Source organism: Nocardia sp. NPDC058519, assembly GCF_042719755.1.
GTDB lineage: Bacteria > Actinomycetota > Actinomycetes > Mycobacteriales > Mycobacteriaceae > Nocardia.
Genome location: NZ_JBHXNK010000001.1, coordinates 204,421 through 319,010, shown reverse-complemented (window position 1 = coordinate 319,010; position 114,590 = coordinate 204,421). Strand labels below are relative to the sequence as shown.

Annotated in this window: 103 protein-coding genes, 2 tRNA genes and 1 pseudogene (2 of these 106 only partly in view); 61 read left to right on the top strand and 45 right to left on the bottom strand. The window is 66.0% G+C overall.

Annotated elements, in window-relative coordinates:
- From ACFWPK_RS01485 to ACFWPK_RS01475, 3 genes are all read left to right on the top strand, one after another.
- Positions 1–1,024 carry the 3' portion of an ATP/GTP-binding protein gene (locus ACFWPK_RS01485; protein ID WP_378912551.1) on the top strand. Its footprint begins 155 nt before the window's first position, so 1,024 of the gene's 1,179 nt are visible here — the last part of the coding sequence; the start codon falls outside the window, past its left edge; its stop codon occupies positions 1,022–1,024.
- Between the two features lie 19 nt (positions 1,025–1,043).
- A complete protein-coding gene (locus ACFWPK_RS01480) occupies positions 1,044–1,388 on the top strand; it encodes a hypothetical protein (RefSeq protein ID WP_378912550.1) in 345 nt (114 codons plus the stop codon).
- Between the two features lie 70 nt (positions 1,389–1,458).
- Positions 1,459–1,974, top strand: coding sequence for a GNAT family N-acetyltransferase (locus ACFWPK_RS01475; RefSeq protein ID WP_378912549.1), 516 nt, complete (start codon positions 1,459–1,461; stop codon positions 1,972–1,974).
- Between the two features lie 5 nt (positions 1,975–1,979).
- Here ACFWPK_RS01475 and ACFWPK_RS01470 read toward each other — a convergent pair whose 3' ends face one another.
- Entirely contained in the window at positions 1,980–2,630 is a 651-nt protein-coding gene (locus ACFWPK_RS01470) for an amino acid-binding protein (protein ID WP_378912548.1), read from the bottom strand.
- A 234-nt stretch (positions 2,631–2,864) separates the two neighbouring features.
- Between ACFWPK_RS01470 and gatC the strand changes: the two genes are divergently transcribed.
- Positions 2,865–3,161 carry an Asp-tRNA(Asn)/Glu-tRNA(Gln) amidotransferase subunit GatC gene (gene gatC, locus ACFWPK_RS01465; RefSeq protein ID WP_378912547.1) on the top strand — a complete coding sequence of 99 codons (297 nt, stop codon included), beginning with the start codon at positions 2,865–2,867 and terminating at the stop codon, positions 3,159–3,161.
- Entirely contained in the window at positions 3,158–4,645 is a 1,488-nt protein-coding gene (gene gatA, locus ACFWPK_RS01460; RefSeq protein ID WP_378912546.1) for an Asp-tRNA(Asn)/Glu-tRNA(Gln) amidotransferase subunit GatA, read from the top strand. Before gatC ends, gatA begins: the two co-directional genes overlap by 4 nt.
- Before the next feature lie 60 nt (positions 4,646–4,705).
- Here the strand turns inward: gatA and ACFWPK_RS01455 are convergent, their stop codons facing one another.
- Both ACFWPK_RS01455 and ACFWPK_RS01450 read right to left on the bottom strand, forming a co-directional pair.
- Entirely contained in the window at positions 4,706–5,137 is a 432-nt protein-coding gene (locus ACFWPK_RS01455; protein WP_378912545.1) for an SRPBCC family protein, read from the bottom strand.
- Positions 5,138–5,177: 40 nt separating this feature from the next.
- Positions 5,178–5,948, bottom strand: a complete 771-nt coding sequence (locus ACFWPK_RS01450; protein WP_378912544.1) for a hypothetical protein — start codon at positions 5,946–5,948, stop codon at positions 5,178–5,180.
- A 167-nt stretch (positions 5,949–6,115) separates the two neighbouring features.
- Here ACFWPK_RS01450 and ACFWPK_RS01445 point away from each other — a divergent pair, with 167 nt between their 5' ends.
- Positions 6,116–7,279: a sensor histidine kinase gene (locus tag ACFWPK_RS01445; protein ID WP_378912543.1), complete on the top strand. Its 1,164-nt coding sequence runs from the start codon at positions 6,116–6,118 to the stop codon at positions 7,277–7,279.
- Positions 7,280–7,288: 9 nt separating this feature from the next.
- On the top strand, positions 7,289–7,954 hold the full coding sequence (locus tag ACFWPK_RS01440) for a response regulator (RefSeq protein WP_378912542.1): 666 nt from the start codon (positions 7,289–7,291) through the stop codon (positions 7,952–7,954).
- Positions 7,955–7,964: 10 nt separating this feature from the next.
- Here the strand turns inward: ACFWPK_RS01440 and ACFWPK_RS01435 are convergent, their stop codons facing one another.
- On the bottom strand, positions 7,965–8,861 hold the full coding sequence (locus tag ACFWPK_RS01435) for a hypothetical protein (protein WP_378912541.1): 897 nt from the start codon (positions 8,859–8,861) through the stop codon (positions 7,965–7,967).
- A gap of 155 nt (positions 8,862–9,016) precedes the next feature.
- Between ACFWPK_RS01435 and ACFWPK_RS01430 the strand changes: the two genes are divergently transcribed.
- On the top strand, positions 9,017–11,533 hold the full coding sequence (locus ACFWPK_RS01430; protein WP_378912540.1) for a protein kinase: 2,517 nt from the start codon (positions 9,017–9,019) through the stop codon (positions 11,531–11,533).
- A gap of 132 nt (positions 11,534–11,665) precedes the next feature.
- Here ACFWPK_RS01430 and ACFWPK_RS01425 read toward each other — a convergent pair whose 3' ends face one another.
- The 3 genes from ACFWPK_RS01425 to ACFWPK_RS01415 are packed head-to-tail and all read right to left on the bottom strand — an operon-like array spanning position 11,666 to position 15,228.
- Positions 11,666–14,158 (bottom strand): ABC transporter permease, encoded by a 2,493-nt coding sequence (locus ACFWPK_RS01425; protein ID WP_378912538.1) that lies wholly within the window; start codon positions 14,156–14,158, stop codon positions 11,666–11,668.
- A complete protein-coding gene (locus ACFWPK_RS01420) occupies positions 14,155–14,877 on the bottom strand; it encodes an ABC transporter ATP-binding protein (RefSeq protein ID WP_378912537.1) in 723 nt (240 codons plus the stop codon). The genes ACFWPK_RS01425 and ACFWPK_RS01420 overlap by 4 nt, the downstream gene beginning before the upstream one ends.
- A gap of 27 nt (positions 14,878–14,904) precedes the next feature.
- Positions 14,905–15,228 carry a hypothetical protein gene (locus tag ACFWPK_RS01415; RefSeq protein WP_378912536.1) on the bottom strand — a complete coding sequence of 108 codons (324 nt, stop codon included), beginning with the start codon at positions 15,226–15,228 and terminating at the stop codon, positions 14,905–14,907.
- Between the two features lie 156 nt (positions 15,229–15,384).
- On the opposite strand from ACFWPK_RS01415, the gene ACFWPK_RS01410 reads away from it, so the two are divergent.
- The 3 genes from ACFWPK_RS01410 (at position 15,385) to ACFWPK_RS01400 (ending at position 20,227) form a co-directional block, all read left to right on the top strand.
- Positions 15,385–16,698, top strand: a complete 1,314-nt coding sequence (locus tag ACFWPK_RS01410; RefSeq protein WP_378912535.1) for a sensor histidine kinase — start codon at positions 15,385–15,387, stop codon at positions 16,696–16,698.
- Positions 16,695–17,384, top strand: a complete 690-nt coding sequence (locus tag ACFWPK_RS01405; protein ID WP_378912534.1) for a response regulator — start codon at positions 16,695–16,697, stop codon at positions 17,382–17,384. The genes ACFWPK_RS01410 and ACFWPK_RS01405 overlap by 4 nt, the downstream gene beginning before the upstream one ends.
- Before the next feature lie 101 nt (positions 17,385–17,485).
- Positions 17,486–20,227 (top strand): protein kinase, encoded by a 2,742-nt coding sequence (locus ACFWPK_RS01400; RefSeq protein ID WP_378912533.1) that lies wholly within the window; start codon positions 17,486–17,488, stop codon positions 20,225–20,227.
- Between the two features lie 40 nt (positions 20,228–20,267).
- Here the strand turns inward: ACFWPK_RS01400 and ACFWPK_RS01395 are convergent, their stop codons facing one another.
- Both ACFWPK_RS01395 and ACFWPK_RS01390 read right to left on the bottom strand, forming a co-directional pair.
- Complete coding sequence (locus ACFWPK_RS01395) at positions 20,268–20,768, bottom strand: NADPH-dependent FMN reductase (RefSeq protein WP_378912532.1); 501 nt, start codon at positions 20,766–20,768, stop codon at positions 20,268–20,270.
- Between the two features lie 21 nt (positions 20,769–20,789).
- Positions 20,790–23,111 (bottom strand): FdhF/YdeP family oxidoreductase, encoded by a 2,322-nt coding sequence (locus tag ACFWPK_RS01390; RefSeq protein ID WP_378912531.1) that lies wholly within the window; start codon positions 23,109–23,111, stop codon positions 20,790–20,792.
- A gap of 295 nt (positions 23,112–23,406) precedes the next feature.
- Here ACFWPK_RS01390 and ACFWPK_RS01385 point away from each other — a divergent pair, with 295 nt between their 5' ends.
- The 8 genes from ACFWPK_RS01385 to gatB all read left to right on the top strand — a co-directional run bounded on the left by ACFWPK_RS01385 (position 23,407) and on the right by gatB (position 31,466).
- Positions 23,407–24,486 (top strand): FUSC family protein, encoded by a 1,080-nt coding sequence (locus ACFWPK_RS01385; protein ID WP_378912530.1) that lies wholly within the window; start codon positions 23,407–23,409, stop codon positions 24,484–24,486.
- On the top strand, positions 24,479–24,649 hold the full coding sequence (locus tag ACFWPK_RS01380; RefSeq protein WP_378912529.1) for a hypothetical protein: 171 nt from the start codon (positions 24,479–24,481) through the stop codon (positions 24,647–24,649). Before ACFWPK_RS01385 ends, ACFWPK_RS01380 begins: the two co-directional genes overlap by 8 nt.
- 12 nt (positions 24,650–24,661) lie before the next feature.
- The gene (locus ACFWPK_RS01375) at positions 24,662–25,564 is read left to right on the top strand and encodes a LysR family transcriptional regulator (RefSeq protein ID WP_378912528.1); all 903 of its coding nucleotides are present in this window, start codon (positions 24,662–24,664) and stop codon (positions 25,562–25,564) included.
- Positions 25,565–25,612: 48 nt separating this feature from the next.
- Positions 25,613–26,422: a formate dehydrogenase accessory sulfurtransferase FdhD gene (gene fdhD / locus ACFWPK_RS01370; RefSeq protein ID WP_378912526.1), complete on the top strand. Its 810-nt coding sequence runs from the start codon at positions 25,613–25,615 to the stop codon at positions 26,420–26,422.
- A 109-nt stretch (positions 26,423–26,531) separates the two neighbouring features.
- On the top strand, positions 26,532–27,416 hold the full coding sequence (locus ACFWPK_RS01365; protein WP_378912525.1) for a hypothetical protein: 885 nt from the start codon (positions 26,532–26,534) through the stop codon (positions 27,414–27,416).
- Between the two features lie 28 nt (positions 27,417–27,444).
- Positions 27,445–28,479, top strand: a complete 1,035-nt coding sequence (locus ACFWPK_RS01360; RefSeq protein WP_378912524.1) for an ATP-dependent 6-phosphofructokinase — start codon at positions 27,445–27,447, stop codon at positions 28,477–28,479.
- Positions 28,480–28,538: 59 nt separating this feature from the next.
- Positions 28,539–29,915 carry an alpha/beta hydrolase family protein gene (locus tag ACFWPK_RS01355; protein WP_378912523.1) on the top strand — a complete coding sequence of 459 codons (1,377 nt, stop codon included), beginning with the start codon at positions 28,539–28,541 and terminating at the stop codon, positions 29,913–29,915.
- Between the two features lie 45 nt (positions 29,916–29,960).
- Entirely contained in the window at positions 29,961–31,466 is a 1,506-nt protein-coding gene (gene gatB / locus ACFWPK_RS01350; RefSeq protein WP_378912522.1) for an Asp-tRNA(Asn)/Glu-tRNA(Gln) amidotransferase subunit GatB, read from the top strand.
- Positions 31,467–31,626: 160 nt separating this feature from the next.
- On the opposite strand, the gene ACFWPK_RS01345 is transcribed toward gatB, so the two are convergent.
- A complete protein-coding gene (locus ACFWPK_RS01345) occupies positions 31,627–32,748 on the bottom strand; it encodes a PQQ-dependent sugar dehydrogenase (RefSeq protein WP_378912521.1) in 1,122 nt (373 codons plus the stop codon).
- Between the two features lie 195 nt (positions 32,749–32,943).
- Between ACFWPK_RS01345 and ACFWPK_RS01340 the strand changes: the two genes are divergently transcribed.
- On the top strand, positions 32,944–33,795 hold the full coding sequence (locus ACFWPK_RS01340) for a DoxX family protein (RefSeq protein WP_378912520.1): 852 nt from the start codon (positions 32,944–32,946) through the stop codon (positions 33,793–33,795).
- On the opposite strand, the gene ACFWPK_RS01335 is transcribed toward ACFWPK_RS01340, so the two are convergent.
- On the bottom strand, positions 33,788–34,294 hold the full coding sequence (locus ACFWPK_RS01335) for a MarR family winged helix-turn-helix transcriptional regulator (RefSeq protein ID WP_378912519.1): 507 nt from the start codon (positions 34,292–34,294) through the stop codon (positions 33,788–33,790). The two genes, ACFWPK_RS01340 and ACFWPK_RS01335, sit on opposite strands and share 8 nt — an antisense overlap.
- Positions 34,295–34,365: 71 nt before the next feature.
- Here ACFWPK_RS01335 and ACFWPK_RS01330 point away from each other — a divergent pair, with 71 nt between their 5' ends.
- Complete coding sequence (locus ACFWPK_RS01330; protein ID WP_378912518.1) at positions 34,366–35,982, top strand: DHA2 family efflux MFS transporter permease subunit; 1,617 nt, start codon at positions 34,366–34,368, stop codon at positions 35,980–35,982.
- Positions 35,983–36,050: 68 nt separating this feature from the next.
- Here ACFWPK_RS01330 and ilvD read toward each other — a convergent pair whose 3' ends face one another.
- Both ilvD and ACFWPK_RS01320 read right to left on the bottom strand, forming a co-directional pair.
- The gene (gene ilvD, locus ACFWPK_RS01325) at positions 36,051–37,892 is read right to left on the bottom strand and encodes a dihydroxy-acid dehydratase (protein ID WP_378912517.1); all 1,842 of its coding nucleotides are present in this window, start codon (positions 37,890–37,892) and stop codon (positions 36,051–36,053) included.
- Positions 37,893–38,182: 290 nt separating this feature from the next.
- On the bottom strand, positions 38,183–38,953 hold the full coding sequence (locus ACFWPK_RS01320; protein ID WP_378912516.1) for a PH domain-containing protein: 771 nt from the start codon (positions 38,951–38,953) through the stop codon (positions 38,183–38,185).
- 314 nt (positions 38,954–39,267) lie between these two features.
- On the opposite strand from ACFWPK_RS01320, the gene ACFWPK_RS01315 reads away from it, so the two are divergent.
- The 5 genes from ACFWPK_RS01315 (at position 39,268) to ACFWPK_RS01295 (ending at position 45,547) form a co-directional block, all read left to right on the top strand.
- Positions 39,268–41,214, top strand: coding sequence for an acetolactate synthase large subunit (locus tag ACFWPK_RS01315; RefSeq protein ID WP_378912515.1), 1,947 nt, complete (start codon positions 39,268–39,270; stop codon positions 41,212–41,214).
- Complete coding sequence (gene ilvN / locus ACFWPK_RS01310) at positions 41,211–41,714, top strand: acetolactate synthase small subunit (protein WP_019048314.1); 504 nt, start codon at positions 41,211–41,213, stop codon at positions 41,712–41,714. Before ACFWPK_RS01315 ends, ilvN begins: the two co-directional genes overlap by 4 nt.
- 74 nt (positions 41,715–41,788) lie before the next feature.
- Positions 41,789–42,790, top strand: coding sequence for a ketol-acid reductoisomerase (ilvC, locus tag ACFWPK_RS01305; protein WP_174551969.1), 1,002 nt, complete (start codon positions 41,789–41,791; stop codon positions 42,788–42,790).
- A 160-nt stretch (positions 42,791–42,950) separates the two neighbouring features.
- A complete protein-coding gene (locus tag ACFWPK_RS01300) occupies positions 42,951–44,048 on the top strand; it encodes a DUF4185 domain-containing protein (RefSeq protein WP_378912514.1) in 1,098 nt (365 codons plus the stop codon).
- A 140-nt stretch (positions 44,049–44,188) separates the two neighbouring features.
- Complete coding sequence (locus tag ACFWPK_RS01295; RefSeq protein ID WP_378912513.1) at positions 44,189–45,547, top strand: DUF2252 domain-containing protein; 1,359 nt, start codon at positions 44,189–44,191, stop codon at positions 45,545–45,547.
- Here the strand turns inward: ACFWPK_RS01295 and ACFWPK_RS01290 are convergent.
- Positions 45,517–46,179, bottom strand: coding sequence for a hypothetical protein (locus ACFWPK_RS01290; protein WP_378912512.1), 663 nt, complete (start codon positions 46,177–46,179; stop codon positions 45,517–45,519). The genes ACFWPK_RS01295 and ACFWPK_RS01290 overlap by 31 nt on opposite strands.
- Before the next feature lie 103 nt (positions 46,180–46,282).
- Here ACFWPK_RS01290 and ACFWPK_RS01285 point away from each other — a divergent pair, with 103 nt between their 5' ends.
- Genes ACFWPK_RS01285 through ACFWPK_RS01275 form a run of 3 tightly spaced genes read left to right on the top strand, consistent with a single transcriptional unit; the run spans position 46,283 to position 49,281 of the window.
- On the top strand, positions 46,283–46,996 hold the full coding sequence (locus ACFWPK_RS01285; protein WP_378912511.1) for a TetR/AcrR family transcriptional regulator C-terminal domain-containing protein: 714 nt from the start codon (positions 46,283–46,285) through the stop codon (positions 46,994–46,996).
- 21 nt (positions 46,997–47,017) lie between these two features.
- Positions 47,018–47,905, top strand: a complete 888-nt coding sequence (locus tag ACFWPK_RS01280; RefSeq protein ID WP_378912510.1) for an AAA family ATPase — start codon at positions 47,018–47,020, stop codon at positions 47,903–47,905.
- Entirely contained in the window at positions 47,902–49,281 is a 1,380-nt protein-coding gene (locus tag ACFWPK_RS01275; protein ID WP_378912509.1) for a VWA domain-containing protein, read from the top strand. Before ACFWPK_RS01280 ends, ACFWPK_RS01275 begins: the two co-directional genes overlap by 4 nt.
- A 36-nt stretch (positions 49,282–49,317) precedes the next feature.
- On the opposite strand, the gene ACFWPK_RS01270 is transcribed toward ACFWPK_RS01275, so the two are convergent.
- Both ACFWPK_RS01270 and ACFWPK_RS01265 read right to left on the bottom strand, forming a co-directional pair.
- Positions 49,318–49,773 carry a nitroreductase family deazaflavin-dependent oxidoreductase gene (locus ACFWPK_RS01270; RefSeq protein WP_378912508.1) on the bottom strand — a complete coding sequence of 152 codons (456 nt, stop codon included), beginning with the start codon at positions 49,771–49,773 and terminating at the stop codon, positions 49,318–49,320.
- A 28-nt stretch (positions 49,774–49,801) separates the two neighbouring features.
- The gene (locus ACFWPK_RS01265) at positions 49,802–50,257 is read right to left on the bottom strand and encodes a carboxymuconolactone decarboxylase family protein (protein WP_378912507.1); all 456 of its coding nucleotides are present in this window, start codon (positions 50,255–50,257) and stop codon (positions 49,802–49,804) included.
- 176 nt (positions 50,258–50,433) lie between these two features.
- On the opposite strand from ACFWPK_RS01265, the gene ACFWPK_RS01260 reads away from it, so the two are divergent.
- Positions 50,434–52,923, top strand: a complete 2,490-nt coding sequence (locus ACFWPK_RS01260; protein ID WP_378912506.1) for a tetratricopeptide repeat protein — start codon at positions 50,434–50,436, stop codon at positions 52,921–52,923.
- Here ACFWPK_RS01260 and ACFWPK_RS01255 read toward each other — a convergent pair.
- Entirely contained in the window at positions 52,883–53,410 is a 528-nt protein-coding gene (locus ACFWPK_RS01255) for a DinB family protein (RefSeq protein ID WP_378912505.1), read from the bottom strand. The two genes, ACFWPK_RS01260 and ACFWPK_RS01255, sit on opposite strands and share 41 nt — an antisense overlap.
- Positions 53,411–53,498: 88 nt before the next feature.
- Between ACFWPK_RS01255 and ACFWPK_RS01250 the strand changes: the two genes are divergently transcribed.
- On the top strand, positions 53,499–54,455 hold the full coding sequence (locus ACFWPK_RS01250) for a helix-turn-helix transcriptional regulator (protein ID WP_378912504.1): 957 nt from the start codon (positions 53,499–53,501) through the stop codon (positions 54,453–54,455).
- A 32-nt stretch (positions 54,456–54,487) separates the two neighbouring features.
- Here ACFWPK_RS01250 and ACFWPK_RS01245 read toward each other — a convergent pair whose 3' ends face one another.
- A complete protein-coding gene (locus tag ACFWPK_RS01245) occupies positions 54,488–55,630 on the bottom strand; it encodes a hypothetical protein (protein ID WP_378912503.1) in 1,143 nt (380 codons plus the stop codon).
- Between ACFWPK_RS01245 and ACFWPK_RS01240 the strand changes: the two genes are divergently transcribed.
- The 3 genes from ACFWPK_RS01240 to ACFWPK_RS01230 all read left to right on the top strand — a co-directional run bounded on the left by ACFWPK_RS01240 (position 55,613) and on the right by ACFWPK_RS01230 (position 57,867).
- On the top strand, positions 55,613–56,113 hold the full coding sequence (locus ACFWPK_RS01240; RefSeq protein WP_378912502.1) for a hypothetical protein: 501 nt from the start codon (positions 55,613–55,615) through the stop codon (positions 56,111–56,113). The two genes, ACFWPK_RS01245 and ACFWPK_RS01240, sit on opposite strands and share 18 nt — an antisense overlap.
- A 159-nt stretch (positions 56,114–56,272) precedes the next feature.
- Positions 56,273–57,268, top strand: coding sequence for a type IV toxin-antitoxin system AbiEi family antitoxin (locus ACFWPK_RS01235; RefSeq protein WP_378912501.1), 996 nt, complete (start codon positions 56,273–56,275; stop codon positions 57,266–57,268).
- A gap of 257 nt (positions 57,269–57,525) precedes the next feature.
- Entirely contained in the window at positions 57,526–57,867 is a 342-nt protein-coding gene (locus tag ACFWPK_RS01230; RefSeq protein ID WP_378912500.1) for a hypothetical protein, read from the top strand.
- A gap of 806 nt (positions 57,868–58,673) precedes the next feature.
- Here ACFWPK_RS01230 and ACFWPK_RS01225 read toward each other — a convergent pair.
- Positions 58,674–60,020, bottom strand: coding sequence for a DNA cytosine methyltransferase (locus ACFWPK_RS01225; protein WP_378912499.1), 1,347 nt, complete (start codon positions 60,018–60,020; stop codon positions 58,674–58,676).
- Between the two features lie 179 nt (positions 60,021–60,199).
- On the opposite strand from ACFWPK_RS01225, the gene ACFWPK_RS01220 reads away from it, so the two are divergent.
- Positions 60,200–60,586 carry a very short patch repair endonuclease gene (locus ACFWPK_RS01220; protein ID WP_378912747.1) on the top strand — a complete coding sequence of 129 codons (387 nt, stop codon included), beginning with the start codon at positions 60,200–60,202 and terminating at the stop codon, positions 60,584–60,586.
- 602 nt (positions 60,587–61,188) lie between these two features.
- The gene (locus ACFWPK_RS01215) at positions 61,189–62,466 is read left to right on the top strand and encodes a restriction endonuclease (RefSeq protein WP_378912498.1); all 1,278 of its coding nucleotides are present in this window, start codon (positions 61,189–61,191) and stop codon (positions 62,464–62,466) included.
- A 335-nt stretch (positions 62,467–62,801) separates the two neighbouring features.
- On the opposite strand, the gene ACFWPK_RS01210 is transcribed toward ACFWPK_RS01215, so the two are convergent.
- The 8 genes from ACFWPK_RS01210 to ACFWPK_RS01175 all read right to left on the bottom strand — a co-directional run bounded on the left by ACFWPK_RS01210 (position 62,802) and on the right by ACFWPK_RS01175 (position 75,774).
- On the bottom strand, positions 62,802–63,767 hold the full coding sequence (locus ACFWPK_RS01210; RefSeq protein ID WP_378912497.1) for a NaeI family type II restriction endonuclease: 966 nt from the start codon (positions 63,765–63,767) through the stop codon (positions 62,802–62,804).
- Between the two features lie 244 nt (positions 63,768–64,011).
- The gene (locus ACFWPK_RS01205; protein ID WP_378912496.1) at positions 64,012–69,285 is read right to left on the bottom strand and encodes a DEAD/DEAH box helicase; all 5,274 of its coding nucleotides are present in this window, start codon (positions 69,283–69,285) and stop codon (positions 64,012–64,014) included.
- Positions 69,286–69,294: 9 nt separating this feature from the next.
- Positions 69,295–71,712 (bottom strand): hypothetical protein, encoded by a 2,418-nt coding sequence (locus ACFWPK_RS01200; RefSeq protein ID WP_378912495.1) that lies wholly within the window; start codon positions 71,710–71,712, stop codon positions 69,295–69,297.
- Between the two features lie 864 nt (positions 71,713–72,576).
- The gene (locus ACFWPK_RS01195; RefSeq protein WP_378912494.1) at positions 72,577–73,056 is read right to left on the bottom strand and encodes a hypothetical protein; all 480 of its coding nucleotides are present in this window, start codon (positions 73,054–73,056) and stop codon (positions 72,577–72,579) included.
- A gap of 51 nt (positions 73,057–73,107) precedes the next feature.
- On the bottom strand, positions 73,108–73,662 hold the full coding sequence (locus ACFWPK_RS01190) for a class IV adenylate cyclase (RefSeq protein WP_378912493.1): 555 nt from the start codon (positions 73,660–73,662) through the stop codon (positions 73,108–73,110).
- Positions 73,652–74,332, bottom strand: a complete 681-nt coding sequence (locus ACFWPK_RS01185; protein ID WP_378912492.1) for a class I SAM-dependent methyltransferase — start codon at positions 74,330–74,332, stop codon at positions 73,652–73,654. Before ACFWPK_RS01185 ends, ACFWPK_RS01190 begins: the two co-directional genes overlap by 11 nt.
- Entirely contained in the window at positions 74,265–74,888 is a 624-nt protein-coding gene (locus ACFWPK_RS01180) for a hypothetical protein (protein ID WP_378912491.1), read from the bottom strand. The genes ACFWPK_RS01185 and ACFWPK_RS01180 overlap by 68 nt, the downstream gene beginning before the upstream one ends.
- Complete coding sequence (locus ACFWPK_RS01175; RefSeq protein WP_378912490.1) at positions 74,881–75,774, bottom strand: radical SAM protein; 894 nt, start codon at positions 75,772–75,774, stop codon at positions 74,881–74,883. Before ACFWPK_RS01175 ends, ACFWPK_RS01180 begins: the two co-directional genes overlap by 8 nt.
- Before the next feature lie 122 nt (positions 75,775–75,896).
- On the opposite strand from ACFWPK_RS01175, the gene ACFWPK_RS01170 reads away from it, so the two are divergent.
- The gene (locus ACFWPK_RS01170) at positions 75,897–76,670 is read left to right on the top strand and encodes an XRE family transcriptional regulator (RefSeq protein WP_378912489.1); all 774 of its coding nucleotides are present in this window, start codon (positions 75,897–75,899) and stop codon (positions 76,668–76,670) included.
- A gap of 10 nt (positions 76,671–76,680) precedes the next feature.
- Entirely contained in the window at positions 76,681–77,148 is a 468-nt protein-coding gene (locus tag ACFWPK_RS01165) for an NUDIX hydrolase (protein WP_378912488.1), read from the top strand.
- On the opposite strand, the gene ACFWPK_RS01160 is transcribed toward ACFWPK_RS01165, so the two are convergent.
- From ACFWPK_RS01160 to ACFWPK_RS01150, 3 genes and pseudogenes are all read right to left on the bottom strand, one after another.
- Positions 77,130–77,702 (bottom strand): HD domain-containing protein, encoded by a 573-nt coding sequence (locus ACFWPK_RS01160; RefSeq protein ID WP_378912486.1) that lies wholly within the window; start codon positions 77,700–77,702, stop codon positions 77,130–77,132. The genes ACFWPK_RS01165 and ACFWPK_RS01160 overlap by 19 nt on opposite strands.
- A 276-nt stretch (positions 77,703–77,978) precedes the next feature.
- Positions 77,979–78,185, bottom strand: a pseudogene (locus tag ACFWPK_RS01155) (helix-turn-helix domain-containing protein); the annotation flags it as partial.
- Between the two features lie 401 nt (positions 78,186–78,586).
- Positions 78,587–79,237: a Uma2 family endonuclease gene (locus ACFWPK_RS01150; RefSeq protein WP_378912484.1), complete on the bottom strand. Its 651-nt coding sequence runs from the start codon at positions 79,235–79,237 to the stop codon at positions 78,587–78,589.
- 126 nt (positions 79,238–79,363) lie between these two features.
- On the opposite strand from ACFWPK_RS01150, the gene ACFWPK_RS01145 reads away from it, so the two are divergent.
- Both ACFWPK_RS01145 and ACFWPK_RS01140 read left to right on the top strand, forming a co-directional pair.
- Positions 79,364–79,630: a hypothetical protein gene (locus ACFWPK_RS01145; protein WP_378912483.1), complete on the top strand. Its 267-nt coding sequence runs from the start codon at positions 79,364–79,366 to the stop codon at positions 79,628–79,630.
- Between the two features lie 32 nt (positions 79,631–79,662).
- Positions 79,663–80,115, top strand: a complete 453-nt coding sequence (locus ACFWPK_RS01140; RefSeq protein WP_378912481.1) for a hypothetical protein — start codon at positions 79,663–79,665, stop codon at positions 80,113–80,115.
- Positions 80,116–80,171: 56 nt separating this feature from the next.
- Here ACFWPK_RS01140 and ACFWPK_RS01135 read toward each other — a convergent pair whose 3' ends face one another.
- Entirely contained in the window at positions 80,172–80,690 is a 519-nt protein-coding gene (locus ACFWPK_RS01135; protein WP_378912480.1) for a hemerythrin domain-containing protein, read from the bottom strand.
- A gap of 171 nt (positions 80,691–80,861) precedes the next feature.
- On the opposite strand from ACFWPK_RS01135, the gene ACFWPK_RS01130 reads away from it, so the two are divergent.
- Positions 80,862–81,440 (top strand): hypothetical protein, encoded by a 579-nt coding sequence (locus tag ACFWPK_RS01130; protein ID WP_378912479.1) that lies wholly within the window; start codon positions 80,862–80,864, stop codon positions 81,438–81,440.
- A gap of 28 nt (positions 81,441–81,468) precedes the next feature.
- Here ACFWPK_RS01130 and ACFWPK_RS01125 read toward each other — a convergent pair whose 3' ends face one another.
- Positions 81,469–82,116: a hypothetical protein gene (locus ACFWPK_RS01125; RefSeq protein ID WP_378912478.1), complete on the bottom strand. Its 648-nt coding sequence runs from the start codon at positions 82,114–82,116 to the stop codon at positions 81,469–81,471.
- A 77-nt stretch (positions 82,117–82,193) separates the two neighbouring features.
- Between ACFWPK_RS01125 and ACFWPK_RS01120 the strand changes: the two genes are divergently transcribed.
- Complete coding sequence (locus tag ACFWPK_RS01120; RefSeq protein ID WP_378912477.1) at positions 82,194–82,637, top strand: NUDIX domain-containing protein; 444 nt, start codon at positions 82,194–82,196, stop codon at positions 82,635–82,637.
- On the opposite strand, the gene ACFWPK_RS01115 is transcribed toward ACFWPK_RS01120, so the two are convergent.
- A complete protein-coding gene (locus ACFWPK_RS01115; protein WP_378912476.1) occupies positions 82,627–83,922 on the bottom strand; it encodes a hypothetical protein in 1,296 nt (431 codons plus the stop codon). The two genes, ACFWPK_RS01120 and ACFWPK_RS01115, sit on opposite strands and share 11 nt — an antisense overlap.
- 170 nt (positions 83,923–84,092) lie before the next feature.
- Here ACFWPK_RS01115 and ACFWPK_RS01110 point away from each other — a divergent pair, with 170 nt between their 5' ends.
- Entirely contained in the window at positions 84,093–84,296 is a 204-nt protein-coding gene (locus ACFWPK_RS01110) for a cold-shock protein (protein WP_378912475.1), read from the top strand.
- Here ACFWPK_RS01110 and ACFWPK_RS01105 read toward each other — a convergent pair whose 3' ends face one another.
- Together ACFWPK_RS01105 and ACFWPK_RS01100 are read right to left on the bottom strand one after the other, a co-directional pair.
- Entirely contained in the window at positions 84,297–84,566 is a 270-nt protein-coding gene (locus tag ACFWPK_RS01105) for a hypothetical protein (protein ID WP_378912474.1), read from the bottom strand. It lies immediately after the preceding gene.
- Between the two features lie 86 nt (positions 84,567–84,652).
- The gene (locus ACFWPK_RS01100) at positions 84,653–85,435 is read right to left on the bottom strand and encodes an MHYT domain-containing protein (protein ID WP_378912473.1); all 783 of its coding nucleotides are present in this window, start codon (positions 85,433–85,435) and stop codon (positions 84,653–84,655) included.
- 418 nt (positions 85,436–85,853) lie between these two features.
- Between ACFWPK_RS01100 and ACFWPK_RS01095 the strand changes: the two genes are divergently transcribed.
- Entirely contained in the window at positions 85,854–86,057 is a 204-nt protein-coding gene (locus ACFWPK_RS01095) for a cold-shock protein (protein WP_056812000.1), read from the top strand.
- A gap of 76 nt (positions 86,058–86,133) precedes the next feature.
- On the opposite strand, the gene ACFWPK_RS01090 is transcribed toward ACFWPK_RS01095, so the two are convergent.
- Positions 86,134–86,937 (bottom strand): DNA polymerase beta superfamily protein, encoded by an 804-nt coding sequence (locus ACFWPK_RS01090; RefSeq protein WP_378912472.1) that lies wholly within the window; start codon positions 86,935–86,937, stop codon positions 86,134–86,136.
- A gap of 135 nt (positions 86,938–87,072) precedes the next feature.
- On the opposite strand from ACFWPK_RS01090, the gene serA reads away from it, so the two are divergent.
- Complete coding sequence (gene serA / locus ACFWPK_RS01085; RefSeq protein ID WP_378912471.1) at positions 87,073–88,671, top strand: phosphoglycerate dehydrogenase; 1,599 nt, start codon at positions 87,073–87,075, stop codon at positions 88,669–88,671.
- Positions 88,672–88,908: 237 nt separating this feature from the next.
- Positions 88,909–89,916 (top strand): 3-isopropylmalate dehydrogenase, encoded by a 1,008-nt coding sequence (locus ACFWPK_RS01080; protein WP_378912470.1) that lies wholly within the window; start codon positions 88,909–88,911, stop codon positions 89,914–89,916.
- A 132-nt stretch (positions 89,917–90,048) separates the two neighbouring features.
- Here the strand turns inward: ACFWPK_RS01080 and ACFWPK_RS01075 are convergent, their stop codons facing one another.
- Entirely contained in the window at positions 90,049–91,224 is a 1,176-nt protein-coding gene (locus ACFWPK_RS01075) for an MFS transporter (RefSeq protein ID WP_378912746.1), read from the bottom strand.
- Positions 91,225–91,527: 303 nt separating this feature from the next.
- Here ACFWPK_RS01075 and ACFWPK_RS01070 point away from each other — a divergent pair, with 303 nt between their 5' ends.
- The 4 genes from ACFWPK_RS01070 to ACFWPK_RS01055 all read left to right on the top strand — a co-directional run bounded on the left by ACFWPK_RS01070 (position 91,528) and on the right by ACFWPK_RS01055 (position 94,162).
- The gene (locus ACFWPK_RS01070) at positions 91,528–92,301 is read left to right on the top strand and encodes a fumarylacetoacetate hydrolase family protein (protein ID WP_378912469.1); all 774 of its coding nucleotides are present in this window, start codon (positions 91,528–91,530) and stop codon (positions 92,299–92,301) included.
- A gap of 20 nt (positions 92,302–92,321) precedes the next feature.
- Positions 92,322–93,797, top strand: coding sequence for a glutamate--tRNA ligase (gene gltX, locus ACFWPK_RS01065; protein WP_378912468.1), 1,476 nt, complete (start codon positions 92,322–92,324; stop codon positions 93,795–93,797).
- A gap of 192 nt (positions 93,798–93,989) precedes the next feature.
- Positions 93,990–94,061 (top strand) — tRNA-Gln (locus ACFWPK_RS01060).
- Positions 94,062–94,089: 28 nt separating this feature from the next.
- Positions 94,090–94,162, top strand: a tRNA-Glu gene (locus ACFWPK_RS01055).
- Between the two features lie 51 nt (positions 94,163–94,213).
- Here the strand turns inward: ACFWPK_RS01055 and ACFWPK_RS01050 are convergent.
- Positions 94,214–94,915, bottom strand: coding sequence for an IclR family transcriptional regulator (locus ACFWPK_RS01050; protein WP_378912467.1), 702 nt, complete (start codon positions 94,913–94,915; stop codon positions 94,214–94,216).
- A 63-nt stretch (positions 94,916–94,978) separates the two neighbouring features.
- On the opposite strand from ACFWPK_RS01050, the gene leuC reads away from it, so the two are divergent.
- The 3 genes from leuC to ACFWPK_RS01035 all read left to right on the top strand — a co-directional run bounded on the left by leuC (position 94,979) and on the right by ACFWPK_RS01035 (position 97,851).
- Entirely contained in the window at positions 94,979–96,403 is a 1,425-nt protein-coding gene (leuC, locus tag ACFWPK_RS01045) for a 3-isopropylmalate dehydratase large subunit (RefSeq protein ID WP_378912466.1), read from the top strand.
- 35 nt (positions 96,404–96,438) lie between these two features.
- A complete protein-coding gene (gene leuD, locus ACFWPK_RS01040) occupies positions 96,439–97,047 on the top strand; it encodes a 3-isopropylmalate dehydratase small subunit (protein WP_378900388.1) in 609 nt (202 codons plus the stop codon).
- A gap of 156 nt (positions 97,048–97,203) precedes the next feature.
- Positions 97,204–97,851: an HU family DNA-binding protein gene (locus ACFWPK_RS01035; RefSeq protein ID WP_056811975.1), complete on the top strand. Its 648-nt coding sequence runs from the start codon at positions 97,204–97,206 to the stop codon at positions 97,849–97,851.
- A gap of 122 nt (positions 97,852–97,973) precedes the next feature.
- On the opposite strand, the gene ACFWPK_RS01030 is transcribed toward ACFWPK_RS01035, so the two are convergent.
- The 3 genes from ACFWPK_RS01030 to cofC form a co-directional block, all read right to left on the bottom strand.
- Complete coding sequence (locus ACFWPK_RS01030) at positions 97,974–98,921, bottom strand: NUDIX domain-containing protein (RefSeq protein ID WP_378912465.1); 948 nt, start codon at positions 98,919–98,921, stop codon at positions 97,974–97,976.
- Positions 98,918–101,086: an RNA degradosome polyphosphate kinase gene (locus ACFWPK_RS01025; RefSeq protein ID WP_378912464.1), complete on the bottom strand. Its 2,169-nt coding sequence runs from the start codon at positions 101,084–101,086 to the stop codon at positions 98,918–98,920. The genes ACFWPK_RS01030 and ACFWPK_RS01025 overlap by 4 nt, the downstream gene beginning before the upstream one ends.
- Before the next feature lie 72 nt (positions 101,087–101,158).
- The gene (gene cofC / locus ACFWPK_RS01020; protein ID WP_378912463.1) at positions 101,159–101,830 is read right to left on the bottom strand and encodes a 2-phospho-L-lactate guanylyltransferase; all 672 of its coding nucleotides are present in this window, start codon (positions 101,828–101,830) and stop codon (positions 101,159–101,161) included.
- Positions 101,831–102,375: 545 nt separating this feature from the next.
- On the opposite strand from cofC, the gene ACFWPK_RS01015 reads away from it, so the two are divergent.
- From ACFWPK_RS01015 to ACFWPK_RS01005, 3 genes are read left to right on the top strand one after another with little or no spacing between them, the layout of a single operon-like run.
- Positions 102,376–103,623, top strand: coding sequence for an IS110 family transposase (locus ACFWPK_RS01015; protein WP_378912462.1), 1,248 nt, complete (start codon positions 102,376–102,378; stop codon positions 103,621–103,623).
- 41 nt (positions 103,624–103,664) lie between these two features.
- Positions 103,665–104,660 (top strand): NAD(P)H-dependent glycerol-3-phosphate dehydrogenase, encoded by a 996-nt coding sequence (locus ACFWPK_RS01010; protein ID WP_378912461.1) that lies wholly within the window; start codon positions 103,665–103,667, stop codon positions 104,658–104,660.
- Positions 104,661–104,704: 44 nt separating this feature from the next.
- The gene (locus tag ACFWPK_RS01005; protein ID WP_378912460.1) at positions 104,705–105,796 is read left to right on the top strand and encodes a D-alanine--D-alanine ligase family protein; all 1,092 of its coding nucleotides are present in this window, start codon (positions 104,705–104,707) and stop codon (positions 105,794–105,796) included.
- A gap of 69 nt (positions 105,797–105,865) precedes the next feature.
- On the opposite strand, the gene ACFWPK_RS01000 is transcribed toward ACFWPK_RS01005, so the two are convergent.
- On the bottom strand, positions 105,866–106,654 hold the full coding sequence (locus tag ACFWPK_RS01000; protein WP_378912459.1) for a DUF3515 domain-containing protein: 789 nt from the start codon (positions 106,652–106,654) through the stop codon (positions 105,866–105,868).
- Positions 106,655–106,773: 119 nt separating this feature from the next.
- On the opposite strand from ACFWPK_RS01000, the gene ACFWPK_RS00995 reads away from it, so the two are divergent.
- From ACFWPK_RS00995 to ACFWPK_RS00985, 3 genes are read left to right on the top strand one after another with little or no spacing between them, the layout of a single operon-like run.
- Positions 106,774–107,778 carry a thiamine-phosphate kinase gene (locus ACFWPK_RS00995; RefSeq protein WP_378912745.1) on the top strand — a complete coding sequence of 335 codons (1,005 nt, stop codon included), beginning with the start codon at positions 106,774–106,776 and terminating at the stop codon, positions 107,776–107,778.
- 11 nt (positions 107,779–107,789) lie between these two features.
- Positions 107,790–108,473 carry a uracil-DNA glycosylase gene (locus ACFWPK_RS00990; protein ID WP_378912458.1) on the top strand — a complete coding sequence of 228 codons (684 nt, stop codon included), beginning with the start codon at positions 107,790–107,792 and terminating at the stop codon, positions 108,471–108,473.
- Between the two features lie 49 nt (positions 108,474–108,522).
- Positions 108,523–108,774, top strand: a complete 252-nt coding sequence (locus ACFWPK_RS00985) for a hypothetical protein (protein ID WP_378912457.1) — start codon at positions 108,523–108,525, stop codon at positions 108,772–108,774.
- A gap of 123 nt (positions 108,775–108,897) precedes the next feature.
- On the opposite strand, the gene ACFWPK_RS00980 is transcribed toward ACFWPK_RS00985, so the two are convergent.
- The 3 genes from ACFWPK_RS00980 to rpmB form a co-directional block, all read right to left on the bottom strand.
- A complete protein-coding gene (locus ACFWPK_RS00980; protein WP_378912456.1) occupies positions 108,898–109,686 on the bottom strand; it encodes an enoyl-CoA hydratase/isomerase family protein in 789 nt (262 codons plus the stop codon).
- A 126-nt stretch (positions 109,687–109,812) separates the two neighbouring features.
- Positions 109,813–110,307 (bottom strand): GNAT family N-acetyltransferase, encoded by a 495-nt coding sequence (locus ACFWPK_RS00975; RefSeq protein ID WP_378912455.1) that lies wholly within the window; start codon positions 110,305–110,307, stop codon positions 109,813–109,815.
- A gap of 99 nt (positions 110,308–110,406) precedes the next feature.
- Positions 110,407–110,598, bottom strand: coding sequence for a 50S ribosomal protein L28 (gene rpmB / locus ACFWPK_RS00970; protein WP_011210730.1), 192 nt, complete (start codon positions 110,596–110,598; stop codon positions 110,407–110,409).
- Positions 110,599–110,977: 379 nt separating this feature from the next.
- Between rpmB and ACFWPK_RS00965 the strand changes: the two genes are divergently transcribed.
- Together ACFWPK_RS00965 and recG are read left to right on the top strand one after the other, a co-directional pair.
- A complete protein-coding gene (locus tag ACFWPK_RS00965) occupies positions 110,978–112,870 on the top strand; it encodes a DAK2 domain-containing protein (RefSeq protein WP_378912454.1) in 1,893 nt (630 codons plus the stop codon).
- Positions 112,871–114,590, top strand: the 5' portion of a protein-coding gene (recG, locus tag ACFWPK_RS00960) for an ATP-dependent DNA helicase RecG (RefSeq protein WP_378912453.1). 539 nt of this gene lie beyond the right edge of the window; the window shows 1,720 of its 2,259 coding nt (coding positions 1–1,720); the start codon lies at positions 112,871–112,873; its stop codon lies beyond the right edge, outside the window.

Below are 114,590 nucleotides of genomic sequence, written 5' to 3'. Positions count from 1 at the left end.
ACTGAATTCCGTGAGCGGGTGGGATCCCTACGCTGGCCCCGTGCGAAGCCCGCATCTCGGGTTCGCTGATCGCCCAACGGAATTCGTCGCCGGGTTCGTGGCCGAGGGCGTGCCTTATACCTACGGGTTCCGGCTCGACAACGCCGATGTGGTCGCGGAGTGGTTGTACACCCATCCCCGGTCGCGCAAGCGGATCGTGTTCGAACGCAACGGTGACGAGGTCAAGATCGGGCCGATGTTCGAGGCGGCTCGATACGGGGTGGCGGCGTTGGTGCCGTTGCTGCGGCCGAACGCGTTGCTGTTGAGCTTGGCGGGGCAGATGTATGCCGAGGCGCTGGTGCCCGCGTATCGGTGGTTCGCGGCGAATCTGGCTGTGCAGCAGGGTGATGTCGAGGCCGACGCGCTCGCGCACGACCTCGGCAGCCACATCTCCCGTTCACCCGACAACGCGGCACGGCTGCTGATGCTGCTGCGCACAGCCGATCTCGGGATCGAGGATCTGCTCGTCGCCGAACACGATCCGATGTACGCGGACTACCTGCGTGATCTCGACGCCGAAATCGGTGCGCTGGCAGGTCATCTCGACCACCCCGAGCAGATTCTGGTGGAACGCGAGCTGAGCACTCTTCGCGCCGCGCGCGACGCGCTGTACCGGCGCATGGTCGACCGTCGCGGCGCGGGGCTGAGCCTGGTGCACGAGGGCATCGATGTGCCGTTCGAACTGGCCGACGAATCCACCGCCACCCGCTCGCTGCTGCGCGTGCTGCCCGCCATGCTGGAAGCCCTCGACACCGGCCAGGTGCTCGCGGTCGACGATCTCGGCGTCGGCCTGCCGGTCGAGGAAACCGACCGCCTCGTCCAGCTGTTCCAGAACCCGGAGACCAATTCCCGTGGCGCACAACTGATCTACACCACCGCCGACCGCGCGCTGATCGACCGCGGCAACGGACGCTCCCAGCGCACCCGGACCGCCGTCTGGCAGGTGCGCCGGGAGCAGGGGGTCAGCGAGCTCACGCCGCTGTAGCCGGGCCTAGCATGGGCTCATGCTCGAAGTGGTGATGGCGGCAGCGCTGGTGACGATGCTGGCGGTGACGATCGGTGCCGTTGTCGCCGGACGGACCGGCCGGGGTAGGGCGAACCTGGAGCACGGGTCGCTCTATGTGACCGGTGTCAGCCCGCTGCCCGCGATGATCGGTGAGCACTATGTGACGATCACCGGCACCGTCACCGGCCCCTCGATCGCCGGCAAGGTGGTCTATCGCCGCTTCGCCTGGGATGCCGCGCACTGGCCCGCCCCCGGCGACCACCTCGCCATCGCCTACCCACCCCACAACCCCGACGACTGGCACGCCGAGCACCCGGGCCTGCGCCCCTACCTGGGCTCCTGAGCGACCTCACCGGCCTCCCCAGGCATGGGTGAGTCGGAGCTCACAAGCGTCCGAATGGGATCATTTCGGGATGCACGGCACTGACGACCAGACCACCGGACTTCTGATCCGCCCCGCTCACCCCGACGAATACGACGCGATCGCCGGGCTGACCGTCGATGTGTACGTGGGCGACGGCTACGTCCCCGACGGCGACGATTACGTTCGGGAACTCGCCGACGTCGCCCACCGGGCGGCCGATGCCGAGGTCCTCGTCGCCGTGCACGACGGGCTGGTTGTCGGCTCGCTCACTGTCGCGAAGCCCGGCACGCGCTATGCGGAGATCGCCCAGCCCGGTGAACTCGAGTTCCGCATGCTCGCGGTGTCGAAGCAGGCGCGCGGACTCGGTGTGGGCACCGAACTGGTTCGCGCCGTCATCGACGAGGCGAAATCAGGCGACTTCGAAGCGGTCGCGCTCACCACCATGTTCTCGATGGTCGACGCGCACCGGATCTATGAGCGGCTCGGCTTCGTCGGTGTCCCCGAACGTGATTGGGCCACCCACGACGGGCTGCAGCTGTTCGTCATGCGGCTCGCGCTGCGCTGACCCGATCAGTTCAGCACGGTGGCGACGATGCCGGCGAGGTAGCCGAGCCGTGCCACTTCCGACGGGCGGAAGTCGGGCCCACCGGGGCGGCCGAGAAGCAGCGCCCTGCCGGTGTTGCCCAGCGGTGCGGCGGCGAGTTTGGTGTCCATGTCGCGCCAGATCTCCGGCACCCAGTCGGCGTCGCCGTCGAGCCACATCGGCTTCTCGATGGGCATCCACGGCGCCGAACCAGCTTGTGTCTCAGGGGCACTCGGGCTGCCGACGATGCGGTAGGCGCCCGCGGGGCCGATGCCGATGATCGTGGACCAGCCGACGCGAAGCACGCGGGGGCAGCCGTCGACGAGCACCTGGAGGCGGTCGTCGCGGGCGCTGGCGACCTGATCGATCAGTTCGAGCTCGCGGTGGGTGTCGAGCACGCCGGAGTAGGGGCGAATGGAGTCGACGTGTACATCGCGCACCGATTCCGCGGCGGTGATGAGGGTGTCCGGCAGTGCGCCGGTGGGGACTTCGACGACGAGATCGTCGATCGCGAAGCCGGCGCCGCGTTCCACGACATCGAGCGAGAGAATGTCCGCGCCGACCCCGCCGAGAGCGAGTGCGAGGGAGCCGAGGCTTCCCGGTCGATCCGGAAGTTGCACGCGGAGCAGGTATGACACGTGCGTTCCTTTCCTTGCCGGCCGGGGTTGTTCGAGACGAATACCCGGTGAAGCAATACTTACACCCCTGAACGCGGGTTCTCGACCCGAAGTATGACCCCACCGGCGCGACATGCGCGAACTTTCGTGCGAGGCGGGTGCGTCCGGCGTGCGGGGGCGGGCGCGTCGAAACCAGTAGAGGTCGCCAATTAGGCTGTACCGATACTGCCCACCGAAGCCGAAAGGGGTCCCGCGGTGCCCGCAATCTCCCGCGACGAGGTCGCTCACCTCGCCCGGCTGTCCCGGCTGGCGTTGACCGACGCCGAACTCGACCAGTTCGCCGGTCAGCTGGATTCGATCCTCAGCCACGTGCAGACCATCACCGAGGTCGCCGCCGACGTCCCCGCCACCGCGTCGCCGAACCCGACGACCAATGTGACCAGGCCCGATGCGGTCACACCCGGCCTCACCCCCGAGCAGGCGCTGGACCAGGCGCCCGCCGTGGAAGAACAGCGTTTCCTGGTTCCGCAGATCTTGGGAGAGGGCGAATGACGGAGTTGACCCAGCTGTCGGCGAGCGAGCTGGCGGCCAAGATCCACGGCGGCGAGGTGTCCTCCACCGAGGTCACCCAGGCGCATCTGGATCGCATCGGCAAGGTCGACGGTGAGCTCAACGCCTTCCTGCACATCGCGGGTGACCAAGCCCTCGCCGCCGCCGCCGTGGTCGACGCCGCGCTCGCCGCGGGCGAAACCCCCGCCTCGTCGCTGGCGGGAGTTCCGTTGGCGCTCAAGGACGTTTTCACCACCACCGACATGCCGACCACCTGCGCCTCGAAGATTCTCGAGGGCTGGATGTCGCCGTACGATGCGACGGTCACCTCCCGGCTGCGCGCCGCGGGCATCCCGATTCTCGGCAAGACCAACATGGACGAGTTCGCGATGGGCTCCTCCACCGAGAACTCCGCTTACGGTCCGACCCGCAACCCGTGGGACACCACCCGCATCCCCGGTGGTTCCGGTGGTGGTTCGGCGGCGGCGCTCGCCTCGTTCCAGGCGCCCCTTGCCATCGGCACCGATACCGGTGGCTCTATTCGTCAGCCCGCCGCGGTCACCGCGACGGTCGGCGTGAAGCCCACCTACGGCACCGTTTCCCGCTACGGACTGATCGCGTGCGCGTCGTCGCTGGATCAGGGTGGTCCGTGTGGTCGCACCGTGCTCGACACCGCGCTGCTGCACGAGGTGATCGCCGGGCACGACCCGCGCGACTCCACCTCGCGCAATGTGCCGGTGGCGCCCGTCGTCGAGGCCGCCAAGCAGGGTGCCAACGGTGACCTGACCGGCGTGCGCGTCGGCGTGGTGCGCGAATTGCATTCCGACAGTTACCAATCCGGCGTGCTGGCCTCCTTCGACGCCGCGGTCGCGGTGCTGAAGGAACTGGGCGCCGAGGTGATCGAGGTGTCGTGCCCGAGCTTCGAGTACGCGCTGTCCTCGTACTACCTGGTGATGCCGTCGGAGGTGTCGTCGAACCTGGCGCGCTTCGACGCCATGCGCTACGGCCTGCGCGTCGGTGACGACGGCAGCCACAGCGCCGACCAGGTGATGTCGCTGACCCGTGAGGCCGGTTTCGGACCGGAGGTCAAGCGCCGCATCATGATCGGCACCTACGCGCTGTCGGCGGGCTACTACGACGCCTACTACGGTCAGGCGCTGAAGGTCCGCACGATGATCGCGCGCGACTTCGACGCCGCCTACGAAAAGGTCGACGTGCTGGTCTCGCCGACCAGCCCGTTCACCCCGTGGAAGCTGGGCGAGAAGGTCGACGACCCGCTGGCCATGTACCTGTCGGACCTGTGCACCCTGCCGACCAACCTGGCGGGCCACCCCGGCATGTCGGTGCCCTCGGGTCTGTCGGCCGACGACAACCTGCCGGTGGGTCTGCAGATCATGGCGCCGGCGTTGGCCGACGACCGCCTGTACCGGGTTGGCGCTGCCTACGAAGCGGCGCGTGGCGCGCTGCCGAGCCCGAGCGGCGTCTGAGAGATCTCAACCGAGCGGGGCGTGCCGGTTCGAAAGAACCTGGCACGCCCCGCTTTTCGGTTACGCGGTCGCGCGGCGGCCGACGCCCGCTGTCATCGCGGCGAAGCCAGAGCGCAGATGCTTGCCCAGTGCCAAGGCCACCACCGGGCTGAACCAGCCGGCGAGGGTGAACCGGGACTCGTAGCGGCACCGGTCGGGGCCGAGGGGTACGACGGTGTGTGAGCGCAGGCTGTGCAGGGTGCCGAGGGGTACCGGCGACATCGAGTAGCTGAACTCGACACCCGGGGTGTGGGTGCGGATCCATTCGCGCTGTGGGCGGCGGTTGTTGCCCAGTTTTACCTTCATGTCGATGGCCGAGCCCGGTTCCAGGGTGCTCGACGCTTCGTAGCAGAAGGTGTTCCACTCGCCGTAGCGTTCGAAATCTGTGAGCACCTCCCACACCTTCGCGGCAGGGGCGTCGATTTCGATCGTTTCGTCGATGACTAGAGCCATGTGTGAAAACTAGGACATGTTCTAGTTTTCGGCAACCGGATCACGCCAACCGGCGACGTACCTTGCGCAGCGCGTCGATGATCACGGCCGAGGCCGCCGTCACCGCGAACAGGCCGAGAACCGTGCGTGCGAGCGGCCAGAGGTTGGGGCGGTCGGCCGGGTCGGTCTGGGCGAAGACGTTCTCGACCACCGGTGCGCCGTACTCCTGGCGGCGCGAGTTCACGTCCACGGCGGTGAACGCGATATCGGCCATCACGGCGCAGCGGGCGCGGGAGAACTCGTCGTCGCGCAGCTCGCAGGCCGCGTGGATACGCCGGTTCAGCGCCGCGTCCACCGAGCGGCGGGCCCACCCGCCCAGCGGTTCGTCGACCCGCTCGGCGTAGCGCAGCACGTCGTAGCCCAGGTCGTGGGCCCTGCAGGCGGGCTCGAACTCGGCGGGCAGCGTCACCGGCGAGGAACAGCCGCCGTTCGGGTTCACCAGCAGGCCTTCCTGCGGCGCGGGGTCGTAGCCGAACTTGTAGCCGAAGTCGCGCGGGATCAGCGAAGTCGCGTCGGGGCTGTCGTCGGTGAGCGCCCGCACCGCGGCGGCGGCCACCACGTTCTCGGTGGCTTCCGGCGTGGTGCCACCCATGGCGCCCGGTGCCGACATGACCACCGCCGCTGCCATGGCCAGTCCGGCCGTGCACAGGGCGACGCCGCTACGACGGCGGTGCTGCCCGGCGGGGGCAGGAGCGGGGGCCGGCTCGGAGGCGGCGGTATCTGCGGTACGGGCCACAACAGCGGCGGGTACCGGGCGAAGCGGGGTGTTCATGGCCTCCGACGGTAAGGAGCGGGTCTCGCGGCGGACATCCCGCTGCGGACTTGTTTATCGGGGCGCACGGGTGGCAGACCCGGCGCCGGGGTCACACCAGGGTAGGGGGTCGTATTCGGTTCGTGGGTATGAGGTCCGCTGACCGGACGGTTCGTAGGCTCACTGTCATGACCGCACCACTGCCCCCTGCCGCGCGACGAGTACCCGCGCGCACCTGGTTCGACTTCGCAACGGTGCTGGTCGCGCTGATTTTGTACAGCATCGCGTGGCCCACGCTGTTCGTGACCCACGAGGTGTCGCCGGTCACCGCGCCGCTGCTGTCGGCACTGGCGGCCTTCCCGATTCTGTTCGTGCGGGTCAACCCGGCGATGGGCTGGGCGATCTCCGCGGGCGCCGCGCTGCTGTTCTCGATCGGCCTGCAGCCGGGTGCGGACAACGATCTGCCCTTCCAGGTCGTGCACATCATCGTGCTGTTCGTGCTGCTGTTCGCGGTGGCGGTACGGGCCTCGGTGCCGATCGTGGTCGTCGCCTGGGCGGCCACCTCGATGCTGTTCGCCACGACCATGCCCGGCTCGGATACCGGTCCGCTGTGGGGCTGGGCGATGGGGTTCGGCGCGCTGGCCCTGTTCGGCTATCTCGTGCGGATCCTGCTGGCCTCGCGGCGCAAGCTCGAGCGGCAGGAAGAGGTGACCGAACTCGAGCGGGCGCGGCGGGCGATCCTCGAGGAGAAGGCGCGGATCGCCCGTGACCTGCACGATGTGGTCGCTCACCACATGTCGATGGTGGTGGTGCAGGCGCAGACCGCGCCGTACCGGATCACCGACCTCGACCCGGCCTCGCGGGCCGAATTCGAATCCATCGGCGCCACCGCCCGCACCGCGCTCAACGAGATCCGGGGCCTGCTCGGGGTGTTGCGCAGTGACGGCCAGCTGCCCGAACACGCGCCGCAGCCGCGCGCCGCCGACGTGCCCGCGCTGTGCGCGTCGGCCCTGCGCGCGGGTCTGCCGGTCGACTGGACGGTGACCGGGGATCTGGATTCGGTGCCTGAGACGACCGGGCTGGTCGTCTATCGGGTGGTGCAGGAATCGATGGCCAACTGCGCGCGGCACGCACCGGGTGCGGCGGTGCAGGTGGCGGTGGCGGTCGACCCCGGCGAGGTGAGCGTGACCGTGCACAACGCCGCGACCGCCACGGTGCCGCAACCCGGTGCGGGCGGTGGGCACGGCATCGACGGCATGCGCACTCGCGTTGTCGCGGTCGGCGGTGAACTCCACGCGGGGCCCACACTCACCGGCGGATTCGAGGTCTCGGTGAAACTGCCCACCCACTAGGGTGGTTGGGTGGCTATTACCGTTTTGATCGCCGACGACCAGGCGATGGTGCGCCAGGGTTTCGGCGCCCTGCTGGGTGCGCAGACCGATATCAGCGTCGTCGGCGACGCACCCGACGGCAAGGTGGCGGTGGCCGAGGCCAAGCGGCTGCGTCCCGATGTGGTGCTGATGGATGTGCGGATGCCGGAGATGAACGGGCTCGACGCCGCCCGCGCGATCCTGACCGCGAATTTCGATCCGCCGGTGCGGGTGCTCATGCTCACCACCTTCGACATCGACGACTACGTCTACGAGGCACTGAGCATCGGTGCCAGCGGGTTCCTGCTCAAGGACGCGCCCGCCGAGGAATTGGTGCGCGCGGTACGGGTGGTCGCCGACGGTCAGGCGCTGCTCGCGCCGACCATCACCCGCAGACTCATCGCCGACGTCACCCGCAGGCGCAATACGGTTCGCGCCGCCCCGGCGCCCGCGCTCGGCACACTCACCCCGCGCGAACGCGAGGTGCTCGAACTGGTGGCCAAGGGGTTGTCGAACACCGAGATCGCCGCGGCGCTGTTCGTGGCCGAGCAGACCGTGAAAACCCATGTCTCCAAGGTGTTCTCGAAGCTCGGGCTGCGCGACCGCGCCCAGGCGGTGGTCCTGGCGTATGAATCCGGCCTGGTCGTTCCCGGCTGAGCCGGTGCGCTCAGCGCGGGCAGACCCCGCCGCGCAGTTCCGGCAGGTGCCGGGCCAGCAGCAGCGCCAACCGGTCGAGCAGCGCGGTGGTGTCGTCGAACGACCCCGAATCGGCTTGTGCCGCAAGGGCTACCGCGAGCTGACCGCTGCCGACGGGCACCAGTCCGAACTGGCGCACGGTGTAGACCCCGGTGACGTCGTCGGGGCCCCAGCCGCCTTTGAACTCGGTGTCGTCGAGCAGGCCAAGACCCCAGCCCTGTTCCTCGGTGATCTCGCCCATCAGCGAGGTGACGACCTCGGCCTGCGGCAGGCAGGGCAGCCGCGACGCGAACCGCACCTGGTTGGCCAGCGACCACACGGTGCCACCGAAGGCGGTGCCGTCGAGTTCGGTGCGGGTGCCCGCCTTTCCGGTGGCCGTGTCGCCCGCCTCGTCGAGGATCTGCTGCACGGCGTCGGCGGCTTCCGGTGCGTCACCGAGGGATTCCCACAGGCCCTCGGCGGCGTCGTTGTCCGACACCGTGATCGCGGCCTGCGCCATCTCGAAGATCGACTGGTCCTGATCGTGGCGCAACGCGGCGACGGCGAGCGGGATCTTGATCGTGGACCAGGCGATGCCGGTGTCCCAGTCGCCGTAGATCGTCATCCGGCCGCCGCCGACCGGCATCAAGGCCATGCCGACCTGGCCGGGCAGCTTCGATTGCAGCTGGGTGAACTCCGCGGCCAGCGAATCGGGCAGCACGATGGACAGTCCCGGATGCCAGGCGTCTTCGCTGTTCACGGTGACCGTGGGCGCGCTCACCGCCGTCGGGGTGCCTGGCGTGGTACACGAGGTGGACAGCGCTGCGGTTGCCAGCACTCCACCGAGCAGCAGCCTGCGACAGGCAGCCGCCTTTCCGGTCGACTTCACCACCGAATCCTCCCCACCACCCAGTGCGCGTGTGCTTCGGCGGTGCAAACTTCTCGTCGAGCGCGTCCGGACGCTACCGGACGACTGTTAGCAAGTTTCACCGATTTTCGGCGAGAATTCGAATGAGCGTGGTCACACGGTCGGAAGGGGGTCACATGCACGACATCGGTGAGGTGTTCGCCGGGTTCACCATCGAGGCGATGTTGGGCCAGGGCGGCATGGGCACGGTGTATCTGGCCCGGCATCCGCGCCTGGATCGGCTGACCGCGCTCAAGCTGCTCAATCGGGACCTGTTCGCCGACGAGCGAGTTCGCGCGCGGTTCGAACGGGAGGCCGATCTGGCCGCCGGGCTCGACCATCCCGGCATCGTCACCGTCTACGATCGGGGGACCGAGGGCGAACAACTCTGGATCAGCATGCAGTACGTCGACGGGATCGACGCCGCGACCGTCGACCCGATGGCATTGCCGCCCGAGCGGGCCGTGCAGATCATCGAAGGGGTGGCCGACGCACTGGATTACGCGCACGGCAGGGGAGTGCTGCACCGCGATGTGAAGCCCGCCAATATCTTGCTGGCCCGCTCCACCGGTGGCCAGGGCGAGCGAGTCTTCCTCACCGACTTCGGCATCGCCCGCCTGCGCGCCGACTCCACCCATCTCACCCAGCAGGGAATGTTCACCGCGACACTGGCTTACGCGTCGCCGGAACAGATGACCGGCGCCGAACTCGACCATCGCTCCGACCAGTACTCGCTGGCCTGTTCGCTGTACTGGTTGTTCACGGGGTTGGCCCCCTTCGACTCCGCCGACCCGAACGAGATCATCCGCGGCACCCTCTATGCGCCGCCGCCACCCTTGGCGCTGCGCCGCGCGGGTCTGCCGCCGATCATGGATGCTGTTCTCGCCGCGGCGATGGCGAAACACCCTGCGGCGCGGTTTGATTCGTGCGTCGCGTTCGCCAAGGCCGCACGTCAGGCACTGACCTCGAAGACGCCCCCTGTCCTGCCGCGTCCACCCGCTAACCCGCCGGGCTTCTACCCGCCTGCCCCGCAGCCCGGACCGGCCGCGCCCTTCCCGCAACCCGGTATGGCGCCCCCTGGCTACCAGGTCCCGCCCATGCAGCCTGCGCCACAACCCAATTGGCAGCCGCCGCCCCGTCCGCCAGCTGCCGCCCCTCCTGCTGCGGGCCAGCGACCGATCGCGCCGCACCAGGCCGCCGGTCCCGTTGCCGCACAGCCGAACGCGGTACCGGCGCCACCTCCTGGTGATGTCGGACTACCGTCCAGCCAGATATCTCTCGACAAGCCTGCGTCGTCCGCAGTGGAGCGATCCCACGGCGGTGAGGCGATCGGCGGCGACCTCGGCCCTGGATCCGCGGGCTCCGGCAGTGGAAGTCCGGCTGCTTACGGCGATGTTCCGGCGGAGGTATCCGCCACTGCGGCAACAGATGTCGTGTCGATGCCTGATGCGGGCGAACTGGATGCGGCGAACTCGGCGGCCCTGACCAAGGTGACATCGATCGCTGGACCATCGAACGCGGCCCCAGCGGGGCCGGTGTCGCCGGAGGGGGCCGCAGGGCAGTCCAGCCGAGCGGGACAGCCCGGTAACGCAGCGCAGAGCAATGCGGGGCAGCCGGGCAGAGCCGCCCAGCCGGGCAATGTGGGGCAGCCGGGCAGTGCCGCTCAGCCGGGCAATGTGAGTCAGCCGGGCAGTGCCGCTCAGTCGGGCAATGTGGGGCAGCCGGGCAGTGCCGCTCAGTCGGGCAGCGTGGGTCAGCCAGGCCGTGTGGGTCAGCCAGGCAGTGTGGGGCAGCCGGGTGGCGCAGGGCCGCACGCCGACGCGAGTCGGCCGGTTGCGGCGGGGCAGCCCGGTGGCACGGTCGTGCCCGGCGGCCCGGTCATGCCGGGTAGTGCGGGTCAGCAGCCCGGTGCGGTGCGGCCGGGGCAGCGGGGGCCCTGGATGGTGCCGAATCGGGGGTATTGGCCGGTACCGCGACGGGTTTCGGGGATGCAGCGGTTCGGATGGGTGCTGTTGGTCGCGCTTGTTCTGGTGTTGGTGGCGTTGGTTGTCGCCTTGGTTGTCGTGGTCTTGCCGGGGGATGACGAAGGCGATCTCGACGCGGAAGGTGGCGCGAAGGTGCCGTCGAGTTCGGTTGCGGAGGCGGAGGATTCGTTCGCGAGTAGTCGGCGGGTTTTTCCGACACTGGTTCCGCAGGGGGAGATGAGTGATGGGATGGGGTATCGGGGGGCGCGGTGTGTGGGGGTGCGCAATGTCAGCGAGTTGGCCTGGAAAGAGCCTGCGTTGCAGTGGACTCCGATCACTACGGGGTGGCAGTGCGAGCGGGCCGAGAATCAGGCGGGAGCGGTGAGCTACCTGGTGCTGGAGTACGCGAACGAGGACCAGGCGCGGTCGGTGTTGGAGGCGCTACCCGCGACGGTTCGCTATGCGGGGGACAAGGACGGCGTGCCGTTCTCGTTGCAGCGGTGGGTGGTTCAGGATCCGGCGAGCACTCGCACGCAGACCGCGCATCAGGTATTGAGCTTCCCCGATGACTCGGATCGCGCGAATTACCTTGTCGTGGTGAGCCGTCGGGGCAGCAGCGGTACCAGCGGAGCCCCACACCCCTCGGCCCAGGACGAGGTCATCGCGTGGTGGGAAGAAGTCCCCCTCTGACTGACTCATGACCTTGCGGCATCCGCCTCCCTCCGCAGAGGGCGTCACCACGTCGGCCCGCCTGCGACTGCTTCAGGCGCTTGTCGGCTCCGCGGCGCCGGGCAGAGGTGCCTGACGCCGCAGAGACCAACTTCAGTCCACGGCCAGCGCCGCCACGATCGGCATCCTGGCCGCACGCAAGGCAGGCGGGATCGATCCCAGCAGTGCCAGGCCGAGCGCCACCGCACCGTAGACCGCGATCAGCGGGCTCGGGCGGTAGACGATGTCGATGGTCATCGCGTGGCCGATCGCTACGGTGGCCAGGTACTGCACCGCGATGCCGACGACGAGACCGATTGCCGCGCCGATGAATCCGATGCCCGCCGCTTCGGCCAGCACCGAGCGCAGGAGGAACTTGCGGTTGGTGCCCATGGCGCGCAGCACCCCCAGCTCCCTGCGTCGCTCCAGGACCGACAGCATCAGGGTGTTCAGCAATGCCACCGTCGCCACCAGCACGACGATCCACAGGATCATGTTGCTCATCGCCGCACCCTGCTCGACGCTCGAGGAGATCGCGTCGACCATGTCGGCACCGGTGTCGACATGGATCTCCTGGGGGACCATCGCGCGAACCGCGGCCCGCACCGCGTCGGGGTCGGCGCCGGGCACGTACTGGATCGACAGGATCGTCTCACCGGGCCGCTGATACCACTCCCGCATCTGGTCGAGGTTCATCATCACCACACCGGAGACCGCGGTGAAGTACGGAATCACCTGCAGTACTGTGGTTTTCCGCTCACCGGAGGGGGTGGGCATGGTGATCTCGTCGCCGACGGCGAGCGAGAGCGAACGGGCAACGTCGCGGGTGATGACAACGCCTTCGCGCCGCTCCATCTGATCGATCACCGCCGGGGCCACCGCGCCGAGGCGGGTGTCGGAGGTGCTCGGCGGATAACCCTGCAACATCACCCGGCCGCTGCCGATGGTCGCGAAGGCCATCTGGGCGGGGTTCACCTGTTCGACACCGGGCACGGCCGCGACCCGGTCGGCCAAACCGGGGGGCAGCACGGGGCCGGTCGGGAACTGTTCGACGGGGCTCGGGCTCACGTAGAGGTCGGTGTCGCCGAGACTCTGGAACGAATCGGTCGCCGACTTCACCATGTTGCCCGCCGCGCCACCGAGGGCGACCACCGCCGCGACCCCGATCATCACCGTCATCGCGGTAGCCCACACGCGGCGCGGCGCGCGTTCCAGCGTCGTCGCCCCGAGCGCGCCCGGCGCACCGAACCAGCGCGAGATCGCCGCGGACCCACGCACGATCGGTCCGGTGGCGGCGAAACACAGGAACACTGTCGCGGTGAACGACATCGTGATCGCGGCCAGCGACAGCCTGCCGAGGTCGAGGAAGGCGATGACGACCGCCGCCGCACCGAGGAACAGGCCACCGGCCAGCGCGACCCACCGCAGAACCGAACCGGTCGACGCGGCATCACTGGCCTCCACGGGCGCCAGCGCCTCGACCGGGGCGACCTTGTACACCTGGCGCGCGGCGATCGACGCCGCCAGCACCGTCGCCACCACGCACGCGGAGATCGCCACGGGCACCGCGTAGTTCGGTACCTGGAACTCGGTCCGCGCCTCGACCGACTGCACGATCGCGGCGGGTAGCCTGCCGATCGCGAACCGCCCCATCAGCGCACCGATTCCCGCACCGATCGCCCCACCGATCAGCCCGAGCATCGCCGCCTCGACGAGCAGATCGCGCACCATCGGCGCGCGCTTGCCGCCGATCGCCCGCAACAGCGACAGCGTCGGCCTGCGTTGCGCCACCGCCATACTCATCGCGTTGTAGATCAGGAAGGCCGACACGATCAACGCCGCCGCCGACGACATCAGCGTGGAATACCGCATGATCTGGATCGCGCCACCGGCCTGCGCGGTGCGCAGACTTGGTTCGGCGACCACGGCACGCCCGTCCACCGCTTCGGTGAGCGCGGTGCGCAGCGCGGCCACATCGGTGCCGGGTTCCACCACGATCTGCACCGAATCGAGCTTGCCGACCCGGTCGGTGAGCAATTGGATCAGCGGCAGCGGACCGGCCACCACGTGGCCGCTGTTGAGCCGGTCGGTCGCCTCGGAGTCGAGGACGGCGGCCACCTTGGCCGTGCCTGCCCCGATCGGCACCGGGTCACCCTCGCGCAGGCCCATGGCCGCGCCGACCAGCACGCCGCGCTCGGTGCCGAGCAGCTTGGTGGTGTACTGCGACATCGGGCCGGCCAGATCGCTACCGAGTGCGCCGATCGTCTGATCGGCCCCGATCAGCAGTGCCCGATCAGGACCTGCCCCCAGCGTCGCGCGCAGCATCGGCACCGCCGTCGCCACCCCTGGCGTCGCGGTGATCCGGGGTAGCAGAGACTGTTCGAATCCCGCGTCGGTGATCCCGGTGATCTCGAGTTCGGCGGTGCCTGCCAGGCCCTTGGTGAGTTTGTCGACCGACCCGGTGACCGAGCCGGAAATACTCAGCACCGCCACGATCAACGCCGCCGAAACCCCCATCACCGCCCCCGACAACAGGGTGCGGCCCGGATGGCGGAGCAGTTCGCCGACATTGAACAGCCGCAGTCGGTCCCATGCCGCGGCGATCATGCGTCGACTCGCGCGGTGGCCAGCTCATCGGCGCCGATCCGGCCGTCGCGCAATGTGATCACCCGGTCGCAGTAGTCGATCGAACTCATGTCGTGAGTCACCATCACGACCGAATTGCCTTGCGCGGTGATGTCACCGAGCAGGGCGAGGATCGCGGCACCGGTCTTGGAGTCGAGGTTGCCGGTCGGCTCGTCGGCCAGGATCAGTGGCGGGTCCATGATCAGGGCCCGCGCCACCGCCACGCGCTGCATCTGTCCACCGGACAGTTCCGCGGGCCGATGCTGTGCCCGATCGCCGAGGCCGACGAGGTCGAGCAATTCCAGGGCGCGCGGCTTCGCCTTGCGTAATCCGGTGCCGTCCAGCAATTTCGGGACGGCCACGTTCTCCCACGCCGACAAAGTCGGCAGCAGGTTGAAGAACTGGAAGACGAAGCCGACCTGTTCGAGCCGGAACGCGGCCTGCTTGTCTTCATCGAGATCGCCGATCTCGGCGCCGCGGAAGCGGATCGAGCCCTCGTCGGGACGGTCGAGCGCGCCGAGCAGGTGCAGCAGGGTGCTCTTACCCGAACCGGACGGGCCGATGATCGAGGTGAACTGGCCCGCCTCGATGCGCATGCTCACCTCGTCGAGCGCGCGTACTTCCTGATCGCCGACGCGATACTGCTTGACCACCCGGGTCAACTCCAGCATCGGCTGCTGTGGCGATTCGATGTCGGGCATATCTTGTCCCCCAGGGAGTTTCGGGTATCAGCGTGCGAGAGCGCGGTCGCGGGTAGTCTGCCCGATCGCCCGGCGTGCGTCGAGAAGCGCACGCAGGCCCGGTTGTTCGGCGGCCAGCTCGAGATAGGCCTCCATCGGGGTGAGGCCGTCGATCTCGGCGAGCTCGAGTTTGACGTGTAGATGGTTGTCCCAGCGGTTGGCCAGCGCCTGCAGCAGGCCCTCGACGCCCCCGAAGAGCCTGTCGAGGTCGGCGATACCGGCGAACAGCGCTGGGTCGTTCGGGTCGATCGCGGCCCTGGCGAGCACGGTGTGCACGATCTCGGTGCGGTGGTGTAGGTCGGTCCAGGTCATGGGCTTCACCTTCCGTGAGCGGGTGAACCAAACGCTACGGGCGGTGAAAGGCCGAATCGTCGTGCCGGGGACCCGACTTCTCCTCCTACCGCGGTAGGAGATCGGTACCGTTCGCGGGACGATGCTCGGCCGGTAGGTGGCGACTAGCCTTACATCATGGATGTGAGCCACGCCATCCCCGTGAACGCGCCGGGCCGGCCGAGCCTGCGGCAGCGGTTCGCGGCCAGGGCCGGGGTGCCACGTCTGCTCACCACGGTCCGCGAACGCATCGAATCGTTGCCCTACGACTATCCACCCGCGGTGATCCTCGCCGCTGACATCGCACTGCTGGTGGTCACCGGCGCGGCGGTGATCCAGCGGCATTCCTACTTCCCGAGCCCGCTGCCGTTGCTGGCCATGGCCACCGCGTTCCTGCCGATACCGCTGTTCGCGATTTTTCACGTGAACCCGCACCCCATCCTGTTGAAGGGGTCCGCTCTACTGTCCTGCGGCTTGTTCCTCCTACAGCCGGTCACCGCCGACTTCGCGCCGTTCGTGCTGGTGATCGTCGCCGGGGAGGTGGCCGCGGTCGCTTCGCGCGGGTGGACGATCGGATTCACCCTGCTCGCCATTCTCGAACTGGTCGCGTTCGACCTCGCCGGGCACCTGAAGTGGGGTGAGCAGCCGCTGGAAGGGCTGCCGATGTACGTCATCGGTGTCCTGCTCGGCATGTTCGTCGGGGTATTGCTGCAGTACCAGCGGCGATTCCTGTATCAAGAACGCGAGAATCAGGCGATCCGCTCCGGTCAGGCCGCCGACGAGGAACGGCGCCGGATCGCGCGCGAAGTCCACGATGTGATCGCCCATTCGCTCTCGATCACCCTGCTGCACCTGACCGCCGCCCGGCGCGCACTGCAGACCGACGACGACCCCACCGAGGCGGTGGAAGCGCTCGTCGAGGCCGAACGCCTCGGCCGCCAGGCGATGGCCGACATCCGGCGCACCGTCGGCATGCTCGACGCGGGCCCGGCCCAGCTGACGCCCGAGCCGTCCGCCGCCGACATCGACGAGCTCGTCGGCGACTTCCGCCGCGCCGGGCTCACCGTCGACTACACGCGCACCGGCGAGCTGTCCACCGTTACCGGCGCCATCGGCCACGCGCTCTACCGGATCGGCCAGGAATCGCTGGCCAATGTCATCAAGCACGCGCCGGGCACCGCCGCCACGGTCCGCCTCGATGTCACCGCCGAGGCCGCGATGCTGGTCGTGTCGAATCCGCTTCCGCTCGGTATCGCGCCCCGCCGCGACACCGGGATGGGACTGCGTGGCATGCGTAAACGCACCGAACTGCTCGGTGGGAAGATCACCGCGGGCAACGGCGACGACGGCTGGACGGTGCGGGTCGGCTTCCCGCTGCGAACGGGCCCGTGCGTCGCCATCGCGACGATGCTGCCGGGCAAGCTCTGGAACAAACCCCAGGAGGACACGTGACGACCGCTTCGCCGATCGAGCAGCTGGTGACAGTGCTCGTGGTCGACGATCAGGAACTCGTGCGCGGTGGCCTGCGCCGAATCCTGCGCCGCCGCGACGGCTTCACCATCAACGAGTGCGCCGACGGAGACGAGGTCGCCGCCGCGATCGCCACCCAACGGCCCGATGTGGTGCTGATGGATCTGCGCATGAAGCGGGTCGGCGGCATAGATGCGACCAGGTTGCTGCGTGCCCGTCCCGACGCTCCGCCGGTTCTCGTGCTCACCACCTTCGACGACGATCAGCTGCTCTCCGGGGCGCTGCGCGCGGGCGCCGCGGGGTTTCTGCTCAAGGACTCGCCCGCGGAGGATCTGATCCGCGCGGTCCGCACCGTGGCAGGCGGTGGCGCGTGGCTCGACCCCTCGGTGACGGGACGGGTACTCACGGCTTACCGAACAGTGAAACCGGTCGGTACCCGAACCGATCGCCGACTCGGCGAACTCACCGCCCGCGAGTACGAAGTGCTCGAATTGATCGGCTCGGGCCGGGTCAACAGCGAGATCGCCGCCGAACTCGGTATCTCGGAAGTAACGGTGAAAAGCCACGTCGGACACATATTCGGCAAGCTGGACCTGCGCGACCGAGCCGCCGCGATCGTGTTCGCGTTTGACCACGGCGTAGTGACACCGGGAGAATCTTCCTACTGAGAAGCAGGTCCGGCGGACCTGCCAGAAGTGGGAGGCGGACGCCGGTGCACGCACCTGGGTCACGGGCGGGGACCAGATTCGGTCCGTACGAGTTGCGGTCGATGCTGGGCAAAGGCGGGATGGGCGAGGTCTACGAGGCCTACGACACCGGCAAAGATCGAGTGGTCGCCCTGAAGTTGCTGGCGCAGGAGCTGGCCCAGGACCCGGCCTACCAGGTCCGGTTCCGCCGGGAATCCCAAGCCGCGGCCAAGCTGGCCGAACCGCACGTCATCCCGATCCACGACTGGGGTGTGATCGACGGAGTCCTCTTCATCGACATGCGCTTGGTGCCCGGCGCCGATCTGCGGACGGTGCTGCGCGGGGGCGGGCCGATGAGCCCGGAACGCGCGGTCGCTGTCGTCGAGCAGATCGCCGCGGCGCTGGACGCCGCCCACGCGGGTGGTCTGGTGCATCGCGATGTGAAGCCCGCCAACATCCTGGTCACGCCCGCCGATTTCGCCTACCTCGCCGACTTCGGCATCGCCCACACCGAGGGTGACAGCGCGGTGACCCAAGCCGGGATGGCCGTGGGCTCCTACATCTACATGGCGCCGGAACGCTTCGATGTCGGCCCGATCTCGCACCGCGCCGACGTCTACTCGCTGGCCTGCGTGCTGCACGAGTGCCTCACCGGCGCTTCGCCTTTCCCGGCCGCGAGCATGAGCGTGCTGGTCCGCGCGCACCTGTCCGAGGCACCGCCACGTCCGAGTGAGTTACTGCACGGGATACCCGGCGCACTCGACGATGTCATCGGGACCGGCATGGCCAAGGACCCGTCCGATCGATACGCGTCGGCCGGTGCGCTGGCTGTCGCCGCTCGCCGAGCACTGGCCTCGGCCGTGCGGGACGGCGGCGCGCCCCTGCCCGCACCATCGGATGCTTTCGCGTCCTACACCGGTGCCCGTCGCGACCCCGGTGGCCATGATGTGACTCCAGGTTCTTCCCCCGGTGCCACGCTCCGTGGGCCCGCTGGTTCGCCGGCCGGTGGTCCGGGCTCCGCGCCTGCGCCAGGGCGCGGGTTCGCCGCGGCAGCCGGGTTCGCCGCCGGTGTGGGACGTGGCGCCGCCGGGGCGCCGGCCGGGGTTCCCGCTGATCCCGAGCGCGCAGTGCCCGCGGAACCCGAACACGTCGAGCAGGTGCCGACGCCGACGGGGGAGTTCCGCGTGATCGGCGCGGTGACCGCGACCGGTGGCGTCGAGACGTCGCGCAGCCAGTCGACCGCGACCGGTGCCCAGCCGACATTGATCATCCGCCCACCCGAGGCGCGCTCCGGGGCAACCGACACCACCGGTTTCCGCCGCATCCCCGCGGAGGGCTCCGGCGAGATCTCGATCCCCGCGGTGATCCAGCCGACCGGCCCCGCCGAGATCCGGGCCGCCGACACCCACTTCACGCCTCTCCCGTCGACCGACGAGCCGGAAGCACCCGAGCCGCCACCGGCCTACACCCCTGACCAGGGTCTCCCGCGGATGCGCCCCTTCCCCGACGCGCACCTCTACGACGGTGCGCAGCCGGGCGAAACATCGGCTCCGCTCCCGCAGCCACCGCGCCCCGGCTCGGCTACCCCCTACCCGGCGCCGACCGGCCCGCACCTACTGCCCCCTCAGCAATACGGCCAGGACCCCCACCGGGCAGCCGCTACCCAGCGCTACACCGGCGAACACCCCATCCCGGCCGCGTACTCCCCGCCGACGGAGCAATACAACGCCCCGCCATCGAACCCCAACCCCCGCTTCCCCACTCCCGCACCGGAATTCGGCGCACCCCGCCCGAACCAGCCCGCCCCCTTCGCGGCGCCGACGCAGAAGTTCGGTGACGACCGCGCGAACCCGGCCGATCGGTCCGGAGTCCCGACGCAATGGTTCGGTGACGAGGACAACGGCCCGGAAGGGCGGGTCGACCCCCAACGTTTCGCCGCCACCCAGCATTACGGCGGTGCGCCCGATGATCAGTTCAGTCCGCCGACCGAGCAGTACGACCCTGCCGAGGTGCAACGGTCGGCGCCGACCCAGCATTACGGTGGGAGTCACGCCGACGAACCGGATCCGCAGCGCTCGCAGCCGACTCACCAATATCGCGGTGGCGCCGCACCGTTCGGTGCGCATCAAGCCCCGCCGGAGTTCGACGATCCGGCGCGGGCGGCCGCGACCCGGCAGTACGTGGGTCAGGAGAACGCGTACTCCAACTACGACGAACCGCCCAGCGACTACGGTGACCACGCCTACCGGGATCCGGCCTACGATCCCGGCTACGGTCCTGATCCCGCCTATGGTCCCGACCCGGCCTACGGTCCCGATCCAGCCTGGGCGCACCAGGATTCGGGCCGCAGGCGATCGGTCCTGCTGCCGGTCCTGGTCGGTGTCCTCGCCGTGGTGGTACTCGCGGTCGGTGGCGCGATCGGCTGGCGCATGATGTCGGCCGCCGAGCCCGAACAAACCGCCACGGCCGCACCGATTTCGCAAGCACCGGGTGGTTCCGGTCAACCCGCGGGCACCACCCCGCGCGCGACCACCGCCGCTCCCACCACCACCTCGGCCGGACCGGTCACCCTGCCGGTCGGCGCACAGCCCTGCGAATCCGGTTCCGCCACCGGCGCTTACAGCAAAGTCGCCGTCGGCAGCGCCGTCACCAGCTGTGGCTTCGCCGAGGCGGTCCGGGAGGCCTACGCGGGTGGCGGCACCGGTGCGCGCCCAGTGGTGGCGACCAGCCCGGTGACCGGGCGCACCTACACGATGACGTGCGCCCCGGAGGGCAAACTCGTCACCTGCACCGGTGGCGAGAACGCCGTGGTCTACGTCTACTGACCGAACGGTCGCGGCCCCGGTTTCGGGGCCGCGAACAACCTCAGTGCGCCGAAGCGACCGCGATCATCGTGTCCCCGAGCCGGTTCATCGTGTCCGGATCACTCCACGATCCGGTGATCGACACACCGTCGGCCACCACATCGGCGCCCGCCTTGCGTAATCGATCCGCCAGGTCCTGATTGATCACCTCGCCGGGACCCACCGTGATCACCGCGACCGGTTTGCCCCCGACGGTCGGTGCCGATTCCGGCGTGGCCAGCCAGGCGATCACGCTCGCCGCGAGCGTCGGCACGCTCGCGCCCTCGGCCGCGAACAGCAGCACACCGTCGGCTTCCAGCGTGGAGCGACGCAGCTGGTTGGCGATCAGCGGACGTCCGTCCTCGGTGTCGATCGCGGCACTGTAGGTGGGCAGGGTGTCGAGCTCGGCCAGACTCACCACGTCGATATTGTTGCGGATCGCCACCCGCTGGGCCTCGATCGCCAGCTGTTGGGAGGCGGAGTTCTCACCGGGTTCGGCGACCAGTGCGAGCAGATATGACATCGGGCATCCTTTCTCCTCGGGTCAACTCGACGGTGTGACAGTCACTTTCACGCTCTTCATCATCGGCTGATCGCTCTCGGTGCTGTAGTCGCCGATCGCGCACAGCACATTCATCTCCGGCATGTACCCGGCCGCGCAGCCCGCCGGAATGTCGTAGGAGACGGCCTTGTATCGGTAGAGCGATCGCGTCGACCCGTCCCTGGAGGTGCTGGTGATATCGACCTCGTCGAACTCCCGCAAACCGCGTTCGCGCATATCGCCGGTGTTCATGAAGATCAGCGTGCGCAGGTTCTTCACGCCGCGATAGCGATCGTTGTTGGTGTAGATGGTGGTGTTCCACTGGTCATGCGAACGCTGTGTCGCCAGGGTGAGCACCCCGGGTGGGTTGGTGGTGTCGGGCAGTGTCGCCGTGGAGAACTCCGCCTTGGCCGACGGGGTGAGGAAGATCAGCTCACGCGCGGGCTGACGGATCCGGAAGCCGAGCCCGAGCCGCACCCGCCGGTTGTAGTCCTCGAAACCGTCGAGGACCTTCGACATGGTGTCGCGGATGCGGTCGTAGTCCTCGACGTAGTAGTCCCACGGCGTCTTCGTCTCGGGCAGTGCGGCTTTGGCGATACCGGCCAGGATCGCGGGCTCCGACAGCAGATGCGGCGACGCGGGCTTCTTCATGCCCTTGGACAGGTGCACCACGGCCATGCCGTTCTCCATCGAGATCACCTGCGGGCCGCTGCGCTGATGATCGTGTTCGGTACGCGCGAGGCAGGGCAGGATCAGCGCGCGTCTGCCGTGCACGACGTGGCTGCGGTTGAGCTTGGTGGAGACCATGACGGTGAACTCGGCCTTCCGGAACGCCTCGAAGGTGTAGGCGCTGTCGGGCGCGGCCTGGACGAGGTTGCCGCCCATGCTCATGAAGAACTTCAGCTTGCCCTGCTGCATCGCCTCGATGGCGGCGACCACGTCGTAGCCGTTGGCGCGCGGCACCTCGATCTCGCACACTTTGGCCAGCCGGTCGAGGAATTCGGCGGGCGGATTGTTGGCGATGCCGCACGTCCGGTTGCCCTGCACATTGCTGTGTCCGCGCACCGGCGACGGGCCCGCGCCTTCGCGACCGAGGTTGCCCCGCAGAAGAAGTAGATTCACGATCTCGCGGATCGTCTCCACGCCGTGCTCGTGCTGGGTGATGCCGAGACACCAGCTGATGATGCTGCGGTCGGCGTCGCAGTAGATCCGGGCGGCCTTGCGGACCTGCGCCTCACTCAGTCCCGACTGGGTCTGGATATCGGCCCAGGTGGTCGCCGCCACCTCGCGCACGTAGTCGTCGAAGCCTGCGGTGTAGCGCTCGATGAACTCATGGTCGAGGGCCTTCTCGTCGGTCTCGGACTCTTCGAGGACGGCCTTGGCCATGCCGCGGATCAGCGCGAAGTCGCCGCCGATGCGCACCTGCAGATCGAGGGTGCCGGTCTTGGTGGGGTGGAAGGTGGCCATCGCGAGGAAGTCGTGCGGGATGATCGTGTTGCGCGAGCCCGCTTCGATCATGGGATTGACGTGCACCACCTGGGCGCCGCGCTGATAGGCCTCGGCGAGCGCGGTCAGCATGCGCGGTGCGTTCGAGGCGACATTGAGGCCCATGACGAACAGGGCGTCGGCCTTGTCCCAGTCCTCCAGGTCGCAGGTGCCCTTGCCCGTGCCGAGCGAGGCCTGCAGAGCGCGGCCGCTGGCTTCGTGACACATATTGGAACAGTCGGGCAGATTGTTGGTGCCGTATTCGCGCACCATCAGCTGGTAGAGGAACGTGGCCTCGTTGGCGAGCCGGCCGGAGGTGTAGAACGCGGCCTCGTTCGGGTCGGACAGTTCGCGTAGCGCCTTGCCCGCCATTTCGAACGCGTCGGCCCAGCTGATCGGCACGTAGTGGTCGGTCTCGGGGTCGTACACCATCGGCTCGGTGAGCCTGCCCTGGTCTTCGAGATCGAAGGAACTCCAGGTGGCCAGCTCGGTCACGGTGTGCTGGGCGAAGAATTCGGGAGTGCACCGCTTGTGCGTCATTTCCCACGTGACGTGCTTGATGCCGTTCTCACACACGTCGAGTGCCAGGCCGTCGGTCGCGTCGGGCCAGGCACAGCCAGGGCAGTCGAAGCCGCGCTCCTGATGGTTCATCTTCAGGATGGCCTTGGTGCCGATGAACGGCTCGTGCTCCTTGCCGACCATGAATTTCCCGACCGCGATCGCCGCGCCCCAGCCCGCTGCCGGGTGATGGTAGGGCTTGGCTTTCGGCACGGCCGCCCGGTCGGCTGCTCCGCTCGGACCTCGATCGGGATCCCAGGTGTTGTACGGACCGTCAGCCATGCCAAATCTTCCCTTCGCGTGAATGCGGATCGAGAAAGATACGAGCCCTGTCCAGTGTCTCGCTCGATTCTGTACCGTCGAGATCGCTCCGGGCGTAACTCACTGTCGTCGTGTCGCTCGGCCGGGTCCGAGATCGGTTTCCGACCGGTCGATCGGTCGCGGTTATCACCGCCGCTGAAGCGCCCTTTCCGCCGGTGCGACCAGGATCACCGCAGGTTGACGGCGTGCGCGCGGCTCGTGCACCCTGAATCATCGGCCCTACGGGCACGTCCCGCGACCGACTTCGGAGGAACCATTGCGCACCACGAGAACCTGGTCGCGCCAGATTTGTCGACGGTTCGTCACCGAGATCGATCACCTGCCCGCCGCCCGCGTTTTCGTCGGGCTGGCGATCCCCGGCCTCGTGTTGATCGGGGTGGGACGCACCGATCTGCTCATCTACGCCGTCTTCGGTTCCTTCACCGGGATGTACGGGTTCGCGGAATCGGCGCGGCAACGCTTGATCCACCAGAGCGAAGCGGCGGTGATGCTGGTCGGCGCTGTCGGCGCGGGCATTCTGCTCGCCCGCGCGCACTCCCATCCCGCGGTGCTGGTGTCCGCGGTCGCGGTGTTCGCGGCGGTGGCCTCACCGATCACCGACCGGCTCGGCTTGCGGCCGGAAGGCCCGTTCTTCGGGATCTTCGCGTTCGGCGCGATCGCGATGGTGGCCGGTGCCCAGCACGATCCGGTTCTGGCGCTGCTGCTGTGCTCCGGCACCGCCGCGCTGTGCGTGCTGGTCGGCTATCTCGAGTCGACGCGGCGGGATCGGCGTGCCGGACTGTGTGCGCTGCGCGTGCCGATCGCACCGCACCGAACCGGGCGGGTGTCGTCCGTGCAGGCGGGACGCTATGCGCTGGCGATCTCGATCTCCGGCGGGATCGGGCTCCTGTTGGGCGTGGGCCATGCCAATTGGGCGATGGCGGCCGCCGCGGTTCCCCTGGCCGCTGCCAGTTCCCGTGACCGGATCACCCGTGGCATGCATCGGGTCGTCGGCACCTTCATCGGACTCGCGGTCACCGCGCCGCTACTGATCCCGGGCCCGAGCGCGGCGATGCTGGGGCTGGCGATCATCGCGCTGCTCTACCCGACCGAGTTGTTCATGGCGCGGCACTACGCGGTGGCGCTCGGCTTCTTCACCCCGCTGATCATGTCGATGACCGAACTGGCCGATCCGGCCGATCCGCTCACCATGCTCACCGAACGCGGGATCGACACGGTGCTCGGTGTCGCGGTGGGAATCGCTGTCGCCCTGCTCATCCGCGAACCCGCTACTCCCGAGGTGCCCGCCTTCGAGACGCCGGTATGCGAAACGTTGCATACTGGCGGGCATGGCTGACGACAACGAGTGGTACTACTGCCTCGAGCACCACAAGGCCGAACAGGGCAAGACCTGCTGGTACGGCGACCGGATGGGCCCCTACCCGGACCAGGCCACCGCCGAGAGGGCACTCGAGATCGCGAAGGCGCGCAACAAAGCGGCCGACGACGAGGACGACTGACCAGACGCCTGAATGCTGTTCCGTCAGCTCGAATACTTCGTCGCCCTCGCCCGGGAACGTCATTTCGCCCGGGCGGCGCAGGCCTGTTACGTGTCGCAGCCCGCGCTGTCGGAGGCGATCCGCAAACTCGAACACGAACTCGGCGTGCCGCTGGTCCGCCGCGCGCGCACGTTCGAGGGACTCACCCCCGAGGGCGAGCGGCTGGTGCTGTGGGCCAGGCGGATCATCGCCGACCGCGAGGCGCTCGAGCACGAGGTCCGCGCGCTGCGGACCGGCCTCACCGGCGAGCTGCGGATCGGGGTGGTGCCCGCGGCGTCGAGCACCGTCGCCCTGCTCACCGACCCTTTCTGCACCGAACACCCGTTGCTGCGGGTTCGGGTCGAGACGAGTCTGCGGTCCCTCGACATCATCGAACGGATCCGCCGATTCGAACTCGACGCGGGCATCGTCTACGTGCAGGGTGTCGACACGTCGGGGCTCACCCTCACCCCGCTGTACACCGAACGCCACGTCCTCGTGGTGGGCGCCGCGCTGGTCGCGAGCCGTGCGGCGATCTCCTGGGCCGATGCGCTGGAACTACCGATGTGCCTGCTGCCGAAGGGAATGCGCGGTCGCCAGCTGATCGACGACGCGCTGGCGACGCGGGGCCTCACCGCGACCCCGCAACTGGAGAGCGACTCGGTGGCTACGCTGCTCGAGCACGCCCGCACCGGGCGATGGGCATGCATCGTGCCGCAACCGTGGGTCGCGGCGTTGGGACCCACCGCGGACATTCGCGTTCTCGAACTCACCGACCCGGCCGTCACCGCGCAGATCACGCTGGTCACCGCGGCGATCGAACCGGGGTCGGTCCTCACCACCGCGCTCATCGGTACCGCGCGCGCCACCGACTTCACGGTCGCGCCGATCAGCTGATCGGTAAGCCGTGTTGATCAGAACCTTCACAGTGAGCAGAGTCATGGGATGAGCAGAGTCACCGCACGGCGCAAGACGACCCGCCTTTCCCCGGCCGGGCGGATCCAGCGACCCGACACGCTCGCCGTCGAGGAGCCGCTCGAAATCCGGGTCGACGGCCGATCGCTCACCGTCACGATGCGCACGCCAGGCAACGACATCGACCTCGTCCACGGCTTCCTGTTCGGCGAGGACATCATCGGTTCGGCCGACGACATCGTCACCGCCCGCTACTGCGCGGGCACCGACAGCGAAGGCCACAACACCTACAACGTCCTCGACCTGCGCCTACGCAATCCGGTACCGATCCACACCCGCAATTTCCTCACCACGGGTGGCTGCGGCCTCTGCGGCAAGACCGCCCTCGACGACGTCCGCACCCACAGTCGCTTCCCGATCCCGCACGAATCCGTGTCGGTCAGGACCGACACCCTTTCCGACCTGCCGAAACAGCTGCGCGCCGGACAGAAGCTGTTCGAGGCCACCGGCGGCCTGCACGCGGCGGGCCTGTTCACCACCGACGGCACCTTGGTCGCCCTGCGTGAGGACATCGGCAGGCACAACGCCGTCGACAAGGTGATCGGCTGGGCGGTGCGCGAGAACCGGGTACCCGCGCACGATCTGGTGCTTGTCGTGAGCAGTCGCGCGTCGTTCGAACTGGTGCAGAAGGCGGTGATGGCCGGTATCCCGATCCTGGCCGCGGTGTCGGCGCCCAGCGCCCTCGCCGTCGACCTGGCCGCGGAGTCCGATCTCACACTGGTCGGGTTCCTGCGCAGCGAGACGATGAACATCTACACCGGCGAACACCGGCTGACCTGAGGGTTGACCACTCGAAGTGGGCGATCGGCATATGTCGCAGTACGGTAACGGTACGGGTCGCCAGCACCGAACGCCCCGGGGGAGTTTACAAAAGAAAATGCTTCACATAATGAACAATGAACGACGCCACCGCGTCCGGGTGGTGCTGTCTGCGTTCGTGGGCGTGGTCGTGCTCGCCACCGCGGGTTGCGGTAGCGAACCGAAGGCCGCCGCACCGCGCGTGACGACAACGGTTCCCGTCGCCGATCCCGGCGCCGACAACGGGACCTTCTCCATCGCGTTGCCGGGCAGCCTGGCTGCCGATTTCACCGAACTCCAGCAAGGATTCCGCGGCAGCGTGGGGCTGGCGGTCATGCCGGTGGGCGGCAAGAAGATGGTCACCTTCGGCAATTGGTCCTCCGGTCCGGCCTGGTCGACGATCAAGGTGCCGCTGGCCATCGCGGCCCTGCGCAACAGTGCCGCCTACTCGTCGTACGCGTCTGCCGCCATCACCGCCTCGGACAACGGTGCCGCCGACACCCTGTGGGCCTCGCTCGGCAGCGGCGCCGACGCGGCCAAGGCGGTGGAGGGCGTGCTGCGCGAAGGCGGCGATACGCGCACCACAGTGCCGACGACCCGCACCCGTGCCGACGCGTCGGTCTACGGCCAGGCCGAATGGCCGCTGGCCGACCAGGTGCGCTTCGCCTCGCAGCTGCCGTGCATACCGCAGAGCGAGCGCGTGGTGGGGCTCATGCAGCAGATCATCGCCAGCCACCACTGGGGTCTCGGCGCGTTCGGCAGCGCCGAGTTCAAGGGCGGCTGGGGTCCCGACCTTGGGGGTAAGTACCTCGTCCGTCAGTTCGGACTGATCGATTCGCCCACGGGCCGGATCGCCATCGCCTTCGCCGCACAACCGGATTCGGGCAGTTTCAACGACGGTATGGCCATGCTCGACAAGATGGCGACGCTCATCTCGGGACACCTCAGTGAGCTCGCCGGAGGTCACTGCCCCTGATCTGCGCCGGTGCGGCAAGATGAACGGCATGCGCATCGGAGTCTTGACCGGAGGCGGAGATTGTCCAGGTCTGAACGCGGTGATCCGGGCTGTGGTCCGCACCGCGAACGGACGCTACGGCGATGCCGTCGTCGGTTTCGAGGACGGCTGGCGCGGCCTACTCGAGGATCGAAAGATCCGCATCCACAACGACGATCGCACCGACCGCCTGCTCACCAAGGGCGGCACCATGCTCGGCACCGCGCGCACCAATCCCGAGGTGCTCCGCGCGGGCCTCGGCCGGATCCAGCAGACCCTGGACGACAACGGCATCGAGGCACTGATCCCGATCGGTGGCGAAGGCACCCTCACCGCCGCGAGCTGGCTCGCCGACGAGGGCGTGCCGGTGGTCGGCGTGCCCAAGACCATCGACAACGACATCGACTGCACCGACGTCACATTCGGCCACGACACCGCGCTGTCGATCGCCACCGAGGCCATCGACCGCCTGCACACCACCGCCGAATCCCACCAGCGGGTGATGCTGGTGGAGGTGATGGGCCGCCACGCCGGCTGGATCGCGCTGAATTCCGGTATCGCCGCGGGCGCCCACCTGACCCTGGTACCCGAGGAACCGTTCGACGTGGCGCAGGTGTGCGCGATGATCAAGGCCCGCTTCCAGCGGGGTGACAAGAGCTTCATCTGCGTGGTCGCCGAGGGTGCCCATCCCGCGCCCGATTCCGGATTCGCGCTGCGCGAGGGCGGGATCGACGAGTTCGGGCACGAGCGGTTCACCGGGGTCGCCCAGCAGTTGGGCTCGGAGATCGAACGCCGCATCGGCAAGGAGGTCCGCACCACGGTGCTCGGCCATATCCAGCGCGGTGGCAGTCCCACGCCCTACGACCGGATTCTGGCGACGCGGTTCGGGGTGCACGCGGCCGAGGCGGTGCACGCGGGACATTTCGGTCAGATGGTGGCGCTGCACGGCACCAAGATCGGGCTGGTTCCGCTGTCGGAGGCGACCAAGCAGCTCAAACGCGTTCCGCCGGAACGGCTCGTTGAGGCGTCGGCCTTCTTCGGCTGATATCGGCCCGGTTGCCTCGGTTCACGAACTTTGTCGGTGCGCGTCGGTACCGTGGGGTCATGCGCACCGGTCGAGTGATCGTTTCGGTTCTGTTCGTCGTCGCCGCGTTGGTGGCGGGGTGCTCGGAGTCCGCAGACGTGGCGGCCCCCTCGGTGCAGGGCAGCTGGCACGGTGACATCGAGGTGCCCGGGCAGCCGATCGCGATCGGGGTGAGTTTCGCCGAGGACGGGTCGGCCACCATCGACATCCCGGTGCAGGGTGTGCGCGAGGCGCCGCTGAAAGACGTTCGTACCGAACCGGACCGGGTGGAGTTCAACATCCCCGACGTGCCGGGCGATCCGGGGTTCCGCGGCAAGCTAGACGGTGACCGGCTCGTCGGCGACTGGGTCCAGTTCGGGGAGAAGGCACCGGTCGCGCTGCAGCGCGGCAAGATCGAGAGCCCGCCCCGCCCGCAGGACCCGAAACCGCCGTACCCGTACCGCAGCGAGGACGTCACCTATCGCAACGGCGACATCACCATCGCGGGCACGCTCACCGAACCCGAAGGCAGCGGCCCGTTTCCGGCGATGCTGCTGATCACGGGCAGTGGGCCGCAGGACCGCAACGAGGAGCTGTTGGACCACCGCCCGTTCCACCTGCTGGCCGACACCTTCACCCGCGCGGGCTATGCCGTGCTGCGCACCGACGACCGTGGTGTCGGTGGCACCAGCGGAAAACTCGACGACGCCACCTACCCCGACCTGGCCGCCGACGCGGCCGCGGGCGTCGCGTTCCTGCGCGCCCGCCCCGAGATCGATCCCGCCAGGGTCGGTCTGTTCGGGCACAGCGAAGGCGGCTACCTCGCGCCGGTCGTCGCCGCGCTGCCCGACAGCAACGTCGCCTTCGCGATCCTGATGGCGGGCCCGTCGGTACCCGGCGCCGACGTGCTGATCGAGCAGAACAAAGTGATCATGGCCTCGACGGGCACACCGCAGGACCAGATCGACCAACAAGTCGCCTACGTCACTGCGTGGTCGGCGCTGCTGCGCGCGGGCGATATCGAGGGCGCCAAGGCCTTCACCCAGCGGCACAACGATTCCCTGCCAGTTGCCGAACGCGCGCCCCAGCAGGTGGTCGACGGGTTCAACACCCCGTACATGACCTCGTTCATCACCTACGACCCGAAACCGGCGCTGCAGGCGCTCCGCGTGCCGGTGCTGGCGTTCTTCGGCGACAAGGACCAGCAGGTCATCCTCACCCAGAACGAGGGCCCGATGCGTGAGAACCTCGCCGCCGGTCCCGACGCGACGGTGCACACCTTCCCCGGCCTCAACCACATGATGCAGCCCACCGCGACCGGCAAACCCAGCGAATACGCCACCATCGAGACGACGATCGACCCGGCCGTACTCACCTATGTCACCGACTGGCTCACCCAGCGCGTCCCGCCCCGCTAGGACCACCGGCCGAGTGTGTCAGCGGGCTTACCTAGACTGCTCGTTATGAGCGCACCCACGGTCGAGTTGATGGATTACGCCGATGTCATCTCCCGGTACGAGCCGGTGCTCGGCATGGAGGTCCACGTCGAGTTGTCCACGGCGACCAAGATGTTCTGCGGTTGCCCCACCGAGTTCGGCGCTGAGCCCAATACCCAGGTGTGCCCGGTGTGCCTCGGCCTGCCCGGCTCGCTGCCCGTGGTGAACGAGAAGGCCATCGAATCGGCCATCCGCATCGGTCTCGCGCTGAACTGTTCGATCACCCCGTGGGGCCGGTTCGCGCGCAAGAACTACTTCTACCCCGATCAGCCGAAGAACTACCAGATCAGCCAGTACGACGAGCCGATCGCCACCGAGGGCTACCTCGACGTGACCCTCGACGACGGGTCCATCTTCCGCGTCGAGATCGAGCGTGCGCACATGGAGGAAGACACCGGCAAGTCCCTGCACGTCGGCGGCGCGACCGGGCGCATCCACGGCGCCAGCCACTCGCTGCTCGACTTCAACCGCGCGGGCGTGCCGCTGATCGAGATCGTCACCAAGACGATCACCGGTGCCGGTGAGCGTGCCCCCGAGGTCGCTCGCGCCTACGTCACCGCGCTGCGCGAGGTGCTGCGTTCACTCAACGTCTCCGACGTGAAGATGGAGCAGGGTTCGCTGCGCTGCGACGCCAACGTGTCGCTGATGCCGATCGGGGCCGAGGAATTCGGCACCCGCACCGAAACCAAGAACGTGAACTCGCTCAAGAGCGTCGAGGTCGCGGTGCGCTACGAGATGCGCCGCCAGGCCGCCGTGCTCACCGCCGGTGGCGAGATCGTCCAGGAGACCCGCCACTTCCAGGAAGCCGACGGGTCAACCTCCGCCGGTCGCCGCAAGGAGACCGCCGAGGACTACCGCTACTTCCCCGAGCCCGACCTCGAGCCCGTCGCTCCCGCGGCCGAATGGGTCGAGGAACTGCGCGCCACCATCCCCGAGTACCCGTGGCTGGTGCGCGCCCGCATCCAGGCCGACTGGGGCCTGTCCGACGAGGTCATGCGCGACCTCGTCAACGCGGGTGCCCTCGACCTGATCATCGCCACCGTCGAGGCAGGCGCGCCGGCCAACGAGGCGCGCTCCTGGTGGGTCGCCTACCTGACCGAGAAGGCCAAGGAACGCGACATCGCCCTGGCCGACCTGGCCATCACCCCCGCCCAGGTCGCCGCGGTGATCGCGCTGGTGGAGGCCAAGACCGTCAACAACAAGGTCGCCAAGCAGGTCGTCGACTTCGTCCTCGCCGGTGAGGGCGAACCCGCCGCCATCGTCGAAGCCAAAGGTTTGGGCATGGTCAGCGACGACTCGGCCCTGCAGGCCGAGGTCGAGAAGGCACTCGCCGCGAACCCCGACATCGCCGAGAAGATCCGCTCCGGCAAGGTCGCTGCCGCGGGCAAGATCGTCGGCGACGTCATGAAGGCCACCCGCGGCCAGGCCGACGCCGCCCGCGTAAGGGACCTGGTTATCGCGGCCTGTAGTTGAGTTCGGTTACGTTCCAACTGATCTCGGTCGCACATGGGTAACTCGTCGAGGACGAGCTAACTCAGCCACCTCGTTACCGCCGGTCGCCGACGGTAACGAGGTACTTCCCAAGTCTGGCCAAGAGTCGCGGAGAGGCGGACAGCCGGCCGCTTTGTCTCTTCTAGTCCGGGCCGCCTGCTCCACCTTGCGGCGGTGGGATGCGCACGACGCGGTCGTCGAATTCGCCCGGCTCGCCGCCGGTTTTGTTGGTGGTGGTGACCCAGATGCTGCCGTCGGCGCTGGCGGTGGCGCCGAGGAGCTTGCCGTACTTGTCCTGGGCGATCAGGGTGGGGGCGGTGGTGACGGCGAAGGTGGTGGGGTCGGCGGCGACGGCGGCCAGTGCCTTGCCCTCGCTCAGTGCGATGCCGACGCCGTCGCCGGTGGCTGTGCAGCCGCCGACACCGGGACGATCGGGCCAGGTCCAGGCGACGCTGAGCGTGCCGTCGGGGCTCAGGTGCTGGAGGCGGTCCTCGGCGGCGGTGCGGTCGGTGACCCACATGCCGTCCTTGCCGTCGCGGCAGATGTCACCGGCCGAGCCGATCCCCGATGCCACCACCTGCGGATTGTTCGCGCCCGCCGACGGCGAGTCCAAGCGAAGCAGCTTGCCGCCGAGCGAGCCGGGATCGGCTGCGGCGCCGGGGTTTCCGGCGTCACCGGTGAGGACCATCAGCTGCGTCGGCGTCGACCACTCCAGCGCGCCGCGATTTCCGCCGGCGCCCTTGGGAATTCCGGTGAGGATCGGCTTGGCCGCGCCGCCCTTGGACAGCCGGACGACGCGATTGTCGCTGCCGGTGGTGATGTAGGCGTACATCAGCCCGTCCTCACCGAAGGTGGGGGAGAGCACGATATCGGAGATGCCGCCGTCGGCCGACCCGTCGACGGGCACGCTGGCGATCTCCACCGGCGTCTCCTGCGGTGTGCTCGGGTCGACCGCCTTCACCTGCAGGATCCGCCCGGTCTTCCGCTCCGCGACGAAGGCGCCCTCGCCCACCGCGATCAGCCCGGCGCCCGATTCCATGCAGGTGGCGATGACGTTGGGATCGGGGTCGATACACGGCCCGGTCGGACGCGGCGCCTGCGACGGCTCGTCCTGCGGCTTCTTCGGCTCCGCACCGGACCCGCCCAGCTGCGGTTCGGTGGTGAACGGACTCGAGGCCGACTCGTCGAAACGGGCGCACCCGGCTAGCAAAACGGTGCCGATTGCCACCCCGACTGCCACGCGGCCCGCGATTCCCGAACTCATACCTCAGACGTTACCGGCACGACCGTGGGCCCGACGCGCCCGTTGCGTCCGAATACATCTGTCAGACGTCACCGGCATCAGTGCGGTCCTGACACGCTGCTACCTCTGTCAGACGCGCCCGGCAGTCGAGCGGGCCTGACACGCCCGTTGCGGAGAAGAGCGGCGCGCCGCGACAGCGCGTCATAAGGTGAGTCGGTGACCGACAAGTCGAATGACACTCCGAAGGCCGATGGTTCGGCGCAGGCCGGGCAGGGCGCGTCGGCGGCGGGTCGCCCGGTGACCAGTCCGTTCGATTCGCCGACGACGCAGATGCGTAAACCGGATCCGAAGGACATTCCACGCACCGACGAGGATCTCGGTCTCGACCCCGGTGACGAGGTTCCCGGTGCGAGCACCACTCAGACGGGTCGTAGTGGCGGCGACGATGACTACGGGTACGCGACGATTCCGCCCGCGTCCGCGGCCTCGGCGGGCACCGTCCGCCTGCAGCGCCGCAACCGCGAGGCCCGCCGCGGCACCCTGGACCTCGGCCTGTTCGTGCTGCGCTTGGTGGTCGGCTACACCTTCATCTACCACGGCCTGCAGAAGCTGACCGGCTGGTTCCACGGCCCCGGCCTCGACGGCACCAAGACCATGATGGAAAGCGGCGGCTGGGACTACCCGTCGCTGTCGACCGCCCTGGTGATCGCCGGCGAACTCGGCGGCGGCATCCTGCTGGTGATCGGCCTGGCCACCCCGCTGGCCGCGGGCGCCGTCCTGGCCACGATCCTGAACGCGTGGATGTGGAAGCAGGGCATGGTCCCCGGCTTCCAGTACAACGCGAGCACCCCCACCGGCGTCGAACTCGACTCCGTCCTGGTCGGCGCGGCCTTGGCGATCATCCTCACCGGCCCCGGCCGCTGGTCCCTCGACCGCACCCGAGGCTGGGCCACCCGCCCCTCCTACGGCTCCTTCGTAGTGGTCCTGCTGGCCATCGCCGCCGCCATCCTCACCTTCTGGTTCCTCCACGGCGGCAACCCGTTCAAGGGCGTCGGCCCTTTCAGCTGACCTGCGGCTGCGGCGGTGCGGGTTCGGCCAGGTGAGCGGTCATGGTGATTTGTAGATCGGTCACGAAGGTCTCGAACCGCCGCAGTTCCTCGGGCGAGTATTTCCCCATGACCGCGTCGACCTTCGTGCCGAGCGGGCCGAAGAATTCGTCGGCGAGGGTGTGGATGCGCGGTGTGCTGCGCAGCGTGATGACGCGACGGTCGTCGTGCTCCCTGCTGCGCACGATGTGACCCGCTTGCTCGAGCCGGTTCAGGAGCGCGGTGGTCGCGCTGTTGGACAACGCGATCCGTTCACTGAGTCGCGCCGGTGACAGCGTGCTCCCGCGTTCCTCGGCGGTGAGAATCTCGATCAGCGCCTCGGCGTCGGTGGAGTGCAACCCGAGCCAGGTCGCGAACCGGCGGGTGAACTCCCGATAGTTCGCGCCGTAGGCCCGCAGGCCTTCGTCCAGCCGTTCGTGCTGGGCTCGTGCGTCCGACTGGCTCATAGGTTCCTTTCGCATCGTTTGACATCCTATTGCCCACAATCTACTTTGACCATGGAAATATTCCACCATGGAAATAGGAGTGTGCGATGAGTCAAGAGTCGTCCGTCCGCCGATGGCTCGGCTTGATCGCCATCGCCCTCGGCGTGGCGCTGATCGTGGTCGACACCACGATCGTGAACGTGATCATCCCGTCGATCATCGAAGACCTGGACACGGGTTCGACCGAGGCGCAATGGATTCAGGAGTCCTACGCGATCGTGTTCGCGGCGCTGCTTCTCGTGGTCGGGCGGATCGCCGACATCGTCGGGGCGCGCAGGGTGTTCGTCGCCGGTGTCGTGGTGTTCGGCGCCACCAGTATCCTGGCCGGGCTCGCGCCGAACGGCGGCCTGCTCGTCATCGCCCGGTTCCTGCAGGGCGCGGGCGCGGCGATGATCCTGCCGACCTCGCTGGCCCTGCTCAATGCCACCTTCACCGGCAAAGCCCGTGGTCAGGCCTTCGCGGTGTGGGGTTCCACGATCGGTGCGGCCGCCGCGCTCGGCCCGCTGCTCGGTGGCTGGCTGGCCGAACACGTGTCGTGGCGCTGGGCGTTCGGCATCAATGTGCCGCTGGCCGTGCTGATCGTGGTCGGTGTGCTGGCGTGCATCGCGCCGTCGCCGAAGGTCGCCGGTCGACTCGATGTGCTCGGCTCGATCCTGTCGGTGCTGGGCCTCGGACTGCTCGCCTTCGGGCTCGTCGAGGGTCGCACCTACGGCTGGATCACCACCATCCATCCGCTGGGAATCGGCGGATTCAGCTGGGGGAGTGGGCCTTCGCCGGTCCTGGTCGCGCTGGTGCTGAGCGTGCTGTCGCTGGGCGGTTTCGTCATCAGGCAGGTGCTGTTGCGACGCGGCGGTAATGCCGACAAGGCGCTGATGGACCTGAGCCTGTTCTCGCTGGCCTCGTTCCGCAACGGCAATATCGCCACCCTGATCATCGGTCTCGGCGAGTTCGGCATCGTCGCGGTGCTGCCGCTGTGGATGCAGTTCACCCTCGGCTTCAGCGCCCTGCAGGCAGGTCTGGCGCTGGTGCCGATCGCCATCGGCAGCTTCATCGCCAGTGGCGCCAGCTTCGGGATGGCGGGCAAGGCGTCGCCGCTGAACATGGTCCGCCTCGGCCTCGGACTCGAGGTCGTCGGTCTGGCCGCGCTGGGCTTCTTCGCCGCCACGGACAGCTCGTGGTGGTCGATCGCGCTGGTCCTGTGCGTGTACGGCATCGGCGTCGGCTTCGCCACGGCCCAGGTGACCAACGTCGTCCTGGCCGACATCCCCGAAGCCGACAACGGCCAAGCCTCCGGCATCCAGAGCGCGTTCCGCCAACTGGGCTCCGCCCTCGGCATCGCGCTGCTCACCACGATCTTCTTCACCACCCTGAGCTCGAACGTCGACAAAGACCTGACCGCAACAGGAATGCCGCCCGCCCAGTCCCAGCAATACGCCCACGCCATCACCGGCAGCGCGGGCGCGGCGATCGAAGGTTTCGCCGCCCAACCGGATACGCAGGAGGTGGCCACCGCCGGCCGATCCGCCATGACCACCGGCGTCAACCTCGGCGCCTACCTGGCCGCGGGCTTCGTCCTCCTCGGCCTCGTAGCCACCGCCTTGATCCCCTCCCGAACCGGCCACGACGAGTCATCAACGCCGACAACACAACCCGCCCTCGTCTGATCCCGCTGTCAGAGAAAGACGAACGGCGTCCCTCGAATTCGAGGGACGCCGTTCGTCTTCGGCAATTCTTACGGGACGCGCCGGACCGCGCCCTTGTCGGCCGACGTGGCGAGCGCTGCATAGGCGCGCAGGGCGGTGGTGACCGTGCGCTCGCGGTTCAGCGGCTGCCAGGGGCGTTCCGAGGCTTCCATCTTCGCGCGGCGCTCGGCGAGGACCTCGTCGGAGACAAGGACTTCCAGCGCGCGGGTGTGCACATCGATGCGGATGCGGTCACCGTTCTCGACCAAGCCGATGACACCGCCGGACGCGGCTTCGGGGGAGACGTGGCCGATCGACAGACCCGAGGTGCCACCGGAGAAGCGTCCGTCGGTGATCAGCGCGCACACCTTGCCGAGGCCGAGGCCCTTGAGGAACGAGGTCGGGTGCAGCATCTCCTGCATGCCCGGACCGCCCGCGGGGCCTTCGTAGCGGACGACGACCACATCACCGGGCTGGATCTTCTTGCCCAGGATCATCGACACCGCTTCCTCCTGCGACTCGACCACCACGGCCGGGCCTTCGAAGGTGAACAGGTCCTCGTCGATGCCCGCGGTCTTGAGGATCGCGCCGTCGGGAGCGATATTGCCGCGCAGCACGCACAGCCCGCCCTCGACGGTGTAAGCGTGCTCCATATCGCGGATGCAGCCACCGGCGGCGTCGGTGTCCAGCGAGGACCAGCGGTTGCTGGTGGAGAACGGCTCGACCGTGCGCACACCACCGGGGGCGGCGTGGAAGAGCTCGACAGCCTCCTCGGATGCCTTGCCCGAGCGGATATCCCAGGTGTCGAGGTATTCCTCGAACGAGGCGGTGTGCACGGTGGTGACGTCGGTTTCGAGCAGGCCACCACGACGCAGCTCGCCGAGGATGGCGGGGATGCCACCGGCGCGGTGCACGTCTTCCATGTGGTAATCCGAGTTCGGCGACACCTTCGACAGACACGGCACCCGGCGGCTGATCTCGTCGATGCTCTGCAGATCGAAGTCGATCTCGCCTTCCAGCGCGGCGGCGAGGGTGTGCAGCACGGTGTTGGTCGAGCCGCCCATGGCGACGTCGAGTGCCATCGCATTGCGGAAAGCCTTGGCGTTGGCCACGTTTCGCGGCAGCACCGAGGCATCGTCGTCCTGGTACCAGCGCTTGGCGATATCGACGATGACCGTGCCGGCCCGCTCGAACAGCGCGCGCCGCGCGGAGTGGGTGGCCAGCGTGGAACCGTTGCCCGGCAACGCGAGACCGAGTGCCTCGGTCAGGCAGTTCATCGAGTTCGCGGTGAACATGCCCGAGCACGAACCACAGGTCGGGCAGGCGGACCGCTCGACCTCGTCGAGGCCTTCGTCGGACACCTCCTGGCTCGCGCTCGCGGAGATCGCGCTGACCAGATCGAGCGGCGCGTGCGCGACACCGTCGGCGATCACGGCCTTACCGGCCTCCATCGGCCCACCGGAGACGAACACGGCCGGGATGTTGAGGCGCATCGCGGCATTGAGCATGCCGGGAGTGATCTTGTCGCAGTTGGAGATACACACCAGCGCGTCGGCGGTGTGGGCGTTGGCCATGTACTCGACGGAGTCGGCGATGATCTCGCGCGAGGGCAGCGAGTAGAGCATGCCGCCGTGGCCCATGGCGATACCGTCGTCGACGGCGATGGTGTGGAACTCGCGCGGCACCCCACCGGCGGCGCGGACGGCTTCGGCGACGATGTCGCCCATGTTCTTGAGGTGCACGTGACCCGGAACGAACTGCGTGTACGAGTTCGCGATCGCGATGATCGGCTTGCCGAAGTCGGAATCGGTCATGCCGGTCGCGCGCCAGAGCGAGCGCGCGCCCGCGGCATTGCGGCCGATGGTGGTGGTGCGTGAACGAAGCGGTGGCATTGAAATCCTCGTGTGTCGCTGGGTGCGTGGCAAGCGTGCGAGCAGGGGGCTGACCTGCGTGGCACGTGCGAGTACGCGATGCGTCCGGCAGCCCGTCACGTTACTCCGGCGGGCGATGGTCGCGTCGCGCCGGTGGTGACGTGCGGGAGTGATGGAACCGGGGCTCGAGGCGGGAGTGTCGCTCCGTGAGGTGTCGCCGCGGTGGTGCCGTCGGCGCGGGGTTGCCCGGTCGCCGTCAGCTTACCGCTACAACGGCCGACGCCGTGTGCTGATTCCCACAGTGCCGACGGTCACTGCTCGGACTTGGGTTCGGCTTCCGGCTCGGCCTTCGCCTCCGACGGCGCACCCGCTTCGGACTCGGCTTCTTCCTTCGCCGCTGCCCGCTCGGCCGCGATCCGCTCCGCCTCGGCAGCTTCCGCCGAAGCGAACACATCGGGCAGACGACCCCCGGATGCCTCGATCAGCTCGCGCAACCGGTCATAACCGACCGCGGGCAACCGCACCTCGGAATCATCGTCGAGCCGAGCCCGCACGTATCCCCGCTTGGGAATGCTGATCCCCTTGACCTGCGCCCAATCGAGATGCTTCTTCCCGAACATCGAACTCAGCTCGAGCCCGCCCTCGGACACGGTCGTGTGCGTGCGGATCACCCACCACACCGCGACCACCGGGGCCAGCAGCAGCGGCCACAGCAGGAGGGGCCACCCGACGAACGGGAAGAACACGCAGAACGCCAGCACCAGCACGCCGATATAGGCCAGCCGGGGAACGCCGATCACGTGCACACCCGGGGTCGGTGTGTTCGCCTTGCGCGGCACCAGCAGCCAGACGATCACCGCGACGGGCACGATCAACCCGACCCGCACCCCCAGCGACCAGTCCTGCACGGTGCCGACGACGACAACGATCAGGTACGCCAGTACCACCGCTGCGATCGCCGCGAGCCGCCCCGGACCGGCCGACCGCAGGCCGCCGGGTCGCGACGGGCGACCCGTATCGGTTCCCTCGTCGGTGGTGTGGGACGATTTAGCCGGTGGCACGGACTGATGCGGTGATGACACCCTCCTATCCTCGCATCTTGGTACACGGACCCACGCAACCACTCGAGTCCCACAGAATGGGACCGGAGCGGAAAGCCTGTTTGACTCGACGCAGTACGCGCGCCTAACGTCGTACGTGTGATTCGAAACGAGCTCGTAATCGGCCGGCGCGTCCAGCGCTGAGCCTGACACCTAGTCAATACGTCAGCTCGCGTTTGCGACGCGCCACCCTCGAACAGCCATGCGCTGGGCGGGGGCTTTTTTGTGTTCGGGCGAATGCCAGCGGCCCTGTCGGGTCAGTCCGAGTCAGAACGAGACAGTGAGGAACGAAGACGGTGAGTGCACCAACCGCACGACCCGGGCCATCGGCCCGCAGGTCAGCGCCTTCAGCTACCCCCGGTAGCCCGGCGACCAACCCCACCCGCCGCCAGGTCGCGCCCGAGCGCGTGACCGGCGCCCAGTCGGTGGTTCGGTCCCTCGAAGAGCTCGACGTCGACACGGTATTCGGCATTCCCGGCGGCGCGGTCCTTCCTGTCTACGACCCGCTGTTCGATTCCAAGAAGGTCCGCCACGTCCTGGTGCGCCACGAGCAGGGCGCCGGTCACGCGGCGACCGGTTACGCGCAGGCCTCGGGCAAGGTCGGTGTGTGTATGGCCACCTCCGGTCCCGGCGCCACCAACCTGGTGACCCCGCTGGCGGATGCGCAGATGGACTCGGTCCCGATCGTGGCGATCACCGGTCAGGTGCCGTCGAGCCTGGTCGGTACCGACGCGTTCCAGGAAGCCGACATCTCCGGCATCACCATGCCGATCACCAAGCACAACTTCCTGGTCAAGGACGCCGCCGAGATCCCGCGCACCCTGGCCGAGGCGTTCTACCTCGCCGCCTCGGGTCGCCCCGGCGCGGTCCTGGTCGACATCACCAAGGACGCCCTGCAGGCGCAGACCACGTTCTCGTGGCCGCCGGAGATGCGTCTGCCCGGCTACCGTCCGGTCACCAAGCCGCACGGCAAGCAGGTGCGCGAGGCCGCCAGGATGATCATGGAGTCCAAGCAGCCGGTGCTCTACGTCGGTGGCGGCGTGATCAAGTCCGACGCCTCGGCCGAACTGCTCGAGCTGGCCGAACTCACCGGCATCCCGGTCGTCACCACCCTGATGGCGCGTGGCGCGTTCCCCGACAGTCACACGCTGAACATGGGCATGCCCGGCATGCACGGCACCGTCGGCGCTGTCGCCGCGCTGCAGCGCTCGGACCTGCTGATCACCCTCGGCGCCCGGTTCGACGACCGCGTCACCGGTCAGCTGGACTCCTTCGCGCCCGACGCGAAGGTCATCCACGCCGACATCGACCCGGCCGAGATCGGCAAGAACCGCCACGCCGACGTCCCGATCGTCGGCGACGCGCGTGAGGTGATCGTCGAGCTGATCGAGACCCTCAAGGCCGACCCGCAGTTCGGTGCGGCGCCGTTGCTGAATCTCACCGAATGGTGGGCCTACCTCAGCGGCATCCGCGAGAACTACCCGCTGGGCTGGAAGACCCCCAGCGACGGCTCGGTCTCGCCGGAGTACGTCATCGAGACCCTCGGCCGTCTCGCAGGCCCCGAGGCCGTCTACTGCGCGGGCGTCGGCCAGCACCAGATGTGGGCCGCGCAGTTCATCAAGTACGAGAACCCGCGCACCTGGCTCAACTCGGGCGGCCTCGGCACCATGGGTTACGCGGTCCCCGCGGCCATGGGCGCCAAGATGGGCGCGCCGGAGAAGGAAGTCTGGGCGGTCGACGGTGACGGCTGCTTCCAGATGACCAATCAGGAACTGGCCACCTGCGCGATCGAGGGCGTGCCGATCAAGGTCGCCCTGATCAACAACGGCAACCTGGGCATGGTCCGCCAGTGGCAGACCCTGTTCTACGAACAGCGCTACTCCAACACCGATCTCGGCACGCACACCCTGCGCATCCCCGACTTCGTGAAGCTGGCCGAGGCGCTGGGTTGCGTCGGCATCCGGGTGGAGAAGGAGTCCGAGGTCGAGGACGCGATCCGGCAGGCCCAGGCGATCACCGATCGCCCGGTCGTGATCGACTTCATCGTCGGCAAGGACGCCCAGGTGTGGCCGATGGTCGCTTCCGGCACCAGCAACGACGAGATCATGTTCGCCCGCGGCATCCGTCCGCTCTTCGACGAGGACGAGTCGGTTTCCGAACCGGCGATCATCCACGAGGCGATGGAACGCGAGCAGGCCGCATTCATCGAGCAGGACGCACCCCAGAAGGGTACTGAAGCATGAGCACGACCCATACGCTGAGCGTTCTCGTCGAGGACAAGCCCGGCGTGCTGGCCCGAGTCGCGAGCCTGTTCTCACGCCGTGGCTTCAATATCGAATCCCTCGCCGTCGGTGGCACCGAGATCCCCGAGATCTCGCGCATGACGATCGTCGTGACCGTCGACGATCTGCCCCTCGAGCAGGTCACCAAGCAGCTCAACAAGCTGATCAACGTCATCAAGATCGTGGAGCAGGACGCCGACGCGTCGGTGGCCCGCGAGCTGATCCTGGTGAAGGTGCGGGCCGACGCGTCGGTGCGCACGCAGGTGATCGAGGCCGTGCAGTTGTTCCGCGCCAAGGTGATCGACGTCTCGCCCGACGCGCTGACCATCGAAGCGACCGGTACCCGTTCCAAGCTCGACGCACTGCTGCGCATGGTCGAGCCCTATGGCATCCGCGAGATCGTGCAGTCCGGTGTCGTGGCCGTCGGCCGCGGCCCCAAGTCGATCACCGCGACCCGCTGAACCTCCCTCAGCAACCTCCGCGATAACTTTTCCTAACCGCATTCGAGAAGGGACCAACCAAAGTGGCAGTCGAGATGTTCTACGACGACGACGCTGACCTGTCGATCATCCAGGGCCGCAAGGTCGCCGTGATCGGTTACGGCAGCCAGGGCCACGCGCACTCGCTGAGTCTGCGCGACTCCGGCGTCGACGTCCGCGTCGGCCTGGCCGAGGGTTCGAAGTCTCGCCCGAAGGCCGAAGAGGCCGGTCTGACCGTCGGCACCCCCGCCGAGGTCTCCGCGTGGGCCGACGTGATCATGGTGCTCGCCCCCGACACCGCGCAGGCGTCGATCTTCACCAACGACATCGAGCCCAACCTGAAGGACGGCGACGCGCTGTTCTTCGGCCACGGCCTCAACATCCACTTCGGTCTGGTGAAGGCTCCGGCCGGCGTCACCGTCGCCATGGTCGCCCCGAAGGGCCCCGGCCACCTGGTGCGTCGTCAGTTCGTCGACGGCAAGGGCGTTCCGGCTCTGATCGCTGTCGATCAGGACCCGACCGGCGAGGGCCAGGCGCTGGCGCTGTCCTACGCCAAGGGCATCGGCGGCACCCGCGCGGGCGTCATCAAGACCACCTTCAAGGAAGAGACCGAGACCGACCTCTTCGGTGAGCAGGCCGTGCTCTGCGGTGGCACCGAGGAACTGGTCAAGATCGGTTTCGAGGTCATGGTCGAGGCGGGCTACGCCCCCGAGATGGCCTACTTCGAGGTCCTGCACGAGCTCAAGCTGATCGTCGACCTGATGTACGAAGGCGGCATCGCCCGCATGAACTACTCGGTCTCCGACACCGCCGAGTTCGGTGGCTACCTGTCGGGCCCCCGCGTCATCGACGCGGGCACCAAGGAGCGCATGAAGGCGATCCTGACCGACATCCAGGACGGCACCTTCGTCAAGCGCCTCGTCGCCAACGTCGAAGGCGGCAACAAGGAGCTCGAGGGCCTGCGCAAGGAGAACGCCGAGCACCCCATCGAGGTCACCGGCGCCAAGCTCCGCGGCCTGATGAGCTGGGTCGACCGCCCGATCACCGAAACCGCGTAATCTCCGCAGTTTCCCCCGCAGGGCCCGTTCGCATCACGCGACCGGGCCCTGTGTCATTCTCCGGGTAGCCTGAAACGGTGACGGAAGCGACACCAGCCCAACGATTTTGGCTCGAGCCGACCCGGGGGTGTGTGTCATCCGCGTCACGGATCTGAACCCTGTGCCCTCTGCTGACCTCGGTGGCGGCGATCTCGCGATTCCGTTCGAGCTGCCCAACGGCGACGTCGGCTTCATCTGGGGCGACTCGTTCTCCGGGGACGGCCCGTACGGCCCACCGATGGGCAATATCGGAAACTGGCGTTCCCCCATCATCACTCGCACGTCGCAGCGCGACCCCGCCGAGCCGATCGTCATGGCCACCTCGCCGAGCACCGACGGTCGCCAGCTGTGGGACTACCAGCACGACAACGCCGAGTACTCCACCGTCCTGCCGTGCGACGCGATGACCATCGACGGCCGGATCTACCTGTGGGTCATGTACACCAAGGGCCTCGGCAACGAGAAGTGGTGCGAGGTATGGACATCCGATGACAGCGGCATCACCTGGGCGCGCAGCGGTTCGAAGTTCTGGTGCGGCGCCTTCGGGGGCAAGCGGGTCATGATCTCCTGGGCCAAGGACCCGCACAGCGACTGGGTGCACATCATCTCCACCGGCGGCCTGGCCAGGAACAAGGACATGCTGCTGTGGCGCGCGACGGTCGAAGGCCTGTCTGATCCACACGCCTGGCAGGGCTGGGGCTGGGACGGCGACAACTGGGCCTGGAACCGTGAGCCCACGCCGATCCTGCCCGGTTGGCGATTCGGCGAGATCTGCCTGCGCTATGTCGAGAACAGGGCCGTGATCTCCGGATTCGACGAGGGGGACTACTCGATCTTCGTCAAGGTCGGCGACCGCATCGACAACACCAACTGGATCACGACCCACACACACCGGCCGATGACCGGGATGCCGCGCGGTGTCGACACGGTCCCGCGCCTGTACGGCGGCTACATCCACCCCTACAGCAGGCTCGAGGACGGCAAGTTCACCCTCATCGTGTCCGAGTGGGCGGAGAACGGGAACCCCTATCGGGCGACCCAATTCACCTGTACCGGGATTCGCCGGAAGGTGCTGGTCCCGGTACCCGACCCCGAACCGACTCCCGAGCCCCAGCCGACGCCCGAGCCTGTGCCGACTCCGCCACCGGACCCGCATCGGACCTGGTGGCAGGAGCTCGTCCGCCGAATCGACGAGTGGCTCAGGCGGCCCGGTCGGTAGCCTCACTCCTGCTGTCGGCGGTCGATTGCGGGAGACTTCTCAATGAGCCATTCGTGTTTGCTGATCGGTGACGCGCCCTGTCACCACATGGTTCTCCGCTGGTCCTTGCCGTGGTGGTCCGGTAGCGCCAGACTTGCTCGATGACGACGGTTGAGGATTTCGATCGGCAGGCGGCTGAGGTCGGTAAAGCGGCGCGGCAGCGGGTTTCGCGATCCGCGATGGGGGAGTGGAAGGCGGAGCCGGGTCGGGAGGACCCGGTGGCGATTCTGCTGAAACAGAACGCGAAGCGGGTACAGAGTCTGGTGCCGATCCGGATGGCGCGGATGGCGGAGTCGCCGTTCGCTTTCCTGCGTGGTGCCGCGGCGGTGATGGCCTATGACCTGGGCAGTGGCCCTGACACCGGACTCGTCGTGCAACTGTGTGGCGACGCGCACCTGGCGAACTTCGGGCTCTTCGGTACGCCGGAACGCAACCTCGTCTTCGATCTCAACGACTTCGACGAGACACTGCCCGGCCCGTTCGAATGGGACGTCAAACGCCTGGTCGCCAGTGTCGCGGTCGCCGCGCTCGGGAAGGGCTGTTCCGACGAGGACGCGGCGTCGGCGGCGGAGGCGACCGCCCGCGGCTATCGCGAGGGCATCGAGGCACTGGCCGAGCAGGACAGTCTCAGCATCTGGTATGAACGCGTCGACGCCGACAAGGTGATCGCGCAGATCCCCAAGAAGAGTTTCCGCAAGAAGGCGGAGAAGACGGTCGCCTCGGCCAAGAAGCGCACCAGCCTGCAGGCGCTGGACAAGCTCACCGAACCCGATGCCGACGGCATCCCGCGGATCAAGAATCAGCCGCCGTTGCTGGTACCCGTCACCTCGCTCGACGAGGCCACCGTGAAGGACGTGCTCGCCGAATACCGGCGCAGCCTGCCCGACCAGATGCGTGTATTGCTCAATCGCTACACCCTGGTCGATACCGCCGTGAAGGTCGTCGGCGTCGGCAGTGTCGGTACCCGGTGCTTCATCGCGCTGATGATGGACAAGGAGTCCGGCACCCCGCTGTTCCTGCAGATGAAGGAGGCCGACACCTCGGTGCTGGCGCCGCATCAGAAGCCGAGCCGGTATCGGCACCAGGGACATCGTGTCGTCGCCGGTCAGCGACTGATGCAGGCGGCCAGCGACATCTTCCTCGGCTGGGCCACCGGACCCGAGGGTGTGCACTTCTACTGGCGTCAGTTCCGCGATATGAAGGGCTCGGCCGATATCGAGAACATGAGCCACCGTCAGCTCTCCAATTACGGCGGGCTGTGCGGTGGTGTGCTGGCCCGCGCCCACTGCCGTTCGGGCGACCCGATCGCCATCGACACCTATATCGGCGGCAGCGACAAGTTCGACAAGGGATTGCGCGATTTCGCGATGTCGTATTCGGATCAGACCATGGCCGACTACCGATTGCTGCTGGCCGCGATCGAGGACGGTCAGGTGGAAGTGGCCGACAACGCGTACTGATCGGCCGGGGCCGACCGGTACAGCGCGATCCCGATCGCGAACAACCACAGCATGGTGAGCCCGCCGACGGTCGCGGTGGTGCCCCACCCGTTGGCGGCGTAGAACTCGGCCGGAGTGTTCCCGAAGAACAGCGACGGCACGAACGCGAAGTTCACCGCCGCCAGAGCCCAGCTGGTCACGATGCACCAGCGGGGCAGCAGCCGTGCGGCCGCGATCGCGAAAGCCACCAGGAACAGTCCTTCCAGCAGTCGCGAGACGGTCCCGTACAGGATGTAGGTGCCCGTGACGGTGATGGTGGGATCGATCGGCTCGGGTGCGGCGATCACGGCACCGACCTCGAGCCCGGTCGAGACCATAACGACCGTGAGCCATGCTGTTCCGGCCCTGGCGGCCAGCGACCCGAACCATTCGCGTTCCGGGTCACGCTGTCTCACGACGTAGGCGATCCCGCTCATGAACACGATGAACAGGGTGATCCCGACCAGCCCGAGCAAGCATCGGGTGAGCACATTGGCGTCCGGCGGCGCCCCCGCGTAGACGAAATACAGCGGTAGTTCGATCAGCGTGCATCCTGCACCCGCGAACGCGGCAGCTCCGGTGATTCGCTGAATCTTGTTGATGTCCATAGTCATTCGCCCCTCGCCTTCGAGCCTTCCCGCCCGATCGCAATTAGTATAAGGCTTAAACTATAACCCCTATGTTAAGTTGAGGGAACCCCGAACGAACGAGGAGACGGTGACCAGCAAACAGCCCGATCCGGCTCGGCCGCGCGTCGGCCGCCCAGCCGAGCTGGACGCGGATCGCATCGTGGCGACGGCCATCACGCTGGCCGACCGCGACGGTCTACGCGCCGCGTCGCTGACGAAAGTGGCTGCCGCGCTGGATGTCACACCGATGTCGCTCTACCGCCACATCGGCTCGAAAGACGGCCTCACCGACCTGATGGCCGACACCGCCTTCGGCCCGCCACCTGTCATCGGTCCCGCCTGGCGGCCCGCCCTGCGCGAGTGGGCGACCGGTCAGCGAGCCGTGTTCGCGCGCCATCCCTGGCTGACTCAGATCCCCATCACCGGCCCGCCGCGCGGCCTGAACGCCCTCGCCTGGATGAACGCAGGCCTCGCCGCCCTGCGCGACACCGGCCTGGACTGGGGCGCCAAGATCGGCGCGATCACCGTGGTCGGCGGCTATGTCCGGCAGTCCTTCGTCACCGACCGGCACATGGCCGAGCGGCGCGGCACCGAACAGCGCAGCGAGGCGCAATCTCTCGACGCGTACCAGCGCGAGGTGTCGACCCTCGACCTGTCGCAGTTTCCGGAGATCGCCGCCCTCTTCGCCGACCGGGCTTTCGCCGACGTCCCACCGGACGAGGAATCGGCGGACGGCGATTTCACCTTCGGCCTCGACCTCGTTCTCGACGGAGTCGCCGCCGCGATCGCCGGGCGCGGGTGACACTCGATATACTGGTTACCGATGAGTAACTTCTTTTCCTCGGTGGACCAGGTGACCGACCGGCTGACAGCCGCCGGCTACCTACCGTCCCTCGATATCGCGACCGCGGTCTTCCTCGCCGACCGCCTCGGCAAACCGCTGCTGATCGAGGGTCCCGCCGGTGTCGGCAAGACCGAGCTCGCCAAGGCGGTCGCCGCCGCGGTGAGTGCCGAGCTCATCCGCCTGCAGTGCTACGAGGGCGTGGACGAAGCCCGTGCCCTGTACGAGTGGAACCACGCCAAGCAGCTGCTCCGCATCACCGCCACCTCCGGCGAGGACTGGGACAGCACCCGCGACCACGTCTTCACCGACGAATTCCTGCTCGCCCGCCCGCTGCTGGCGGCGATCCGCAACCCCGACCCCACGGTCCTGCTCATCGATGAGCTCGACAAGGCCGACGTGGAACTCGAGGGCCTGCTGCTGGAAGTCCTCGGCGACTTCCAGGTGAGCATCCCCGAACTCGGTACCGTCACCGCGGTCCGCAAGCCCTTCGTCATCCTCACCTCCAACGCCCACCGCGACCTGTCCGAAGCACTGAAGCGTCGCTGTCTGTATCTGCATATCGACTATCCGACAGCGGAATTGGAGAAGGCGATCGTCGCGCTCAAAGTCCCTGAGCTCGATGCGGCGCTGGCCGAGCCGGTGGTGGCGACGGTGAGCGCGTTGCGTCAGTTGTCGCTGCGCAAGGCGCCGTCGATCGCCGAAACCGTCGACTGGGCAAGAACTTTGGTTGCGTTGGGCACCCGGACGTTAACTGGCGGTGTGGTCCGCTCGACGCTCGGGGTCCTGCTGAAATACCAGTCGGACCATCGCGTGGCCATCGACCGGCTCGGTCTCGACGACCAGCCGGACGGCAGTGTGAAGCCATGAGCCCGCCCCCCGACCGCTTCGCCCCGACGAGCGATCGGCTCGTCGATTTCGTCACCCTGTTGCGCGAGCACAATATTCACGCGGGCCCCAGCGAAACCATCGACGCGGCAGCCGCGATCGTGGCACTCGGCACCACCGACCCCCGTATTCTCCGCTCCGGCCTGGCCGCCTGCCTGCTCCGCCGCAACGGCCAACGCAGAGTCTTCGACCAGCTCTTCGACCTGTACTTCCTCGGCGTCTCGCTGCCACCTGCACGCCCGAGCGCGAAACCCGAGGATCTGCGCGAGCGCCTGATCGCCACCCTCGTCCAGGGGGAAGACACCGCCGAACTGGCACGCGAAGCGCTCAATACCTTCGGTGCCTACGGTGGTGCGGGCGAGAGCGCGGGCCGGGTCACCCAGGCTTCCGGCGCGGGCTGGTCGTCCTACCTGACCATGAAATCGCTACGCCCGGACGAGATCTCCGAGCAGCTCGCCCAAACCATGGGTGGCACAGGACAGTTCGACACGGCGGTGCGCACCATCGAGGCCCGCCGCCGGGTCGACCAGTTCCGCACCGATGTGCAAACCGAGGCGCGCCTGCGCTCGGCCGAACTGCGCGGCACCGACTACATCGCCCGCCGCGGCGTCGAAAACTCCGCGGACCGAACGGATTTCCTCGGCGCCCGCGAACAGGACCTCGCCGAGATGCGCCGCCTCGTGCACCCGTTGGCCCGCAAGCTCGCCACCCGGCTCGCGGTGCGCCGCAAGAAGGCGGTACGCGGCCAGATCGACTTGCGCCGCACTTTGCGTCGTTCCATGGCCACCGGTGGTGTCCCGGTTGATCCGGTACTGCGTGCCCGCAAGCGCGGCCGCCCCGACCTCGTTGTGCTGGCGGATGTTTCGGGCTCGGTCAGCGGTTTCGCCGAATTCACCCTGCAATTGGTGCAAGCCCTGCAGGACCAGTTCAGCAAGGTCCGCAGCTTCGGTTTCGTCGACACCTGCGCCGAGATCACCCAGTACTTCACCCCCGGCGAGCCCCCACCGCCGGGCTTCGCGCAGAACATCGTCCGCGAAGGTGGCGTCGCCCGGTTCGGATCCAGCAATTACGGCGAGGTGCTCCAGGGTTTCGTCGACCACTACCTCGACGCCGTCGGCCCCCGCACCTGCGTCCTGATCCTCGGCGACGCCCGCACCAACCGCACCGACCCGAATCTCGCTGCTCTGCAGGCGATCACCGAGCGCGCGAAGGCGGTCTACTGGCTCAACCCGGAGCCGTCGCGCTCATGGTCGACCGGTGACTCGGCCGCCGAGGACTATACCGACATCGTCACCATGCACGAATGCCGCAATGTCGCCCAGCTGGCCGAGGTGATCGGCAGACTCCTGCCTGCCTGAGTCGGCGAGCCACCCGGGGCGGCTCGCCGTCGGCGCTCATCGCGGGCTGAGCCGCACCACCGCGTACTCGTGATCGCTCTTGGCCTGGTACTTGCCGTACCGAGGCTGCGCGGCGGTGATCGCGTCCCATGCCCTTGCGCGTTCCTCGCCGGCGAGCACTCGCGGGGCCACGGCAAGGGGTTCCTCGCCGGGCAGTTCCACTGTGGCCTGCTCGGGGTGTCCCATCAGGTTGAGGTGCCAGTCCGGGTGCCCGTTCTTGCCACCCGATGCCACCAGCAGCCAGCCGTTGTCGTCACCGTCGGAGAACCAGGAGATCGGTGTCTGCCGTGGCGTGCCGCTGCGGCGGCCGACCGTGTGGAGGATCAGCACATCCATCCCCATGAAAGTGCCTTTACCGCTTCGGACCTTGCGGTTCATCCGAGCGTTCATCTTGTGCTGCATCCATCGCGAGAAGCCGCCGTGGCCCTTGTTTGCCTGCTGATCTGTGGACATCGGAGTGTTCCTTTCAGTGAGTGGAGCCTCAGCCCCAGGCGCCGGCGATCTGACGGGTGGTGGCATTGAGCCGGTTGAACATGTTGGTGACGCCGATCATCAGCACGATCGAGGCGAGCTGCTTCTCGTCGAAGTAGCTGGCGGCGCTGTCCCAGATCTCGTCGGTGACCGCGTCGGGACGGTCGGCCATCCGGGTGGCGGCCTCGGCGAGCTCGAGTGCGGCGCGCTCCTCCTCGGAGAAGAACGGGGTCTCGCGCCAGGCGACCACGGTGGCGAGGCGGTCTTCGCTGACGCCCGCTTTGCGTGCGGTGGTGGTGCCACCGTGCACGCAGGCGGCGCAGCCGTTGATCTGGCTGACCCGCAGGTGCACCAGCTCCAGGATCTCGCTGTCCACGCCGCCGGTCTCCACTGCCTTGAGTACCTGCTGGATCGGGCCCATCGCGTCGGTGAGGACCATGGCGGGGTTCTTCATCCGAGACTGCATGTCGTTCTCCTTGTTCGTTCGTTCTCCGCTGCTTGCGGTGTGTCTCAATAACAGCCCGTGCGGCGCTGGAACAGAATGGCTGTGGGACACTGTGGGACAGCTGAAAACGGCCCTGACCACCGCCTTGTCGGTCGTGAGATTTCTGGTCCAGGCCGGGACAACGGGAGTGGAAAACGGTGGTTGTGCAACAGCAGACGGCACGGGCGTACCCGCAGGACGAGCTCGCTTCGCGCCTGCGACTGATCCAGGAGCTTTCCGGCCGCGGGGTGCGAGCCCTGGCCCGCGACACCGGCCTGAGCTCGTCGTCGCTCTCGCGCTACCTCAGCGGCCAGACGGTCCCGCCGTGGTCGGCCGTCCTCGAGCTGTGCCGCCTGGTCAAACGCGACCCGCGCCCGCTGCGTCCCCTCTGGGAGCGCGCCAACAACCCGCTGCCCGCCCCGCCGAAGACCAGCCGTCAGCCCGCCCCGCCGAGCCCACCGGCCGACGCCCCACCGCCGCCACGCAACGACCTGCCCCGCGATCTGCCCGACTTCACCGGCCGCGACCAGGCACTGGCCGATGTGATCGCCGCCGTCCGTTCCGATCGCGTGGTCGCCATCGACGGCATGGCAGGCGTCGGGAAGACCTCCCTGGCCGTGCACGCCGCGCATCAGCTCACCGCCGAATATCCTGACGCCCAGCTGTATCTCGACCTCCACGGCTTCACCGACGGACGCCAGCCGCTCGACCCCGACGCGGCCATCCGCGCGCTGCTGGCCGCGTTGCAGGTCCCCTCGGAGAGGGTGCCGCAGGACGGGGGAGTCGAACTGCGGGCGGCCTGTTGGCGCTCGGAGCTCGCCCGGTTGCGCGCTGTCGTCGTGCTGGACAATGTCGTCGACGCCGCGCAGGTCAGTCAGCTGTTGCCGGGTGCGGGCGAGTCGGTCGCCATCATTACCAGCCGCAACCGGTTGCTCGAACTCGATGAGGTCCCGCCGGTGACCCTCGACGTCCTCACCCCAGAGGAGAGCGCGGAACTGCTGGTGCGGGCCAGCGGCGACGCGCGCGTCGGCCGGCTCGCCAAGGAACCCGAACAGACCGCCGAAGTGCTCCGTCTGTGCGGCAACTTACCCCTGGCGTTGCGCCTCGCGGCGGCTCGGCTGCGCCATCGACCGGGCTGGTCGGTCGGCATCCTGGTGGAGCGAATGGCCGAGGGCACCAGCGAATTCGACACCGCCTTCGGCATGTCGGTCCGTCAGCTCAATCGAGATCAGCGCCGCCTGTTCCGTCTGCTCGGCCTGATCCCCGGCTCCACCTTCACCGACTACGTCGCCGCCGCCGTGGCCGACGTCTCGCTGCGCAGCGCCCGCACCATGCTCGAAGACCTCCTCGACGCGCACCTCGTCCAGCAACCCGCCGACGGCCGCTACCGCCTCCACGATCTGGTGCGCCAGCACGCCCGCCACGCCACCTTCGAACACGACACCCCCGCCGACCGCGAACGCGCCCTGCATCGCATCCTGGACTACTACGTCCACACCGCGGCCGCCGCCGACGCCGCCATGCCGTTCCTGTCGCCGACCCGCCCCGTCTCCGCCGGCGCACCGCCCGCGGAATTACCGCACTTCCCCGGCCGCGACCCCGCGTTCTTCTGGTTCGTCTCCGAGTACACCAACCTGATGGCCGTGTTCTACGCCGCCGTCGAAGCGGGCGCCGACACCCACGTCTGCGAACTACCGCGCTTCATGCGCGCCTTCTTCGCCCGCCGGTGCGGCACAACACATCTCAACGCACTCTTCGAGCAATCTCTCACCGCCGCACAGAATCTCGGTGACCCACGCCAGCTCGCCGAAGCACACAGCGACCTCGGCTTCGCCCGCTACAACGCGGGCCGCATGACCGAAGCGGCCGCCGCCTACGCCGCCGCCGCACCTCTGGTCGCCGCGGCGGGCGACCCGCTACCCCGAGCCGAACTGACGATGCGCTGCGCCCAATTGCGGTGGGACGAAGGCGGTATCGACGAACCGCTGGAACTGTTCCGCCAAGCCCGCGACCTCTACACCGCCGGCGGTTGCCCGACCAGTGCCGCCGACGCCATCGCCGGCGAAGCCTGGGCCATGCTCCAGCTCGGCCACCGCGAACAGGCCGCCCAACTGGCCCGCGAAGCCCTCGCCATCCCCACCGGCAACCCGTCGCTACAGGCCCAGATCACCCTCGGTGTGGCGATCGCGGCCGACGAACCCGAAGCAGCCCTCGACCACCTGGACCGCGCCCTCACCCTCGCCCGCGAGGACGGCCACAAACACAACGAAGCCTGGTGCCTGAACTGCCGGGGTGTCGCCTTGCGCGACATGGGCCGCTACGAAGAAGCCCTCGCCAGCCACCGAGAAGCCTTCGCCCTCCTGGACGCCGTCTTCGAAGACCACTGGAAGATCCACTTCCTCAACAGCTACGCCGAAACCTGCCGCCTCGCAGGACTATCCGACGATGCCATAGACCTCTACCGCCAAACCCTCACCCTCGCACCGAGACTGGGCCACCGTTTCGAAGAGGCGACAGCCCACCAGGGCATCGCCGAGGTCCTCGACGCCACGGACCCGGCCGCCGCCACCGAACACCGCGCGGCAGCCGAGTCCCTCTTCGCCGAGATCACCCCATCGACTTCGCTCCATCCAGCGATTCCCGAATGATGTCGGCGTGCCCGGAGTGCTGGGCGGTCTCGGTCATGATGTGCATCAGCGCGCGGCGTGCGGTCCAGCGTCCGCCGGGCTCGAACCACGGCGCCTCCGGCAGGGGCTGACTCACGTTCAGATCGGGGAGGGTGCGCACGAGTTCGTCGGTCCGTGCGGCCACCTGCTCGTATTCGGCCAGGACGCCCGCGAGCGTTTCGCCGGGCAGCATCCGGAAAGCGTCGCCCCACTGTGCGAGCTGTTCCTCGGTCATCGAGTCGAAGTCGGGGGCTTCCGCGGGCCCGTCGACGATGAAGCTCGCCCAACTCGCCTCCACCGCGGCCACATGTTTGATCAGCCCGCCCAAGCACAGCTCGCTGGCGGTCGTGCGCAGACCCGCCTGCTCGTCGGTGAGGTCGCGGACGGTGAAGCGCAGGAAGTGCCGGTGCTTGGCGAGCATCTCGAGGATGTCGGTGCGCTCGGTGTCGATCTCGGTGCCGGCGGTCATGTGCTGATCCCTTCGCTTGTCGGTGTGTAAAACCAAGGTAGGACACATTGCGGTCAGTTTCTGTCCGCAATTGCGAGATAATCGAACCATGGCCGATACGAGCGCACGCACCCTCCGACTGCTGTCGCTGTTGCAGACCCACCGCTACTGGCCCGGCACGGAACTCGCTGAGCGACTGAGTGTTTCGGCCCGCACCCTGCGCCGCGACATCGACCGGCTGCGCGAACTCGGCTACCCCGTCGACGCCAGGCCCGGCGTAGACGGCGGCTACCAGCTGGCCGCGGGCGCCGCCCTGCCACCGCTGGTCCTCGACGACGACGAAGCCGTAGCCATCACCGTCTGCCTGCAAGCAGGATCCCAGGGTGCGGGCGACGGCTTGGCCGAACCGTCCATCCGCGCACTCGGCAAATTGGTCACGGTCCTGCCCACCCGCCTACGCCGCCGCGTCGACGCCCTCCGCGCCATGACCGAATCCACCGCCTGGACCGCCGTCCCCGTCTCCGACGTAGACCCCGCCGTCCTCACCGACCTGGCCCTCACCTGCCGCCGCGAAGAACGCCTCACCTTCACCTACACCGCCGCGGACGACCGAACCAGCATCCGGGAAGTAGAACCCCACCGCCTCGTCTCCCAGGGCCGCCGCTGGTACCTCGTCGCCTACGACCTCACCCGCCACGACTGGCGCACCTTCCGCGTAGACCGCCTCACCGCCTCCGCGACCACCGGCACCCGCTTCCGCCCCCGCACCCTCCCAGCCCCCGACGCCGCCACTTTCGTCCGAGACTCCATCGGCGCCCGCCGCTCCGGCTACACCGTGACCGCCGAAATAGCAGCCCCCGCCCTCGATGTCCACGCCCGAATAGGCCGCTGGTGCACCACCACCGCCCTCCCCGCCAACCGCACCCACATAGAAATGACCGTCGACAGCCTCGACTGGCCGATCCTGGTGCTGGGCAGATCAATGGCGGACTTCACTGTCCTCGGCCCACCAGAACTCATCGCTCTGGTCCAGGAATGGGGCACCCGCTTCACTCGTGCAACGTAGAGAGCTGGATCACCGTGGACAGCGGTGTCGCGTCAACCGTTGCGGTAGCGCCCCTTCTGCCTCCGCTGATAGAACAGCAGATCCACCTCCACCGGCTCGACCAGCGCCGTGATCTCGGCCAACCTGGTGTCATACCGAAGCTCGGTGATGCAACGGTGCAGATAGGCCCGCCGCTCCGGCCCCAACTGAGCCCAGATCGCCCCGAACCGAGACTGTCCCCGCTCCCCGGAAACCGCGACAAGATCGAGTAGCGCGGGCCAGCAACCAGTTTCGGTCGCCAGCGCGGGCAACTCCGCCACGGTCGACTCCGAGAGCAAAGCGAGCGCGTACCCCACAGCGCTCCTGACGTCGTCATCCATCCGCGACATCAAGGTGAACAGCCCGCGCCAACTCTGCGCATCCTCGCGCCCATCCATCGGCGCGACCAGGTCGACCCCCACATCCGGATCACCGAACATCGGATTGCCGACCAACGTCCACAGCCCCAACGGCGTGAGATAACCGGCCAGCGTGAGGAATTCGGGCACCGCCCCGAGGGTGAGCGCGGTGCGCACCAGCCGCGCGACATCACGGGGCTGCGCACTCCCGAACAGAATGTCGCCCACCCGCCGGATCACATCGGGCGCGCACCGCGAAAACACCGACAGCGCAGCGTGTTGCAGGTCAGCGGAACCCGCCAGCACCGTCTGTGTCATCCGCGGAACCCGCCGGTGCGGCCCATCGAGCAGCTGACGAACCACCGCGCTGAGCACCTCGACGTCATAGGAGAACGCCGCGGAGAAGATCAGCCCGGCGTCATCGCGCACCCCCGCCTCGACCGCCGCGATCACTTCCGTTGTCGCACATGCCAAGAACGGACCAGCCGTCACATAGTCGCGCCGCCGCAGCAACTCGTTGACGATCTCGACGATCGGCCCCGGCGCCATCTGATCGGCCAGCTGCTCGATGGCCCGCGGATCCAGATAGGGCGCACAATCGGCCGCATACCCCGCGTCGAGCATCGTCAACGTCTCCGCCGCCTTGCCCGGATGATCCAGCCCCACCGACCCCGCCGCCCGCCCCGTCATCATCGGCGGAACCAGCTTCTGCACCAACGGAATCGAGATCGTCAGCGGAATGAACGGCACCAGCGCACTGATCCGACGAAACGTCTCCGTGTGCTGATCGAACAACACCCCCGAAATCTGCTGATTCAGCGCATGCAACCGATCGGCCCCCAGATACCGCAGGTGATCCAACCGCTGCGGATGAACATGCAACGTGCGAGCCAGCAGAATCAACTGCGCCCGAGTAGTCAGGTCCGTCATCTGCCGCCGAACATGATCTTCTTCGTCACCCGGCGCAACGGCCGAGGCAACGCAGAGACCATCGAATCGATGGACTTGTCCAACGCGGCCGCCTCGAACGTACTCGCGGCCCTCATCAACTCGAACAGATCCCGAGCCTCATCAGCCGGCAACTGCTCCAACGCAGGCAAAGTCTCCGGCAAGCCACCTTCACGGTCACTTCTGACAGTCATGCGGCTCCTGGGTAACGCGATCCTCTCCTCCGAGGGTCCCCTCTTCCGCTCTTACGCGCTACGACTTCGCCGAATCACTGTGCATGGCAACGAAAACCGCAGCACAGGTACATGTGAACCGACGTACCACTTCGAGTGACGCGTGACGGCACACCTGCTGGGAGTGGAGAGTGTTGGGATACTCCCGTACGGCGCGGTGCGCGGCTGCCCCAGATGCAAAGGCTATTGCACAAGCGAATGTATGATGGATTGAAGTCGGTTGTTTGATTTTTCTTCCTAAATATACTAGGAGGCAGGCGTGGAGCCGGATATACGGCGTGACCTGCTGCGATTACTGCAGCGCGCAGGAGTCAGGGTTGCGAGTGGCGAACCGGACCTTCTCCTTACTGCGCCGGACGGCACCAGCAGACCCACCGCGCTGAAGTTTCAGACCCGCGCACGCCTGACTCCCGCGGTGCTTCGACGCCTGCGTGAGCAACACCGCAAGTTTCCCGCTTCAATGGCGGCGTTGTTCGCAGCCAATGAGGCAGCTGCGCCAGTCATTGTCGCCGCTGAGGCAGGCGAGTTCGACCTCGTACTGGCAGATCCACCGATGGTCATCATCAACGGGGCAGTGCTGTTGGATGAGTCGCCACCGCGACGGTCCGACCAGCACCACCGTGTTGCCTGGCAGCGACTTGCCGTCGAGCGCGTTCTGGCGATCTGGGAACAACCGATGACCCAGCACGAAATCGCCGCCGTGGTCGGGGCGAGTCAGCAGGCCGTCTCGACGGCGATGCGGGCGAATGAACACATCACCCACACGCCGACCGATGGTTGGATCGGCACCCCGGAGTTGCTAGATGTGTGGCTTCGTGAGTACCCCGGCCCGCGCGGAACACAGACGCACTGGTTCGGTCTCGATGCGCCCGCAGAGCAATACCGTGCGGCCCGGGAATTGTTGAGCGAGTTGACGGTTGGCTCGGTGCTTTCCGGAGACTTGGCGGCTGATCGCTATGCGCCCTGGATGTTGCCGTCTTCGGTCAGGCTGTACGTTGACGAGATCATCGACTTCACTGCGGCTGGATTTTCACCCGCAGATCCAGCGGATGCGACCATGACAGTCGTCATCCCGGACGATCGGTCGATCCGAACCGTGGCATCTCACGTCCACGGCGAGGTCCCCGCCGATGGCCACGTTGTCGCCGACCCGGCGATCATCATGTGGGATCTACTGCACAGCAGCACCGACCCGACTTCGACGGAGGCAGCTCACGTGGTGCGAACAGCGATCGAAAAGCATCGGGCAAGGTAGCCGGTGGCGCCGATAACCGCCCGAATCTCCATCGCCTCGACCAGCAACGCCTCAGATCTCGGATACTGGGCCTTGGCCGACGTCGCAGCGGCAGCCGTCGATCTGGGAGAGTCGGATTGGCGTGTCATCGGCGGACACTTGTTCCCTCCTTCGGGCCGCAGCGCACGGTCACGATCGGCGGCCGTGGATTCGATCCCGGACCTGGCTTGGGCTTGGCGTTACTTGCCACCCCTCTGCAAGTCGACGTCGTCGTACGCATGCTCGACAGAGGCCAGTCTCTCGAGTTCACGATCCTGGTTCCAGACGTCGAGGCTGCTGTGGTCCTCAAGGCGTTGGCGTGGCAGTCACGGCGTGCCGACAAAGACCTCGTCGATATCGCGTCGCTGTTCGAAATTGTCAATGAGCATCGGGCCTCGTTGTCTCTATGGGCTCTCGACCGATCACCACTCATCGGCGTCCGCCTGGACACGACCCGAGCTCTCGCGCGGCTACTCGTGATGCTCGACAGGGGAAGGGTCAACCGTTCGTTGCTGCTGAACCAACCGCCATCCAGACTCGCTTCCCTGATCCGCAAGCACGTGAACATCGCCTCTGCATGAGCGCCGTCGGTCACCGAACACTGCCCCCGGCCGACTCCGGCGCTACAAGATCGGCTTGTTCGGTGAGTGCTCGAAACTCCCGCTGGGAGTGGGAGAGCGGGGGAGTGCAGGGGCACCCCGGTACCGCAAGGTACGGATGCACCCTTGACGCGAGGTCCGCCGGTCGGTCGTCGCTACGGTCGTTTGGTGATGCACGCCCGCCGGGCATTACTCGGCAAGGGCCGGGACTGGGATTCTGCACAGAGCCAGGAACACCCAGGGAAGCCCTGGTATCCATGCCACCAACCACGGTGGAGCCGTCCGAGTCCGCCTTTACCAGCCGACTCTGTGTCATCGGAATGGTTGCAGCGGCCCCTCTGACGGGCGACGACTGCGCGAGTAAGGCGCATCACCCGCACAACTCGCCCGGGCGCACAGCGGCAAGGGGGGAGGTTGGCGGAGACGCCAGAATCATCGGTAGGCTTCCTGCCTACGGCGGTGAGTCTGCTAGTACCAGATTCTCGCCCAGGGCCTCGGCGGTGTTGGTAGCACCACCGGGGCCTGACTTGTGCGCCGACCGTACCATAGCCTTCGGCTATCCAAGAAAAGTCGTCAAATCCTCAGACCACCGATCCTGGTCCGACACAGCCCTTTTCCACCCTTTCGGCGGCGGCCACGGCACACCCCAGCCCTCCAGCACGGCTCGAGTGAACCCACCTTTTGGTGTCTGGTTGGCGATCAGCTCATCTTCGGAGACATACCGCGTCGGCGCCCAATCATTCACGGCGTCAAGTATGCCCATCTGCAACAGAATGAATGGACAGCTTTCAGCTAACGCGCGAAATGCTGGTTCGGTAGTACTCGTGTCGGGCGTGATCGTCCTGCCCGGTGAACGCCCGGAACTCGCCGATTCGGTATGCCAGCCCAGATGTCCGCTTGTCCTTCAGAATCTCGAAATCCTTATCGAGCAGGGTGATTCGCCGGTCTATCTCGGGATCATCGAGCTCCAACCCGGTCCGCTGGATGATCTGTGCTGCAGTCAGGAACATGTCGGGATCGCGCACCGCTTGCGCGCGAAGCACTTTGTAGATCGGGTCGGCTTGGGGATCGCCGTCGCGTTCTATCGCTTCTCCTTCATGGTGGAGCGCTCGTGCGATCGACAGTCCGATCGCTTTGGCAACGGGCGGCGGAAATGCGTTGCCAATCTGACGGTACTGAGCCGTCTTTCCACCGGTGAAGATCCAAGTGAACTCGTGGTCGTCGGGATGCTCGGCCTCGAGTTGGGCCTTGTGGGTTTCGTCTTTCGCCCAGATCCAGCCCTGGAGGCGCGCAACCATTTCAACCGTGAGTTTCGGACCGAAATCGGTCATCGGCCGCTTCGCGTACGGAGGCGCGGTGTCGTGGACGCCGTATGCGTCGACACCAAGCTCAGCCCAGGCTCGCTTTGCTCGCGTAGGCCCAAGGTCTGCGCCACCATGCTTCTTCGAGCCACCGACCACGGTCGGGGCTATGTCGTTGGCGTTCGCGGCCCACGCCTCAGCTCCCTCCCATCCGTTCGCTTGCATCAGCGGGAGAAGCGTCTCACCCACTGTCTTGACCTGGTCGGTCGTTGTGGGCCACTGAAAGTACCGGAAGTCTTCCGCCTTCATGGCAATGAGCACAAATCGTGGTCGGAGCTGGGGTACTCCGTATTCCGAGGCGTGGATCAGCCGCCACTCCGCCGAGTAGCCGAACCTGCCAAGGCGGTCGAGCACATGCTGCCGGTAACCGGCGAATCGCGGCATGCTCAGCCCTCGAACGTTCTCGAGGAGGAGAGCACGCGGCTTCAGGATGCCAACCTGTTCGACGGCCCACGCGAAAAGGTCGCGCTCATCGTTCGCGCCGAGTTGCTTCCCTGCGATAGAGAAGGGTGGGCACGGGACGCCTCCGGCAAGGAGGTCGATCGGCCGACCGCCCTGGCCCTCTGCCTCAGGCGCGAAGGACTTCGGATCGAACACCGCGAGGTTCGCTACGTCGCCGACCTCGACCTTCCAGTCGGGCCGGTTCAGGCTGATCGTCGCGGCGGCGGTCGGATCGAGCTCGATGGCGAGCTTGTGCTCGAACCCGGCGCGTTCAAGCCCGAGAGCCTGGCCGCCTGCACCTGCGCAAATCTCGATTACGCTGAGTTTGGTCACGCGGTGGCCTTTCGGAGTCATGCTTCGGGATCTGGACGGACAGAGACTAGACATCATCACTGACAGCTAGTGGGGGAACGAGAGCTGGGGCGGCTGTGAGCCGACAAGAGCCGGAACTGCCGGTTGCAGACGACGGCAGCGAGGTGCCGTCAGCTTCCTCTTCTGGACGCGCGAGAAACATGCGTGCCATCAGGCGATCTGGCACGAAACCCGAGGTCGCGCTTCGTAGTGCCCTACACGGTCTTGGATACCGGTACCGCAAAGACTTCCCGATCGTGGTGGGTGATTCGCGCCCGGTGAGGCCAGATGTGGTCTTCACGGCGCGAAAGGTCGCGGTTTTCGTAGATGGCTGCTTCTGGCACGTCTGCCCTGAGCACGGCCGGGAACCTAGGATGAATGAGTGGTACTGGACGCCGAAGTTGCGCCGGAACGTTGAGCGGGATCGGATATCGGACGCAACCCTATCTGCAGGTGGATGGGTTGTTGTTCGGATCTGGGAGCACGATTCGGTGGCCGCGGGGGTGGCCGCGGTAGTTGCCGCGCTGGAGGATGATCCGAACATATGAGCGATGGTATGCGATCGGTCAGTCGAGGTGGCGCCAGCGGTGAGTGTCGACGCAACGTGTCGCCGGTTCATGCTGTCGACGTCGGCTCGATCGACTCGGCAAGCCCCGATGGGTACAGCGGCGACTTGGTCCGTCCGGGCGAGTCTGGATTGCTCGGCGTTGTTCCTCTTGCATTGCAGGGTCTTAATCGCAGTCGTCGAATCTGCGACTGTGGATGGCACTGGGCTGAGCCGGTTAGGCGGCCATATGAGGACTGATTAGTCGCAGTTGTGATTGCGATCCCGCCGAAGCCGACCTTCTGGGGTATTGCGCTTCTGGCTCGCTGTGCGCTTGGATTGTTTCATCGCTGGGTGATGCTCGAACCACGATGTGGCAGACAGATTGGTGTGCAGATTGGGGAGGCGCGGTGGCTACGGACTATGGCGCTCAATGGATAGCTGGGCAATGTGACTCCGCCGCCCGATGCCGGGTTTTCAAGGTGGTGTTGGTGCTGTGTCTGCGCAATATTGCTTGATAATTTGCGTGATGTAGAAGGCGGCGACGACCCGATATACCACATCGGTTGTCGTTCGAGATCTTTCTGAAAGAGGGCATTAGAATATATGGCGAATGGATCTAATTTGCAGGGGCAAGCTGAGTTGTATCAGTCTTCGGAGGGAGCGGAGATAGTTGTCCCTTTTGCGGATCTGAATTCGGCGGACCTTGGCATCGATCGCTGTTACGCAGGTGGAGTATCTGGTACCATTGCGGATGACGCGCTGGCTCGTTTGCTCCCTGTTGGAAACCAGGGCGGATTTCGGTACAAGGGTTCGGTCAAATCCGGCACAGTTCGAATTGCGGTGCTATACACCAGCGGGCGGGAGCCGGACTGGCCGGACCATCTCTCGCCTCAAACGGGTATGTTCACCTATTACGGTGACAACCGAAGTCCGGGTCGCGTCCTCCACGATACGAATCGATACGGCAATGTGCTGCTCCGTGACGTTTTTGAGGCTACTCACGGCTCTCCGCAAGATCGGGCGACTGTCGCGCCATTCTTCCTCTTCGAAAAAGCTGGACGCGGTCGTGAAGTCCGATTTCGCGGCCTTTTGGCCCCGGGCGGAGATGGTGTTCCTGCTGACACTGATCTGACGGCGGTGTGGAGGAGCAAGGGCGGCGTTAGGTTTCAGAACTATCGCGCGGTCTTCACAGTTCTCGATGTCGGAGTAATTCCAAGGTCCTGGATTGAATCCCTGGCGCAAGGGGATTCGACTGTTGGGCCGAATTGCCCGGAGGTGTGGCGGGAATGGGTAAACGGACGGGTCTACACCCCGCTCGTAGCGCCTCCGACACTCACTATCCGGACCCGCGACGAACAGCTTCCGTCAGACGACCAGGGACGTTCGATTCTGGATGCCGTTCATCAGCATTTCGAATTTCGGTCAGTGGATTTCGAAGTGTGTGCAGTCGCGATCTGGCGGTTGATTGCCCCCGCTACAGGTGCATGCCAGGTGACACCGCCGTCGCGAGACGGCGGAAGGGACGCGATCGGTGAGTATTTGATCGGACCTTCAAATGACCGTGTTCCGATGGAGTTTAGTCTGGAGGCGAAATGCTATAAGGTGTCAAATGGGGTTGGAGTCAAGGAAATGAGCAGGCTGATCTCGCGAATACGGCACCGACAATTTGGTGTGTTTGTTACACTTTCCTACTTTCGTAGTCAAGTGTACAAAGAGGTGCGGATGGATGGGCACCCGATCGTTATGATTTCAGGAGGCGACGTTGTCGACGCGTTGAGGGCGAATGGTTACGGGGATGTAGCCTCGGTATTAGCGTGGTTGAACAGTCAATTTCCTACACCGATTAAGGTTGATCCATATGTAGAAGTCGGATTTCTATAAATATTTCGTCGATATCATGGGTGTCGTAGTCGACCATCTTTTAGCGGGCTCGAATTAGAGTGAAAGCGTAGCAATGTTATCGGCCATTTCTGTCTGGGCATCGTCGGGTGCGGAGTGTGGTCTGTCAATGGTCGATCCGTCCATCTAGACCACGGTTTCCTCACTAGCAGTGCCTTCCCTTCTTTACTCTATTGCCCGTGCTGACTCTGCTGGTTGTTATTTCTCTGCTACGCCCGCGTTGTCATACAACAATATATTATGACGCAACGATCGGCCGGAAGTGATTTAGCCTGTTCGTGCAGGTTCTCGCGCGTAAGCTCATTGGAAATTGGGCGTTACGATTGAACAATATCTGGCGCAACGATAGCTGGCTCGAATGGCTTGGCGATGGCATAGTGTCGACCATTGATGATTGTCGTAGGCCGAGTCGGATCTGGCCCTTCCAATTCGGTTAGCCGCACGGCAATAAATTCTCCCTTCTCGAATGGCGGCAGATTCAAATCTCTCGCGACAATTGGCCCTTGCTTGAGGTGACCGAGCACAACAATTCCTTCCGGCCTAAGCTTTGGTCGCGCATCTCGGCATCGCTTCATTCCGTCGAGCTGCCGCGCGACGGTAGTGGATGTTGTTCTATCAATAACCATGCCCTGTGCTCGACGCAACAACTCGTTGATGCGCTGCTGCCCCGACTTACCTCTCATGATGACTTCTACGTCACTGGTTGGGAGAGTTTGAATAAGGTTACTCGGCAGCTGTGCATCGAGGCAAAGCCAGTCGATCTCCCCCCAATCTGATTTAGAAATTGTTGTCTTTCCATCATTGTTCCGTCCCAGATTGAGAATCTCTTCCCGGATCCTGATTAGGCCGGCTGAGAACGTGCTGGTGACGTCATCTGCTTTCGTAAGCAGACAGATGTGCGATACCGCCTCGGCCGGGATTGTCCATGTCTTCCGGGACGTAAATTTTGAATCGACTGGATGACCTGCTACCTTATAGTCCATTTCCTTTTGTCCGCCAGAATCGATTTCAAATGTTGCCCGCAAAACAATTTCTACCTTGGTGCCCAGGTAAGTCTTTTCGGTCTTCTCCAGCTGGGAGATATTGAATCTTCCTGTGCGTTGTCCATCGAGAACCTCATCGATGGACTGGCGCAATGCTGTCGAAAACAGTAATTCCATATTTGTCTTGCTGCGGAACCATGTGGCGACGTCGTCGCGTGCGGGGTCACGGGGAAGTCTGACCTCGACGCCGACGGGTCCGATGGTTCGATCGAATGCGAGCTGTTGATCGTGATCATGCACCTAGCCAAATGTACTCGCTCGCAACAAGTTTTGCACGGGTCACGCTGCTGCCGCGTTGCCCGACTAGACCTGCGCTCCAGTCGGGCAATCGTTCGCTGCGAACTTTCGCGTCGCCTCGCTACAGACGTCGCCATGGCCACTCCGGCCCGCTGTATTCATTTGTGATTCGCGGTCGCACCGTAGTCCGGACGTATACTACGCCATCACTGCGGCAAATGGATGACCACGGCGACATGAACCGCGCCTACTGTGGTCGGAGATATTCCCAGATAGAAATTGGGTTCCGGCGGAACGCCCTTATGTCGTGTAGAGCGACGTTTTGAAACTGTCCCTCCGCGCACTTGAATGCAGATTGTTGCATCGCGTCGAAGTACGCGGGTTCCATACGCCATAGAGGATGGGTAAGCAGTACGCAGTTGCCGTCTCTGATAACGGCAGGTACATGTTCGATGGTCATGAATGACGAACTGTCGAGTGCTCTGGCTGCGGATTCCATCCACTTACCCTCGGCCGGAAGTGATCTTGAGACGGTAAGTGGCTGTCCGGTCGTCAGCTCAAGCATATCGAGGGCGAGTCGCCAGTCGAGGAGCGGATGTCGACGGGCGTTGCTGTACGACCGCAGACAGTCCGGACACGACGTGTCGCAGGTACCGCTATGGTCGCTACCCTCCCACGCGTCCCTTAGTTCGCTTAGGGCATTTGTGAGAAGGCTGTTGAATGTATCGGCCTGGCCGAGCTCCACTGCGTACCCAGCCCCGTTCTCGGCAGTGTCTGCCAGAAAGACCGCGGCGCCCAGTTGGTCTTTTGGGTGGCCAGGTAGTTCGATCATCGGCAGCCTCGTGGGAACGATGCCTGCTGTCAACTCGACCGGGTCGAGGTCGAGGAGTATCTGCGCTGCCCGTCGCAGAACCTCAGCGAAGCTGGTGTAGATTGATCGCCCCGATGGCAGGTCGTAGAGCGCTATGTTTCCAGTCCCTACTGTCAGTGACAGGGGGGTCACCAGCAGTGCGTCGGTAACTCGGACCTCGCCGATCGCCTTCTTAGGGACGGTCGGTGTGCTGGGTGTATCGGCGAGCATGCTCTTGTCCGATTGCTGTTGGAAAGCGTAGCCGCGACCGAAGTTGTCGTTAATGGTCACCAGTTGACTGCCCGCGAATAGGTCGAGCTTGAGGTGATCGAGCTCCGTACTAACGGTCGGCGCACTTCCTGGGATCAGCGCGGGACTGGATGTCGTGCTCAGAACCTCCTGATCGTCGTCGAACGCACGAGGGTGATAATCGGTGCGGAATCCGCGCGGCTCGAACAGATGAACGTGTTCGAGCGGCTGGCTGCACGCCGCGCATGTCAGCGCTGTGGTGAGTGCAGTCTGACCGCAGTCGTTGCAGATTCCAATCAGTTTCGGTGCTCCGAGCGGATCCACCGCAACAGTTGAGTTGCCTTGGACTACGTATGCAGAAAAGCCTGCGACGCTGTGTACGAGGCCGTCCTTGACAACCTCCGCGCCAGGGGCGAAACTACGGACTGCCATTTCGAGCGCGCGATCGCTGACCTTGAAACGATCCAATCCAATTCGGTTGTATATTTGCTGGCTCCAGAGGGTCCGGACTCGTGTCGGGAATCCAAACATCGGTACGGCGCCATACCGTGCTAAAGCAGCGCTAAGCTCTGAGTCGGATGATCCGCCTTCGGCTTCGACAATCCGGTCGATCTCTGTGATTAGACCAGCCTTGATGCTGGACTTGATATCATCGGAATCGGTCTTGGTGAGCGGCGTGTGCGATGTCAGTCGATCGACTATCGCATCGACGTGTGGGGAATTCTCAAGCCACGTGGCCACGCCGTCACGGAATGTATCCCATTGGTCGACCTGACCGAAGGTGCCGTGATTGCTATTCGGTGTCCATTTTGGCACCGAGGGCAAGGATGCAAACGCCTCGAACAGGCACTCACTGGACGCGACGCGCTGGACGATCCGCGTACGGCCTAGGTCGAGAAAGGGCTGCGGTGGGATGTCGCCCGTGATGCGTTCGGGCCGGTTGAAATAGTATTCGTCATGTGTGCGATCACGGCATATCGTTACCGCGTAACTCAGCGCCTGCCCGGTGCGGCCAGCGCGGCCAACACGCTGTTGATAATTGAACCGCTGTGGGGGCATATTAGCCATGAGCGTCGATCTCAGAGATCCGATGTCGACACCAACCTCCATCGTAGTCGTCACTGACAGGACATCCAGGGCATCGGTAATGCCGTTCTCCCGCTGGGTGAATGCGCCTTTGAACCATCTCTGCCTATCGCGCTGAACTGAAAGAGGACTTGTCTGTCCCGTCAATTCTGCGATGGCAAGCCGCCGCGGCTCTTGATGGGCTAGCCACGCGTAGTAGTCCTCTTCCTCTGCCAAGGGTGATTCACGCAAATCAGAGTCGAAGCATTGCCGGTTTGCGCAAATGCCCAGGCTTGCGTGGAGGTGTGCGTAATTGCATCGGCTGCAGCGCCAGATGCGCTCGTCGGCGGGATGGAAGACGAGGGTAGTGTCCGCGGACGATGTTCTCAGAAGCCATCCGCCCACTGCCCGGGAGACTGCCGCGTCACTCATGAGCGCGACCAGTTGGTCATGCAACTTGCCTTCGCTGCTGTCGCGTGCTGTCGCGACAGCTTCCAGGTATTTCCGGATCGGCGACGGGACGACGGCGGAGGCCATGACTCCGCCCCGTTTGCTACCTTCTGTTCGGCCCATAAGTCCTAGGATGCGGAGGACGGTGCCCAAGAGCTGACCTTGTTCCTCCGCGTTGAGCAGACCTGGAACGGGTTTCCAGCCATCAATGTGGATGCGGGCAATACCGACTGACTCCAGATCGCGCCTTGCGCGGTCGAATGTCGCATCGACGATCGAAGATCGAAGCGCAGTTTGCAACTTGTCCTGCCCCTGAGTTAGTGGGGGCTCTTCCCAAAGTCCCGGTTCCGGCGGACGGAATGCTCTGTACCAGGGCGTGTCGCCGCCCAGTGAGTCTTCCAGCTGCTGGTTCCATGGATCAGAACCTCCAGGGTTGGCACCAAGGGAAACGAGGACATCTGTGATGCGCTTGCACATCTCGGCGAATCCGACGGACGCAATTGCGCCAAGCGCCGTCAACGCATCGGCGATTGCGGATTCGTCTGGAGGTTCGAGGGGAAAGCCGGCACGTTGCTTCACTCGTGCAAAAGCGCCGAGCGCCAGGCCAGGGTTTGACTTAATTGACTCGGGGTTGGCGATGATGGCGTCAAGAGCCGCCAGCGCATCCGACCCCGATGCGATCTCACGTCGCAAGACCTGCCGTACGAGGTCGCGATGATGGTTCCGGGCTACTCCTGCGGCTGTGCGTGCTGCGTCGTCGCGACTATCGGTGAAAACGATGGTCTTGGCATTTGCGAGCTCTGTCGATCCGGGATTGCCCTGTGCTAGTGAGCGTATTAGCTGCGACAGATACAGCTGCGTCGCAGCCGCTGCACCCGAAGTATGGGCCCTGATCGCGGACGTCACTTGGCCCGCCCGAAAGGCGCCCTTCTTGGAACGGCCACCTGGCGCATAGCCGCAAGCTGGGCAGCGATCGGGGAGTGCAGGCACGCGGTCTTCCGGAGACCCTCCCGCTGCGACCACTCTTACCCCGGTGGAACGTGGTGCGCCGTGGGAAATCATTCCCAAACTCGGATCCCACGCGACGGGCGCGAACGCTAGCTTGATTCCGTCTTTGGTCCACGAGGGGATGTTGTCGACAATCCCCGGCCGATACCATAGATATTCTTTGGCTGGACGGAGAAATACAGGTTTGGCACTCTGATCCTCTGTGACGGGGTTGGGCGAGAGCAATATTTCGCCACTACGCTCCTCAATGATGTAGCCGCCGAGGCTTATGTCACCGCATTCGTAGCAGTAGAGCAGTTCGAGAACCCGCGAGCCGCAGTCGATACAGGCTCCGATCGGGGTGGTGTATAGGCGGCCGATCCTCTGGTTCGCTGATGTGTGTGCCCCTCCCGGGCAGTCCGGGTTGCTGCAGGCCCACATACCTCGGGGTACCCGCACGAAGACGTGGGCTCGGATGGGGATAGGCACCAGGTTCGAACTCTCGAAGTCAGTGCCGACGAGCTGTTCCAGCGTGCTCGCAATGAGCTCGTCCGCGTCTTTGAGTCCAGGAAACAGCTTCTGAGCAATATCTTCGACCGAGGTCGCACGTATGCGTTGCTCGCTTTCATCGACGCACGCAGCGGCGATTGCATGGGTCAAGGTCGCTGGGTCGACGTCCCGCGTACGAACAGTGAGTGGGTCGAGTAGCTGGGGTGGGCAGAGTGGTATCTGCTGGCCCGCCTGGATTGTGAAGCTGTCTGGATGAAGCCCAAAGAACTGTTCCAGATACCTTAGGCCACCATCCGAGTCTGTTAGCGAAGCCGAGGTCGCGATAACCCGGAGTTGTGGACTGTCGGAAGGCAAGTCGAGGCGGCGGAGCAAGGATCGGAGGATCATTGCGACTTCGCTGCCTTGCGTCCCTCTATAGAGGTGTAGTTCGTCGACGACGAGGGTGAAGACGTTCTCGGCGTTGCTGTTCAGCCATGCGGCTGTTTGCTCGAAAAGCTGCTCCTCGGCATGCCTCATCATCATCGTGTTGAGCATCGAGTAGTTCGTGACCAGAATGTCCGGTGCGTGGCTGATCATATCCCAGCGTGTAAGCAACTCGCCGGATCGCGGATCAGGGAATTGGCTTAGGTCTACATCCGAGCGTCCGCTGAGTTTCGCCTCAAGCAAGGCGTCATATTCGCGCTCATAGGCACGAAGGTTTTCAGCGGTTTCACTGAGCGACTTCTTCGATCTCTGTCCTGAGCCGATGGTGTTTCCGGTGTACCGGCCGAACCAAACCGGATGCGCCGGGTCATCGTCGCGAAGCTTACGCACGGCGCGACGTAGACGCGTCATCTGGTCCTCGACGAGGGCATTCGTGGGGTAGAGGATGAGGCTGCGGACTCCCGGTAGTCTGCTTTCATTGCCACGTAGCGATTTCCACTGCGGTTCGGGCGACCGCCACCATGGCGTGGCTGGATTCTGAGCTGGCCACTTCGCTGATTCGCACATAAGGCGCAGCAACATGGGTAGGAGGAACGACTCCGTTTTGCCGGAGCCGGTGCCCGATGTTACGACTACATTGCGTCCCGGTGAGGTGCCCGGTAGAAAGTGATGCAGAACCGACTGGGCCTGATGTTGCCGTAGCGACAGTGTACTGGAGTCAGCGTCGGGGAATAATGCACTAGCGACGCGCTTTGCCGTCGATGCCGGTATCCCGATTTGCTCGATAACTTGGTCAAGCCGGGAGGTATTTGCGTATGGGACAACTGGCTCGATCATTAGTTTGCCAATGAGGGCGCCGGGCTTTTCCAGTAGCGACCGGCGCTGCGACATGACCGATTCATCGTTTAGCCAGAACGCGGTGTCGAAGTAGCGCAGGTACGCATCCCGGAGCCCCCACGCGAGCGTAAGCGGCGTTATCTGATTCAACGTCAACCCCTAGGTTGTGAGCAGAGTGGTCAGTAAGTCAGCGCAGTACCTGTCGAAGCTGCTGTAGGCCAAGCACTTTCGCTTGTTGCTCTTGAACTTTATCTGCTTTGCGTCTGGTAGGCGCCCCGATAGTGCAACTGCTGCACGCTCGAACAGGCCTGGGAGCTCGCAACCCTGTGGTGCAAACAGTGACTGAGATGCCTCGTGGTAGAAGAGTAGCGTCTGACCAATTTCGTTGGCGGCGAGATGTTTTGCTAGATATGCGCTGGTAATTGCCACCTGGCCCGTATTGATATCTGCTGCGGAGCGGTAGATATACAGGGACTCGAAGCCACGCCGCAGTCGGTAGCCGCCGCTTACTGACAGATCACGTGTTGGAATCCAGCTGGCGGAACCAGAATCGAAATGCTCCGCGGTGTCGAACCCCGGCGTCGACATGCGAGGTAAGGACTCGCCAATGTCGGAGAGTCGGGGAAGCGAATCGAGAATCGCGACGCCGGCGTTGCTTGCAATCTCTGTATGTACAGTTTGAGCGATGCCTTCAGCGACTATTTCGACCACCCCGGTGAGAAAGGTCTCGGTCGGTGCCCTTTCGCTGGGAATTTCAACCACATCGACTTCTCCGAACAAGGCCACTGACTCACGTGCGTGGGAAGGCCAGTATCCGGCAAGTCGGTAGCGGCCGTCGGCCGTCTGTGCGAAACATGTTGGCGAAACTTCCCATCTCACGGGCTGCCAACGGTCATCGCGTTCGACTGCGATGTGTCCCAGGGATTCAAGTGATCTGGTGAATATGTCAACAAACAGTGCGGACCCTTCCAGTTGGGTCGCCACTGACGCCAATGTTGCGAAAGGTCCTCCACCCAAATGCATAAGCGCATCCAGCGCGACGTCCCAATTTGCTGGGTTTCCTTCAACTGTCGGCAACTTCGAGATCGCAAAATACGGCTGCGACTCATCGTGGGCGGACGGCTTTGCTCGTCCCCATCGGGGCAGCCATCCAGGGTAGCGCTTAACAAGCCCGCACGACTTGCACGCACCCTCGATCACCTTGGGGGCGTGTCGGTCTAGAGCGGGCGGGAGTTGAATCGCGTGCGCTCCAGTAACGACACATGACTGTGGGTCCGGCGTTCCGATCCTGATCGTTGATCGCTCGATGACGCTACGCGGATTACTCCACAAGATGCGGGCTGTGGCAGTTGCAGTCGCACTGATGCCAGATTCACCCTGAGCGATCATCCCGTCCACGAAAATATCCTCGGGTGCATCTTCGGATGCCGACAATGCCCCGAGCGGCGTGGTGAGCGAGTATGTCAGCCGCGGAGCCCTCTCCCATGCAGGATCCACATCGAAGCTTGAGCGAAGACGTAGCGAAACTTGCTGTGTTGGTATCGTTTTGGAACCCGCATACAGAGCGACTTGGTAGTCCCCATCCTTCAGGGCGAGGTTGCTCAATTCTGCGACTAGGGCGCCGTTGGCCGATTTCCATTCATGGGTGACCTCATCGTCATGACAATTGCTGAGAGTCACACGAAGCTTTGATTCACTCTGGACGGCCGCCCTGATCTCTGGAGGGCTGAAGGTAGACCATTTGCGGATCCGCGATGGAATTCGTAGCCCACCGGCTACTGTGAGCTGATTCCGGGCGAGCGGAACCAGTTCATTGAACTTTGTCGAGGACTTGGGTGCGCCGAAAATTTGAACATTGGTAAACAACGTCCATCCAAGCGGGAGCCCAGTTAAGTTTGTTTGCTTCGAAAAGCCAGGTCGGGCGCATTCGGCTAGGACTCGCTCGACCTCCGGGACCGGTCCGGCCGCTGTTTTATCTTTGGTGCGTACAAGTAGTAACGAATCGCTGCCCAGCTGGAGCCGATCTGATTGGATATAAGCTGATTGCAGCTCGTCGTAGACAAGCGGAACTACCGTTCTTGGAAAACGCTTGTACTCGAATCCATCCACCGTGCCGTTGTGTCGGATGCGAACGACCCCATCAAGCATTGATGCGAAGTCGATAATCTCCGTGTACGTGTTGCGCCAAAGACCGGCAGTTCCGGGACTGAATCCGAATGGAACCCATCGGCCTGCGGTTTCGAGGACTTCCATCTGGCCGTCCATCAGATCGCCGAGAGGTCGAAATCCCAGAGAGAGGTCCAAACTGGACCGCAGGAATCCCGCTCGCAAGTTTGCTACGACCAACGCGCGGCCCGCCGTCACGGTGACAGCGGAATCTTGCAGCACGCCATCCCAGTTGGCCAACTCCACTGCTGCAATGGCGGCGATTCTGTCGTGGGAGTCGGTGCGAAGCCACAGCTTCCGCAAGTTGGATGTGGCGGCCGATGTCTCGGACGTGAGCCACATGCCCAAGTAGGTGACCAGGTCCTCCGGTGCCAGCCGCATGCCCGGGCTCAACCCGAACTGAGCGAACATTGCCGGAAACTTCCGTCGATCTCCCGCCCTGACTAATGCCTGGGACATCGGGAGCCCGACGTACCTGTGACTCAACGCGTATGCGGTTGGCAGGCCACGCTCTCCATCTAGATTTTCGAGCCACGTGTTGACACAGCCCCAGAGGAACTCCGAGTGTTTTGGATACTGGCGGCGAAGAGCCGCGTCAGCGTCGGGAAGCGTCAGCAGTCGGGCCAATCGGGCATAGTATGCGTGCGCAGCGAGGCCTTCTTTGGAGCTGCCCATGTCTTCTGCAGCGAGTACGGACAAGGCAAGAAGCGCCAGACAAGGTGGTGGTTCGAGCGACGTCCGGGCCCATCTACGTGTCTCGGCCACGAGCCTCTGCAACGTGAAAGTGCCGTCGTTTGTGATCGTTACCGAGCGGACCGCCTCAGACAGAGAAGCCCGCGGATCAGGCCCTTTGTACCGTGCAGCTGCAGCGATCTTGTGCAGCACATTTGTCTCAAGATCCATGTAGGTTGGTGCGGGGTCACTGCTGACCGGGTAGACGACATCCGCTACCGCCGTGTTCCACCGGAGGTAGTCGTCCCAGATCCGGGAACGCTGCAACAAAGCGTCCCTCGGCCCTGCTTGCATCTGCCGCCCCGTAATCAAGTTTCCACCTCCCCTTATGTCCCGACCCCGTCGAGACTTGCGCTCACCGTACGACGCATATCGCTTCGAAGCGGCCCAACGTTTCGAAGCGATATGATCGGACTGACTCAGCTCCAGGAATCAGGGCGTTTGGCAGTGGAGCGCCACGTGGTGGCTGCTCGGCTGTTCCAGCATGGTGGCTACTGCTCTGGCACTTGCGCAATGTGTCGCGGTGTGCGAAACCAAATTGCGTCATGCGGTGACGAGTTGCGTGCAGTGGTGGTCTGTTGGCCTAGCCTTTCGAACCGGTCGTCCAGGAGGGAGAACGCTCGGGGCTGGGCGACCTTCACGCTGCAGCCATTGGTCCTCTGCCCACAACGTGCCAGCGATCACTGATCCAGCGGACGTTCTCGCTTCGGTCTCCGCTGACTTCCTGAGCTTGATGTTGTCGCCGACATCGATGGGTCCCTCGCGATAGTCGTAGGTGAACAGAGAGTCCCCGACTACCTCATCCTCGTACGGGCTGCCCGGCTTGGACATGATCGACAGCGTCGATGCGAAGCCCTTAGGGTTCCGGATCCCGCGATTGCGGTCGACAAGCTGAATCGGATAATCGCCGACCTGGAACTCCAACAAATCGGCCCGGGTGACCGACCCTCCCCGCTCCTCCACCAACCGCCGGAGCGCGAAAAAGATGTCCGAACGAAGCGCACGCTCATCACCAAGGTCCACAGATGAAGTGTGCCACGGCCATACGGCAGATTCAGGGGATGAGCGGGCAGCCTACTCGCCGAAGTCCTTGAACAGCAGGGTCGGCTCCGCGAGGATGTCGCGGCCTGTCTCGACTCGGTAGATGGTGTCGACGCTGCCGAACTTCGCCTGGCTGTAGTCGAGTCCGAGGTCTGCTGCGGCTTGGCGGACCGAAGACTCGTCGGGCCCCTCGATCTCGAGGAGGGTGGGCAGGTCCGGCCAGGTGTCCAGATCGAAGACTATGTCGCCGAGACGCCATTCTTCGCGGTAGTTCTCCTGGTAGCGGACCTCCCTCAGCCCGATGGTGACGAGGAATTCGGCCATCGAGTCGAGATCGCCGACTACGGTCTCGATCTCGGTGGTGCCATCGATGGTGGTGGAATCGGTGACATGTTTGAGCGTCAACGTTGTTTGCATGCCTTCGTCTCGTAGGCGGACCCACGCGCCGGTGGGGAGTGCGTCGCCGTCGAAGATCTTGCGGGTCAGCAGGGTTCGAGGGAAGGCCTGGATGGCGCCGAGTGCAGCCAGTTTTGCCTTGACCTCTTGGACGTCGATCGCCAAGAAGGTCGCTTCATATTCATGCTTCATCGAGCTCGCGCCCTTCGTCGAGGTGTTCGCGCTTTGCAGCGAAAAATACACCCATGCGGTGCGTGTGGTCGTGGAGCTGGCCGACGTGCGGTCGTTCGATGAAGGGATCGGTGCGCAGGGTGAGCAGTACTTCCCAAGTGCCACAGGGGAAGCGGCGGAACAGCTTGTCCGGCGTTGTGTAGTGCTCGATGATGTAGTGGTGGTCCTCGACCGGCATCATGAATTCGGCGCCGAGAAGGCCGCCCGGCTCGAGGAGATCTTGCATCCGTCCGATGAATTCGCGGAGGGGACGGCGGTGGTTGGCGCTGTAGTGCCATGAGCAACTCGTCCAGACTGCGTCGGCTTGCATTTCTGTCAGAGCTGCGTCGAAGAAGTCGTGCGGTTCGATCCGCACCTGACTGGTCAGCCCGGCTTCCGTCACGCGTTCGGCCAGGCTGGGCGCGTAGGCGAGACCGGCGACAGGCAGGAGCACATCGCCACCGTGCAGCGCTTGCGGATCGTTCTCGACTGCGATGACGCGGTAGCCCGCGGCCGCGAGCGGCAAGACGAATTTGCCGTCGCTGGCCCCGATGACGGTCACTGTTGCGCCGGGGTCGCAGCGATCATTCAGTTCGCGTACGAACTGTGGAAAGAACGTCAGGGTCTGCTCCCAAAGGCTGGTGGTCGGCATGTTCGGCCTCACTTGTGTTGAGGGACAGGATGGTTCGTACAACTTCTGCGGGATTGGTCGCCGTGGTGTCGATGTGGTGAGTGGTCCACGTATCGGTTGCTTCGGCGAGGCTCTGGGCACTCTGTTCGGCCAGAATGTCCCATTTGGTCATCGCCCTGTCACGCTGCGCCAGCCGACGAAGTCGTTCGTGAGGCGCACATGTCAGCTGATAGGTCACCGGCTCGGGGAGGTCGGAGGGGAGGGCGATGCCGAGTCGGGCGCCGAACGCCCGGTGGGTGGTGAGGCAGCGGGCGAAGTAGCTTTCGACAACGACGGGGATACCTGCGTCGAGGTAGCGGACTATCTGGTCGGTCGCGGTGAAGAGCGCGGATAGGAACAGGCACATGCGCGCGTCTGGATTGCTCGTGTGGTCCAGTTCCCGGCGTAAGGACTGGAAGTTCGGAGGGACTGTTGGGACCAGGACGGCCTGGCGGGCCTCCGCAAGCAGGGGTGCGACTGTTGTCTTACCGGTCCCGGCGATTCCCTCAATGCTCTCGAAGAGTCGGCGATCAGACACGGCCGTACACCACGTCGGGAATTCCGAGAGCGATCTCGTCGTGCGCAGAGGGCCGGTATTCGATGCGGTCAGCGGCCTTGTCGTACCAGAAGGCGTGTGAGTCCTTGCCCACTGCCTTGCATGACATCGTGAGTGCGCCGCGGGGGTCTGACTCGATACGGTCGATGGTGTCGTTGATGGCCGAGTACGCGCAGGCGGGCTCTTCGTTGAGGTCGTCGTCGAGGATCACTTCGATTCCGAGTCCGGACTCGGCGAGTTGACGGCGGAGCCGGGTGTAGGCAGCGGAATCGGTGATCAGCATGTCGGTGTGCTTCTTCGCGTTCCCGACCGCTCGGAGTTGGTGCAGTTTGAGTTGCATCACTCCGCGCGATTGGAGAGTCTCCGCGAGGTGTACTACTTCATCGATGTTGTATCGGTTCACGGTGAGGGTCGCGCCGGTCGGTACGCCGAGAGCGTTCGCGAGAGAGATGGATTCCATCGCAGCGTCGTAGCTTCCTGCATTACGGATGCGATCGTTGGTCGCACCGATCCCTTCGAGCGAAATCCGCAGCAGGTCGATACAGGGTGCGATCTCGCGCAGCTGTCGGCCGATCCGGTATCCGTTTGTGCAGATTTCGACCTTCAATCCCAGCGTGTGCTTGGCGTAGCGCGCCACCCGTGGCAGATCCTTGTAGACGAACGGCTCACCGCCCAGCAGGACCACCTCTTCTGTGGCGTACTCGCGTTGCATACGTCCGATGAGGTTGCAGGCCTGCGCGACGGTGAAGGCATCGGAATGTCGAAGCCGCTCGCCGTGGAAACAGTGCAGGCACTCGAAGTTGCAGCGATAGAGCAACTGCAGGTACAGCCGTCGGATGCTGTGGATGCCGGTTCGCTCGGTGATCATGTTGGCTCCCTTGGGGTTTGGTGAGGTCAACATCGTGGCTGTCGGCAATCGGACTGCGTAACCGCGTTTGGGACGTAGGCGGGGACGTCCCAGGACGTTTTCGCGGTCACGTCCGTGTGTGCTTGCTCGACCCCGTCACATCGGCTTCTATTGGAGGCGTGAATGTCCGGCTTCAGACCGTGCTCCACCAGCGGGGGATCGCACCCGAGTCGCTGGCCGTTGTCTGTGAGGTCGATCCGAAGACGGTCGGGCGCTGGCTCGGTGGTCGGGTACCTCACCCGCGTCACCGACGACGGGTCGCACATCACCTGCGGGTCGAGGAAAGATTCCTCTGGCCGCCGGTCGTGGATGAGCGAGCCGCACCGACGAATGTCGAACTCGTCGCCACCTATCACAACCGTGCTGAGGTACCTCGCGAAACATGGCTATCGTTGTTGGGCAACGCAACTGAGCAGATCGATGTGCTCGTGTTCTCGGGCACCTTCTTTGCTCAATCCAACCCGCGGGTCGCCCACACGCTTATCGAACGAGCACGGCAAGGTGCGCGGATCCGGATGTGTTTCGGCAATCCGGGCAGCAGGGCGGTAATCGACCGTGGTAGCGAAGAGGGCCTCGGCCCGGACACGTTAGCCGCGAAGATCCGAGCTTCGCTCACCTACTACCGCCCGCTCCTATCGGCCGATCGGTGCGAGGTGCGCCTGCACGGGACAACCCTGTACAACTCGTTGTTTCGCTACGACGACACTCTGCTGGTCAATCCCCACATCTGGGGTCAGCCAGCCAGCGCTAATCCCGTCTTTCAACTCCGGCGGGTCAATGATGTCGGCTGGTTCGACAACTATGCCGAGAGTTTCGACGCGATCTGGGCTGATGCGCAGCCCTGGATTCCAGATTGAGGGGTCGACCATGGGCAGAATCGAGTACTACCACGATCCGAAGGCACCGAAACCGAATTCGCTTGTGGTGGCGTGCAATCTGCTGGTAGCTGATGGGGCAGGGGCAATCCTGTTGCAGCGTCGGCGTGATACCGGGCAATGGGCGCTGCCCGGTGGAGCCATGGACTTCGGCGAAACTGCGGCCGAGTGTGCGATCCGGGAATGCCGCGAGGAAACGGGCATCACGGCTGAAATCACCGGATTCCTAGGGATTTACAGCAATCCGCACCACATCGTTGCCTACACCGACGGTGAGGTGCGGCAGCAGTATGAGAACACCTACATCGGGCGGCCGGTGTCGGGCGAACCGACGATCAATGACGAAGCCGATGGAGTCGTATTCGTAGCTCCCGATGCGCTGGGCGACTACGACATTCACCCGAGCATGCGGCAGCAGATCGGTGACTTCCTGTCCGGAAGCTATCCGTATCTCGGCTGATTCGTCTTCGCTTGTTCGATTCTTGTCGCAGCGGCCATGATTTCCGGTTCTGCGCGTTGAATGAATCTGCCCACCAATGTGTCCGGTCCGTAGCGGCCGATGATCTCGGCGATCCGGGCGGACGGGGTGGTCGGGTTTCCGTCGGGGGTTGTGGTCATGTCGGCGTAGATCAGTGCGTCTACCAGGAGGTCATTGTCGTGGAGCGGGAACTCGGACTCCAACTCGCGGCGGAGTCCACGCTCCTCGGCCTCGAGTAGGGCGCAACTGTGGTTGGCGACCAACCGTGTCAATTGTTCATCGGCGCCGTGTTGGTCGCGCAGAAATCGAGCGCCGTCGAGCGGGTGAAAGCCGGTTAGTGCCAGGTCAGGGGAGTAGCCGACATCGTGGAGAACCGCGGCGGCCCACAATAGCTCCGCGTCGTCGCCCACGATCCCGGCCAGAGCTCCAGCTGCTCGTGCGACCACTTGGGAGTGCGACCAGCGACGCGGCAACGCATGTTGCAACTCTGACCGTGCGACGGCCTGGGCCCACTCGGTGTCGATGCGACAAGTCACAGGACAGGAAGCTACCGGAGTGCTGTTCGGAAATATGGTCGACCAGTTGATTCCGAGCCGACCCACCGGCAGGGAGAGCGGACTTTTGTAGAAGAAGCAGCCGTCGCGCATTATGCGCGATCGGGCTGGGCGGACACTCGAAGTCGTTCGCTTGCTCCGGGATCGCGGTGCCGATGCCACGATTGCGAATCATCGAGGACAGACGCCACTGTGGCTGAGCTCGATGCTCACGGCGGTGAAAGACGAGCCAGATATCAAAGCAAGGGTTGCTGATCGCTAGATGGACGCCGTTGCCCAGCGCGACCGAATAGGGCATCTATCAGCGTGGTTTGCGCATTCCGGGGTGTGTCCGAAGGTGCGGCGGAAGACGTCGATGAACGCGCTGGCCGAGGACCAGCCGCACAGGTGCGCCACTGCGGTCACAGGCGTGTTCTCGGCGAGTAAGACCAGAGCGTGAAACAGACGCAATTGGGTGCGCCATTGCGACTATCTGCCCACGCGAGCGGGCACCGCCAGTGGCATTACTCTTGGACTGACCGTCAGCATCGGCGGCCTGGCCACGCCCCTCATCGGCGGCATCGCCGACGGAACCTCCCTACGAACCGCGCTGACCCGTTGGTCCTTATGCCCGCCCTGATTGGCTGCTGTTCCGCACGCTGCCCGAACCCGTCCCGCCCAAGCCCACGTCGGCGGTGGAGCAAGCGGAGACTCTGCGCCCAGAGGTACGGGCCTGACCAGGAAACTCTGCCGCCGCCAGACCTTCTGTTTCGCCGGTGAGGCCGAGGTAGGTCTGTAGGAGGTGGCGATCCAGAGCAGATCGATCAGGTGCAGTTCGAGCTCGCCAAGGGTTCGCTGGGGTTGGAGGACTTCGGGAGCTCTAGCGATCAGAAGGTCAGTGAGGACCATGGGATGTCGAGGGCGAACGGAGAGGGGAACGAAACATTCCCGCCTTCGGCTGAGGTCCATTCACCTGCGAGAACATAGTTTGCTGGGCGTAACGGGCGGACTCCCTCGGGGAGTTCGGCGTGGCCGATGTCGAGTCCGTAAACCCGGACCGTGCCGATCGCGCCGGTGTCTCGCTGCAGGCTGACTTCCCAATACCACGGGATGCCGCCGCTCGCGTATCGCGCGCGTTTGGCTTCTATGTCGATCGGCGTGTTCGACGGCGAAAGGACTTCGCCGACCAGCACAGTATCGGTAGCACGGACGTCGGCGAAGGGCGGCAGACAGCGATGCACCAGGAAGTCGGGGGTTACGAAGTCGGACTTTCCCGCACTACCGAAGAACACATTCGTTTCGAGGTTGGCTCGCCAGCATCGTTCGGAAACAGCCGACATGTCATCTCGAGCGCACCGTTCTATCTGCTCGGTCAGCCGACGCATCGCCATCTGGTGCTCGCCCGGGCCGCGCCGCACCCATACCACCCGTCCCTCCCACAGTTCGATCTGCGAGGCGATCTCCACAGGCAGGTCTTCCAGCTCTTCCCAGGTCATATGTTCTGGAAGATCTGGGCGCTCGATGCTGGGCACAGGCATTCGTTCATGCTACCTATGCCCAGCTCACGGCGCGGGCGAGAGAGGTCTCGCAGGCGTCGCGGGCGCCGCCGACACTCGAGCGCGTCCAGGGTCAGCTGGTCTGGCGAACCTTGATAGCGTCGCTGCATGATCAGCTCATCGCATGAGGCGATGCACGGGATCTTCACTCATGATGCCGCCGCAGTCGGTCATGCTTTCCGCGTTCTTGATCTTCCTTTTCCTGAACCCATTGCAGTGGAACAGATCTCGGTCGACCTCACCGCGACGACGCCGGTTGAACGGCGTGCGGACACGATCCTGCGGGTCACGACCGTCAACGACGAGTTCCTGCTTATCGTCGAGGCGCAGTCGAACGGAATGTCACGAGGTTCGCCGCGTGGTCGTTCTACGTAACCTTTCTGCACAACAAGTACGAGTTGCCGGTCGTGTTGGTGGTGGTCTGCCACGACAAGGAGACCGCGACCTGGGCGGGCAAACCGATGACCCTCACGTACAGGAGCTGGACCAGCTTCACTCTGCAGCCGCTGGTCCTCGGCCCGCATAACGTGCCTGCGATCACTGATCCAGCAGAGGTTCTCGCCGACACCGACGCCGCCCAGCTCTGGAGGGACAAAATGGACACGGATCTGTCGTTCTTCCGTTCGGAATCCGCTCAGCGGCTCCGTGCTCAGGGGCGTGAGCAAGGGTTCGAACAGGGCTTGGAGCAGGGACTTGGTCAGGGCGTCGCACGTTCGGTGTTGACCGTGCTGACCGGTCGTGGAATCGAGCTCTCCGCAGCCCAGCGAAAGCTGCTCGCCGACACCACCGACGTTGATCAACTCAACGAGTGGTTGTTGCAAGCGGTCACCGCGACCCGCGCGGGAGAGCTCTTCGGCTGAGTTCCAGTCTGCCGTCTGGGTATCTGAACGGCAGGGTTGGTTGCCGGACAAACCGTCTACGAGATCACCAAGCGGAGTGGGCCGGGAATTGTGGCCAGTACCCTGCGGCGGCGTTCACCCTCCACATCCCGCAGTAGCCACGAGTAATAGGCCCGAAGTCCGCGGAGTCCGATGCGACGGCGCATCTCTCGGTCGAGTAGCGACCATTCTCGATCGTTGATCAATGGCAGCGTTTCTTGCTCTTCGTGCCGCAGGTGGTTGTGCAATAGCTCGGACAGTGCCACGAGCGTTGGTCGCGCGGCGACCGGTCCCGCGGTATCGAAGGCCCGGTTCACCTGGGCAAGAAGCGGATCGATCCGGTCGTGTTCAGCGGCCATCGCCTCGACCAGCCGCGCGTCCACGCCGCGGCGGCGCAGACTCGGCCAGAGCACGACGTCCTCCGCAGTGTGGTGGACGGAAAGTTGGGTACGAAACTGGGTCCAGCGTTCACGATCCGGAGCGGTGGCGAGCGCCAGGAGATCGCGCCGGAATGCGTCATGTGCTGCGTACATCATGGCTAAATCGCGTTCAGACATCTGACTGACCTTTCGTCATGCGGGTGATCCGCCTCATGGACCAATTACATCCGCGCAGGATGAGGCAGAACATCGTTCATTCGCCCAATTCCATACGTGAGCGTCTCCGGATCGCTCGGGTGCGCTGCCGGATCGCTGGTGCGCTGACAGAATCGCCTTCACAATGAGTAGATGAATCCCGTTGTGCAGCAATTGATTACCGTGGGCGGAGTCCTTCTCGGGGCGGGGGCGACGTTTGCCGGGGCTGCGTTTACCGAGCGGTCGAAGTGGCGGCGAACTCAGGGCAGTCGGTGGGATGACCGGCGGCTTGTGGCGTACAGCGAGTTCGCTCACTCGCTGAAGCACTTCGCGGTGTTGTCGCAGCGGATGGTAGCGGGGAGAGGGTTCCCTCAAGCAGGGCAGCCGATTTCAGCGGTCGAAGGTGCGCAACTCCTGGCCGAGGCCGAATCCGAGAAGACGCTGAAGTGGGAGATGGTGTTGCTACTCGGATCCCCCGAAGCTGTTGCATCTGCTCGGCTTTGGAACAAGGCGGTGTGGGAGCTCAGTCTCGTAGCGATGGGTGGCGAGATGAGTCATGACGACTACCTGCGCGCTTACGAGGCGACAGGTCACAAGCGGAACGCCTTCTACGAATGCGCTCGCAAAGATTTGGGGGTTCGCAGCGGGGAACTGCCGTTCGGGGATGGGCCGTGGTTGCCGCAGAACGTGTTGCCTGCGCTGCCGGTGGATCAGGGGGTCGCTGGGTCCTAGCGCGATGGGTGCAGGATTTCGGGGTGGTCTAGTTCTCGGTTTCGCGGACTTTGATGGCGTCGCGGGAGATGTAGACGTCGTATTCGCCGGGGGTGGCTATGGTGGCGTTGCCGTAGGCGGAGCGGATGAAGGGGTTGGTGTACCAGCGGTTTTCGTTCATGTCTTCGAAGAAGTCGCGGTCGCCGCCGTTGAGGAAGATGTGGTCTTGGGCGGGGGATTTGCCGTCGAGGCGTTGGCCGAACAGGCGGCTGATCTTGTAGCCGGAGTGGAAGCCGAGGGCGTTGACCCATGGTTCGAGTTCGACGATGTTGGACTGTAGGGCCCAGAGATCGCCCTCGATGCGATGGGTTGTCGGCTGGCCCGCGGTTCCGTCTTCGTTGAACTGGGTGAGTACGACGTCGAGTTGGTGTTCTTGGCCCGCAACGGGTTTGGCGACTACGTGGGCGGCTTTGATTTCGCCGGTGAGGCCGAGGTAGGTCTGCAGGAGGGTGGCGATCCAGAGCAGGAGGACCGCGACCAGGAGCAGGGCCGCGCCGGGGACCGCGCGGCCGAGCACGGCCTTGGGGCCGCGGCGGCGGGTGGCGGCCAGTGCGGCCGTGACCAGGAGCAGGACAGCGAGGGCGATCAGGGCCAGGAGACCGACCTGGGCGAACCCGAAGGACACCGGGAAACTCATGATGTGGGTATACCCCGAAAACATCTGCGGCAGGCACTGTCTCGAAGTTCTAGGGTGGGAAATTCGATCAGGAGGGGGTGACGGTGGAGAAGTATCGGGTGCTCGTGGGGGTTCATCTGGTGTTGGTCGATGTGCAGGGGCGGGTGTTGTTGGGGCGCAGGCTGAACACGGGGTTCGGGGACGGGTTGTTTCATGTGCCCGCGGGGCATCTGGAAGCGGGGGAGTCGGCGGTGGCCGGGTTGATCAGGGAGGCACGCGAGGAGGTGGGGGTCGAGATCGATGCTCGGGATGTGGAATTCGCGCATGTGTTGCACAGCGATGAGCGGGTGCAGATGTTCTTCACCGTGCGGCGATGGGCTGGCCTGGTCACCAACCGTGAGCCCGAAAAGTGCTCGGAACTGGGCTGGTTCGAGCCCGCGGGGTTGCCCGACGAGATCGTCGACTACTGCCGGGTGGGCATCGGCAAGGTGATGGCGGGACAGGCGTTTTCGGAATACGGGTGGGAATCGGCTAGGGGCTGACGATCTTCGGTGGCGCGGCCCGGAGGCGCATCAGGGCCAGGACGGCGATCGCGCAGCCGAGGGCGACGGCGATCGCGACCACGCCGGGGCCCATGCCGCGATCCACGTCCGCGGTGCGGTACCAGGATGACGAATAGGCGAGGTGGCCGAAATCGCTGTCGCTCAGGGCGACTCCGATCGAGGGCACGAACAGGATCGCCAGGCCGACGGTCCCGGACGTGGGGCTCTGCGGAACCGAAGTGCCGAGGCAGTACCCGGCGACCGCGCCTAGGGCAAGGCAGCCGAAGGCAGCGGTGAGAGTGGCGTTCGGGGCGAAGACATCGGTGGCGAGGACGAAGCAGGCCAGGGCGAGCACGCTCGCCGCGGCCACCACCGGACGTGGTGTGCGGATGCCGATCAGCAGGCCGGCGGCGGTGGCGGCGAGGGTGGCGAGGTCGATCCAGCCCGAGCGCGGCAGCGTGGTGACGAGGCTGCCCGCGACGGAGAAACTGCTCATCAACAGGACCAGGATGCCCTCGCGTCCCGGCAGGATCAGCGCGGCGGCGACCGCGGCAGCGATGGCGACGATCGAGGCGATGATCAGATAGGAGGTGCTGGTCTTGTCGGACGCCACAGCGAGCGCGGTGACGATGGTCGTCGTGAAGGCGACGACGGCGGCGAACACGGGCGCCAGTGGGATGGCGGTTTCGATGGTCGAGCGGGCCGGGGCCGCCGTGGTGAACGCGAAGTAGGCGAGGGCGAGCACGGTGGCCCCGATGAACCACAGGGGCAGTGCGCCTCCGACCGCGCCGCTGAAACCGTCGGCATCCGGGTCGGTGGGCGACTGGGTCAGGTCGCCGAGAATGGTGCCGCCGAGCGCGCCGAACAGGTAGACGGTTCGCAGCAGCGGTTCGTTCCAGACCGCCACCGCGAGGGCGCCGATGACGACACCCGCGAGCAGCGCGTCGATGAAGTTCAAGGTGGGCAGCGACAGGCTGTCGAGGTGACCGTCCGAACTGTCCGGGATGAAGGCCAGATGGTTCACCAGGATGCCGAGCAGGGCGAGCAGCGCGGTCCAGCGGGCCGTTCGCACGCTGCCGATGGCCACGGTGACGGCGGCGGTGATCACCGCCATGAACGCGGCACCGGTCATCGCCCGCGGAACGTTGAACACCAGCAGGTCGACATGCAGCGACGCGGCCAGCGAGGCGAAACTGATCGGCAGCATGATCGCGAGCGCCGCGACCGAGGTGGCGACGAAGATCGTGACGGTTTCGGCCGCGCAGCGAACGGTCGAAGGCTGCACCGAATCCCCGTTCTCGCGGCTGACCCGGTCCGGGCGGACCGTGTCCGGAGCATAGCCATTTCGTCACAGCCCGATCGGCTCCTCGAGCCGAAAGCCCTTCGTGTCGCGGGTGCCGGCATGCGACGATTGACGAATCAGGCTGGTGGGCACAGGAGTCGGAAGGTCGGTTGATGCCAAGTGGGGTCGTGACCTGGTTCGACAGCGGCAAGGGTTTCGGATTCATCACCCCCGACGCTGGTGGGCCCGATGTGTTCGTCGAGTACACCGCGCTGATCGGCGAGGGGTTCCGCACGCTGCGCGACGGTCAGCGCGTGGAATACACCGTCACCGACACTCGGCGCGGACCCGAAGCGCACGATGTGCAGGCCGGGTGATCAGAAGACAGCCACCGCGTAGACGGCGAAACCCGTAGCCGCCAGCGAGACGACCGCGCTCAGGATCAGCAGCGCAGTGTTGAGGCGGTGCAGCCGGTCGTGCCGGGCGCGGTGTGCGAAAAAGGAGTTCGTGGGGTTGCCGTCGCCCACGAAGCAGGACCGAGAGTCGTGCAACGCGCGGTTCGCACGAGTTTCGGCGACGGTGGCGGCGAAGAGGCTGAGTGCGCCGGTGACCGCGCAGATTACGGTGACGGCAATGACAAACGGCATCTGGAACTCCCCCGTGAATTCGGCATAGCCGCAGCTCATGCCGGTGTTTGCTACCTCCTTATTCTCTCACCGGGGTCCGACAGGTTTCAGTTCTGCCCGCTCGGCCAGAAGCGGCTCGCGTTCTGATTGTGGACCGGGCGGGTGAGGTTGGGGTCCTCGGCTTCGGTGATGCCGACCTGCATCAGCAGGATCATGGTCACCATGCTGATGCCGATGATCAGCGGAGTGAGCAGCTGGGCGGCGGTGGCGCCACTGGCATGGGCGACGTGGGCGCTGGTGTGCGCGCTCATCGAGAACATGCCGGTGTAGTGCATGCCGGTGACGGCCACGCCCATCAGCAGGGCGGCGCCCATGGTGGCGACGATGCCGTGGATGTGCAGGGCGAACCACAGCGCCGCGATCGAGGCGACCACCGCGATGGCGAGCGACGCGGCGACCACGACGGGGTCGTAGATGATCTCGGCGTCGGTTTTCATCGCGTACATGCCCGCGTAGTGCATGGCCCCGACGCCGAGTCCGGTGATCGTGCCGCCGACCGGTAACGCGGCGCTGTCCCAGCTGCGACGCACCACGATGGACAATCCGAGCCACACCACACCCATGGCGACAGCGGCGCTGAACAAGGTGATGGGAACGTTGTAGCGGATGGTCACCCCGCGTACCGAAAAACCGAGCATCGCGATGAAATGCATGACCCAGATACCGGTGCCACCGAGTGCGATCGCGGCCGCGGTGAGCCAGCCGCCGTGCATGCCCGAAGCGCGCGAGCGAACCATGCAACGCAGCGCCAGCATCGACCCGATGACCGACATGGCATAGGCCAGCAGGGGGGTCACCCAGCCGTAAGTGAAATGGTTGATATCCAGCACCTTCTGCTCCTAGCGTGATTTCCCGGCGAGGCGTGCGATCCCTCACAAACTCGGAAAATACGCTGGTAGAGAATTTGCCGTACTAGGTTTCTCGAAAATGTCTAGGGTTGCTGACGGTGACACGTCCCTAATGCATAGAGTTCTCGATGGTGAAGGGTGCCAGTCGGTTTGATGCGTGTGTCCGGCTAATCTGGCATCCGTGGAGCAACTACCTCGGCATACGCTGAGCATCCACCCGAAAGGCGGGCTGCGTCACGTCCGTGACGGCACCGGCCGGCAGTGCTCGGGGGTTGCCTTCCTCACAGTTCGCACACTTTGCACGGTGGGATGTGGCCGAATTCGTCGGATCATGGCATGGTGGACACCGAGACCAGGACCGGACTATTAGGACCTAGCTCATCTACAGAAGGTTTTTGAAATGGCACAGGGTGTTGTTAAGTGGTTCAACGGCGAAAAGGGCTTCGGCTTCATCGCCCAAGACGGAGGCGGCCCGGACGTCTTCGTTCACTACTCCGCGATCGGCGGCTCCGGCTTCAAGTCCCTCGAAGAGGGTCAGCGCGTGGAGTTCGAGGTCGGTCAGGGTCAGAAGGGCCCCCAGGCTCAGGACGTTCGCGCCATCTGATTCTGCGCTGACCAGCGTACGAATGTGAAGCTCCGCACCGGATGGTGCGGAGTTTCTGCTATCTACAGGTCTTCTGCTATCTCAGCGCTTCCGCGCGGAAGAACTCACCCGTGATCGCCATCGACGTGGTGAGATCGCGCGGCCCGCGGGAGTCGAATTCCGTCGTGGCCCGCTCGAATTCGGCGTCGATGAACGCCGTGATCAGCGCGGGCGGGGCGGCCGAACCCATCTCCCTGGTCTTCGACTTGAGATCTGTCAGCTCGGTGATCGCCGCCACGAGGTCGGCGGGCAGCTCGCAGTCGGCGAGCAGCGTGGGCAGGTGCATCGGCGCCACCGCGGCGCCGGGGTGCTCACGCAACCAGCGCAGCGCCATCGCGGGTCGCAGCGCGTAGAACACCTTCTTCAAACCACCGTTGCGCTCGAACAGCGCCCACTGGCGCGCGCCGAGGTGCAGGTAGTGCCGGGCGATCCGGTCGCGATCGGCCACCTCCGTCGCCACCTCGCGCAGCCGGGTGCGAAACGCCTCGTCGCCGCGGTAGACGATCGGCGACATCAGCCATTCGACGAGCACCGCGTTGCCCGCCACCAGCAGGCGCAGCGCCTTCGCCAGATCCCAGCCGTTCACATCGAGCAGACCGATCAACGGTGTTTCGATCACATCGCGGGTGCGCCACGGGGACAGGTAGGTGTCCAGGCCTGCCACGTAGACGAAGCGGCAGTCGTAGTCGGAGTCCGGCGAGGGGAAACCCCAAGCACGGCTGCCGCTTTCGATAGCGAGACGGATGGTTACGTCGTGCTCGGCCGCCACCCGGTCGAGCTCTGCGTCGACGGCGGCCACCACAGCCGGGTCCATCGATTCGGGGACGGTGCGCAATGACATGAGCTGATGTTAGAGGCGTCGGTGCGCAGGGTTCACCCGGTTTTCGGGCAGGGGGGTAAGGGCAACCGAAGTCCGGGCGACTATTCTGGTTCGCGGTAACTGCCGACCCCCTTTCTTCCCCAGGAGTACCCCACAGTGAGCCAAGCAGGCCGTCCTGTAGTTCTGATCGCCGACAAGCTCGCCCAGTCGACCGTCGACGCACTCGGTGACGGTGTCGAGGTTCGCTGGGTCGACGGACCCGACCGCCCGGCGCTGCTCGCCGCGGTCCCCGAGGCCGACGCGCTGCTCGTGCGCTCGGCCACCACCGTCGACGCCGAGGTGCTCGACGCGGGCAAGAAGCTGCAGATCGTCGCCCGTGCCGGTGTCGGCCTCGACAATGTCGACGTGCCCGCCGCCACCGAGCGTGGCGTGATGGTCGTCAACGCGCCGACCTCCAACATCCACACCGCCGCCGAGCACGCTGTCACGTTGCTGCTCTCGGCCGCGCGGCAGATCCCGGCCGCCGACGCGACCCTGCGTGAGAAGACCTGGAAGCGCAGCAAGTTCAACGGTGTCGAGATCCTCGGCAAGACCGTCGGCGTCATCGGCCTCGGCCGTATCGGCCAGCTGTTCGCGCAGCGCCTCGCCGCGTTCGAGACCAAGATCGTCGCGTACGACCCCTACACCTCGCCGGCCCGCGCCGCCCAGCTCGGCATCGAACTGCTGACCCTGGAGGAGGTGCTCGAGCGCGCCGACTTCATCTCGATCCACCTGCCGAAGACGCCCGAGACCAAGGGCATGCTCAACGCCGAGACGCTGGCCAAGACCAAGCCGGGCGTCATCATCGTCAACGCCGCGCGCGGTGGCCTGATCGACGAGCAGGCGCTTGCCGACGCCATCAAGTCCGGCCACGTGCGTGCCGCCGGTCTGGACGTGTTCGAGACCGAGCCGTGCACCGACAGCCCGCTGTTCGACCTGCCCGAGGTCGTCGTGACCCCGCACCTGGGCGCCTCCACCTCGGAGGCCCAGGACCGCGCGGGCACCGATGTCGCCAAGTCGGTGCTGCTGGCGCTGGCCGGTGAGTTCGTGCCGGGCGCGGTGAACGTCACCGGTGGCGCCGTGAACGATGTCGTCGCGCCGTGGCTCGATGTGGTGCGCAAGCAGGGCGCCCTGCTCGGCGCCATCGCCAGTGAGCTGCCCGTCAGCGTTGAGGTGCAGGTGCGCGGCGAGCTCGCCTCGCAGGACGTGGCCGTGCTGGAGCTGTCCGCGCTGCGCGGTGTGTTCTCGGCACTGGTCGAGGACCAGGTCACCTTCGTCAACGCTCCGGCGCTGGCCAAGGACCGTGGCATCACCGCCACCGTCACCACCGCTTCGGAGAGCCCGAACCACCGCAGCGTCGTCGACCTGCGCGCCGTGTTCGGCGACGGTTCGACGCTGAACGTGGCGGGCACGCTAACCGAGCCGAACCTGGTCGAGAAGATCGTCAACATCAACGGCCGCAACTACGACATGCGCGCCGAGGGCCTGAACCTGGCCGTGCTGAACTACAGCGACAAGCCGGGCGCGCTCGGCAAGATCGGCACCAAGCTGGGCGAGGCGGAGATCGACATCCTGGCCGCGCAGCTGAGCCAGGACATCGACGCCGAAGGTGCCACCGTTGTGCTGCGCGTCAACGCCGAGGTCTCGGCCGAGGTGCAGACCGCGATCGCCGAGGCCGTCGGCGCCTCGAAGGTCGTCCTGGTCGACCTGGCCTGATTTATCGGAGCGCTGGCGCGCTCGAGTCGCGGCCCCGCCGGTCCCGACGAAATGCGGGGCGATACTCGCGCCTTCGGCGCATTGTCTCGCCCCGCCTTTCGTCGGGACGGCCGCGACGCCCGCTGCGCGGGCAAGCCTCCTCGAGGTCGGCCTCGACGTGGCTGGGTCGGTGCGTAACGGCACCACCGACGGTTGGTCGTGGCGACCGCCGATCCTGAAGAACGGGAGCTGGACTTCATGAAACTCGCAGTTATCGCCGGTGACGGCATCGGACCCGAGGTCATCGCCGAGGCGGTCAAGGTGCTCGACGTGGTGTTGCCCGGTGTGGAGAAGACCGAGTACGACCTGGGTGCCGCGCGGTACCACCGCACCGGGGAGATCCTGCCGGAGTCGGTGCTGCCCGAGCTCAAGCAGCACGACGCGATTCTGCTCGGCGCGATCGGCGATCCGTCGGTGCCCAGCGGCGTGCTCGAGCGTGGGCTGCTGCTCAAGACCCGTTTCGCGCTCGATCACCACGTGAACCTGCGTCCGTCGAAGCTGCACGCCGGTGTCACCAGCCCGCTGGCGGGCAACCCGGATATCGACTTCGTGGTGGTGCGTGAAGGCACCGAGGGCCCCTACACCGGCACCGGCGGCGCGATTCGCGTCGGCACGCCGCACGAGGTGGCGACCGAGGTCTCCAACAACACCCGCTTCGGCATCGAGCGTGTGGTGCGCTACGCCTTCGCCACCGCGCAGGCCCGCCGCAAGCACCTCACCCTGGTGCACAAGAACAATGTGCTCACCTTCGCCGGCTCGCTGTGGCAGCGCACCGTCGACGAGGTCGCCGCCGAATTCCCCGAGGTGACCACGGCCTACCAGCACATCGACGCCGCCACCATCCACATGGTGACCGACCCGGGCCGCTTCGACGTGATCGTCACCGACAACCTGTTCGGTGACATCATCACCGACCTCGCCGCCGCCGTCAGCGGTGGCATCGGCCTGGCCGCCTCGGGCAACATCGACGCCTCGGGCGTCAACCCGTCGATGTTCGAGCCGGTCCACGGCAGTGCCCCCGACATCGCGGGCCAGTCCAAGGCCGACCCGACCGCCGCCATTCTCTCGGTCTCGCTGCTGCTCAACCACCTCGGCAACACCGAGGGCGCGGCCCGCATCGAATCCGCTGTGGCCAAGGACCTGGCCTCGCGCACCGGCACCGCCTCCACCGTGGAGGTCGGTGACCGCATCGCGGCCATCGTCTGATCCCGTCGCACGCGAAAGGCTCGCTCCGGCTGAATGCCGGAGCGAGCCTTTGTCATTGGTGGTGTGGATCGAATTGTGTTCGGTGAGTAGGAGATACAGGTATTCGACCGAATTCGCGGCCCGTGATGGAAGCTACTTCCAGGATCCCCTGGGGACCAATGGCACCGCCGCCACCGCGGCGACCGCTGCCAGGGCGTACACCACGGGGAAGCCGGTCGCCGTGATGACGGCACCGAAAAGTGGTGGGACGGCGGCTATCGCGATGTTCTGGCCGGTGTTCTGGATACCGAGGCCTCGCCCGCTCCAGAACGGTCCCGCTATTTCGGCCACGGCCGTGAACGCTAAGCCGTTGTCGGACACCGAGATCACCGAAGCCGCGACCATCAAAGGAACCGCAGCCCACCACCAGTCGGTCCAGGCGGTGATCGTCAGCGCGGCCATGGCGACGGCGGCGGCGACGGCTACCTGGCGCAGGGGGCGCAGGCGCGAGCCGACACGGTCCGACCAGGCTCCCGCGCCGATTCTTCCTGCGGCGCCGAGGAACTGGGTGACGGTCATCAGCGCGCCAGCGGCGGCCAGTGACCAGCCGAGGTCGACGTGCAGCCACAGCAGGCCGAAGGTCCACAGGGTGGCCTGGGGGACGACCAGCAGGATCGAGACACCGTGGATCCGCCACAGGGTGGAGCCGCCGCGATAGGGGTTGGCGCGGTCGGCGGCCTTCGCGGGCGGTCGCGGTGGGTCGATGATGCCGACCAGGCAGCCGATCGCGGCCACCCCGGCCATCAGCGCGGGCACCAACATGGCCGCGGGAATGCCATGGTGCACGGCCACCCACGGGATGGTGAGCGCGGCGATGCCGACACCGAGCGGTTGCGCGGTCTGGCGGATACCCATGGCCAGACCGCGCCGGTCCGGCGGGAACCAGCCGACGATCACCCGGCCGCTGGCGCCGTTGGAGCTGGCGGCGCCGATACCGCCGACGAACAGCAGCGCGGCGAACGCGACGGGGTTGTCCACCACGGCCGCGGCGACGCCTGCCACACACATCAGCAGCGTGCCCGCCACCAGCACGATGCGTTCGCCGATCCGGTCGACCACGTACCCCCAGGCGATCAGGGTGCAGACCAGACCTACGGTCGGTAGTGCCACCAGCGCACCGGCGGAGGTGAGCGAATCGCCACGAGCGGTGAGCGCGGGCAGCAGGAACGGGGTGCCGTGGATGAAGATCGAACTGGAGGTCTGCGCGAACACGCCGAGGGCGAGCATCAACCAGCGTCTGCCGTTACCCAGCTGCGTCACGTCGACCATCGGCCCCGCGTCTGTCACGTTTCTCACCTCGCCGGATTGCACGATTACATCTCAATATATGAGATTGATGTCTCATTGTTTGAACATCACTGTTCACGCTACACCGGTGACCCGTGGATGTTGCCCACCGGTGAGGTGTCTGACGGGTCACATCGCCGCACACACGAATCCCGCACGCGGGCAGTGGCTTCGAATCACATCGGTGTGATCTGTCACGCACTTCGTCCGAGCCGCTATCAACGGACCCATGTCGCATCACGGGCGCGTTCGGGCAGGTAGCCCCGTCTCGATAGACTCCGGGGCATGCGCTTAGGTCGAGTTGCCAGTCCCGATGGAGTCGCTTTCGTCAGCATCGAAGGCGACGGAGGCGACGCCGTCGCCAAGGAGATCGCCGAACATCCGTTCGGCTCGCCGACGTTCACCGGGCGGAGCTGGCCGCTGGCCGATATCCGCCTGCTGGCGCCGATCCTGGCGAGCAAAGTGATCTGCATCGGCAAGAACTACGCCGCCCACGCGGCCGAAATGGGTGGCGAGGCACCGGTGGACCCGGTGATCTTCATCAAGCCGAACACCTCGATCATCGGCCCGAACGCATCGATCATCCTGCCGCCCAGCTCTTCTCAGGTCGACTACGAGGGCGAGCTGGCCGTGGTGATCGGCCGTCCGTGCAAGGACGTGTCCGCGGCGAAGGCATCCGAGGTGATCCTGGGCTACACCATCGCCAACGATGTCACCGCCCGTGATCAGCAGCGCCACGACGGCCAGTGGACCAGGGCCAAGGGTTACGACACGTTCTGCCCGCTCGGCCCGTGGATCGAAACCGCGCTGGACCCAAGCGATCTGGAGATCACCACCGAGGTAGACGGTGAGGTCCGCCAGCGCAGCCGCACTTCGCTGTTCCTGCACGATATTCCGAAGATCATCGAATGGATCAGCTCGGTGATGACCCTGCTGCCCGGTGACGTGATCCTCACCGGCACACCGGAAGGCGTCGGTCCGCTGCGGGCCGGGCAGAACGTGTCGGTCACCGTCGAGGGCATCGGCACCCTCACCAATCCTGTTGCCACCAAGCGCTGATACAGCGAAAGAAGAGAGTCATGACTGAAGTACGGGTCCGTTTCTGCCCGTCCCCGACCGGCACGCCGCACGTCGGCCTGGTGCGCACGGCGCTGTTCAACTGGGCGTTCGCGCGCCACCACGGCGGCAAGTTCGTGTTCCGCATCGAAGACACCGACGCCGCACGCGATTCCGAGGATTCCTACCGCGCGCTGCTCGACGCGCTGCGCTGGCTCGGGCTCATCTGGGACGAGGGTCCCGAGGTCGGCGGACCCTACGAGCCCTACCGGCAGTCGCTGCGCCGCGATTCCCATCTCGACGTGGTGCGCCGGCTGCTCGAGGCGGGCGAGGCCTATGAGGCGTTCTCGACGCCGGAGGAAGTCGAGGCCCGTCATCGCGCCGTCGGCCGTGATCCGAAACTCGGTTACGACAATTTCGATCGCGACCTCGGTGCCGAGCAGATCGCGGCGTACAAAGCCGAGGGTCGCCCCGCCGTTGTCCGTTTGCGGATGCCCGACGAAGATCTCGGATGGAACGATCTCGTCCGCGGCGAAACCACCTTCAAAGCCGGAACCGTCCCCGATTTCGCCCTCACCCGTGGCAATGGCGACCCGCTCTACACATTGGTGAATCCGGTCGACGACGCGATGATGCGGATCACCCATGTGTTGCGGGGCGAGGATCTGCTCTCCTCGACCCCACGTCAGCTCGCGCTGTATGCCGCGCTGCAGCGTATCGGGGTTGCCGAGTTCACGCCCGAGTTCGGCCATCTGCCGTTCGTCATGGGTCAGGGCAACAAGAAACTGTCCAAGCGCGACCCGGAATCGAATCTGTTTCTGCACCGCGACCGCGGATTCATCCCCGAGGGATTGCTGAATTACCTCGCCCTGCTCGGCTGGAGTATCGGCGAGGACCGCGATGTGTTCTCCATGCTGGAAATGGTCGCGGCTTTCGATATCTCGTCGGTGAATTCGAATCCGGCCCGCTTCGATCAGAAGAAGGCCGACGCCATCAATGCCGAGCAGATTCGCCTTCTCGAGCCCGGCGATTTCGGTCACCGTTTGCGCGAGTTCCTCACCGCGCAGGGCCACATCGGCGCCGAAATCGATGAGAAGACGTTCCTGGTCGCCGCCGAACTCGTGCAGACCCGCATCGTGGTGCTCGGTGACGCGTGGGACCTGCTGAAGTTCCTGTTCGTCGCGCCAGGGGACTTCGCGATCGACCAGGCGGCAGGCACCAAGAATCTCGGCGCCGAGGCCGATCCGGTGCTCGACGCCGCGATCGCCGCTGTGGAGCCGCTGGGCGAGTGGACCACCCCGGCACTGGAGGAGGCGCTGAAAAAGGCGCTGATCGACGATCTGGGGCTCAAGCCGCGTAAGGCGTTCGCGCCGGTGCGGGTCGCGGTGACGGGCTCGCACATCAGCCCGCCGCTGTACGAGTCGATGGAGCTGCTCGGCCGCGAGGTCTCGCTCGACCGGCTGCGCGCCGCGCGTGGTTGGGCTCCTGCCGCGCAGTAGCCGTGGGGAGCGGGTGCGGCCACTTCGCCGCATCCGTTCCAAAGGTGCGAAAAACGGCCGAAAAGCGGCTTCTGACCAGGCGATTTGTAGTTTACCCCCTAGTGTTTGGTAATCTTCTCATCGCCGCGGAACACGGCCTCGCAACACCGACAACCACTCGGTGGAGATTGCAAGGTCGGGCGTTTCGGTCTTTGGGGTATGGTGTAATTGGCAACACAGCTGTTTCTGGTACAGCCATTCTAGGTTCGAGTCCTGGTACCCCAGCAAGGTTTCACCCTGGTGAGATCGTCCTGGCCCCGTCGTCTAGCGGCCTAGGACGCCGCCCTCTCAAGGCGGTAGCGCGGGTTCGAATCCCGTCGGGGCTACAAAGCAAAGTAAGGCCCCCGGTCGAATCCGACCGGGGGCCTTCTCTGTTTCTACAGCCGCTTGTGCAGTGCCTCGGCGGCCGCGACCAGATCGGCGGCCCAGCGCGCGCCCGGCCTGCGACCCATTCGATCGATCGGCCCCGATACCGAAACGGCGGCCACGATCACCCCGCCCGCATCGCGCACCGGCGCAGACACACTCGCCACGCCCTGCGCGCGCTCGGCGGCACTCTGCGCCCAGCCACGCTTGCGCACCTCGGCCAGCGCCCGGTCGCCGAACACGGCGTCGGCCAGGACCGTGCGCTGTAGCTCGGGATCGGCCCACGCCAGCAACACCTTCGCCGCCGAACCCGCGGTGAGCGGTAGGCGCGAACCGACCGGCACCGTGTCACGCAGGCCGACCGGCGGCTCCAGCGCGGCGATGCAGACGCGTGCGTGCCCGTCGCGGCAGTACAGCTGGACGCTCTCGCCGGTGATCTCACGCAGGCGGGGCAGAATGGCACCGGCGGCCTCCACCAGTGGATCGGCCGCCCCCGCCGACAACTCGGTGAGCGCGGGCCCCGGCCGCCACAGTCCGTTGCCGTCACGGGCCAGCAGCCGATGCGTCTCCAGCCCGACCGCCAGCCGATGCGCGGTGGCGCGTGGCAGGCCGGTGCGGGTGCACAGGTCGTTGAGACCGCAGGGCTCGTCGGCGACGGCGTAGAGCACCGCCACGGCTTTGTCGAGAACACCGATACCGCTATGCTGTCTCATAGAACGATACTAACGTCTCAAATGCTGAGATACCAAGTATGCCCGTCGAAAGGTGATCAAGCAATGGCCGAGCGCGCTCGCACACTGGCCGAGAAGGTGTGGGAACAGCACGTCGTCGCCAAAGGCGAAGGCGATGGTTCCTCCCGTGAACCCGACCTGATCTACATCGATCTGCACCTCGTGCACGAGGTGACCAGCCCGCAGGCCTTCGACGGGCTACGCGCGGCCGGCCGGCCGGTGCGCAGAACCGATCTCACCATCGCCACCGAGGACCACAACGTCCCCACCGCCGATATCGACAAGCCGATCGCCGACCCGATCTCGCGCACCCAGGTGGAGACGCTGCGCCGCAACTGCGCCGAATTCGGAGTGCGCCTGCACTCGATGGGCGACGTGGAGCAGGGCATCGTGCACGTGGTCGGCCCGCAGCTGGGTCTCACCCAGCCCGGTATGACCGTCGTCTGCGGTGACAGCCACACCTCCACCCACGGCGCGTTCGGCGCGCTGGCGATGGGTATCGGCACCAGTGAGGTCGAGCACGTGCTTGCCACCCAGACGCTGTCGCTGCGCCCGTTCAAGACGATGGCCATCACCGTCGACGGCGAATTGGCGCCCGGCGTCACGAGCAAGGATCTGATCCTGGCCGTGATCGCCGAGATCGGCACCGGCGGCGGCCAGGGCTATGTGCTGGAGTATCGCGGCGAGGCGATTCGCAAGCTGTCGATGGAAGCGCGGATGACGATCTGCAATATGTCCATCGAGGCGGGCGCACGTGCGGGCATGATCGCCCCCGACGCGGTGACCTACGAATTCCTGAAGGGCCGCCCGCACGCACCGCAGGGAGCCGACTGGGATGCCGCAGTGGCCTCCTGGGACGCGCTGGTCACCGACGAAGGCGCGGAGTTCGACGCCGAGGTCCACATCGACGCGAACACCCTGACCCCGTTCGTCACGTGGGGCACCAATCCCGGCCAGGGCCTGCCGCTGGGCGCGAATGTGCCCGACCCGGCCCAGATCGTCGACGAGAACGAGCGCGAATCCGCCGAGAAGGCCTTGCGCTACATGGACCTGACGCCGGGAATGCCGCTGCGTGAGGTGAGTGTCGACACCGTATTCGTCGGTTCGTGCACCAATGGCCGGATCGAGGATCTGCGCGCGGTCGCCGATGTTTTGAAGGGCCGCCACGTGGCCGACGGTGTGCGAATGCTGGTCGTGCCTGGCTCGATGCGGGTGCGCGCGCAGGCGGAAAAAGAAGGACTCGGCGAGATTTTCACCGCCGCGGGCGCGGAATGGCGTCAGGCGGGCTGCTCGATGTGCCTGGGTATGAATCCCGATCAGCTGGAACCGGGTCAGCGCTGCGCGTCTACCTCGAACCGCAATTTCGAGGGCAGGCAGGGCAAGGGCGGTCGCACGCACCTGGTCTCACCGCTGGTCGCCGCCGCGACGGCGGTCCGGGGAACCCTGTCCTCGCCCGCTGATCTGGCCTGAGTCACCGATCACCTACAGATCGAAAGGGAATCGTTATGGAAGCCTTCACCGTTCACAAAGGCATCGGTGTGCCGCTGCGCCGGTCCAATGTCGACACCGATCAGATCATCCCCGCCGTTTACCTGAAGCGCGTGACCCGAACGGGTTTCGAGGACGGCTTGTTCGCCGGATGGCGCGCCGACCCGGAGTTCATTCTCAACACCGAGCCGTACAAGCGGGGCAGCGTGCTGGTGGCAGGCCCGGATTTCGGCACCGGTTCTTCCCGTGAGCACGCTGTGTGGGCGCTGTCGGACTACGGCTTTCGGGTGGTCATCTCGTCTCGTTTCGCTGACATCTTCCGGGGAAATGCGGGTAAGGGCGGGCTGTTGGCCGCGCAGATGTCACAGAACGATGTCGAAATGCTCTGGAAGCTGATCGAGGAACAGCCCGGCATCGAATTGGTTGTCGACCTGTCCGCACGCACCGTCACAGCGGGAACCGTCGTGTTGCCGTTCGATATTGACGACTACACCCGCTGGCGTCTGCTGGAGGGTTTGGACGACATCGGCCTCACGCTGCGACAGGCCGACGTCATCGGCGAGTTCGAAAAGGGAAGGCCGTCATGGAAACCCGTGACGCTGCCGGAGCCTATTTCACGGGCGTAATCAGCTGGGGCGCTTAGGGGCGCATCCCGGGCGGCGGTAGCTGGACGTGTGCTAAACCACATGAATTTTGGCGTGGCACATAGACTCTTGCTCAAACTGGGTTTACCGTGGTACCTAGTCGGTCCGACGACGGGCCATTAGTCTGCGGAGGATTCAATGAACAAGGCGGAACTGATCGACGTTCTGACCGAAAAGTTGGGTACGGACAGGCGGACGGCAACCGCGGCTGTCGAGAATGTTGTCGACACCATCGTCCGTGCCGTGCACAAGGGTCAGAGCGTCACCATCACCGGATTCGGTGTGTTCGAACAGCGCAAGCGTGCTCCCCGGGTTGCCCGTAACCCGCGTACCGGTGAAACCGTGAAGGTGAAGGCCACTTCGGTGCCTGCCTTCCGGCCGGGCGCACAGTTCAAGGCGGTCATCGCGGGTAAGCAGAAGCTGGCCTCGTCCGGGCCTGCCGTCAAGCGAGGCGTGAATGCCCCGGTGGCGGCGAAGAAGGCGGCAGCCAAGAAGACCGCGGCGAAGAAGACCGCGGCCAAGAAGGCCACGCCGTCGAAGGGTCCCGCGAAGACCACGGCCCGCAAGGCCGCCACTAAGGCTCCTGCCGCCAAGAAGACCACGGCGGCAAAGAAAGTGACGGCGGCCAAGAAGGCGCCTGCCAAGAAGGTGACGGCGGCCAAGAAGGCGCCTGCCAAGAAGGTCACGGCCGCCAAGACCACGGCGGTCAAGAAGACCACTGCTGCGAAGAAGGCTCCCGCTAAGAAGACTGCTGCCAAGAAGACTGCCGCCCGTCGTGCTCGTTGATCCTGCCGCAGCGGGATCAGGTCGGGGAATGTGCACGTAACGCCGCATCACCCACCACTGGACCGAGAACGGCCCCGGGAATCCCGGGGCCGTTTCGGCTGTTTCGAGCCTGTCCGGGTGACTCAGGTCGTGACGATTGCCGTCGACAGCGAACGGTCCATATGGTTCGCGGCGACCAATCGGTCCCCGACGAACGACAATGCCCAGACACTGCCCTTGCGATTGCGCGCCGAGGGCAGCGTGAGCCCGCCCTGCTCGGCCAGCCACTGTGTCAGATCGGGAATCACCCCGCCCTGACTACACACGACCGGCACCCCCCGATCTGTTACCAACGACAGAAATCGTTGCCGCGCGGTGCTTTTCGCTGAATCGTAACCTTGCTCGGAAAACATTGGCTCGCAATTGATTTCGGCATCGAGCTGTTCTGCCAACGGGGTCACGGTTTGGATGCAGCGCAGCGGATCGGCGGAATAGATCTCGGATGCGCCGAACGCCAACAGATTCGGCGTCAATCCCTTCGCCTGCTGTTCCCCGGCCGCCTCGAGCGGTCGTAACTCGTCGGGTCCGTCGAAGCCGTGGCGCTTGCCCGCCTTGGCGTGGCGCACCAGCAGCACCGTCTTGGTGCGGGCGGGCAGCCGGGCGAAGATCCGGACGATCTGGCGGTCCATCGGATACGACAACTGGTCCATCACCTCGGCCAGGCGGAACCAGCGCAACTGGTCGACTTCGTCGTTGACGGCGAAGTCGCCGTCGGCGGCCTCGGCGGCCCAGTAGTCGACCCGCTTGAGCTGACGGTGGCCCGGGATCGGATAGGTGACGTGGCCGAGATAGCGCCCCAGCGTGGCGGGCAGGCCGGTTTCCTCGGCTACCTCGCGCACGGCCGCGACCACCGGGGTCTCGCCGGGATCGAGCTTGCCCTTCGGCAGCGACCAGTCACCGTATTTCGGCCGGTGGATGACACCGATCTCCGGGCCAGCAGCGCCCGCACGCCACAGAACCGCGCCGGCCGCATGAATATTGGGCCGTACCCTCGGGTCGCGCAACGACGCGTCCTTGCTCTGTGCGCTCACGGCTGATCGGGGCGACGCAAACGCATGAGGAACGCTTGGTGATCACGCACCTGGTCGGCCTCGACATCGGAGGGGCTGGCCTGCCAGGTCCCGTCCGGCAGCATGATCCAGCAGCGGGTCGCCGGATCGAGCGCGGAATCGAACACCTGCGCGAGCTGGTCGACGAGCTTGGGATCGGTCACCTGCACCATCACTTCGACGCGGCGGTCGAGATTGCGGTGCATCATGTCGGCGCTGCCGATCCACGTCTGATCCTGCGCACCGAATTCCATGACCCGCGAATGTTCGAGGAACCGGCCGAGGATCGAGCGCACCTCGATGTTCTCGCTCAGGCCTGGCACACCCGCGCGCAGGCCGCAGATGCCGCGCACCACGATCTGCACCGGCACGCCCGCCTGGGAGGCGCGGTAGAGCGCGTCGATGATCTGCTCGTCGACGATCGCGTTGGCCTTGATCCGGATCCGGGCGTCCGCACCCTGTCCGGCCAGCTCGATTTCGCGATCGATGCGCTCGATGATGCCCGCGCGCACGCCCAGTGGCGCGACCATCAGGTTGCGGTAGTCCTCCTTGCGGGAGTATCCGGTCAGCGAATTGAACAGGTCGGTGAGATCGGCGCCGATTTCCGGTGCGGCGGTGAACAGCCCGACGTCCTCGTACAGGCGCGCGGTCTTCGGGTTGTAGTTACCGGTGCCGATGTGGCAGTAGCGGCGGATCGTGGAACCCTCGCGACGCACCACCAGGCAGGTCTTGCAGTGGGTCTTGAGGCCGACCAGGCCGTAGACCACGTGCACGCCCGCCTGTTCCAGTTCGCGCGCCCATTTGATGTTGGCCTGCTCGTCGAAGCGGGCCTTGATCTCGACCAGCGCGACGACCTGCTTGCCCGCCTCGGCGGCCTCGATCAGCGAGTTGATGATGGGGGAGTCACCGGAGGTGCGGTAGAGCGTCTGCTTGATCGCGAGCACCTGCGGGTCGGCAGCGGCCTGTTCGATGAAGCGCTGCACGCTGGTGGAGAAGGAGTCGTAGGGGTGGTGCACCAGCACGTCGCCCTCGCGCAGCGCGGCGAAGACATTGCGCGGGGTCTCGCGCTCACCGAAGGCCGCCGGGGTGGCCGGGACATACGGCGCGTCTTTGAGTTCGGGGCGGTCGACACCGTAGACCTGCCACAGGCAGGACAGGTCGAGCAGGCCGGGTACCTGGATGACGTCGGCGGGGTCGACCTCTAACTCACGTAGTAGCAACTCCAGCATGTGCTCGGTCATGTCGTCGGAGACCTCGAGGCGCACCGGCTTGCCGAAGCGGCGACGGGCGAGTTCGCGCTCCATCGCCTGCAGCAGGTCTTCGTCGCGGTCCTCGTCGACCTCGAAATCGGCGTTGCGGGTGATCCGGAACGAATGCGTCTCCACCACGGTCAGACCGGGGAACAACAGGTCGAGGTGGGCGGCGATGAGGTCTTCCATCGGCAGGAACGCCGCGATCGCCGACGGCGCGCCGGTGCGGCGCACGCGCACGAAGCGGTCGACGTTGTCGGGCACCTTCACCCGCGCGAAGTGCTCGCCGCCGGTGCCGGTGTCGCGCACGGTCACCGCGAGGTTGAGGCTCAGGCCGGAGATGTAGGGGAACGGGTGCGCCGGGTCGACGGCGAGCGGAGTGAGGACCGGGAACACCTGGTCGGTGAAGTAGTTCGAGAGGCGTTGGCGCTCATCGTCGTCGAGGTCGCTCCAGCCGATGATGTCGATGCCCTCGACGGCGAGGGCCGGGTTCACCGCGTCGATGAAGACCTTCGCGTGCCGTTCGGCGAGTTCCTGGGCGCGGGCGGTGATCATCTCCAGCTGTTCCAACGGTGAGCGACCGTCGGCCGAGCGCACCGACAGGCCGGTTTCGGCACGGCGTTTCAGGCCTGCGACGCGCACCATGTAGAACTCGTCGAGATTGGAGGCGAAGATCGCGAGGAACTTGGCCCGCTCCAGCAACGGCAGCGAGGCGTCCTCGGCGAGGGCGAGTACGCGGGCGTTGAAGTCGAGCCAGCTCAGCTCGCGGTTGAGGTAGCGATCGCGGGGCAACCGTTGCGACGTGGCGCTCGCGCCCGAGGTGATCGCGGCCGCGGGTGGCGGGGAAATCGGGGGCAACTGCTTGATGGTTTCCGTATCGCTCACGGGATCAATCATCCCTCGAGAAAGGTCCACCGCGCATCACGACATCGCACGGATCATTCCGCCCGGTCCGTATGTGGCGATCTGCTAGCACACAGTGCGAACGGGATCACTTCTGTGCGGCGAGAATCCGAATTCGCGCAGGGTCGATGCCGTGAATTCGCCGACTCCGAGCGCGCGGACGATGTCGAGATCCTCGGGGGTGTCGACATCGCAGCGCAGGCCGGGCCAGTGCCCGAGCAGCGGTACGGCCCCGCCGTCGCGGTGTGCGCTCGCGGAATCGGCCCCGAACCGGGGCGAGAGCGGCGCGGCGGTATCGCGGACCAGCAATGCGGCAGTGCCGGTGCCCGTGTGATCGATCACCACCGATCGAGCGCCGACGGCGACGGTGAGTACGTCGGCGAGCTCGGACGGGCGCAGGGCGGGCAGGTCGGCCTGCAGGGCGAGCAGGTGGGTGGGGCCGTGGCGGTCGCGCACGTCGGCGGCGCCCGCCGCGAGCGCGGTATTGAGCGGATCGTCGCCTGCCGCTGGTTCATCGATCACGTGCGCGCCGAGTTCGAGAGCGCGGACGGCGACCAGCGGATCGGGAGTGACCACGGTCAGCGACACCAGCTCGGGCACGGCGGTAGCGGCCACGGCGGTGTCGGTGAACATGGCCAGCACGAGCTGGGCGCGCTGCTCGGTGCTGAGCACGCTCGCCAGCCTGCTCTTGGCCCGGCCGATGTGTTTGACCGCCATTACGGCGTGCACGGTGTGCATGGCTTCGATCCTACTTAGCTGGTAACGATCAGATACCGCACCGTTCGATGCCTGCTTCGATCCAGACCAGCTAGGTCTCATGCAAGGCCGTGCGCGAACAGTGCCGGTGGCGATCGTTCAGTGGTTCGGCCGCGAATGATGACGCATTCAAATTATCCGGGGCCGCGATCCCTTACCGCAGACCTCGCGCACATTCGCGGCCGAACCACGCACGGACTTGCCAACGGACGACCTCTTCAAGGGATCTGGCCTACGAGGCCTTGAACAAGACCGAGGCGTCAGTGGCACAAGGCTGCTGAGCAGCCGATTCCGGTGATGCTCAGTCCCTTTCGGGCGTTTCATTGATCGTGGTCCGAGCCCGCCCACACGACCGAACACCTCGCTGAATGCGAGCCTTGAGCTCTCGCGAAGACAGGTGTCGTGTGGGTGCGCTGGGAGCGCGAACAACTCATCGGAGGCCAGCCCAAAGAGGCTCGTAAGTAGGGCGTCGCGCGTTCCTGCCTGGGCCTTGTGACCTGCGGAAACAACCAAACACTGGAGGGCAGATGAGTCGCTATTGCGGGATCGACTGGGCCGAAGGACATCACGACATCGCCATCGTCGACCAAGACGGCGCGTTGGTGTCGAAAAAGCGGATCGGTGACGATCCCGCTGGTTTCACCGCTCTCACACAACTACTCACCGATGCCGGCGACACCGCTGAGGACCCGATCCCCGTCGCGATCGAGACCCCGCGCGGGCTCATGGTCGCCGCGATCCGCGCCACCGGTCGAACTGTCTACGCGATCAACCCGATGGCCGTCGCCCGCTACCGCGAACGCCACACCATGGCGCGGTCGAAGTCCGACCACGCCGACGCGATGACCCTGGCCAACATCTTGCGCGTCGACGCCCACATGCACCGACCGATCCCAGCCGACACCGAACTCACCCAAGCCATCGCCGTGCTCGCCCGCGCCCAACAGGACGCCGTCTGGCGCCGCACCAAGGCCAGCAACCAGCTGCGGTCCTTGCTGCGCGAATTCCACCCGGTGTTCCTGGCCGCGTTCGCTGACAAGTCCGCCACCAACCTCGCCAAACCCGAGGCCCGCGCGATCCTGGCCATCGCCCCGACCCCCGCCGCCACGGCGAAACTGACCCGAGCCCGTGTCGCGGCCGCGCTGCGCCGGGCCGGCCGCAAACGCGGCATCGAGGCCCTGGCCGACGAAATCGTGGACAAGCTGCGCCGTCCCGGCCTGCGCCAGCTCGACTTGGTCGAGAAGGCCATGGGCCGCCAAGCCCTCGCCCTGCTCGCCACCCTCGATGCCGCCTGCACCGGCGCCGACGACCTGGAACAAGCCGCCGCCGAGGAGTTCCGCAAACACCCCGATCACGCGATCATCACCAGCTTCCCGGGCTTGGCCGACCTCACCGGCGCCCGCGTTCTCGCCGAGATCGGCGACGACCGCACCCGGTTCGCCGACGCCCGCGCATTGAAGGCCTACGCCGGAACCGCACCCGTCACCCGCGCGTCCGGGCGCAGCATCTCGATCACCTTCCGACGGATCAAGAACGACCGCCTCGCCGCCGCAGGCTGGGTCTGGGGATTCGCCGCCGGCAGCAACCCCGGTCCCGCCCGAGAGTACTACCTACGCCGCCGCGCCCACGGCGACCGACACTCCGCAGCCTTGCGGCACCTGGTGAACAAGATGCTCGGTCAGCTCTACTACTGCCTCCAAAACGGTCAGGAATTCGACCCGACGAGAGCATTCGGGCAACCCGCCACAACCACTCCAAAACCGGTCGCGGCTTGACACTTAGAAGCATCGGAGGTCTTGCATGGCATATTGGGCTGATGACGAGGGCGGCGGTTATGGGTGCGGGGTCGTGGGGTACGGCGTTCGCGAAGGTGTTGGCCGAGGCGGGGACGGACGTGACGATCTGGGCCCGGCGGGCCGAGGTGGCGCAGGCGCTCGAAACCGAGCACCGCAATCCGTTCTACCTGCCCGGCGTGCAGTTGCCGCCCGTGCGGGGGACCGATGATCATCGGGTCGCGCTGGACGGGGCCGATCTGGTGGTGCTCGCGGTGCCGTCGCAGTCGTTGCGGGCGAATCTGGATCTGTGGAAGGGCGATATCGGGTCCGAGGCCACCTTGATGAGTCTGGCCAAGGGGATCGAGACCGGCACGCTGCTGCGGATGAGTCAGGTGATCGCGGAGGTCACCGGGGCCGAGCCGGGGCGCATCGCGGTGCTGTCGGGTCCGAATCTGGCGCACGAGATCGTCGAACGTCAGCCCGCGGCGACGGTGATCGCGTGCACCGATACCGAGCGCGCCGTGGCCGCGCAGCGGGCGTGTGCCACCGGGTATTTCCGGCCGTACACCAATACCGATGTGATCGGCTGCGAGATCGGTGGCGCGTGCAAGAACGTCATCGCGCTCGCGTGCGGCATCGCCTCGGGCATGGGGCTGGGCGACAACTCGGTCGCCAGCCTGATCACGCGCGGGCTCGCCGAGGTGATGCGGCTCGGTGTAGCGCTGGGTGCGCAACCGGTGACGCTGGCCGGGCTCGCGGGTGTCGGCGATCTGGTGGCTACCTGTACCTCGCCGTTGTCGCGCAACCGGTCCTTCGGGTACGCGCTCGGTGCCGGCGGCACGATGACCGCCGCGCAGGAAGCGACCAATGGGCAGGTGGCCGAAGGTGTGAAGTCGTGCACATCGGTGCGGGCCCTGGCCGCCGAGCACGGGGTGGAGATGCCGCTCACCGACGCGGTGCACAAGGTGTGCCACGAGGGGCTATCGGTGAGCGAGGCCGTCGGCAGCCTGCTCGGCAGGCGGATCAAGCCCGAATAAGGGCGATAGCGCCATGACGGCGAGAACCTACTACGGTGACGTTCATGACGGAACGCATCAGGGTAGCTGTGGTGTTCGGCGGGCGCAGCAGCGAGCACGCCGTCTCGTGCGTATCGGCGAGCAGTGTGCTGCGCAACCTCGATCCGACGCGCTACGAGGTGGTGCCGATCGGCATCACCCCCACCGGTGGCTGGGTGCTGGCCGACGGGATCGGCGAATTGGCGCTGAGCCACGGCGTGCAACCGCAGGTCGACGCGTCGGGGACCGCCCTCACGCTGGCCGCTGACCCCGGCCGCTCCGGTGCGCTGGTCGCGCTCGACTCGAGCGTCGTGCTGGGCAACGTCGATGTCGTGTTCCCGATCCTGCACGGTCCCTTCGGTGAGGACGGCACGCTGCAGGGCATGCTCGAGCTGGCCGGGATTCCCTATGTCGGCGCGGGCGTGCTTGCCAGCGCGGCGGGCATGGACAAGGAGTTCACCAAGAAATTGCTGGCCGCCGAATCGCTGCCCGTCGGCGTGCAAGTGGTGCTGCGTCCCGGCACCGAAACGCTGTCCGGCGCCGACCGGGCCCGGATCGGCCTGCCTGCCTTCGTGAAGCCCGCGCGCGGTGGTTCCTCGATCGGCATCACCAAGATCACCGACTGGGCCGATCTGGGTGCGGCCATCGCCGCCGCCCGCGCGCACGACCCCAAGGTGATCGTCGAAGCGGGCATCGTCGGACGCGAAGTCGAGTGTGGCGTACTGGAATTCGCCGACGGTGAGGTCCGGGCCAGCGTCGTCTCCGAGATCCGGATGCCCGATGCCGACGCGGCCGCCCCCGAGTTCTACGACTTCGCCACCAAATACCTCGACGACGTGTGCGAATTCGATGTGCCCGCCAAGCTCGACGACGATGTCGCCGACGAGATCCGTGAGCTGTCGGTGCGCGCGTTCCGTGCGCTGGACTGCCAGGGCCTTGCCCGGGTCGACTTCTTCGTCACCGAGAACGGTCCGGTGATCAACGAGATCAACACGATGCCCGGCTTCACGCCGATCTCGCAGTACCCGCGGATGTGGGAAGCCACCGGCATCGATTACCCGACGCTGGTGTCGACGCTGATCGAGACGGCGGTCGCGCGCGGGACCGGACTGCGGTAGCAGTTCTGTTCGGCCGCAGGGCTTTCGGCTGGGTGGTGCTCGAAAGCCCTACGGCGCCAATTGATTAGCTCAGAGTTCGCCCGGAGTCGGTTCGCGGGCAGGCAGATTCGCGTTGATGGTCTCGGACACGGTCTGCACCGCGCTGGTACCGGAGCCGTCGGGGAGGGTCAGGGCGATGTAGGTCTCGCGGTCGACGGCGAACCAGGTGCCGGTCTTGCCGACCTCGTCGCGGACCTGGAACCACTTCACGCCGTCGATGACCGTCAGCGGGGACGCGCGGTTGAACTCGAGCGGGCGGTCGAGGCCGCAGCGCAGCGTGATCGGGTCGCCGCCGTCGGGGAGCTGCCAGGCGCGGGTGGCAGGCGGGGCGGGTTCGACGAGGGTGGCCTTGGTGTAGTCGCCGAGCTCTGCGGGCAGGGCGGGCAGCAGGGCCTGGCAGGCGGGGCCGTCGGCAGCGGGGGCCGGGACCGGGCCGAGGGCGAGGGGTGCGCGTTCGACCGGGGCACGCAGGGCGATGAAAGCGGCGACCAGCACGGCGACGATCAGTACGACCGGTAGGGCGACCGCTGTGGCGATGAGCGCAGGGGAGTGGTGCGACTCGGTGTCGGAGTCCGCGTCGTCGGTGTCCGCGTCCGTGTCGGAGCTTGCGTTCACGGACGTGCTCGCGTCCGCGTCGACGTCGCCGGGCGAGGTAGACGCCTCTGATCGGGCGTCGGTCGGATCCTCCGCCGTCGGTTGTGCAGCTGCGTCGGTATTCGCGGCGGATGCCGGCTTGTCGCCGGACGATTTCGCGTCGGTTGTGGCGGTGTCGTCGGGGGTGGTCGCCTCGTCGCGATCCTCCGGTGTCGAGTCCGCCATAGCTGTGTGGTCCTTCCATTCGAGGGTTCGCCTGCACCGTCGGTGGTGCCCGATCGCCTTCGAAAGGGTACCGTCGGGGCGATTTCGTCGGTCAGCAGCACAGCGGGAAGGGGTCGGTCATCAGCGAGGACAGCCGTCCGCAGACGGTGCGTGAGCTGGGTGAATTCGCCTTGATCGACCGGATCAACGCCGGTCGGGAGCAGGCCGCGCACGTGCTGATCGGACCTGGCGACGATGCCGCGCTGGTCGCCGCGCCCGATGGGCGGTTCGTGGTGAGCACCGACATGCTCGTCGAAGGCCGGCACTTCCGGCTCGACTGGTCCTCGCCCGTCGACATCGGCCGCAAGGCCATCGCGCAGAACGCCGCCGACGTGGTGGCGATGGGGGCGCGGCCGACGGCGTTCGTGGTCGCGCTCGGCTGCCCGGCCGAAACGCCGGTGTCGGTGGTCGAAGGGATCGCCGACGGAATGTGGATCGAGGCGAGCCGCGCCGGGGGTTCCATCGCGGGCGGCGATCTGGTGCTCAGCGAGCAACTGGTGGTTTCGGTGACCGCGTTCGGCGATCTGGGCGGGCAAGGCGCGATCACTCGATCCGGCGCCCGCGTCGGCGATATCGTCGCTGTCGCAGGCGAACTCGGCTGGTCGGGTGCTGGGTTGGCCGTATTGTCCGGTGGCGCGGATACTTCCGATCCGGACTTCACCTATGCCCTTGCGACACATCGTGTTCCGCAACCCCCGTACGCCGCGGTCCTCGATGCGTTCGGCACGCACACCCCGACCGCCCTCACCGATATCTCCGACGGATTGCTCGCCGACCTCGGGCATCTCGCCGCCGCCTCGAACGTCGCGATCGACGTCCACCGCGCCGCACTCACCGACCCCGATCTGGCGGCCCTCGCGAAATTGCTCGATGCCGATGCCGCGCAATGGATTCTGGCCGGCGGCGAAGACCACGCCTTCGCCGGAACCTGGCCCGCCGGTGTCGCGCTACCCGCGGGCTGGCGGCCGATCGGCGAAGTAACCGCAGGCAGTGGCGTCACCGTCGACGGTGCGGCACCCACCGGCGGTACCGGCTGGGAATCGTTCCGTGGGGCGGGCGCCACGCCCACCGACGACGAACGATAGGTTGTGCGGTCATGGGTGCCAAACCACTGTCGGAGATCATCGATCCGGGCTGGGCCCGGGCACTGGAGCCGGTCACCGACCGCATCAGCGAAATGGGCGAGTTCCTACGTGAGGAGAACGCGGCAGGCCGCGGCTACCTTCCCGAAGGGGAGAACGTGTTGCGCGCATTCCAGCGCCCGTTCGACGCGGTGCGCGTGCTCATCGTCGGCCAGGACCCGTACCCCACACCGGGCCACGCGATGGGGCTGAGTTTCTCTGTCACACCACAGGTTTCGCCGGTCCCGCGCAGCCTGTCCAACATCTTCGCCGAATACAGCAAAGACCTCGGCTTCGATACGCCGACCTGTGGTGACCTGAGCCCGTGGTCGGATCAGGGCGTGCTGCTGCTGAACCGAGTCCTCACCGTCACCCCTGGTGCGCCCGCTTCGCATCGCGGCAAAGGCTGGGAAGCGGTCACCGAGCAGGCGATCCGGGCGCTGGTCGCCCGCGACCAACCACTCGTCGCAGTTCTGTGGGGCAACGATGCTCGCTCGCTCAAGCCCACGCTCGTCGATGCCGAGGTGCCTTACGTCGAATCGGCGCACCCCTCACCGCTTTCCGCCTCACGCGGGTTCTTCGGTTCACGACCGTTCTCCCGGGTCAATGAACTGCTCGACGAACTCGGCGCCGACCCCGTCGACTGGCGGCTGCCCTGACCCGGGGCGTCGCCTGCACCAGAAGAGAATGATGAAGGAGCACAACCCGATGCACATCACCACCGTTCGCGCTGCCCTCGCGACCGTCGCCGTGGCCGCCGCCATCACCGCGGGCGCAGGCTCGGCCACCGCCGCCGGCCTGCAGCTCGAGCCCTACAACGAGCAGGCCGCGCCGGTGGCCACCACCCAGGTCGGCGAGGAATGGACCTCCACCGGCACCTCCACCATCTCTTCCGGCGTGAACGCGAAGGTGACCTGCCTGCTGCAGAACACCTTCAGCGCCCTCGGCGCTGCTTGCTGAATTGTTGGCGGCTGGCGCCGCGGGGTTTTCGGCCCTGAGGCGGCCGAAAACCGTGGTGGCTGAGTCCCGGCGTGGCGTTGGTCGCGCCGGGTGGGTCAGTTCAGTCGCGGGAGTTGGTCACTTCTATGTGAGGCCAACGTAGTTCGGCTTGCGCTTGCCTACGAAAGCGTCGACGCCTTCACGGCCGGTGTCGCTGTTCGCGGCGGCCGAGATGCTGTCGCGTTCGGCATCGAGCTGCTGGTCCAATGTTGCCGTCGGTGACTGGGCCAGCAGCTTTTTCATGGCCGTGTAGGTGGCGCGGGGGCCGGTGACGAAGGTCTGCGCCACGCGGAACGCTTCGGCGCGGATGTCCTCGTCCGCGACCGTGCGGCTCAGGATGCCGAGGCGCACGGCCTCTTCGGCGTCTAGTACCGCATCGGTGAGCAGGATTTCGGTCGCCCGGCTCAGGCCGACGATGCGGGGCAGCGACCAGGACATGCCACCGTCGGGGGACAGGCCGATGCCGGGGTAGGCGGGGCGCAGTTTCGTCGAGGGACCACCGATCGCGATGTCGGCGGCGCAGACCAGGCTCATGCCCGCACCCGCCGCCCAGCCCTGCACGGCGACGATCACGGGGACAGGGGCGGCCGCGAGCGCACGGACGAAATCGTGGAGTTCGTCGGCCAGCTTGTGCAGGTACGCACCGCGGTCATCGGCGGCGGCGAAGTTGCGGACATTGCCGCCCGCGCAGAAGTTCGCGCCCGCGCCGGTGAGCAGGATCGCGCCGACTGACGGGTCGAGGGCGCGCAGGGCGTCGGTGCCCGCGTTGATCAGGTCGAAATCCATCGAGGTGCCTGCGGCGGAGGTGGCGATGGTCAGCTGCAGCACGCCGTCGATGACCTCGGCGGCGGGGACAGGTTCGGTGGTACTCATGGGCGTCACCTTAACGGGGCTCCCGGCGCGCGGCGTTCGCAGTCCTTACTCGGAGGTACGCCCAACGGGCACAGTCGCGACAGCGTTCGTCAGCTGCGCACGGCCGGAGCGAAGGCGGAGGTACGCCTAGCCCCGGTCCCGGCGCCACAATTGTTCGGGCAGCAGGGTGAACGGGTCGGTTCGGCGGATGCCGGTGTCGGTGAAGCCGTGCCTGCGATAGAAGGCGTGGGCGCGCGGATAGTCGGCGAAGACCCAGAGGGTGCACGGTGAACCGGGGGCGGCGGCGTCGATCAGGGCGTCGGCGATGCCGGTGCCGTGCCAGGCGCTGCGGACGTAGAGCGCTTCGAGTTCGGCGGACCCGTCCGCCTGCCGACCAGGTAAGTGCGAATTCGTCCCGGAGGCGAAGCCGATCAGGCGGTCACCGACCAGCGCGACGGGCAACTCGTGGGTGCCCTCGGCGCGACGACGTTCCCAGGTGAGCGCGGAGCGTTCGAGGTCGAAGCCGTCGAGGATGTGACCGGGCACCAGCGTTTCGTAGGCCTCGCGCCAGCTGGCGATGTGGCAGGCGGCGAGTTCGGTGACCCGGTTCGCCGTCAGCGGCACGATCTGCCAGTCAGGCACGGCGGGCCCGCTCGGCGATGCTCGGCCGCTGGACGACAAAGCCCCGGATCACCCACAAGGGGTGCCGGGGCGCTGTCGGCAGAATGTACGGGCTGAAAATCAGCCGCGGACGACCTTGCCCGCCTTCAGGCAGGAGGTGCACACGTTCATCCGGCGGGTGTTGCCAGGGGCAACCTGCGCACGCACGGTCTGGATGTTCGGGTTCCAGCGACGGTTGGTGCGCCGGTGCGAGTGCGAGACCGACTTCCCGAAACCGGGGCCCTTGGCGCAGACGTCGCAAACGGCAGCCATGTCGCGAGCTCCTTCATGTCATAAGCGGACAGCGGCGCACGTATGCCCGCTGAACCGGAAACTGATGTCGTCAAATGCCTTGCCGACTGACGTCGGCCAGCGCAGACCCACGTGGGCCGCACGAGGCAACCCTGCAAGACTAGCGGGCCGGGCCTCGAAGTTCCAAACCGGGTGCCCCGGTCGACTCGCCGAGCACAACCCGGCTGAGAACCCGTCCGAGGTCAGCGTACGCGTACCTCCGCCTTCGCTCCGGCCGTGCGCGGCTGAGGACGCTGTCGCGGCTGTGCTCGATGGGGCCCCGTCGGTAGCTGCCGCTAACCTGGCGTGCGTGCTCGGCGCGCGGGTACGCAGAACGGGGAGCGAGGTGGCGGTGTCGCACGTGCGGGAGTCTCTCGACGGGCCCGATCTGCTGGTCTGGGCCCGCAGGTGCCGCACCGATCTAGAACTACGTCGCGCCGAGATCGACGCGCTCAATGTCTTCCCGATCGCCGACGCCGACACCGGAACCAACCTCCTCGCCACCATGCGGGCCGCGGTCGCGACGGCGGACCGGGCGGTGCGCGGCGTGGAGTCCGCCACTTCCGGCCCCAGCGGGCTCGCGGGCCTCGGCGATCACCACGCGGAAGCCATCGGCGTCGACGGGCCTTCGGCTCACCTCATCGCCCAGGCCCTGGCCCGTGGTGCCACGACGGGTGCGCGCGGAAACTCGGGCATCATCCTGTCGCAGGTCTTGCGCGGCGTCGCGGAGGCTGTTGTCGCAGGTCCGTTGACCGGCGCGCGACTGCAGGTGGCGTTGCGGCGGTCGGCGGTGCTCGTGCGAACAGGACTGAGCGCCCCGGTCGAGGGCACGATCCTGACAGTTCTCGACCGCGCAGCCGCCGCTGCCGCCGAGTCAGCGGAACCCTCGCTGGCTGCGGTCTCCCGGTCCGCCGCCGAGGGTGCCGCGCGTGCGCTGACCGAGACCCCGACCCAACTGAGCGTGCTGCGCGCCGCCGGAGTCGTCGATGCGGGGGCGCGCGGACTGCTGGTGCTGCTCGATTGCCTCGTGGCGGAAGTCTGCGGTGAGACGCCGGAACGAGTCAGGTACACGCGGGGCGAACGCGCCGACCACGGACCACATCGGCGACCCGGCAGCACCAACGACGACGACAAGCCCGAAAGCAGCGGGCGCGCGGCCGAAGAACCGTGCCGGACTCCTGACTTCCTCGACGACCGCGATCATCGCGAGCAGGCGGCCGATCCGCATTTCGAGGTCATGTACGTGATCTCCGGCACCGACGAGGCGGCCGCGGGTGGGTTGCGGGATCGGCTCGCGGTGCTGGGTGACTCGGTGGTGGTGGTCGGTGACGGTGACACCACCTGGTCCGCCCATGTGCACTGTCGTGATGCGGGCGCGGCCATCGAGGCGGGGCTCGCGGTGGGCACTGTGACGGGCATCCGGATCGAGAGTTTCGCGGTGACCGCGCCCCACAGCGGCAACCACGGGCACGACGCCACCCACCACGCGTACTCCTTGGATGGCGCGCGCGGCGATTCCGGAGCGCGCGAGCCACACGCGAGCCACGATCGGCCACCGGGTCTCGTCGACCGCGAGGTCCACACCGGTGACGACCTCGCTGACCGCGGCGTCCTCGCGGTGGTGGGCGGTGCCGCTGCCGCGCGTCTGTTCGAGGACGCCGGCGCGGTGGTGTTGCGTGGGGATCGGCAACTCGATACGAGCGCCCTGCTGCGGGCGATCCGCGGGATGCCGAATCGGGAGGTGCTGGTCTTGCCCAACGGGGCATTGCCCGCGCAGGAACTCGTCGCGGTCGGTGTGGCCGCGCGTGACGGGTCGCGTGATGTGTTGTTGCTGCCGAGTGCGTCGATGGTGCAGGGCCTCGCGGCGCTGGCGGTGCACGATCGGGGGCGGATCGCGGTGGATGACGCGTTCGCGATGTCGGAGGCGGCGGCGACCACTCGGTGGGGTGCCCTGCGGGCGGCGCGGGTGCGAGCCTTGACCATGGTCGGAATGTGTTCTCCCGGTGACGGACTCGGACTCGTCGGCCACGATGTGGTAATGATCGACCCCGATGTGGTCGGCGCGGGACGCATCCTGCTGGACCGAATGCTCGGTCTCGGTGGGGAATTGGTGACACTACTGATGGGCGCCGATGCGGGGCCCGAACTGGCGCAGGTGCTCGCCGACCATGTGACGGCCGGTTTCCCCGGCGTCGAGGTGGTCGTGTATTCCGGTGGACAGCAAGCGGATCTGGTGCAGATAGGGGTCGAGTAGATGGCGACGTTGAGTGACCGGCTCGACCACGTGCTGGGCGTCAAGGCGGCCGACCGGCTGACCGAGTCGTTCGACATGTCCACGGTCGAGGATCTGTTGCGCCACTATCCGGTGCGCTACGCGACCCAGGGTCAGCCCCTCACCGAGGAGGAACCCGAGGAGGGCGCGCACATCACCGTCATCGGCCGCATCACGAAAACCGAACTGCGCCCGATGAAGAACCGTCGCGGCTCGCTGCTGAAAGTGCAGCTCGACACCGGCGCCAAGCGTCCGCTCGAGGCCACCTTCTTCAACGGTGACAAGGTGCGCTATCTGGTGAAAGAAGGTGTGCGAGCGATGATGTCGGGCACCGTGCACTGGTGGCGGCCCGATCGCTGGAACCTCTCGCACCCCGACTACCTCATCTTGCCCGACAAGCCGGAAGCGGGCGTGGAGGAACTCACGTCCGTGCGTGGCAGCGGCGCGCTGCGCGGCCTCGCACAGAGTGCGAAAGGTGCCGGGGGAGTGGATGCCTCGTTCTTCGAGCGCGAATTCGTTCCCGTGTATCCGGCGACCGCCAAGGTTCAGAGCTGGGATCTGCTGGCCTGCATCCGCCAGGTGCTCGACCAGCTCGACCACATCGAGGACCCGCTGCCCGCCGACCTGCGCGAGGAACGGAAATTCCTCCCGCTCTCGGAAGCGCTGCGCCTGATCCACCTGCCCGAGCACAAGCTGGATATCGAAAAGGCCAGGGACAGACTTCGTTTCGACGAGGCCCTCGCACTGCAACTCGTGCTGGCCGAACGCCGCCACGAGGTGGAGGGCCGCACCGCCCCGGCCTGTCCGCCATCGGCCGACGGTATCGCCGCCACCTTCGACGAACGGTTGCCCTTCGAGCTCACCGAAGGTCAGCAGCAGGTACTCGAGGAGATCTCGCAAGACCTGTCGCGCACCCGTCCGATGCACCGGCTGCTGCAGGGCGAGGTGGGCTCGGGCAAAACGATCGTGGCGCTGAACGCCATGCTGCAAGTAGTGGACTCGGGCCGTCAGTGCGCGCTGCTCGCACCGACCGAAGTCCTGGCCGCGCAGCACTATCGGTCGCTGCGCGCCATGCTGGGTGACCTCGGCAACGCGGGCGAACTCGGTGCCGCCGAGAAGTCGACCAAGGTCGTCCTGCTCACCGGATCGATGTCGACGGCGGCGAAGAAGTCGGCGCTGCTGGACGCGATGACCGGTGAGGCGGGCATCGTCATCGGCACCCACGCGCTCATCCAGGACGCGGTCGAGTTCTACGACCTCGGCCTCGTGGTGGTCGACGAACAGCACCGCTTCGGTGTCGAGCAGCGAGATGCGTTGCGCGCCAAGGCGAAAGACGGCATCAGCCCGCACCTGCTGGTGATGACCGCGACGCCGATCCCGCGCACCATCGCGATGACCACCCTCGGCGACCTCGAGACCTCCACGCTCACCCAGCTGCCCAAGGGCCGCTCGCCGATCGTCTCGAAAGTCGTGCCGCGCAAACTGCATCCGGGCTGGGTGGATCGCGCCTGGGAACGCATCGTCGAGGAGGTCGGCCAGGGCAGGCAGGCCTATGTGGTGTGCTCGCGCATCGGCGAGGATCCCGACGCGCCACCGGCGAAGGGTAAGAAGGCGGAGAAGGAAGGCCCGACCACCGCGGCCGCCGTCGAGATGTACGAGACGCTGAGCGCCGGTCCGCTCGCCGGTGTGCGCGTGGGCCTGC

Bases quoted from the DNA above. Each gene is read 5' to 3' on its own strand.
- cofC (WP_378912463.1), bottom strand. From the start codon at position 101,830: ATGCACACCGTGCACGCCGTAATGGCGGTCAAACACATCGGCCGGGCC.
- ACFWPK_RS01220 (WP_378912747.1), top strand. From the start codon at position 60,200: ATGCGTGCCATCAGGCGATCTGGCACGAAACCCGAGGTCGCGCTTCGT.
- ACFWPK_RS01475 (WP_378912549.1), top strand. From the start codon at position 1,459: ATGCACGGCACTGACGACCAGACCACCGGACTTCTGATCCGCCCCGCT.
- gltX (WP_378912468.1), top strand. From the start codon at position 92,322: ATGACTGAAGTACGGGTCCGTTTCTGCCCGTCCCCGACCGGCACGCCG.
- ACFWPK_RS00985 (WP_378912457.1), top strand. From the start codon at position 108,523: ATGCACATCACCACCGTTCGCGCTGCCCTCGCGACCGTCGCCGTGGCC.
- ACFWPK_RS01390 (WP_378912531.1), bottom strand. From the start codon at position 23,111: ATGGCTGACGGTCCGTACAACACCTGGGATCCCGATCGAGGTCCGAGC.
- ACFWPK_RS01380 (WP_378912529.1), top strand. From the start codon at position 24,479: ATGGCTGACGACAACGAGTGGTACTACTGCCTCGAGCACCACAAGGCC.
- ACFWPK_RS01395 (WP_378912532.1), bottom strand. From the start codon at position 20,768: ATGTCATATCTGCTCGCACTGGTCGCCGAACCCGGTGAGAACTCCGCC.
- ACFWPK_RS01050 (WP_378912467.1), bottom strand. From the start codon at position 94,915: ATGAGACAGCATAGCGGTATCGGTGTTCTCGACAAAGCCGTGGCGGTG.
- ACFWPK_RS01190 (WP_378912493.1), bottom strand. From the start codon at position 73,662: ATGAAGCATGAATATGAAGCGACCTTCTTGGCGATCGACGTCCAAGAG.
- ACFWPK_RS01230 (WP_378912500.1), top strand. From the start codon at position 57,526: ATGCTCGACAGAGGCCAGTCTCTCGAGTTCACGATCCTGGTTCCAGAC.
- ACFWPK_RS01255 (WP_378912505.1), bottom strand. From the start codon at position 53,410: ATGACCGCCGGCACCGAGATCGACACCGAGCGCACCGACATCCTCGAG.
- ACFWPK_RS01145 (WP_378912483.1), top strand. From the start codon at position 79,364: ATGATCAGCTCATCGCATGAGGCGATGCACGGGATCTTCACTCATGAT.
- ACFWPK_RS01125 (WP_378912478.1), bottom strand. From the start codon at position 82,116: ATGAGTTTCCCGGTGTCCTTCGGGTTCGCCCAGGTCGGTCTCCTGGCC.
- ACFWPK_RS01200 (WP_378912495.1), bottom strand. From the start codon at position 71,712: ATGTTCGCTCAGTTCGGGTTGAGCCCGGGCATGCGGCTGGCACCGGAG.
- ACFWPK_RS01265 (WP_378912507.1), bottom strand. From the start codon at position 50,257: ATGCAGTCTCGGATGAAGAACCCCGCCATGGTCCTCACCGACGCGATG.
- ACFWPK_RS01110 (WP_378912475.1), top strand. From the start codon at position 84,093: ATGCCAAGTGGGGTCGTGACCTGGTTCGACAGCGGCAAGGGTTTCGGA.
- ACFWPK_RS01480 (WP_378912550.1), top strand. From the start codon at position 1,044: ATGCTCGAAGTGGTGATGGCGGCAGCGCTGGTGACGATGCTGGCGGTG.
- ACFWPK_RS01215 (WP_378912498.1), top strand. From the start codon at position 61,189: ATGGCGAATGGATCTAATTTGCAGGGGCAAGCTGAGTTGTATCAGTCT.
- ACFWPK_RS01365 (WP_378912525.1), top strand. From the start codon at position 26,532: ATGAACAATGAACGACGCCACCGCGTCCGGGTGGTGCTGTCTGCGTTC.
- ACFWPK_RS01175 (WP_378912490.1), bottom strand. From the start codon at position 75,774: ATGATCACCGAGCGAACCGGCATCCACAGCATCCGACGGCTGTACCTG.
- ACFWPK_RS01130 (WP_378912479.1), top strand. From the start codon at position 80,862: ATGAATCCCGTTGTGCAGCAATTGATTACCGTGGGCGGAGTCCTTCTC.
- gatB (WP_378912522.1), top strand. From the start codon at position 29,961: ATGAGCGCACCCACGGTCGAGTTGATGGATTACGCCGATGTCATCTCC.
- ACFWPK_RS01270 (WP_378912508.1), bottom strand. From the start codon at position 49,773: ATGTCCACAGATCAGCAGGCAAACAAGGGCCACGGCGGCTTCTCGCGA.
- ACFWPK_RS01250 (WP_378912504.1), top strand. From the start codon at position 53,499: ATGGCCGATACGAGCGCACGCACCCTCCGACTGCTGTCGCTGTTGCAG.
- ACFWPK_RS01445 (WP_378912543.1), top strand. From the start codon at position 6,116: ATGACCGCACCACTGCCCCCTGCCGCGCGACGAGTACCCGCGCGCACC.
- ACFWPK_RS01185 (WP_378912492.1), bottom strand. From the start codon at position 74,332: ATGCCGACCACCAGCCTTTGGGAGCAGACCCTGACGTTCTTTCCACAG.
- ACFWPK_RS01295 (WP_378912513.1), top strand. From the start codon at position 44,189: ATGACGACGGTTGAGGATTTCGATCGGCAGGCGGCTGAGGTCGGTAAA.
- ACFWPK_RS01010 (WP_378912461.1), top strand. From the start codon at position 103,665: ATGACGAGGGCGGCGGTTATGGGTGCGGGGTCGTGGGGTACGGCGTTC.
- ACFWPK_RS01025 (WP_378912464.1), bottom strand. From the start codon at position 101,086: ATGATTGATCCCGTGAGCGATACGGAAACCATCAAGCAGTTGCCCCCG.
- ACFWPK_RS01080 (WP_378912470.1), top strand. From the start codon at position 88,909: ATGAAACTCGCAGTTATCGCCGGTGACGGCATCGGACCCGAGGTCATC.
- ACFWPK_RS01105 (WP_378912474.1), bottom strand. From the start codon at position 84,566: ATGCCGTTTGTCATTGCCGTCACCGTAATCTGCGCGGTCACCGGCGCA.
- ACFWPK_RS01150 (WP_378912484.1), bottom strand. From the start codon at position 79,237: ATGCCTGTGCCCAGCATCGAGCGCCCAGATCTTCCAGAACATATGACC.
- ACFWPK_RS00980 (WP_378912456.1), bottom strand. From the start codon at position 109,686: ATGAGTACCACCGAACCTGTCCCCGCCGCCGAGGTCATCGACGGCGTG.
- ACFWPK_RS01335 (WP_378912519.1), bottom strand. From the start codon at position 34,294: ATGCGAAAGGAACCTATGAGCCAGTCGGACGCACGAGCCCAGCACGAA.
- ilvN (WP_019048314.1), top strand. From the start codon at position 41,211: ATGAGCACGACCCATACGCTGAGCGTTCTCGTCGAGGACAAGCCCGGC.
- ACFWPK_RS01330 (WP_378912518.1), top strand. From the start codon at position 34,366: ATGAGTCAAGAGTCGTCCGTCCGCCGATGGCTCGGCTTGATCGCCATC.
- ACFWPK_RS01165 (WP_378912488.1), top strand. From the start codon at position 76,681: ATGGGCAGAATCGAGTACTACCACGATCCGAAGGCACCGAAACCGAAT.
- ACFWPK_RS01400 (WP_378912533.1), top strand. From the start codon at position 17,486: ATGCTGGGCAAAGGCGGGATGGGCGAGGTCTACGAGGCCTACGACACC.
- ACFWPK_RS01035 (WP_056811975.1), top strand. From the start codon at position 97,204: ATGAACAAGGCGGAACTGATCGACGTTCTGACCGAAAAGTTGGGTACG.
- ACFWPK_RS01275 (WP_378912509.1), top strand. From the start codon at position 47,902: ATGAGCCCGCCCCCCGACCGCTTCGCCCCGACGAGCGATCGGCTCGTC.
- ACFWPK_RS01430 (WP_378912540.1), top strand. From the start codon at position 9,017: ATGCACGACATCGGTGAGGTGTTCGCCGGGTTCACCATCGAGGCGATG.
- ACFWPK_RS01070 (WP_378912469.1), top strand. From the start codon at position 91,528: ATGCGCTTAGGTCGAGTTGCCAGTCCCGATGGAGTCGCTTTCGTCAGC.
- ACFWPK_RS00990 (WP_378912458.1), top strand. From the start codon at position 107,790: ATGGGTGCCAAACCACTGTCGGAGATCATCGATCCGGGCTGGGCCCGG.
- ACFWPK_RS01420 (WP_378912537.1), bottom strand. From the start codon at position 14,877: ATGCCCGACATCGAATCGCCACAGCAGCCGATGCTGGAGTTGACCCGG.
- ACFWPK_RS01075 (WP_378912746.1), bottom strand. From the start codon at position 91,224: ATGGTCGACGTGACGCAGCTGGGTAACGGCAGACGCTGGTTGATGCTC.
- leuC (WP_378912466.1), top strand. From the start codon at position 94,979: ATGGCCGAGCGCGCTCGCACACTGGCCGAGAAGGTGTGGGAACAGCAC.
- ACFWPK_RS01280 (WP_378912510.1), top strand. From the start codon at position 47,018: ATGAGTAACTTCTTTTCCTCGGTGGACCAGGTGACCGACCGGCTGACA.
- ACFWPK_RS01360 (WP_378912524.1), top strand. From the start codon at position 27,445: ATGCGCATCGGAGTCTTGACCGGAGGCGGAGATTGTCCAGGTCTGAAC.
- ACFWPK_RS01455 (WP_378912545.1), bottom strand. From the start codon at position 5,137: ATGGCTCTAGTCATCGACGAAACGATCGAAATCGACGCCCCTGCCGCG.
- ACFWPK_RS01090 (WP_378912472.1), bottom strand. From the start codon at position 86,937: ATGTCATTGCGCACCGTCCCCGAATCGATGGACCCGGCTGTGGTGGCC.
- fdhD (WP_378912526.1), top strand. From the start codon at position 25,613: ATGAGCAGAGTCACCGCACGGCGCAAGACGACCCGCCTTTCCCCGGCC.
- rpmB (WP_011210730.1), bottom strand. From the start codon at position 110,598: ATGGCTGCCGTTTGCGACGTCTGCGCCAAGGGCCCCGGTTTCGGGAAG.
- ACFWPK_RS01410 (WP_378912535.1), top strand. From the start codon at position 15,385: ATGGATGTGAGCCACGCCATCCCCGTGAACGCGCCGGGCCGGCCGAGC.
- leuD (WP_378900388.1), top strand. From the start codon at position 96,439: ATGGAAGCCTTCACCGTTCACAAAGGCATCGGTGTGCCGCTGCGCCGG.
- ACFWPK_RS01000 (WP_378912459.1), bottom strand. From the start codon at position 106,654: ATGGCGGACTCGACACCGGAGGATCGCGACGAGGCGACCACCCCCGAC.
- ACFWPK_RS01345 (WP_378912521.1), bottom strand. From the start codon at position 32,748: ATGAGTTCGGGAATCGCGGGCCGCGTGGCAGTCGGGGTGGCAATCGGC.
- ACFWPK_RS01015 (WP_378912462.1), top strand. From the start codon at position 102,376: ATGAGTCGCTATTGCGGGATCGACTGGGCCGAAGGACATCACGACATC.
- ACFWPK_RS01135 (WP_378912480.1), bottom strand. From the start codon at position 80,690: ATGTCTGAACGCGATTTAGCCATGATGTACGCAGCACATGACGCATTC.
- ACFWPK_RS01425 (WP_378912538.1), bottom strand. From the start codon at position 14,158: ATGATCGCCGCGGCATGGGACCGACTGCGGCTGTTCAATGTCGGCGAA.
- gatA (WP_378912546.1), top strand. From the start codon at position 3,158: ATGACGGAGTTGACCCAGCTGTCGGCGAGCGAGCTGGCGGCCAAGATC.
- ACFWPK_RS01005 (WP_378912460.1), top strand. From the start codon at position 104,705: ATGACGGAACGCATCAGGGTAGCTGTGGTGTTCGGCGGGCGCAGCAGC.
- ACFWPK_RS01415 (WP_378912536.1), bottom strand. From the start codon at position 15,228: ATGACCTGGACCGACCTACACCACCGCACCGAGATCGTGCACACCGTG.
- ACFWPK_RS01355 (WP_378912523.1), top strand. From the start codon at position 28,539: ATGCGCACCGGTCGAGTGATCGTTTCGGTTCTGTTCGTCGTCGCCGCG.
- ACFWPK_RS01450 (WP_378912544.1), bottom strand. From the start codon at position 5,948: ATGAACACCCCGCTTCGCCCGGTACCCGCCGCTGTTGTGGCCCGTACC.
- ilvD (WP_378912517.1), bottom strand. From the start codon at position 37,892: ATGCCACCGCTTCGTTCACGCACCACCACCATCGGCCGCAATGCCGCG.
- ilvC (WP_174551969.1), top strand. From the start codon at position 41,789: ATGTTCTACGACGACGACGCTGACCTGTCGATCATCCAGGGCCGCAAG.
- ACFWPK_RS01095 (WP_056812000.1), top strand. From the start codon at position 85,854: ATGGCACAGGGTGTTGTTAAGTGGTTCAACGGCGAAAAGGGCTTCGGC.
- ACFWPK_RS01290 (WP_378912512.1), bottom strand. From the start codon at position 46,179: ATGACTATGGACATCAACAAGATTCAGCGAATCACCGGAGCTGCCGCG.
- ACFWPK_RS01375 (WP_378912528.1), top strand. From the start codon at position 24,662: ATGCTGTTCCGTCAGCTCGAATACTTCGTCGCCCTCGCCCGGGAACGT.